The 115,343-nt window shown below is 70.9% G+C and carries 98 protein-coding genes and 1 pseudogene (1 of these 99 running past the window's edge); 75 read left to right on the plus strand and 24 right to left on the minus strand.

Translation table 11 applies throughout. The features are described from left to right. Positions 1–73: 73 nt before the first annotated feature. Complete coding sequence (gene poxB, locus DWB68_RS03315) at positions 74–1,609, minus strand: ubiquinone-dependent pyruvate dehydrogenase (protein ID WP_119423725.1); 1,536 nt, start codon at positions 1,607–1,609, stop codon at positions 74–76. Positions 1,610–2,182: 573 nt separating this feature from the next. Here poxB and nrdH point away from each other — a divergent pair. From nrdH to DWB68_RS03340, 5 genes are all read left to right on the plus strand, one after another. Further along, on the plus strand, positions 2,183–2,425 hold the full coding sequence (nrdH, locus tag DWB68_RS03320; RefSeq protein ID WP_119423726.1) for a glutaredoxin-like protein NrdH: 243 nt from the start codon (positions 2,183–2,185) through the stop codon (positions 2,423–2,425). Between the two features lie 42 nt (positions 2,426–2,467). Next, positions 2,468–2,941 carry a class Ib ribonucleoside-diphosphate reductase assembly flavoprotein NrdI gene (gene nrdI / locus DWB68_RS03325; RefSeq protein ID WP_119423727.1) on the plus strand — a complete coding sequence of 158 codons (474 nt, stop codon included), beginning with the start codon at positions 2,468–2,470 and terminating at the stop codon, positions 2,939–2,941. A gap of 17 nt (positions 2,942–2,958) precedes the next feature. Further along, positions 2,959–5,079, plus strand: coding sequence for a class 1b ribonucleoside-diphosphate reductase subunit alpha (gene nrdE / locus DWB68_RS03330; RefSeq protein ID WP_119423843.1), 2,121 nt, complete (start codon positions 2,959–2,961; stop codon positions 5,077–5,079). A gap of 156 nt (positions 5,080–5,235) precedes the next feature. Next, positions 5,236–6,210, plus strand: coding sequence for a class 1b ribonucleoside-diphosphate reductase subunit beta (gene nrdF, locus DWB68_RS03335; RefSeq protein WP_119423728.1), 975 nt, complete (start codon positions 5,236–5,238; stop codon positions 6,208–6,210). A 113-nt stretch (positions 6,211–6,323) separates the two neighbouring features. After that, complete coding sequence (locus DWB68_RS03340) at positions 6,324–6,644, plus strand: hypothetical protein (RefSeq protein ID WP_119423729.1); 321 nt, start codon at positions 6,324–6,326, stop codon at positions 6,642–6,644. A gap of 111 nt (positions 6,645–6,755) precedes the next feature. On the opposite strand, the gene DWB68_RS03345 is transcribed toward DWB68_RS03340, so the two are convergent. Beyond that, on the minus strand, positions 6,756–7,904 hold the full coding sequence (locus DWB68_RS03345) for an N-formylglutamate amidohydrolase (RefSeq protein WP_233548588.1): 1,149 nt from the start codon (positions 7,902–7,904) through the stop codon (positions 6,756–6,758). Then, positions 7,901–9,220, minus strand: a complete 1,320-nt coding sequence (locus DWB68_RS03350) for an anaerobic C4-dicarboxylate transporter family protein (protein WP_119423731.1) — start codon at positions 9,218–9,220, stop codon at positions 7,901–7,903. The genes DWB68_RS03345 and DWB68_RS03350 overlap by 4 nt, the downstream gene beginning before the upstream one ends. 156 nt (positions 9,221–9,376) lie before the next feature. Here DWB68_RS03350 and DWB68_RS03355 point away from each other — a divergent pair, with 156 nt between their 5' ends. Together DWB68_RS03355 and DWB68_RS03360 are read left to right on the plus strand one after the other, a co-directional pair. Continuing rightward, a complete protein-coding gene (locus tag DWB68_RS03355; protein ID WP_119423732.1) occupies positions 9,377–10,213 on the plus strand; it encodes a thioesterase family protein in 837 nt (278 codons plus the stop codon). A gap of 85 nt (positions 10,214–10,298) precedes the next feature. After that, entirely contained in the window at positions 10,299–12,725 is a 2,427-nt protein-coding gene (locus DWB68_RS03360; RefSeq protein ID WP_147391565.1) for a peptidoglycan recognition protein family protein, read from the plus strand. Positions 12,726–12,799: 74 nt separating this feature from the next. Here DWB68_RS03360 and DWB68_RS03365 read toward each other — a convergent pair whose 3' ends face one another. Then, the gene (locus DWB68_RS03365) at positions 12,800–13,420 is read right to left on the minus strand and encodes a uridine kinase (RefSeq protein ID WP_233548589.1); all 621 of its coding nucleotides are present in this window, start codon (positions 13,418–13,420) and stop codon (positions 12,800–12,802) included. Positions 13,421–13,484: 64 nt separating this feature from the next. Here DWB68_RS03365 and DWB68_RS03370 point away from each other — a divergent pair, with 64 nt between their 5' ends. Beyond that, positions 13,485–14,210, plus strand: a complete 726-nt coding sequence (locus DWB68_RS03370) for a lipoate--protein ligase family protein (RefSeq protein ID WP_119423734.1) — start codon at positions 13,485–13,487, stop codon at positions 14,208–14,210. 58 nt (positions 14,211–14,268) lie between these two features. On the opposite strand, the gene DWB68_RS03375 is transcribed toward DWB68_RS03370, so the two are convergent. Both DWB68_RS03375 and DWB68_RS03380 read right to left on the minus strand, forming a co-directional pair. Next, positions 14,269–14,895, minus strand: a complete 627-nt coding sequence (locus tag DWB68_RS03375; RefSeq protein ID WP_119423735.1) for an MBL fold metallo-hydrolase — start codon at positions 14,893–14,895, stop codon at positions 14,269–14,271. Continuing rightward, positions 14,892–15,983, minus strand: coding sequence for an S-(hydroxymethyl)mycothiol dehydrogenase (locus tag DWB68_RS03380; protein ID WP_119423736.1), 1,092 nt, complete (start codon positions 15,981–15,983; stop codon positions 14,892–14,894). Before DWB68_RS03380 ends, DWB68_RS03375 begins: the two co-directional genes overlap by 4 nt. A gap of 143 nt (positions 15,984–16,126) precedes the next feature. On the opposite strand from DWB68_RS03380, the gene DWB68_RS03385 reads away from it, so the two are divergent. The 3 genes from DWB68_RS03385 to DWB68_RS03395 are packed head-to-tail and all read left to right on the plus strand — an operon-like array spanning position 16,127 to position 18,582. After that, a complete protein-coding gene (locus tag DWB68_RS03385) occupies positions 16,127–16,918 on the plus strand; it encodes an SOS response-associated peptidase (protein ID WP_119423737.1) in 792 nt (263 codons plus the stop codon). Continuing rightward, positions 16,915–17,736: a metallophosphoesterase family protein gene (locus DWB68_RS03390; protein ID WP_158588193.1), complete on the plus strand. Its 822-nt coding sequence runs from the start codon at positions 16,915–16,917 to the stop codon at positions 17,734–17,736. Before DWB68_RS03385 ends, DWB68_RS03390 begins: the two co-directional genes overlap by 4 nt. A gap of 60 nt (positions 17,737–17,796) precedes the next feature. Further along, positions 17,797–18,582, plus strand: coding sequence for a hypothetical protein (locus DWB68_RS03395; protein ID WP_119423739.1), 786 nt, complete (start codon positions 17,797–17,799; stop codon positions 18,580–18,582). A gap of 85 nt (positions 18,583–18,667) precedes the next feature. Here DWB68_RS03395 and DWB68_RS03400 read toward each other — a convergent pair whose 3' ends face one another. From DWB68_RS03400 to DWB68_RS03420, 5 genes are read right to left on the minus strand one after another with little or no spacing between them, the layout of a single operon-like run. Next, positions 18,668–20,704, minus strand: a complete 2,037-nt coding sequence (locus DWB68_RS03400; RefSeq protein ID WP_119423740.1) for a S9 family peptidase — start codon at positions 20,702–20,704, stop codon at positions 18,668–18,670. A gap of 25 nt (positions 20,705–20,729) precedes the next feature. Beyond that, positions 20,730–21,173, minus strand: a complete 444-nt coding sequence (locus tag DWB68_RS03405; protein ID WP_119423741.1) for a VOC family protein — start codon at positions 21,171–21,173, stop codon at positions 20,730–20,732. A gap of 40 nt (positions 21,174–21,213) precedes the next feature. Continuing rightward, entirely contained in the window at positions 21,214–22,218 is a 1,005-nt protein-coding gene (gene zapE / locus DWB68_RS03410) for an AFG1/ZapE family ATPase (protein WP_158588194.1), read from the minus strand. 52 nt (positions 22,219–22,270) lie between these two features. Next, positions 22,271–23,233, minus strand: a complete 963-nt coding sequence (locus DWB68_RS03415; protein WP_119423743.1) for a GNAT family N-acetyltransferase — start codon at positions 23,231–23,233, stop codon at positions 22,271–22,273. Next, the gene (locus DWB68_RS03420; RefSeq protein WP_119423744.1) at positions 23,230–23,829 is read right to left on the minus strand and encodes a hypothetical protein; all 600 of its coding nucleotides are present in this window, start codon (positions 23,827–23,829) and stop codon (positions 23,230–23,232) included. The genes DWB68_RS03415 and DWB68_RS03420 overlap by 4 nt, the downstream gene beginning before the upstream one ends. Positions 23,830–24,077: 248 nt before the next feature. Between DWB68_RS03420 and DWB68_RS03425 the strand changes: the two genes are divergently transcribed. The 4 genes from DWB68_RS03425 to DWB68_RS03440 all read left to right on the plus strand — a co-directional run bounded on the left by DWB68_RS03425 (position 24,078) and on the right by DWB68_RS03440 (position 29,724). Further along, positions 24,078–24,410, plus strand: a complete 333-nt coding sequence (locus tag DWB68_RS03425) for a hypothetical protein (RefSeq protein ID WP_119423745.1) — start codon at positions 24,078–24,080, stop codon at positions 24,408–24,410. Continuing rightward, entirely contained in the window at positions 24,407–28,588 is a 4,182-nt protein-coding gene (locus tag DWB68_RS16555) for a DNA polymerase III subunit alpha (RefSeq protein ID WP_233548590.1), read from the plus strand. Before DWB68_RS03425 ends, DWB68_RS16555 begins: the two co-directional genes overlap by 4 nt. An 86-nt stretch (positions 28,589–28,674) precedes the next feature. Next, positions 28,675–29,241 (plus strand): hypothetical protein, encoded by a 567-nt coding sequence (locus DWB68_RS03435; RefSeq protein ID WP_119423746.1) that lies wholly within the window; start codon positions 28,675–28,677, stop codon positions 29,239–29,241. Between the two features lie 30 nt (positions 29,242–29,271). Beyond that, a complete protein-coding gene (locus DWB68_RS03440; protein ID WP_119423747.1) occupies positions 29,272–29,724 on the plus strand; it encodes an SRPBCC domain-containing protein in 453 nt (150 codons plus the stop codon). Positions 29,725–29,760: 36 nt separating this feature from the next. Here the strand turns inward: DWB68_RS03440 and DWB68_RS03445 are convergent, their stop codons facing one another. Both DWB68_RS03445 and DWB68_RS03450 read right to left on the minus strand, forming a co-directional pair. Next, positions 29,761–30,642, minus strand: a complete 882-nt coding sequence (locus DWB68_RS03445; RefSeq protein WP_119423748.1) for a PhzF family phenazine biosynthesis protein — start codon at positions 30,640–30,642, stop codon at positions 29,761–29,763. A gap of 1 nt (position 30,643) precedes the next feature. Then, on the minus strand, positions 30,644–32,527 hold the full coding sequence (locus tag DWB68_RS03450) for a heavy metal translocating P-type ATPase (RefSeq protein WP_119423749.1): 1,884 nt from the start codon (positions 32,525–32,527) through the stop codon (positions 30,644–30,646). A gap of 317 nt (positions 32,528–32,844) precedes the next feature. Here DWB68_RS03450 and thrS point away from each other — a divergent pair, with 317 nt between their 5' ends. The 5 genes from thrS (at position 32,845) to pdxT (ending at position 37,936) form a co-directional block, all read left to right on the plus strand. Continuing rightward, positions 32,845–34,866 carry a threonine--tRNA ligase gene (thrS, locus tag DWB68_RS03455; protein ID WP_119423750.1) on the plus strand — a complete coding sequence of 674 codons (2,022 nt, stop codon included), beginning with the start codon at positions 32,845–32,847 and terminating at the stop codon, positions 34,864–34,866. Beyond that, positions 34,859–35,458, plus strand: a complete 600-nt coding sequence (locus DWB68_RS03460; protein WP_119423751.1) for an HIT family protein — start codon at positions 34,859–34,861, stop codon at positions 35,456–35,458. The genes thrS and DWB68_RS03460 overlap by 8 nt, the downstream gene beginning before the upstream one ends. A gap of 3 nt (positions 35,459–35,461) precedes the next feature. After that, positions 35,462–36,097, plus strand: a complete 636-nt coding sequence (gene pgsA, locus DWB68_RS03465; RefSeq protein WP_119423752.1) for a phosphatidylinositol phosphate synthase — start codon at positions 35,462–35,464, stop codon at positions 36,095–36,097. A gap of 235 nt (positions 36,098–36,332) precedes the next feature. Then, on the plus strand, positions 36,333–37,247 hold the full coding sequence (gene pdxS, locus DWB68_RS03470) for a pyridoxal 5'-phosphate synthase lyase subunit PdxS (protein WP_119423753.1): 915 nt from the start codon (positions 36,333–36,335) through the stop codon (positions 37,245–37,247). After that, positions 37,241–37,936: a pyridoxal 5'-phosphate synthase glutaminase subunit PdxT gene (gene pdxT, locus DWB68_RS03475; protein ID WP_407645642.1), complete on the plus strand. Its 696-nt coding sequence runs from the start codon at positions 37,241–37,243 to the stop codon at positions 37,934–37,936. The genes pdxS and pdxT overlap by 7 nt, the downstream gene beginning before the upstream one ends. Positions 37,937–38,023: 87 nt before the next feature. Here the strand turns inward: pdxT and DWB68_RS03480 are convergent, their stop codons facing one another. After that, entirely contained in the window at positions 38,024–40,027 is a 2,004-nt protein-coding gene (locus DWB68_RS03480) for a M3 family metallopeptidase (RefSeq protein WP_119423754.1), read from the minus strand. 184 nt (positions 40,028–40,211) lie between these two features. Between DWB68_RS03480 and DWB68_RS03485 the strand changes: the two genes are divergently transcribed. From DWB68_RS03485 to DWB68_RS03520, 8 genes are all read left to right on the plus strand, one after another. Continuing rightward, on the plus strand, positions 40,212–40,973 hold the full coding sequence (locus DWB68_RS03485) for a YebC/PmpR family DNA-binding transcriptional regulator (protein WP_119423755.1): 762 nt from the start codon (positions 40,212–40,214) through the stop codon (positions 40,971–40,973). 3 nt (positions 40,974–40,976) lie between these two features. Beyond that, positions 40,977–41,606, plus strand: a complete 630-nt coding sequence (gene ruvC, locus DWB68_RS03490; protein ID WP_119423756.1) for a crossover junction endodeoxyribonuclease RuvC — start codon at positions 40,977–40,979, stop codon at positions 41,604–41,606. A gap of 149 nt (positions 41,607–41,755) precedes the next feature. Further along, positions 41,756–42,385 carry a Holliday junction branch migration protein RuvA gene (gene ruvA, locus DWB68_RS03495; RefSeq protein ID WP_119423757.1) on the plus strand — a complete coding sequence of 210 codons (630 nt, stop codon included), beginning with the start codon at positions 41,756–41,758 and terminating at the stop codon, positions 42,383–42,385. Beyond that, positions 42,385–43,422: a Holliday junction branch migration DNA helicase RuvB gene (ruvB, locus tag DWB68_RS03500; RefSeq protein WP_407645639.1), complete on the plus strand. Its 1,038-nt coding sequence runs from the start codon at positions 42,385–42,387 to the stop codon at positions 43,420–43,422. Before ruvA ends, ruvB begins: the two co-directional genes overlap by 1 nt. A gap of 127 nt (positions 43,423–43,549) precedes the next feature. Next, a complete protein-coding gene (gene yajC / locus DWB68_RS03505; RefSeq protein ID WP_119423759.1) occupies positions 43,550–43,978 on the plus strand; it encodes a preprotein translocase subunit YajC in 429 nt (142 codons plus the stop codon). 75 nt (positions 43,979–44,053) lie between these two features. Beyond that, the gene (gene secD / locus DWB68_RS03510) at positions 44,054–45,838 is read left to right on the plus strand and encodes a protein translocase subunit SecD (protein ID WP_119423760.1); all 1,785 of its coding nucleotides are present in this window, start codon (positions 44,054–44,056) and stop codon (positions 45,836–45,838) included. Next, a complete protein-coding gene (gene secF / locus DWB68_RS03515) occupies positions 45,831–46,826 on the plus strand; it encodes a protein translocase subunit SecF (RefSeq protein WP_119423761.1) in 996 nt (331 codons plus the stop codon). Before secD ends, secF begins: the two co-directional genes overlap by 8 nt. A 172-nt stretch (positions 46,827–46,998) precedes the next feature. Next, complete coding sequence (locus DWB68_RS03520) at positions 46,999–49,281, plus strand: RelA/SpoT family protein (RefSeq protein WP_119423762.1); 2,283 nt, start codon at positions 46,999–47,001, stop codon at positions 49,279–49,281. Here DWB68_RS03520 and DWB68_RS03525 read toward each other — a convergent pair. Together DWB68_RS03525 and DWB68_RS03530 are read right to left on the minus strand one after the other, a co-directional pair. Next, the gene (locus DWB68_RS03525) at positions 49,266–49,895 is read right to left on the minus strand and encodes a hypothetical protein (protein WP_119423763.1); all 630 of its coding nucleotides are present in this window, start codon (positions 49,893–49,895) and stop codon (positions 49,266–49,268) included. The two genes, DWB68_RS03520 and DWB68_RS03525, sit on opposite strands and share 16 nt — an antisense overlap. 91 nt (positions 49,896–49,986) lie before the next feature. After that, positions 49,987–51,648, minus strand: a complete 1,662-nt coding sequence (locus tag DWB68_RS03530) for a DUF349 domain-containing protein (protein ID WP_119423764.1) — start codon at positions 51,646–51,648, stop codon at positions 49,987–49,989. A gap of 157 nt (positions 51,649–51,805) precedes the next feature. On the opposite strand from DWB68_RS03530, the gene hisS reads away from it, so the two are divergent. Both hisS and aspS read left to right on the plus strand, forming a co-directional pair. After that, positions 51,806–53,167 (plus strand): histidine--tRNA ligase, encoded by a 1,362-nt coding sequence (gene hisS / locus DWB68_RS03535; RefSeq protein ID WP_119423765.1) that lies wholly within the window; start codon positions 51,806–51,808, stop codon positions 53,165–53,167. A 110-nt stretch (positions 53,168–53,277) separates the two neighbouring features. After that, positions 53,278–55,095, plus strand: coding sequence for an aspartate--tRNA ligase (aspS, locus tag DWB68_RS03540; RefSeq protein ID WP_119423766.1), 1,818 nt, complete (start codon positions 53,278–53,280; stop codon positions 55,093–55,095). 219 nt (positions 55,096–55,314) lie between these two features. Here aspS and dtd read toward each other — a convergent pair whose 3' ends face one another. Beyond that, the gene (dtd, locus tag DWB68_RS03545) at positions 55,315–55,755 is read right to left on the minus strand and encodes a D-aminoacyl-tRNA deacylase (protein WP_119423767.1); all 441 of its coding nucleotides are present in this window, start codon (positions 55,753–55,755) and stop codon (positions 55,315–55,317) included. A gap of 99 nt (positions 55,756–55,854) precedes the next feature. On the opposite strand from dtd, the gene DWB68_RS03550 reads away from it, so the two are divergent. The 14 genes from DWB68_RS03550 (at position 55,855) to nusB (ending at position 69,177) form a co-directional block, all read left to right on the plus strand. Continuing rightward, a complete protein-coding gene (locus tag DWB68_RS03550; protein WP_233548592.1) occupies positions 55,855–57,264 on the plus strand; it encodes a replication-associated recombination protein A in 1,410 nt (469 codons plus the stop codon). Between the two features lie 237 nt (positions 57,265–57,501). Continuing rightward, entirely contained in the window at positions 57,502–58,125 is a 624-nt protein-coding gene (gene rpsD, locus DWB68_RS03555) for a 30S ribosomal protein S4 (protein ID WP_119423768.1), read from the plus strand. 179 nt (positions 58,126–58,304) lie between these two features. Then, on the plus strand, positions 58,305–58,676 hold the full coding sequence (locus DWB68_RS03560) for a DUF948 domain-containing protein (protein WP_119423769.1): 372 nt from the start codon (positions 58,305–58,307) through the stop codon (positions 58,674–58,676). A 90-nt stretch (positions 58,677–58,766) separates the two neighbouring features. Next, the gene (locus DWB68_RS03565) at positions 58,767–59,018 is read left to right on the plus strand and encodes a hypothetical protein (RefSeq protein WP_119423770.1); all 252 of its coding nucleotides are present in this window, start codon (positions 58,767–58,769) and stop codon (positions 59,016–59,018) included. Between the two features lie 51 nt (positions 59,019–59,069). Continuing rightward, complete coding sequence (gene alaS / locus DWB68_RS03570; RefSeq protein WP_119423771.1) at positions 59,070–61,763, plus strand: alanine--tRNA ligase; 2,694 nt, start codon at positions 59,070–59,072, stop codon at positions 61,761–61,763. Beyond that, positions 61,756–62,286: a Holliday junction resolvase RuvX gene (gene ruvX / locus DWB68_RS03575; RefSeq protein WP_119423772.1), complete on the plus strand. Its 531-nt coding sequence runs from the start codon at positions 61,756–61,758 to the stop codon at positions 62,284–62,286. Before alaS ends, ruvX begins: the two co-directional genes overlap by 8 nt. Positions 62,287–62,340: 54 nt before the next feature. Then, positions 62,341–63,867 (plus strand): endolytic transglycosylase MltG, encoded by a 1,527-nt coding sequence (gene mltG, locus DWB68_RS03580; RefSeq protein ID WP_119423773.1) that lies wholly within the window; start codon positions 62,341–62,343, stop codon positions 63,865–63,867. Beyond that, the gene (locus DWB68_RS03585; RefSeq protein ID WP_233548593.1) at positions 63,864–64,736 is read left to right on the plus strand and encodes a shikimate dehydrogenase; all 873 of its coding nucleotides are present in this window, start codon (positions 63,864–63,866) and stop codon (positions 64,734–64,736) included. The genes mltG and DWB68_RS03585 overlap by 4 nt, the downstream gene beginning before the upstream one ends. Positions 64,737–64,757: 21 nt before the next feature. After that, positions 64,758–65,954 carry a chorismate synthase gene (gene aroC / locus DWB68_RS03590; RefSeq protein ID WP_119423774.1) on the plus strand — a complete coding sequence of 399 codons (1,197 nt, stop codon included), beginning with the start codon at positions 64,758–64,760 and terminating at the stop codon, positions 65,952–65,954. Between the two features lie 7 nt (positions 65,955–65,961). Then, positions 65,962–66,486: a shikimate kinase gene (locus tag DWB68_RS03595; protein ID WP_199700367.1), complete on the plus strand. Its 525-nt coding sequence runs from the start codon at positions 65,962–65,964 to the stop codon at positions 66,484–66,486. Continuing rightward, a complete protein-coding gene (gene aroB / locus DWB68_RS03600) occupies positions 66,483–67,568 on the plus strand; it encodes a 3-dehydroquinate synthase (RefSeq protein WP_119423776.1) in 1,086 nt (361 codons plus the stop codon). Before DWB68_RS03595 ends, aroB begins: the two co-directional genes overlap by 4 nt. Further along, entirely contained in the window at positions 67,565–68,056 is a 492-nt protein-coding gene (locus DWB68_RS03605) for a tetratricopeptide repeat protein (protein WP_119423777.1), read from the plus strand. The genes aroB and DWB68_RS03605 overlap by 4 nt, the downstream gene beginning before the upstream one ends. Positions 68,057–68,209: 153 nt before the next feature. Beyond that, a complete protein-coding gene (gene efp, locus DWB68_RS03610) occupies positions 68,210–68,773 on the plus strand; it encodes an elongation factor P (RefSeq protein WP_119423778.1) in 564 nt (187 codons plus the stop codon). Further along, on the plus strand, positions 68,770–69,177 hold the full coding sequence (gene nusB, locus DWB68_RS03615) for a transcription antitermination factor NusB (protein ID WP_119423779.1): 408 nt from the start codon (positions 68,770–68,772) through the stop codon (positions 69,175–69,177). Before efp ends, nusB begins: the two co-directional genes overlap by 4 nt. 136 nt (positions 69,178–69,313) lie before the next feature. Here nusB and DWB68_RS03620 read toward each other — a convergent pair whose 3' ends face one another. Next, positions 69,314–70,513, minus strand: coding sequence for a PrsW family intramembrane metalloprotease (locus tag DWB68_RS03620; protein WP_158588195.1), 1,200 nt, complete (start codon positions 70,511–70,513; stop codon positions 69,314–69,316). A gap of 151 nt (positions 70,514–70,664) precedes the next feature. Here DWB68_RS03620 and pyrR point away from each other — a divergent pair, with 151 nt between their 5' ends. The 12 genes from pyrR (at position 70,665) to DWB68_RS03680 (ending at position 85,019) form a co-directional block, all read left to right on the plus strand. Continuing rightward, the gene (gene pyrR / locus DWB68_RS03625; RefSeq protein ID WP_119423781.1) at positions 70,665–71,261 is read left to right on the plus strand and encodes a bifunctional pyr operon transcriptional regulator/uracil phosphoribosyltransferase PyrR; all 597 of its coding nucleotides are present in this window, start codon (positions 70,665–70,667) and stop codon (positions 71,259–71,261) included. After that, complete coding sequence (locus tag DWB68_RS03630; protein ID WP_119423782.1) at positions 71,258–72,223, plus strand: aspartate carbamoyltransferase catalytic subunit; 966 nt, start codon at positions 71,258–71,260, stop codon at positions 72,221–72,223. Before pyrR ends, DWB68_RS03630 begins: the two co-directional genes overlap by 4 nt. 1 nt (position 72,224) lies before the next feature. Further along, entirely contained in the window at positions 72,225–73,547 is a 1,323-nt protein-coding gene (locus tag DWB68_RS03635; RefSeq protein WP_119423783.1) for a dihydroorotase, read from the plus strand. After that, on the plus strand, positions 73,544–74,068 hold the full coding sequence (locus tag DWB68_RS03640; RefSeq protein WP_119423784.1) for a PH-like domain-containing protein: 525 nt from the start codon (positions 73,544–73,546) through the stop codon (positions 74,066–74,068). Before DWB68_RS03635 ends, DWB68_RS03640 begins: the two co-directional genes overlap by 4 nt. A 23-nt stretch (positions 74,069–74,091) precedes the next feature. Next, on the plus strand, positions 74,092–75,246 hold the full coding sequence (carA, locus tag DWB68_RS03645) for a glutamine-hydrolyzing carbamoyl-phosphate synthase small subunit (protein ID WP_119423849.1): 1,155 nt from the start codon (positions 74,092–74,094) through the stop codon (positions 75,244–75,246). Positions 75,247–75,250: 4 nt separating this feature from the next. After that, positions 75,251–78,550, plus strand: coding sequence for a carbamoyl-phosphate synthase large subunit (gene carB / locus DWB68_RS03650; RefSeq protein WP_119423785.1), 3,300 nt, complete (start codon positions 75,251–75,253; stop codon positions 78,548–78,550). Further along, positions 78,543–79,370 carry an orotidine-5'-phosphate decarboxylase gene (pyrF, locus tag DWB68_RS03655; protein WP_119423786.1) on the plus strand — a complete coding sequence of 276 codons (828 nt, stop codon included), beginning with the start codon at positions 78,543–78,545 and terminating at the stop codon, positions 79,368–79,370. The genes carB and pyrF overlap by 8 nt, the downstream gene beginning before the upstream one ends. A gap of 148 nt (positions 79,371–79,518) precedes the next feature. After that, positions 79,519–80,106, plus strand: coding sequence for a guanylate kinase (gene gmk, locus DWB68_RS03660; RefSeq protein ID WP_119423787.1), 588 nt, complete (start codon positions 79,519–79,521; stop codon positions 80,104–80,106). Positions 80,107–80,165: 59 nt separating this feature from the next. Further along, a complete protein-coding gene (gene rpoZ, locus DWB68_RS03665) occupies positions 80,166–80,459 on the plus strand; it encodes a DNA-directed RNA polymerase subunit omega (RefSeq protein WP_119423788.1) in 294 nt (97 codons plus the stop codon). Between the two features lie 28 nt (positions 80,460–80,487). Further along, entirely contained in the window at positions 80,488–81,729 is a 1,242-nt protein-coding gene (coaBC, locus tag DWB68_RS03670) for a bifunctional phosphopantothenoylcysteine decarboxylase/phosphopantothenate--cysteine ligase CoaBC (RefSeq protein WP_119423789.1), read from the plus strand. A 25-nt stretch (positions 81,730–81,754) separates the two neighbouring features. Next, positions 81,755–82,960, plus strand: coding sequence for a methionine adenosyltransferase (metK, locus tag DWB68_RS03675; protein ID WP_119423790.1), 1,206 nt, complete (start codon positions 81,755–81,757; stop codon positions 82,958–82,960). 10 nt (positions 82,961–82,970) lie between these two features. Then, positions 82,971–85,019 (plus strand): primosomal protein N' family DNA-binding protein, encoded by a 2,049-nt coding sequence (locus DWB68_RS03680; RefSeq protein WP_233548594.1) that lies wholly within the window; start codon positions 82,971–82,973, stop codon positions 85,017–85,019. Positions 85,020–85,042: 23 nt separating this feature from the next. On the opposite strand, the gene DWB68_RS03685 is transcribed toward DWB68_RS03680, so the two are convergent. Together DWB68_RS03685 and DWB68_RS03690 are read right to left on the minus strand one after the other, a co-directional pair. After that, positions 85,043–85,951 carry an alpha/beta fold hydrolase gene (locus tag DWB68_RS03685; RefSeq protein ID WP_119423791.1) on the minus strand — a complete coding sequence of 303 codons (909 nt, stop codon included), beginning with the start codon at positions 85,949–85,951 and terminating at the stop codon, positions 85,043–85,045. A gap of 9 nt (positions 85,952–85,960) precedes the next feature. Next, a complete protein-coding gene (locus DWB68_RS03690) occupies positions 85,961–86,959 on the minus strand; it encodes a sugar-binding transcriptional regulator (protein ID WP_119423792.1) in 999 nt (332 codons plus the stop codon). Between the two features lie 128 nt (positions 86,960–87,087). On the opposite strand from DWB68_RS03690, the gene DWB68_RS03695 reads away from it, so the two are divergent. The 8 genes from DWB68_RS03695 (at position 87,088) to holA (ending at position 99,730) form a co-directional block, all read left to right on the plus strand. Continuing rightward, on the plus strand, positions 87,088–88,839 hold the full coding sequence (locus DWB68_RS03695) for a glycerol-3-phosphate dehydrogenase/oxidase (protein ID WP_119423793.1): 1,752 nt from the start codon (positions 87,088–87,090) through the stop codon (positions 88,837–88,839). A gap of 91 nt (positions 88,840–88,930) precedes the next feature. Continuing rightward, positions 88,931–89,674, plus strand: a complete 744-nt coding sequence (locus DWB68_RS03700) for an MIP/aquaporin family protein (protein WP_119423794.1) — start codon at positions 88,931–88,933, stop codon at positions 89,672–89,674. A gap of 33 nt (positions 89,675–89,707) precedes the next feature. Next, the gene (gene glpK, locus DWB68_RS03705; protein WP_119423795.1) at positions 89,708–91,228 is read left to right on the plus strand and encodes a glycerol kinase GlpK; all 1,521 of its coding nucleotides are present in this window, start codon (positions 89,708–89,710) and stop codon (positions 91,226–91,228) included. 369 nt (positions 91,229–91,597) lie between these two features. Next, positions 91,598–94,174 (plus strand): leucine--tRNA ligase, encoded by a 2,577-nt coding sequence (gene leuS, locus DWB68_RS03710; RefSeq protein WP_119423796.1) that lies wholly within the window; start codon positions 91,598–91,600, stop codon positions 94,172–94,174. Positions 94,175–94,178: 4 nt separating this feature from the next. After that, on the plus strand, positions 94,179–95,132 hold the full coding sequence (locus DWB68_RS03715) for a DegV family protein (RefSeq protein WP_119423797.1): 954 nt from the start codon (positions 94,179–94,181) through the stop codon (positions 95,130–95,132). A 112-nt stretch (positions 95,133–95,244) separates the two neighbouring features. Beyond that, entirely contained in the window at positions 95,245–96,126 is an 882-nt protein-coding gene (locus tag DWB68_RS03720; RefSeq protein WP_119423798.1) for a helix-hairpin-helix domain-containing protein, read from the plus strand. After that, the gene (locus DWB68_RS03725; protein WP_147391566.1) at positions 96,119–98,677 is read left to right on the plus strand and encodes a ComEC/Rec2 family competence protein; all 2,559 of its coding nucleotides are present in this window, start codon (positions 96,119–96,121) and stop codon (positions 98,675–98,677) included. Before DWB68_RS03720 ends, DWB68_RS03725 begins: the two co-directional genes overlap by 8 nt. A gap of 39 nt (positions 98,678–98,716) precedes the next feature. After that, positions 98,717–99,730: a DNA polymerase III subunit delta gene (gene holA, locus DWB68_RS03730; RefSeq protein WP_119423800.1), complete on the plus strand. Its 1,014-nt coding sequence runs from the start codon at positions 98,717–98,719 to the stop codon at positions 99,728–99,730. Positions 99,731–100,008: 278 nt separating this feature from the next. Here holA and rpsT read toward each other — a convergent pair whose 3' ends face one another. Continuing rightward, complete coding sequence (rpsT, locus tag DWB68_RS03735) at positions 100,009–100,269, minus strand: 30S ribosomal protein S20 (RefSeq protein WP_119423801.1); 261 nt, start codon at positions 100,267–100,269, stop codon at positions 100,009–100,011. Between the two features lie 210 nt (positions 100,270–100,479). Beyond that, positions 100,480–101,118, minus strand: a complete 639-nt coding sequence (locus tag DWB68_RS03740) for a type II toxin-antitoxin system PemK/MazF family toxin (RefSeq protein WP_119423802.1) — start codon at positions 101,116–101,118, stop codon at positions 100,480–100,482. Positions 101,119–101,424: 306 nt separating this feature from the next. On the opposite strand from DWB68_RS03740, the gene lepA reads away from it, so the two are divergent. Then, positions 101,425–103,278, plus strand: coding sequence for a translation elongation factor 4 (gene lepA, locus DWB68_RS03745; RefSeq protein ID WP_119423803.1), 1,854 nt, complete (start codon positions 101,425–101,427; stop codon positions 103,276–103,278). 2 nt (positions 103,279–103,280) lie between these two features. Then, complete coding sequence (gene hemW / locus DWB68_RS03750; RefSeq protein ID WP_119423804.1) at positions 103,281–104,528, plus strand: radical SAM family heme chaperone HemW; 1,248 nt, start codon at positions 103,281–103,283, stop codon at positions 104,526–104,528. 222 nt (positions 104,529–104,750) lie between these two features. Here the strand turns inward: hemW and DWB68_RS03755 are convergent, their stop codons facing one another. Continuing rightward, on the minus strand, positions 104,751–105,194 hold the full coding sequence (locus tag DWB68_RS03755) for a DUF4870 domain-containing protein (protein ID WP_119423805.1): 444 nt from the start codon (positions 105,192–105,194) through the stop codon (positions 104,751–104,753). Between the two features lie 42 nt (positions 105,195–105,236). Beyond that, a complete protein-coding gene (locus DWB68_RS03760; protein WP_233548596.1) occupies positions 105,237–106,097 on the minus strand; it encodes a DUF3097 family protein in 861 nt (286 codons plus the stop codon). A gap of 197 nt (positions 106,098–106,294) precedes the next feature. Between DWB68_RS03760 and hrcA the strand changes: the two genes are divergently transcribed. The 9 genes and pseudogenes from hrcA to recO form a co-directional block, all read left to right on the plus strand. Then, positions 106,295–107,311 (plus strand): heat-inducible transcriptional repressor HrcA, encoded by a 1,017-nt coding sequence (hrcA, locus tag DWB68_RS03765; protein ID WP_119423851.1) that lies wholly within the window; start codon positions 106,295–106,297, stop codon positions 107,309–107,311. A gap of 77 nt (positions 107,312–107,388) precedes the next feature. Beyond that, positions 107,389–108,501, plus strand: a complete 1,113-nt coding sequence (gene dnaJ / locus DWB68_RS03770; protein WP_119423807.1) for a molecular chaperone DnaJ — start codon at positions 107,389–107,391, stop codon at positions 108,499–108,501. A 2-nt stretch (positions 108,502–108,503) separates the two neighbouring features. After that, a complete protein-coding gene (locus DWB68_RS03775) occupies positions 108,504–109,316 on the plus strand; it encodes a 16S rRNA (uracil(1498)-N(3))-methyltransferase (RefSeq protein WP_119423808.1) in 813 nt (270 codons plus the stop codon). Positions 109,317–109,362: 46 nt separating this feature from the next. Then, on the plus strand, positions 109,363–110,397 hold the full coding sequence (locus DWB68_RS03780; RefSeq protein ID WP_119423809.1) for a PhoH family protein: 1,035 nt from the start codon (positions 109,363–109,365) through the stop codon (positions 110,395–110,397). Next, positions 110,394–110,867 carry an rRNA maturation RNase YbeY gene (ybeY, locus tag DWB68_RS03785; RefSeq protein ID WP_119423810.1) on the plus strand — a complete coding sequence of 158 codons (474 nt, stop codon included), beginning with the start codon at positions 110,394–110,396 and terminating at the stop codon, positions 110,865–110,867. Before DWB68_RS03780 ends, ybeY begins: the two co-directional genes overlap by 4 nt. Next, complete coding sequence (locus tag DWB68_RS03790) at positions 110,868–112,157, plus strand: hemolysin family protein (protein ID WP_119423811.1); 1,290 nt, start codon at positions 110,868–110,870, stop codon at positions 112,155–112,157. Continuing rightward, complete coding sequence (gene era, locus DWB68_RS03795) at positions 112,154–113,119, plus strand: GTPase Era (RefSeq protein ID WP_119423812.1); 966 nt, start codon at positions 112,154–112,156, stop codon at positions 113,117–113,119. The genes DWB68_RS03790 and era overlap by 4 nt, the downstream gene beginning before the upstream one ends. A gap of 292 nt (positions 113,120–113,411) precedes the next feature. After that, positions 113,412–115,154, plus strand: coding sequence for a 2-isopropylmalate synthase (gene leuA / locus DWB68_RS03800; RefSeq protein WP_119423813.1), 1,743 nt, complete (start codon positions 113,412–113,414; stop codon positions 115,152–115,154). A 100-nt stretch (positions 115,155–115,254) separates the two neighbouring features. Further along, positions 115,255–115,343, plus strand: a pseudogene (gene recO / locus DWB68_RS03805) (DNA repair protein RecO); its annotated part runs 649 nt beyond the window's last position; the annotation flags it as partial.

A 115,343-nucleotide genomic window follows, 5' to 3' on the forward strand; every position in this document is an offset into this window, starting at 1 on the left:
GGGGCATGAAGACCTCCGTGGTGAGAGCTGGATCCTAGATAGCTCCACACCTCACCCGGAGGTCTTCCTCATGTCACGCCGCCCCGCCGAAGACGTACCTAACCTGCCGGGGCAATACAGCTAGGCCCGCGGCCCTGGCCACGGCGGCGAGGTCGGGGTTCTCCAGGCCAGTGCCGAAGGTGACGAAGCCGGCGGCCTTCATCTCCAGCTCCACGAAGTTCAGCGAGGAGTTGTTGAAGACCACGACCTTCACGGGCAGCTTGGACTGCACCAGGGTGAAGAGCTCGCCGAGCAACATCGTCAGGCCGCCGTCGCCGGAGAGCGTGACCACCTGGCGGCCCGGGTTCAGGCTCGCGGCGCCGATGGCGTGGGGGAGGGCGTTGGCCATGCTCCCGTGGATGAAGGAGCCGAGCAGGCTGCGCCTGCCGTTCATCGTGAGGTAGCGGGCCGCATAGACGACGGGCGAGCCGACGTCCGGGATGAACACCGCGTCCTCCGCGGCGTGAGCGTCGATCCGCGCCGCGACGTGCTGGGGGTGCAGCGGCTTGCCGTCCTTGGCCGGGCGGGCGAGCTCGTCGAGCTTGCGGCGGGTCTTGGCGTAGTGGCGGGTCGCGTCCTCGAGATGTCCCCGGTCTCGGCCCTCCCGCAGCAGGGGGAGCAGGGCGGAGGCGGTCTCCTTGACGTCGCCCACCACGCCGAGGTTGAGCTGGGCCCGCCGACCCAACTGTTCGCCGCGCAGGTCCACCTGGAGCACGCGCGCGTGCTCCGGGTAGAACTGGCGGTACGGGAAGTCGCTGCCGAGCACGAGCAGCGTCTGGGCGGCCTCCATGGCGCGGTAGCCCGAGGCGAAGCCCAAGAGGCCGGTCATGCCCACATCGAAGGGGTTCTCCCACTCGAGATGCTCCTTGCCGCGCAGCGCGTGGACGATGGGCGCGGCGAGCCGGTCGGCGAGGGCGATGACCTCGTCGTGGGCGCCGGCGGCCCCGGCCCCCGCGAGGATCGTGACGCGCCCGGCCGCGTTGAGCTCCCCGGCGAGCTCCCGCAGCTCGCTCTCGGAGGGGAGCACGCGCGGAGCGGGGGCGAAGGCCGCCGCGAGGGTGGAGGAGTCGGCGTCCTTGAGGGCAACGTCGCCAGGGATGACGAGCACCGCCACGCCGCGGCGGGCGATGGCGGCCTGCATGGCGGTGCGCAGCATGCGCGGCATCTGCGCCGGATCGCTCACGAGTTCCGCGTACACGGAGCATTCGCGGAAGAGTTCCTGCGGGTGCGTTTCCTGGAAGTAGCCGGAGCCGATCTCGTCCGAGGGGATCTGGGCGGCGATGGCCAAGACGGGCACCCGGGTCCTCGCCGCGTCGTAGAGTCCGTTGATGAGGTGCATATTGCCCGGCCCGCACGAGCCCGCACAGACGGCCAAGCGCCCGCTCAGCTCTGCCTCGGCCGCCGCGGCAAACGCGGCCGCCTCCTCGTGGCGCACGTGGCTCCAGGTGATGGAGTCGTTGGTGCGGATCGCGTCGGTGATCCCGTTGAGCGAATCCCCGGGGACGCCATAGATGCGCTGAACCCCCGAGGCCGCGAGCGAGTCGATGATCTGTTGTGCCACGTTTCCCATGGCAACCTCCCTGTCGTGGCGGCCGCTGGCGCGGCCTGGCGGCGGTGGGCCGCAGGCCCCCGGCCCAGCCTTCCCCGGCGGGGACGGATTGGCAAGGCCCGACGGCGTGGCGCGGCGCCTCGGGAGGCGGAGGCCGGGACAGGGGCCCGGTGCCTCAGGGGCACGAGGTGTCGGCCCCGTGGCCCATGCTGGGCGACACGCCCGACGCAGGGTGAGACACGCCGACGACGCTCCGATGGACACGCTGTGCACAACACCTCACTCGGGATCCGCACAGCCTGTGGATGACGGGTCGGCTTCCGCGGTTTCCTGCGGCTCTGGGGGTGGAGAAGGGTGTGGATTTCTGGTGGATGAACCACACGCGTGTAAGACATGATGTTGGGGTCAAGGAGGCAAGGTGGCACAAGATGTAGTGGTCGGAGGTAGACTAGAGGCAGTTGAGCGCAGCACGGACCCCGCGGGGATCGGCCTAGCAAAACCTCGCGGGGGACACAAGCGCGAGGACCTCAACAGCAGAACTTCACCAGCACTAGGAGCGGCCTTGTCAGAGCCGCTGATCGAAGGGATATCGACATGACCGTGACGGTGTACACCAAGCCGGCGTGCGTTCAGTGCAACGCCACCTACCGTGCCCTCGACAAGAAGGGCATCGAGTACAAGAAGGTGGACATCTCCCAGGATCCTGCGGCCCTGGAGCGCATCCGCGAGCTCGGCTTCATGCAGGCCCCGGTGGTCATCACCGAGTCCGATTCCTGGTCCGGCTTCCGCCCGGACAAGATCGAGGAGCTGGGCGCCCAAGCCGCTTCCGTGGCCTGAACCCATGAACATCACCCGCTCGGCGGGGGAAGGGAGGCGCTCGTGAGCGTCGACACTTCCTCCGCCGCGCTCGCCCCCGAGGGCGAACGGCTCGTGAGTCACGCACGCCTGGTCTACTTCTCCTCCGTTTCGGAGAACACCAAGCGCTTCATCGACAAGCTGGCCCAGCCGGCGCAGCGGATCCCGCTGCACCGTTCCGAACCCGAGCTTGTGTGCGCCAGTGACTATGTCCTGGTCGTGCCCACTTACGGTGGCGAGAAGGGTGAACACGCCATCCCGCCGCAGGTCCTGCGCTTCCTGAAGGCCCCGGAGAACCGGGAGCACCTCGTGGGCGTGATCGGGGCGGGCAACACCAACTTCGGCACCAACTACAACCTCGCGGCGCACAAGATCGCCAAGAAGCTCGGGGTTCCGGTGCTCTATCTGTTTGAACTCATGGGCACGCCCGAGGATGTGGCCCGTGTCAACCAAGGATTGGAAGAGTTTTGGACACTTCGCTCGCAGAGTCGGCCGTGAGCCGCGGCGGCAAGGAACTGCCCGAGGCCTACCAGGGTCTCGGCTACCACGAGCTCAACGCCATGCTCAATCTGTATGGCGCGGACGGCAAGATTCAGTTCGACGCCGACCGCTACGCGGCTCGCCAGTACTTCCTTGAGCACGTGAACAACAACACCGTGTTCTTCCACGACCTCGACGAGAAGCTCGAGTACCTCGTGGAGAAGAAGTACTACGAACCAGAGACGCTTGAGCAGTACCCGCGCGAGTTCGTGCGCGAGCTCTTCGACTTCGCCTACAAGAAGAAGTTCCGCTTCGAGACCTTCCTTGGCGCGTTCAAGTTCTACACCTCGTACACGCTCAAGACCTTCGACGGTAAGCGTTACCTGGAGCGCTTCGAGGACCGCGTCTGCATGGTGGCCCTCCACCTGGCCCGCGGTGACCAGAAGGTCGCCAAGCTGCTCGTGGACGAGATCATCTCCGGCCGCTTCCAGCCGGCCACGCCCACGTTCCTGAACGCCGGCAAGGCCCAGCGCGGCGAGCTCGTCTCCTGCTTCCTGCTGCGCGTCGAGGACAACATGGAGTCCATCGCCCGCGGCATCAACTCCGCGCTGCAGCTCTCCAAGCGCGGCGGCGGCGTGGCCCTCTCGCTGACCAACATCCGCGAGCACGGCGCCCCGATCAAGCACATCGAGAACCAGTCCTCCGGCGTCATCCCCGTGATGAAGCTCCTCGAGGATTCCTTCTCCTACGCGAACCAGCTCGGTGCCCGCCAGGGTGCCGGCGCCGTGTACCTGCACGCGCATCACCCGGACATCTACCGCTTCCTCGACACGAAGCGCGAGAACGCCGACGAGAAGATCCGCATCAAGACCCTCTCGCTTGGCGTCGTGATCCCGGACATCACGTTCCAGCTGGCCAAGAACAACGAGGACATGTACCTCTTCTCGCCGTACGACGTCGAGCGCGTCTACGGGCAGCCCTTCTCGGAGATCAACGTCACCGAGAAGTACTACGAGATGGTCGATGACAAGCGCATCAAGAAGACCAAGATCAACGCCCGCGAGTTCTTCCAGACCCTCGCCGAGATTCAGTTCGAGTCGGGCTACCCCTACATCGTGTTCGAGGACACGGTGAACCGGGCCAACCCGATCAAGGGCAAGATCACCATGTCTAATCTGTGCTCCGAGATCCTGCAGGTCTCCACGCCCTCGACCTTCAAGGACGATCTGTCCTACGAGTTCGTCGGCAAGGACATCTCCTGCAACCTCGGCTCCATGAACATCGCCAAGACGATGGATTCGCCGGACTTCGGCGTCTCCATCGAGGGCGCCATCCGCGCGCTCTCCGCCGTGGCGGATATGAGCTACATCGCCTCCGTGCCCTCCGTGGCCGAGGGCAACCTGAAGTCCCGCGCCATCGGCCTCGGCCAGATGAACCTCCACGGCTACCTGGCCCGCGAGCGCGTGCACTACGGCTCCGAAGAGGGCCTGGACTTCACGAACATCTACTTCTACACGGTGCTCTACCACGCGCTGCGCGTCTCGAACCAGATGGCCATCGAGACCTCCAGCCCGTTCGACGGCTTCGCCGACTCGAAGTACGCCTCCGGCGAGTTCTTCGACAAGTACACCGAGCAGGAGTGGGCCCCGAAGACGGAGAAGGTCCGCGAGCTCTTCGCCAACACCCACATCCCCACGCAGGATGACTGGCGCGCGCTGAAGGCCTCCGTCATGGAGCACGGTATCTACAACCAGAACCTGCAGGCCGTCCCGCCCACGGGTTCCATCTCCTACATCAACAACTCGACCTCCTCGATCCACCCCGTGGCCTCGAAGATCGAGATTCGCAAGGAAGGCAAGATCGGTCGCGTCTACTACCCGGCCCCTTACCTGACGAACGACAACCTGGAGTACTACCAGGACGCGTACGAGATCGGCTACGAGAAGATCATCGACACCTACGCCGCTGCCACGCAGCACGTGGACCAGGGCCTGTCCCTGACGCTCTTCTTCAAGGACACCGCCACCACGCGCGACATCAACAAGGCGCAGATCTACGCGTGGCGCAAGGGGATCAAGACGATCTACTACATCCGCCTGCGTCAGCTGGCGCTGGAGGGCACCGAGGTCGAGGGCTGCGTTTCCTGCATGCTGTGACCGCTTGAGCGGTGGTGGCCGCCGGCATCAACACCGGCGGCCACCACCGCATCCGCGGGCCCGCCCGCACCCAAGGCAACCACCCGACGTCGAGCATTGGCGTCACCCGCACCGCCGGCCCTCAAAGGGGCGGCGGGGGAGAGGAATCACGAGGACATGACTGACGGCGTGAAGCTGCTCGGCAAAGTCGAGGCCATCAACTGGAACCGCATCCAGGACGACAAGGACGTTGAGGTCTGGAATCGCCTGACCAACAACTTCTGGCTCCCGGAGAAGGTGCCGGTGTCCAACGACGTGCAGTCGTGGGGCACGCTCACCGAGGAGGAGAAGCTCCTCACCATGCGCGTGTTCACGGGCCTGACGCTCCTGGACACCATCCAGGGCACGGTCGGCGCCGTGGCGCTGATCCCCGACGCGATCACCCCGCACGAGGAGGCCGTGTACACCAACATCGCCTTCATGGAGTCGGTGCACGCCAAGAGCTACTCCTCGATCTTCTCGACGCTCGCGTCCACCAAGGAGATCGACGACGCCTTCCGCTGGTCCGTCGAAAACGAGTACCTGCAGAAGAAGGCTCAGATCGTCATGAGCTACTACCACGGCGACGATCCGCTCAAGAAAAAGGTCGCCTCCACGCTGCTGGAGTCGTTCCTGTTCTACTCGGGCTTCTACCTGCCCATGTACTGGTCCAGCCACGCCAAGCTGACCAACACCGCCGACATGATCCGCCTCATCATCCGCGACGAGGCAGTGCACGGCTACTACATCGGCTACAAGTACCAGCGCGGCCTCGAGACCGTGCCGGCGGACCGCCAGGCCGAGCTCAAGGACTACACCTACGACCTGCTCTACGAGCTCTACGAGAACGAGGTGCAGTACACGCACTCGCTCTACGACGGGGTGGGCCTGGCCGAGGATGTCAAGAAGTTCCTGCACTACAACGCCAACAAGGCGCTCATGAACCTCGGCTACGAGGCCATGTTCCCGTCCACCGTGACGAACGTGAACCCGGCGATCCTCTCGGCGCTCTCGCCGAACGCCGACGAGAACCACGACTTCTTCTCGGGCTCGGGCTCCTCCTACGTGATCGGCAAGGCCGTGAACACCGAGGACGAGGACTGGGACTTCTAGTCTCGATCCACCCCGGGAAGCCACCGACAGGGGTGCGGACCAGCAGTGCTGGTTCCGCGCCCCTGTTCCGTGTCGCATAGACTGCGCCAATAAGCATCTTTCAGGAGGTTCTCGTGAGCGCGCAGTCCCCAACCGCCATCCCCGCCACCGGCGCCAACAAGCGCGAGCCCGGCAACATGGTGATCTCCACGGGCATTCTCGTGATCATCGTCGGGCTCGTCATGGTGCTCGTCTCGCTGCTCGGGGGTGTGGTCGCCGACGCCAACTCGGCTCCCCTTGACGCCGAGAGCGGCGCGCTGGACCCCGCCGTGGTCATCGCCCGCACCTGGACCCTCATCGGCGCCGTCCTGACGCTCTTCGGCCTGCTCACCATGGCCGTGGGTTACCTGCGCCAGATCAATCACCGCCTCGGCCTGGGGCTCGAGCGCGGCTGATCAGGCCCGCCGCTCCCGCGGCGCGGGGCGCCCGAGGCACCCAGCACAACAGCACAGCACGACGGCGCGTGGTCACCACGCGCCGTCGTGCTGTGCTGTGTGCCCCGCCGCCTAACCGGCCAGGGTGGCGCGGTAGCCGTCCCAGGCCGCCTGACAGGAGCGCGCGATGGCGTCGACGCGGTCCTCGTCGGTGGAGGGCCACGTGGCGCCGGGGGAGTGCAGCGCCTCGACGGCAGCCTCGCCCATCAGGAACTCGCGCAGGAACTCCGCCTGCACCGCGTCGATGAGCGGCCCGGCCTCGCGCGTGCGGCGGCCGATGCCCACCGTGTCGCGCGCCTCGATGATCTCCTGGCTGCCGAGGTAGGGCTGGTTCAGACTGATGTCGTTCGGCGCGGCCCCGAAGCCGGCGCCGAACGCTTCCCTGAAGGCCCCCGCCAGGTTTCGCAGCCGCTCCGGCTGCATCGTCACGCCATCGAACGGCGCGGCGTCGGGGCGGGGATTGCCCTCGGCGTCGCCGCGATTCGACAGCGAGACGACGTTGGGCAGGCGGTCCTTCTCCGCCCGCTCCACGACCACTGCGCCGTCGGGCCGCGTGGTGGTGTTCATCGTGTCGTGGAAGGAGAGCGTGGTCAGCGGGGTGCGGGTGCCGAGGCCTTGATGGGTCTGGAACCAGCGGCGCAGCAGCGTGCGCCGCGTCTTCTCGTAGACGTCCACGCCGAGCGCGCCCGCCGCCTCGAAGTCGCCAAGCAGCGCCTCCCACTCCGCCTGCGTGGTGGGTTCCCTCAGCAAGGGGTAGAAGGAGAAGGTGACGGGGCGGATCGCGTCGACGCCGGAGAGGTCGACTCGCTGGAGCGGCCCGGCGGCCCGGACGCGCTCGAACGCCTCCCGGAGGGTGGCCTTCACGTCCTCGGGCTTGGCCCGGTTGGGATCGCGCACGAGCCGCGGGTGCGGGTTCTCGACGTAGATGACGCGGGGATCGATCTGCGCCCAGCGGCGCACGATCGGTGCCGTGGAGAGATCCGTGTAGTCGAATTGCAGGCGGCGCGTGTACTCGGGGACGAGGTGGCGGGCCACCTCCTCGGGCGCGGCGGAGCCGGAATGAGGGCAGCTCACGACGAGGTCGGCCTCGGCCAGAGCCTGCTCGAGGCTGCGGGACTCCGGGTTCGCGTAGAAGATCAGGTCCTCCGGCGCGAAGGCGGTGCCGGCAGGAATCAGGGCTGGCGAGGTCTCGCCCTCGGCCCAGGCGGTCAGCGGCATCATCCCAGCACCACCCCCAGCAGCGCGCCGGCAAGACAGGTGAAGAGCGCAAGCACCACCGCCGGGATGAAGAAGGAGTGGTCGATGAGCTTGGAGCCCAGCTTCGTGGAGCCCGTGTAGTCGAAGTTGGCGGCGGCGATCTGCGAGCCGTTCGTCGGGAGCACGTAGATACCGGCGAAGGCGCCGGACCACATGCCGGCGACGAGCCCGGGGGCGAGGCCGGCCGCGAGGCCGATCGGGACGATGGTCTGGGTCGCCGTGGACTGGCTCGTAGTCAGCACACACACGAGGAAGACGCCGAGGGCAAAGATCCACGGGGCGGCCTGCACCAGACCACCGACGGAGTTGGCGATGGCCTTGTCGTGCGCGCCGAGGAAGGTGCTCGTGAGCCAGGCGAGGCCGAAGAGGGCGATCGCCGAGGTCATGCCGGCCTTGAAGACCGAGCTGGCCGGGATCTCGGAGACCTTCGGCTTGGCCACGAGCACCACGAGGGCGCCGACGACCAGCATGATGATGGAGATGATCTGGGTCATGCCCATGGGGGCGCCGGCGGCATCCGCGGGGCGCAGGACCTTGAAGAGGCCGAACACCACGATGGCGACCACGCCGAGCAGGAAGATGATGGCGGCGTTGCGCCCGGCGGCCGTGGCCTGCGGGGTGTCGGAGGCCTCGGGGATGCCGCCTGCGGCGAGCTTGGCCTGGATCTCCGGATCGTCCTGCATGTTCTTGCCGAGTCGCGCCACCACGAAGGACGCCGCGACGATGCCGATGATGGCCGCGGGGATCGTGATCTTGAGGATGTCGACGAGGTCGAAGTTGTACGGCGGCTTCTCCGTGAGCACGAGCATCACGGCCATGGCGGCGGAGACGGGGGAGCAGGCCAGCGCCACGCCCGTGGAGACCACGGAGAGCGAGAGCGGGCGCGACGGGCGAATGCCGTTGCGGTAGGAGAGGTCAGTGATGACCGGCAGCAGCGGGTACAGGATGTTCGAGGTGCCGGCGCCGACCGAGAAGAGGAAGGCGACGAGGGGTGCCACGAGGGTGATCTGCTTGGGCCGTTTGGCGATGACCTTGGCGGCGACCGTCACCATCCAGTCGATGCCTCCTGCGGCCTGCATGGCCGAGGAGGTCACCACCACGGCCAGGACGATGAGTAGGGCATCGACGGGCGGTGAGCCGGCGGGTTCCCTGAAGCCAAAGACCAGAATGGCCACGCCCACGCCGCCCCAGAAGCCGAGGGAGACGCCGCTCGCCCGGGTTCCCATGGCGATGCAGGCGAGGACGACGATCAGTTCGAGGACAAAACGAGCGACCTCCATGCGTTCCTCCGTCTAGAAATATTCCTTTGGCGCCATCGTAGGCATGGCCGGATGCCGCAGGCCAAGGTTTGTGGGGTCCCGGTCCGCGGCTACGCGCGGGTAACGTGGATCACGCGATCGAGGGGTCGCGTCAGTTCCCTGCATGAGGAGTCACCCATGAGCTTTGCGCCGGACCGGCTGCCCGAGGACCTCGCCGAGGCCGAGGCCTACTACGTTCTCGACGCGAGGGACGGCGACACGGCGCGCTACCGCTCCACCGTGCACGCGCAGGGTGCCTGGAACCCCGGGGAGCAGCACATGGCCCCCGCCACGGGCGTCCTGGTCCACGAGCTCGAGCGCTTCAAGGCGCGCGAGGGGCTGCGGATCGTCAGGGTGTCCCTCGACATCCTGGGTCTCATCCCGGGCGGCGGCTTCACGGTCACCACCCGCATGGTGCGGCCCGGGCGCACGATCGAGCTCATCGAGGCGACCCTGGAGGCGCACGGGCGCACGTCCATCGTGGCCAGGGCCTGGCGCCTCGCCACGGGCGACACCTCCGCCGTGGCGCATGTGCAGGAGCCCTCGATCCCGGGGCCGAGAAAGTGCGTGGAGCGCGAGCTGTCGGCACGCTGGCCGGGTGGCTACATCGCCTCGCTGACCGGGCTCGGCGATCCGGCCAGCGGCGGCGGGCAGGGGACGGCCTGGCTCAGCAATGACCTCGAGATGGTGGACGGCGAGGAGACCACGCCGCTCGTGCGCCTGCTCGGCATGGTGGACACGGCCAACGGCGTGGCGCCGCGCCTGGATCCCCGCGCCTGGGCGTTCCCGAATGTTGATCTGCAGATCCACCTCTTCCGCGCACCGATTGGCCGCCGCCTGGGTCTCCGGGTGCTCCAGAGCGTGGGCGAGGACGGCGTGGGCCTGACGAGCTCGGTGCTGCACGACGAACAGGGACCCTTTGGGCGCGCCGAACAGATCCTCACCGTGCGGGAACAGGCCGCAACCTCCAGGTGAATCCGGCGTAGTGTGCTCCCGGCGCGGCCCGTGACTTGGTAGCGCGCGATGCGCACCCGGTCCCTGTCACGCCGGAGGTTTCTTGATGTCCCTGCCCTTCGCTGCCCCGGCCGTGCTCGTCGCCAGCATCGCCGCGCTGATCTTCGCTTCCACCGCGCCGCCGGCCGCGCCGGCCGGTGGCGCGGCCGCCGAATACGCCGTCGAGGCGCCGCTCGAGGTGACGCCTCAGGAAGCCGAGCTGACCGCCACCGGCGACCAGGCCGACGTCGTGCTCGAAACCCCCGAGGTCAAGGGCGAGTCCGTCCAGGCCCTGCCCGTCGAGGGTGTGTCGGAGGCCGCGCAGGAGTCCCCGGCGGCGCTCAAGGAGGCCGTTCCGGCGGAGGAGACCGAGCAGATCGCCCCGCAGGCCCAGCAGCAGCTCGGCGAGACCGAGGCGGATCGGCACCTGGCCCTGCTCACGCCCGTGCGCACTGCGCCCACCTTCACGGCCGTCGGCCTGACGTGGAAGGCGACAGCCGGGGTCAAGGTCACCGAGGCGTCCGTGCGCGTGCGCGAGAACGGCGAATGGACGCCCTGGACCGCCCTCGAGATCCCCGAGGTGGGGGAGGAGTCGGGGGCCACGGGCCGCGACGGCACGTCCCCGCTGTTGAGCAACGGCGCCGACGCCGTTCAGGCCCGCGTGCTGACGGCCAGCGGGTCGGCGCCGGATGATCTCAAGATCGATCTCGTGAACGGCGGAACGGCTCCGTCCCCGCGCGTCGAAGCGAGCGCAACCGCGCAGAGCCCCGCGTACCGTCCCGGTTCCGTGTCCGGCGACGTCCTGCGTCCCTCCGGCATCGTGAGCCGTGCCAAGTGGGGCGCGGACGAGAAGAAGGCGGACACGACGCCCTCGCGCTCCGTGAAGCTGCAGGCGATGTACATCCACCACACCGCGAGCTCGAACAGCTACACCCCGGCCCAGGCGGCCCAGGCGGTGCGCTCCTTCTTCCTCTTCCACACGCAGTCCCGCGGCCGGGACGACATCGGCTACCAGTTCCTCATCGACAAGTACGGGACCATCTACGAGGGACGCCGTGGCTCCCTCAACGACCTCGTGGTGGGCGCCCAGGCTGGTGGCTTCAACACCGGCAGCATCGGCGTCTCGATGATCGGCAACTACGACAGGGCGAAGCCCTCCGCCGCCATGCTCGAGTCGCTGCGCAAGGTGCTCGCCTGGAAGGGCTACGCCTACGGCATCGACGTGACGGGCAAGACCACCCTCACCGCCAAGGTGGAGGGCGCCTCGACGTCCTGCTACCAGGACGGCGCGCGGGTCACCGTGCCGACGCTCCTGGGCCATCGCACCACCAACTACACCGGCTGCCCCAGGCAGTACCTCTTCAACCAGCTCCCCGCCCTGCGCACGGACGTCAAGAAGCTGATCGACGCCGCCGTAGCGCAGCACGGCGCGGCCGGCTCACCCCTCAAGGCCCCCGTGCCCGCCGCGAAGTATGCGGGCAACCAGGGTCTCGTGCTCAGCGGCAAGGTCACCTTACGCTGGAAGAAGGTCCCCTACGCCGCCAAGTACCAGATCATGACGCGCGCCGTGGGACAGAAGGACGCCTTCTCCCGCAACGGGTTCTGGAGCGCGAGAAGCACCACCACGGCCCTGCGCAAGGCCATCACCCTCAAGCCCGGCGAGACCCGCGTGCTCGGGGTGCACGCCATCGACGCCCAGGGCCGGCCCGGCCCGGTCACGCGCCTGACGCAGCTGACCCGCCCGGTCTCGTGGTCGGCCGCCGACCTCAAGGTGAAGGACGCGGCGCTCGGTGCCAAGAGCTCCAGCGCGGCCAACGGCCGCGTGGTCACGGCCAAGAAGCAGGGAGCCACCGCCGCGGCGCGCTCCGTGGTCGGGGCCAACCGCGTGACGGGGCGCGTGCAGGCCACCAAGGGTGCCACCGTGCAACTGCGACAGGGCTCCACGCTGCTCAAGACCGCGAAGCTCTCGGCGAGCAAGAGCATCAAGACCATCAGCGTTTCGCTGCCCCGGCGCGGCAAGTCCGACGTGCAGCTCAAGGTGAGCAAGCTCGCCAAGAAGGCCACCGTGAACGACTACTCCATCGGCCTGAGCCGCTCGACGTTGGCCCCGGCGGCCACCCCCTACGTGGCCCCCGGAGCCGGTCAGGTGACCGGCCTGAGCAGCCCGGGCTCGTCGGCCTCCGCCACGGCGGGCTTCACGTGGAAGGGGCGCAGCGACGCTGCTTACTACCTCGTGCAGGTGCAGCGTGCCAAGGCCGGCGCGGCCCTGACGGGCGCCTATTCGGCCCCGGTCAGGGGCGGCGCGGCGTCCTTCTCCCTCGCGCTGGCCGAGGGGGAGAGCGCGCGGATCCGCGTGAGCGCCGTGAGCGTCTTCGGGCGGGCCGGCGTCTCCACCACCTCGTCGGTGGCTAAGCGCGCGACGCCGCCGGCACCGGTCACGCCCACCCCGGCGCCTTCCCCGGCGCCGAGCGTTCCGAGCACCCCCGCGAGCTAGCGCGGCGGCAACACAGCCGAAGCGGGGCCCGGCGCAGTGCTCCGGGCCCCGCTTCAGCATGCTTGGGCGTCTCCTCAGCGCGCGGGGAGCTCCCCGGCGAGGATCTTCTTGAGCTCGCGCTTGGGCACGGGCACGAAGCCGGCCTCGAGGTGCGCGCGGCGGAAGGCCGGATCGGCGCGGAACAGGGCCAAGCCGCGCTTGAGCAGGAACGGGATGGGCTTGCGGTGCTCGCGCACATCGCGCGCGAAGCGCAACAGCGAGGTGATCAGGCGCGGGGAGTCGACGTAGTAGGCCGTGACGGGCACGCCGGCCTCGCGCAGCGCGCCCAGGGCGGTGCGGGCGAAGACACCCTCGGCGACCACGCGTCCGCCGGGCTGCAGGCGCACACGGAGGCGGCCGAAGGAGGTGCTCTGCTCGATGGAGTACTTGGGCACCGAGGTCTCGCCCGTGCTCAGGAGCTGCTGGACGGCGGCGACGGCGGCCTCGCAGTTCCAGGTCCCCGGGTGGTCCCAGTCGATCTCGCCGTAGGCCGTGCGCGGCATGGGGTGCGTCTGATCCTCCGCGATGTTGCGGTAGAAGTTGTCCAGCTGCAGGGGCGGCGTGCCGTAGTGTTGGGCCAGATAGCTCTTGCCGGAGCCGGAGGCGCCTCCCAGGAGGATGAGGGGGACGGTGGGCGCTGCGGCTGGATCTGACACGCCCAGCATCATCCCACATTCACGGCGTCCACCCTGGCCGTTCTCCTGCCGTAGGCTCGCGAACGTGACCGATTCGACCCGCCTGAGCCTGCTGCGCGATCACGCCACGGGAGACGCCGCCGCCGACCTTGACCGTTCCCTCGGCCTCCTGCGCGAGGTCGCAGCGGGGCACCGCGGGCCGCTCCTGCGGGTCTACACGCCGGCTCCGACCCTCGCCTTCGGTCAGCGCGATGCACGGCTGCCGGGATTCGAGGCCGCGGCCGCCGCGGCGGCTGTGCTCGGCTTTGCCCCCGTGGTGCGTTCGGCGGGCGGGCGGGCCGCGGCCTACCACGAGGGCTGCCTCATCATCGATCAGATCCAGCCGGAGGCCGAGGCGATGAAGGGCCACCAGGCGCGCTTCGCCCGCTTCGGGGAGCTCTACGCCTCCGCGCTTGCCTCGCTCGGTGTGGACGCCGCGGTCGGGGAGATCCCGGGGGAGTACTGCCCCGGTGAGTTTTCGGTGCACGGCACCCGGCACGACGGCGCGGCGCGGGTCAAGCTCGTCGGCACGGCTCAGCGCGTGGTCGCCGGGGCCTGGTTGTTTAGCTCCGTGGTGGTGGTCTCGGGGGCGGTGCCGCTGCGCGAGGTGACGACGCGCGTCTACGAGGAGCTGGGGCTGGCGCTCGACCCCGCCACGGTGGGTGACGCCGCGGGGCTCGTGGCGCCGGGCGCGCCCGTCCCGACGCCGACCTCTGCGCTCGAGGCGATCCTCGCGACGTGGGCCGAGGCTGGCTACACCATCGGGGAGTGAGGGCGAACGAAGGAGGGGCGCGGCCCGTGGCCGCGCCCCTCCTTGCTCTTGCCCGGCGTCAGTGACCGCGGGCGATCCATTCGTCAAGGTGGGGAGCCTCGGCACCGATGCTCGTCTCGTCGCCGTGACCCGTCAGGACGCGGGTGTCGCGCGGCAGGAGGAACAGCTGCGTGGTGATGGAGTCGATGATCGTGTCGAAGTCCGAGTAGGAGCGCCCCGTCGCGCCCGGCCCGCCGTTGAACAGTGTGTCCCCGCTGAAGAGGACCCCCAGCTCCGGTGCGTAATAGCAGGTCGACCCCGGCGTGTGCCCAGGCGTCGCGAGGGCGCGCAGCTCGGTTCCGGCGACGGTGAAGACCTGTCCGGGTTCCACGGGACCGTCCGGCGCGTCGGCGTGAACCATGTCCCACAGCATGCGATCGGCAGCGGGGAGCAGCACGGGCGCGCCGAGCGCCCCCGCCGCCTCGCGCGCCGCGCGCACGTGGTCGTCGTGGCCGTGCGTCAGCAGGACGGCGTTCACCCGGCGCCCGGCCACCGCCTCGGTGACCCGCGCGACGTCGTGCGCTGGGTCGATGACGATCACCTCGTGATCGTCGCCGACGATCCAGACGTTGTTGTCCACCTCCCAGGTGCCGCCGTCCAGGCTGAAGGTGCCGCTCGTGACGACGTTTTCGATGAGCGCGGTCATTTGGCAACCTCCACGACGGAACGCAGCACGAGGCCCTTCGACATCTTCTCGAAGGCCTCGTTGATCTCGCCGAGGCCGATGCGCTCGGAGACGAAGGCGTCAAGGTCGAGGCGGCCCAGGCGGTACTGCTCCACGAGCATGGGGAAGTCGCGGCTGGGCAGGCAATCGCCGTACCAGGAGGACTTGAGGGAGCCGCCGCGGCCGAACACGTCATCCAGCGGGAGATCGAGGCGCATGCCGGGGGTCGGCACGCCCACGAGCACCACGCGGCCGGCCAGGTCGCGGGCGTAGAACGCCTGCTCGTAGGTCTCGGGGCGACCGATCGCCTCGATCACCACGTCGGCGCCGAAGCCGCCCGTCAGCGCGCGAATGGCCTCGACGGGATCCTGCTCGCGCGAGTTCACGCCGTGCGTGGCGCCGAGGCGCAGCGCCTGGTCGATCTTGGCCTGGTCGATGTCCACGGCGATGATCGTGGTGGCGCCGGCGAGGCGCGCGCCCTGGATCGCGGCGACGCCCACGCCGCCGCAACCGATGACGGCCACGGACTCGCCGCGCTGCACCTGGCCCGTGTTGATGGCGGCGCCCACACCGGCCATGACGCCGCAGCCGAGCAGGCCAACGGCCGCCGCGTCCACGTCGTCGCGCACGGGCGTGCACTGGCCGGCGGCGACGAGCGTCTTCTCCGCGAAGGAACCGATGCCGAGCGCGGGGGAGAGCTCCGTGCCGTCCGTCAGGGTCATCTTCTGCGTGGCGTTGTGGGTGTTGAAGCAGTACTGCGGCTGGCCCTTGAGGCACGCGCGGCATTCACCACACACGGCGCGCCAGTTGAGGATGACCCGCTCGCCGACCTTCACGTTCGTGACGCCCTCGCCGATCGCGGAGACCACGCCGGTGGACTCGTGGCCGAGCAGGTAGGGGAAGTCGTCACCCACGCCGCCGTGCACGTAGTGAAGATCCGTGTGGCAGACGCCGCAGGTCAGGACGTCCACGACGGCCTCGCCCGGGCCTGGGTCGGGGATCACGATGTCAACGATCTCCACTGGGGCGTTCTTGGCGCGCACCACGGCGCCCTTGACGGTCTGCGACATGACGTCTCCGTTCGTTCGAGTCCCGGCCGCCCAGGGGCAGGCACGGCCGTGTTCCGCTGTGACGGGCGCAACCCGTCACCCTCATCCGATCACGTTTGCGCTTTCGCGTCCCGATCGTCGGCACCGTGTGTCACGCTGTGAGCATGTGCGGACGTTATGTGATTGCCCGGGCGGCCGGGGACCTGGTTGACGAGCTGGATGCGTGGGAGCCGGAGGAAGAGATCCTCCTGCGGCCCAACTACAACGTGGCACCGACCACGGACGTGCCGATCGTGCTCGAGCGGCTCGTGGAGGCTGGGGCGCCGGGTGCCGTGCAGACGCCCGGCGGCCTCGTGCGCCGCGAGCTGCACGTGGCCCGCTGGGGCCTGTTGCCGATCTGGGCCAAGGACGCCTCCTTCTCCTCGCGCGCCTTCAATGCCCGCAGCGAGACCGTCCTGGAGAAGCCCTCCTTCCGCGGTGCCGTGAAGTCCAAGCGCTGCGTGGTGCCCGTGGACGGCTACTACGAGTGGCGCACCCCGGCCGGCGGCAAGGGCACCAAGACGCCCTTCTTCGTCCACCGCGAGGACGGCAAGCCCATCGTGTTTGCCGGGCTCTACGAGTGGTGGAAGGACCCCGCCGTCGCCGACGGCGAGGAGGGTCAGTGGGTGCTCTCCTGCACCATCTTGACCACTGAGTCTCCCTCGCCGGAGGACGACGGCGTGCAGGGCGCCTTGGGTGCCCTGCACGACCGCCTGCCCATCGCCTTGGCGGACGAGGACGCCATCTCGGCATGGCTGGATCCGAGCAACAAGGATGCAGCCTCCCTCGTGGAGGCCGTCCGGGCCCGGGCCGTCGAGGCCACTCAGGGCTGGGCTTTGCGCGAGGTCGGCTCCGCCGTGGGCAATGTGCGCAACAACGGCCCGGAGCTGATCGAGCCCGTCGGATCGCTGTTTTGAGCGCGGCGGACGGCGCCGAGGCACGGACGCTCGAGGAGCTGGCCGTCGCCCTGGAGGGCGTGGGCTTCGCCGGGGACTGGCATGCCAACACCCCCTGGGCCGTGCGCGCCGTGGAGTACGCGGCCGCGCAGGGCATCGCCACCCTGATCCACACGGGGGACTTCGCGTTCAGGTTTGAGCGGGAGTTCCTGGACGGGCTGCAGGAGGCGTGCGAGCGCTGGGGCGTGACGGTGCTGGCCGTGCGCGGCAACCACGACTCCACGGAGGAGATCGGGTACCTGCCCAAGAACGCCGAGGGCTTCCTCGAGGCCAGGCCCCGCGTGCTGATGATCCCCGACGGGCACCGCTGGGAGATCAACGGCGTGAGCCTGCTCGGCCTCGGCGGCGCCGGGTCCATTGATCGCATCCACCGCACCGCCGACGAAACCTGGTGGGCGGACGAGCGCCTCGACCCGAGGCTCGTGGACTCGCTCGAGGGCGCCGCGGACGTGGTGATCTCGCATGACTCCCCGTTTGGCGTGAAGCTGCCGGTGGATCCGCTCGTGGAGATCCACTTCCACCGGCTCGACGACTCGGTGGTGGACTACTGCCTGCGCAATCGGATGGTGCTGGCGCGCGGCGTGGAGCGGGTGCGCCCGAGCCTCCTGGTGCACGGGCACTTCCACCTGCTTGGAGCCTTCGAGCGCCCGCTGACGCCGGGTGAGGGCCCCGCCTCCACGCGCATCGTGTGCCTGGATCGCGACGACATGGGACTCGAAAGGAACGTCCTGACGGCGGCCGAGGTCGTGGGCCTGCCGCTCACCGTCACGGTGGGCTGACTGCCAGATCAATGCGAAACTCTCCCAAGCCAATGAGTTACTGAGTGGAAAGGGCAACGAGTGCCTGAGATCCGCGGGACGTTCATCTTCGACGCAGGATTGACCCCGGGCATGCGCGATGACGGGTCCCTCAGCCATTTAGTCTTCGACTCTTCGGGGAACTTGCGCGCGCATGCAAGTTTTGTTCCGGACGACGTCGAATCGGAAGACAGCTATTCCGATCCGTCGTGGTCGACGCCCCCCGAAGCGGAGGAGGTGAGGGAACTGCAAGAAGCTGATTTTCAAGCGGCAGCGGCCATGCTGTTGGTGGCCGCGGGGCTCGTGGTCGGCGCTGCTGTCGGCGTCCAACATCTCTGGAAACGTTGGCGCGTGCCCCTGGCCAAACGTGTTCGCAGCGTCTTTCGTCGTCGCTCGGCCCCAGACAGCAACAGTGCGCACGACGAAGTCGAGGTCTACGAATTGGCGCCGGTCATCACGGCTGCCGAGCTCGTCATCGCCCCTCAGCACCGTTCCATGAGCGAAGAGGAAGCCGCGCATCGCCTCGCCATGTTGATGGCTGCGGCGGCATTCGCGGCGCAGCAATATAGGGCTCTGGCCGATGCTGAGATTCAAAGCCAAGCTGTTCAGGAATTCTTGACGCTCTTGCCGCACTTGACGTCGCAGCAGGCCACAGACCGGCTCAATGTGGCTCTCGCGGCTGGAGACCATGTGCTGGACGCGCGTGCGAGGCTTGGGCTCGAACAATTGTTTCTCGGCGGGTACCAGGCGGATGGGTCATTCCGACCCGTAGAACGTGAGCGAGTCCGAGAGGTGCTCTCGAGTGAGCGCCCGGGCCAAGCAGGCTGAACCGCGGAATCCTCATGCCGCATCCAGGAGCGGGGCCCGTGGATGCGGCATGAGGAGCCTTCGATCTGGAGGCACCTAGTCTCAGCTAGCCCAGCGTGGTCGGCCGCTCCCAGTCCTCGCCGAGCGTGTGCTCGGCCAGGAACGCGATGAAGGTCTCGTACCAGAGCTCGGCGTTGCCGCGGCGGGCGATCCAGTGCCCCTCGTCCGGGAAGTAGAGGAAGCGGTGCCGGGTCTTGCCCTCGGCGTCCAGCGGCGTGGCCGAGCGCGTGAGCAGGTCGTACCAGAGGGTCTGACCCTGGCCGATCGGAACGCGGTAATCCTTGTCGCCGTGGATCACGAGCAGCGGCACCTCGATCGCCTCGGCGTAGTGATGCGGCGAGTACGTGGCGTATTGCTGCGCCATGGCCGGCGCCCACTCGGCGTTGTCGGTGGTGCGGCCCATGGACTCGGTGTCCCAGAGCGAGGCGTGCGTGACGATGCAGCGGAAGCGGTCTCCCGTGTGCCCGGCCACCCAGTTGGCCATGTAGCCGCCGTAGGAGCCTCCAGCGAAGGCCGTTCGCGTCTCGTCCACGTCGGCCCGCGCGATCGTCGCGTCGGTCAGCGCCATGATGTCGGTGAAGGGCACGCCGCCGAGCTGCTGCTGCCCGCGCGCGATCATCGCCGTCCCGTAGCCCGTGGAGATCGCCGGATCCGGCAGGAGCACGGCGAAGCCGGCGTCAACGAAGGGGTTCGGGTTCCAGCGGTAGGTCCACGCGTTCCAGGAGCCCCACGGGCCGCCGTGAGCGAAGACCACGAGCGGGTGCGGCCCCTCGCCGGCGGGCAGGCGCAGCCACGCGCGCAGCTCAGTGCCGTCCTCGGCCGTGGCAAACACCTCGGTCAGCGAGCCCGTCTGCGCCGTCTGCTGGGCGGGGGTGGGGAGCTCGGTGAGGTGCCCCGAGGCCGGATCCACGGCCACGGGGAAGGGCGCCACATCGATCGCGGAGGCCGTCGTGACGACGCGCGAGCCGGCCACCTGCGGGGAGCCAAACGCGAGCTTGTCCTCGGGGCCGCCGGCCAGCCGCCGCGGCGCGGGTTCCGCGATCCCGCCGATCCACAGCGAGCCTCGCCCGTGATCGTCGCTCGCGGCCACCACGGTGGCGTCGTCGAGCCACGCGGGATCCAGCCAGAAGTCGTGCTCGGGCCACAGGCGGGTGGTGGCGCCGCTCTTCAGGTCAAGGACGAGCGTCTCGGAGTCCAGATCGCTGCTGGGCGTCCAGTGGGCCTCGCGGCCGATGAGCGCGCGCGTGCCGTCGGGACTGATGGGCCCGCTCCAGTGCGAGTAGCTGACCTCGGCGTCCAGTAGCAGGCGAGGTTCGCCGCCGCCCACGAGGTCCACGAGCCAGAGCTGTGTGGCGCCGAGCTGGCCCGGGATCGACACGGAGACGCCCACCACCGCGCGCGTGCCGTCGGGTGAGGGCTCCCAGCCCTCCACGCGCCCCTCGGGCATCCGCGCCCACCGGAAGGAAAGCACCTGCGCCTCCGGCGCGTCGTCGTCCTCTCCGCCGGCGGCAGGCCCGGCCAGCGGCGCCAAGGAGCCGAGGTCCTCGGGGAGCTCGGCCACGGCCAGCACGGTGCGGCCGGGGCCCAGGTCGGCGTTCCAGTACCGCAGCGGGAAGCCCTCGTGCAGGACCGCGCTCGTCTTGGCGTCCTGGCGGGCCTTGGAAAGCTCGGCGTGGCTCTTCTCGTCCGTGGCCTGCGAGTGCGCGTCCAGCTCGGCGAGGAGCAAGCCGCCGCGCACCTCGATGCGCCCGAAGCCCCCGGGGCGGCTCGCGAGCTGCGCCGCCTCGCCGCGGGCCGGCAGGCCCCACAGCGTGGCGTCGTCGGCCTCGTTGCCGTCCTCGCCCACGCGCTTGGCGGTGAAGTAGGTGGAGCCGTCGTCGCTCAGCGCCGCCGACCCCACGGAGGCGTTGCCACGCGTGAGCCCGAGCGGCGCGCCGCCGTCCAGCTCCACGAGGCGGCTGCGGTAGCTCGTCCCCTTCGCGTCGGGTGAGGTGGCCTTGGCGACGATCCGGCCGCCGGGCGAGGTGAGGAGGGCGTCGAGGCGGGTGGCGTTGAGCAGCTCGGTCACTGTGGTGCGCGTCATAGAAGCATCCTGCCACCGAGGGGTGTCACACCGTCAGGGATCCGTCTTCGCCGATGGAGAACGCCGGATTGTGCACCACGTCGATGCGGTAGCCGTCGGGATCGGCGACGCAGCCGCTCGTCCCGCCCCAGGACCTCGTCTCCGGCGCGCTCACGAGCGTGGCGCCGGCGGCGAGCGCGCGGTCGACCAGCGGCACCACCTCGGCGGCGGTGGCGACGTTGTGGCCGAGCGAGACGGGCGGGGCGGAGTCGGGGGAGAAGCCCACGTTGCCGTATTCGCCCGGCATCGAAGCGATGTTCCACAGCGCCAGGAGCTGGCCCGGCGCCGCTTGAACGAAGGCGATCTCGCCTGGCACGTGGTAGACCAGCGGCAGGCCGAGGGCCTCCCGGTAGAAGGCCAGGGAGGCCTCGACGTCGCGCACCCCCAGGGTGAGGGCGGTGACGAAGTGGGATGCGGCTGGCTGGTTCATGCGCCCGAGCGTAGCCCTCGGGGCCAACGCCGCGCTGGGCTCAGCCCTCCTGCAGGAGCTGCAGGCGCGAGGTCAGGCGCTCCACGTCGCGCGGGCGGCGCATGGCCGTGGCGAAGGCGGCGCGCTCGGTCGCGGCCCAGACGATGAGCGGGCGGTCCGCGTCCACGAGCACGTCCAGCAGGTAGGCCAGGCGCTGGAACGGTTCGGGATCCATGAACTGCGGGTTGGGCACCCCGAGGAGCTCGAAGCGCTCGAAGTCGCTGGCCAGCGTCAGGTAGTCGCCCACCGACACGTTGCCGTAGCAGAGCTCGTCCCAGTGCACGCGCAGCGTGCCGTCGCCGGCGGCGAGCGCGCTCAAGGCGCGCGTGGGGCTCAACGGCACCTGCACGACGTCGTGCCCTTGGCTGGGTGCCTCGCCCACGTTCCAGCGGCCGGAGGCAAAGCCTCCCGTGTGCTCGCTCTGCACGCGGTAGTCGTGCTCGCCGCCCAGGTGCACCGTCTCCAGGTTCTCCTGGATGGCCTCGATGGCCGGGAGGACGGCGTCGTGGAAGGAGGGGTTGGGCAGGAGGCGCTCCGGCGGGTAGTTGGAGGTCATGAGCAGCGCCGTGTCGCCCTCCAGCAGGGTCACGAGGGTGCGGCGCAGCATGATCGCGTCGGCGATGTCGTGCACGTGGAATTCGTCGAGCAGCAGGAAGCGGGCGTCGCCGATGAGGGCTGCCACGGCCTCGGGGAGCGGGAGCTGCTCCACCGCCATGTGGTGCTGAAGTTCCTTGAGGAAGCCGTGCACGTGCAGGCGCTTGGTGGGCCCGGTGATCTGGGCCAGCACTCGGTCGGCGAGCCAGGACTTGCCGCGACCCACGGCGCCGTGGAGGTACACGCCGCGGGGGTGCTTGGCGGCGATCGCCTCGATGGCCGCCAGCTGCTCTGCATCCAGGGTGTGCCCGGCCTCGGCGGCTGCCTCGCGGAGCCCCTCCGCGTTCACGTCCTCCCAGGGGGAGGCGACGGCTGGGGAGTCTGGCTGGGTGGTGCTGGGGGACGAGCTCATGCTGTCCATTCTCGCGCACTCAGGCTCGGGTGCCTGACCGGAGCGGCCGCACTCACTGCCCGGTGCGGGGGTCGATGCAGAAGCCCGGGTAGTCGGCGAAGTCGCCGCGCCGGTCGGCCTCGTAACCCAGGCGCTCGTAGAACGCGACGGCGCCCGGGCTGCCCTGCCAATCGAGGATGAACTCTCCCCGGGTTTCGGCCCACGCCGCCACGGCGCACACGAGGCGTCGACCCACGCCGGCGCGACGGGCGGCGGGGGCGACGTAGAGATCGTGGAAGCGCCCGACGCTGAAGCCCTCCCGCAGGCCGGGGCCGTGGTCCTGGGCCAGGGCGTAGCCGACGGGGATGCCGTCGAGCTCCGCGATCAAGAGGAGGTGGTGCGCGCTCGTGTGGAGGGTGGTGAAGCGGCGGGCGAAGGCGTCATCGTCGATGCTGGCGGTGCCGCCTTGGTAGGCGAGGCTCAGGGACCGCACGGCGGTGAGGTCTCCGCGCGTGGCGCGACGCACCCGCGGGTTGGAGCCTTCCGCCGCGAGCCAGCCGCCCAGTAGTGCCACCGTGTCCGGCATGAAGCGCTCCGGGGTCTCCTCAAGGGCGCGCAGCAGTTCCTCGCGGGGCCACCAGGAACCGCCCTGGACCTCCTCGGCTTGGAGTGTCGGCTCGTCGTCGGTGAGCGCCCAGGCGAGGAAGCCGTGATAGCTCGTGTGGGCATCGGCGTACTCGCCCTCGCCGATGCGGTTGAGCGGATCGCTGAGGCCCAGCTCCTCGGCGAGTTCGCGCCCGGCGGCCTCCCAGGGATCCTCGCCGTCCTGGAGCACGCCTCCGGCGGCGAAGTCGAAGAGCCCGGAGTAGACGTCCTTGCTCTCGGTGCGCTGGTGCACAAAGACCCGCCCGGCGCGGTTGAAGACCACCACGGCGGTGGCCGCGTGGTGCAGGTTCTTGGCGCGCACCTCGGAGCGGGGAGCGCTGCCGATCTGCTTCCCCTCGGTGTCGTAGAGTGCCGCGATCTCCTCGCTCATCCCTGGTCCCCTGACAACGGCGGGTCGATCCGCTCGGAGGGCAGGCCGAGCGCCGTGGCGAGCCGGTGGGCCATGCCTTCCAGCGTGTCGCCGTCCTCGAGGCGCGGGGAGAAGGCCAGGGGGAGCCGCTCGTCGATCGCCACGATGAGATTGGGGTAGCGGTGGATCCCCTCGCTCACCTCGCCCGTGTGCAGCGAGGTGATGCGGGAGGCCTGAACGGTGAGCGTTGCCTTGTTCGCCCCGTGCCAGAGCGTGAGCTCCCGGGCGTTGGCGCTCACGGCGTTGATGTTGAGGGTTCCCTTGGCCTTGGTTCCCAGCTCTTTGGCCACCTGCTTGGTGAGGTTCGTGTTCACGGTCGTGGACCTCACTCCCGCCGCGAAGTCGCCAGGTCGGGTGGAGGTCAGCGCCTGTACCGCCCCCTTGCGGGAGGCGCTCTGCCACCACCACAGCGCGCCGACGATGACGAGGGCGATGCCCACGCCCCAGAAGACGGTGCTTCCCTTTCCCTTCTCGATGTCGCGGAAGAAGCGCAGGCCGGCCACGACCAGCAGCGCGACGAGGGCCACCCAGATCAGGGGAGAGCGGTTGAGTTTCATGGCGTCCTTCGCGGTTCGCCGCGTCCGGTGCGGCTGGCGGTGCTGGCGGGAGGGGGCTGGTGCCGAGTGTAGGTGAGCTCAAAGAATCCTTGGCGCGCCCGAAGCGTCAGGGGGTACCCTGAGGATAGAGCTGTTCGAACATCTGTTCGAATCTATCGGGGTCGGCCCCTCCTAGCTTCCCAGGGGTGTCCGGCCGCACTGTGGCCCGCGCCGGTGCTTCTCACGCCCGGCGCTTTTGGAGGATCCGGATGGGGTTGTTCACCCAATCGGTTGAGGTGACGCTGAGCGCGGCAGGGCAGCCGTTGCGCGTGACCTGGGGCGGGCACGCCTGGCGCGTGTGCGCCCGCCCCGTGCGCTGGTACCGGCGTACGGCGTGGTGGGAGGAGAGCGCCCGCGCCCAGCGCGGCCTCGGGGCCGGCCTCGTTGACGAGGAGATCTGGCGCCTGCAGCTGCGCCTCGGCGAGCGGGACGCCCCGCGGACCGTGCACGTGAGCCACCAGCCGCAGACGGGGCGCTGGCGCCTCATCAACCTGCCGGAGGCGACGGCGGGGGTGCCGCAGGGGGAACGGCGCAGCGCATGAGCTTCACGCACCTGCACGTCGCGAGCGCCTTCAGCGCCCACTACGGCGTGGACTGGCCGGACGCGCTCGCCGCGGAGGCCAAGGCGGAGGGGGCCTGGGCGCTGGCCGCCACCGACCGTGACGGCCTCTACGGGCTGGTCAAGCACGTGGGAGCCTGCCTCGGGGCCGGGCTCGCGCCCATCGCCGGGGTGGACCTCGCCCTCCTGCCCGAGCGCGGGCACCGGCGTGGGGCACCGCCGGCGCGGGAGGAGGCAAGCCGCGGGGCACGCACAGCCTCGGCCACCCACGCCCCGGGCGGACGGAGCAAGCCGAGCGGCCGCGTGGTGATCCTCGCGCGCGGCGCCGGCGCCCAATCCGGCCTCGGCACGCGCTTCCTCCCCGCCGGGCGGGCCGGGACGCCCCGGCCCGCGCCGGCGGGGGCCGGCTACGCCGCCCTCTGCTCCCTCGTGAGCCTCGCCCACGCCGGGGCCTCCCCGCATGACGGCGGGTTGGCACCCGTGCGCGACCTCTCGCCCGAGGCGAGGCACACGCGCCGTCCCCGGCCGGGCGCCGTCGGGCCCTCGCCCGATCCCCAGGTCAGCGTCGGCGTGACGCCGACCCAGCTGGCCTCGCTCGTGCGCGCCCCCGGCGGGGCGCCGGCCCTCACCGTGCTGCTCGGCCCCGACTCGGACGTGGGGCGCGCGGCGGCGGCCCGGGATTACCGCGGCGCCCGCGTGGCCCTGCGCGCGTGGAAGGAGGCCCTCGGCCCGGGGGCGCTCGCCGTGGAGGTCGTCAGCCACTACGCCGAGCCCGGCGCGCCCTACAGCATGGCCCACGCTGTGCGCATGCTGCGGATCGCCCGCGAGCTCGGCGTCCCCGCCGTTCTGAGCAACGCCGTGCGCTACCTGCACCCGGACGGCGCCGCCACGGCGGACGTCCTCGATGCCGTGCGGCTCCTGAGTCCCCTGAGCCTCGGCCTCACCCCGCCCCATCCCGGCGAGGCGCTGCAGGCCAACGGGCAGGGCTGGCTCAAGCCCGCCAGGGACATGCACGCGCTCGCCGCCGAGCTGGCCTACGAACTCGGGGCGGGGAACGAAGCGGCCATCGAGTTGCTGCGCGACACCGAGGACCTGGCCGCCGCGAGCGCCCTCGACCCGCTCGCCGACCTCGGCTGGGGCGTGCCCTCCGTCCCGGAGGCCTCCGTGCTCGGGCTGAGCGGCGACCCGCAGGAGATCCTGCGCGCCCGCTGCGAGGAGGGCCTCGAGCGCCACTTCGGTCCAGGCGCCCCCGGCTCGGCCTTCGGCAAGGCGGGCCGGCCCGGCGCGCGCGAACGCCTCGAGCACGAGCTCGGCATCATCGCCGACCTCGGCTTTGCGGGCTACTTCCTCACCGTCGCCACGGCCACCGACCTCATCCGCTCCCTCGGCGTGCGCAGCGCCGCCCGCGGCTCCGGCGCCTCCTCGCTCGTGGCGTACCTGACGGGGATCTCCCACGTGAACCCCCTGGCCCACGACCTCATCTTCGAGCGCTTCCTCTCCAGGGACCGCACCTCGCTGCCAGACATCGACGTGGACGTCGAATCCGCCAGGCGCCACGAGGTCTACCGTGAGCTCTTCCGCCGCTTCGGCTCCGAGCGCACCACGCTCATGAGCATGCAAAACGCCTACCGCGCGCGCGGCGCCGTCCGCGACGCGGGGATGGCGCTTGGACTGGAGGGGGAGGAGACCGACGCGATCGCCAAGAGCCTGTGGCGCTTCTCCGCCGGCAGTTTCCGCGAGGCCATCGACGCCATGCCCGAGCTGCGCCCCTTGGCCCAGCGCCTCGAGGCCGACCGCGCCAAGGGTGGGCACCAGGTGGACCTGCTCGTGGACCTCACCGAGCGGCTCGATCGCCTGCCCCGGCACATCTCCATGCACCCGTGCGGCGTGATCCTCTCCGACGCGCGCCTGCTCACCCGCACGCCAGTGCAGGCCTCCGGGCTCGGCCTGCCCATGAGCCAGTTCGACAAGCACGACATGGACCCCATGGGCCTGCTCAAGCTCGACGTGCTCGGGGTGAGGATGCAATCCACCATCGCCTACACGCTCGAGGAGATCGCCCGCATCCACGGCGACGGAGCGGCGGTGCACGCCGCCGGGCAGCACGAGCGCGTGAGCATGGGCGCCTGGTACGAGGGGCGCAAGGAATACAGCGGGGTGGTCCGCCGCGTTCCAGACGGCGCCGGGGCGCCGGACGGGTTGACCCTGCCAGGCGCCGCCCCAACGCCGTCGGGCACCTCCCTGCCGCCCTGGCTGGGACAGGACGGGGTCATCGACCTGTCCCTCGTCCCGCTGGATGACGAGGCGACCTACGAGATGATCCGCACCACCAACACGCTCGGCGTCTTTCAGATCGAGTCGCCGGGCCAGCGCGAACTCATCGGCAAGCTCGCGCCAACGGAGTTCAACGACCTCATCATCGACATCTCCCTCTTCCGGCCCGGCCCCATGCAATCAGACATGGTCAGGCCCTTCCTCGAGCAGCGCCACGGCTTCGCCGAGGAGGCTTACCCGCACCCGGACCTCGCGCCGATCCTTGCCGAGACGCACGGCGTGGTGGTCTTCCACGAGCAGGTGCTGCGCATGCTCGACGTCATGACCGGCTGCGGCCTGGCCCAGGCCGACGTGCTGCGCCGGCGCCTCGGCAACCCGGCCAAGGAGCCGGCGGTCGAGCGCTTCTTCCGCGCCGAGACGCTCAAGCGCGGGTATCCGCTGCCCATCATCGACCGCGTCTGGGCCACGCTCGCCGCCTTCGGGTCCTTCGGCTTCTGCAAGGCGCACGGCGCGGCCTTTGCCGTGCCCACCTACCACTCGGCCTGGCTCAAGACCCATCACCCCGAGGCCTTCCTCGCCGGGCTCTTCGAACACGACCCCGGCATGTACCCGCGCCGCCTGCTCATCGCCGAGGCAAGGCGCCTCGGCGTGCCCCTCCTTCCCCTCGACGTGAACCACTCGGGGAGGCGCTTCGCCGTGGAGGAGATCCCCGGCGCGCCAGGGGTGGAGGCCGTCCCCGGCGTCCGGGCCTCGGGCAAGCTCGGCGTGCGCCTGGCCCTGAGCCTCATCACCTCGCTCTCCGAGGCGGAGGCCGTGCGCCTCGAGGCCGGCGCGCCCTACGACTCCGTGGCGGACGTCCGCGACCGCGCCCGGCCCACGCGCACCAATCTGCGCCGCCTGGCCCAGCTCGGCGCGCTCGACCGCTTCCTCGTCAAGGGGGCCGGGGGCCGGGCCGATCTGGTGCACCACCTCGACGCCCAGCGCGAGGGTCTCATGAACGGCGTGGGCGCTCGCCGCGGGGCGGGCGCCTCCGGCTCCCGCAAGGCGGTGCGGCGGCAGGTGGACGGGCAGCTGGCGCTGCCGCTCGGCGTGGACCTGGAGACGAGCGCGCTCACGCCGCTCTTCCCCGAGCCAACGCCAACGCAGCGCATCCGCGAGGAGCTTGACCTCACGGCCGCCGACCTCTCCGGCCACCTCATGAGCGCGCACCACGCCTTCCTCGACAAGGTGGGCGCCACGCCCTCCGACCGGCTGCTGACCCTGCGCTCCGGTTCGCGCGTGCTCGTGGCCGGGGTGCGCGTCGCGACCCAGACGCCACCCATGCGCTCGGGCGAGCGCGTGGTGTTTCTGTCCCTCGACGATGGCCACGGCTGCGTCGACATCGCCTTCTTCACGCAGGCCCAGCACGCCACAGGCCCGCTGCTCTTCGCCTCGAACCTCATGCTCGTGGAGGGGGTTACGCGCCGCACCGGGCCGCGCGCGGTCTCGGTGCAGGCGCTGAAGGCCTGGGACCTGCAGGGCCCGAACGCCGCGCTGCCGGGCGCCGACTATCTCGAGCGCACCGAGGGGGAGTGGCGCGCCGCCCTGCGCCGCGACCCCGAGCTCACCGTGCCGGGCGAGGCGGGCGGCTGGTACCGAGGGATCGTGCGGGCCGGTGCCAACGGGGCCACGGCGGCCGAGCTCGCCCCGGCCGGGGCGCTGGCCCCCACCCGGGCGGGCTCCGGTGCGGCCGCGGGCCGCGGTGCCCGACGCCGCGTGGCAGGGGCCGTGGTGGGACGTCCCGTTCCGTGGCGGCCGGGTGATGGCTCGGACGCCACGGGTGGCGGGGGAGACGGCCTCGGCGCGCTGGGCGAGAGCCGGGTCAAGAAGGCGGGCGGCATGGGCTGAGGCAGGCGCACGCCTCGGGGCGCGGCCCGGCCTCGCTGCCGGCGCGGGCCTGGCGCCAGGCGGAGGGGGGTTCTACGCTCCAGAGCATGAATCGACGATCACTCGGCGGCCCGCACGCCCTGGCCCTCGCGTTGGCCCTTCCCCTGGCAACGGCGCTGGGCGGTTGCGTGCAGGCTTCGCCCGTCGCCGACGTGGCGGCGTCGAACCCCGCCGGCGACCCGCGGGCGCTGGAGCTCTGCAGGCAGGCGGGCCAGGCGATGCTTCCCTCCACGGAGGGGCTGAGCGTGGTGGCTGACGACGCGCTGCTGATCGAGGGCGACGCGACGAACGAGGGCCAGCTGCGCTGCACGTGGGCCTCCGCCGGAGAGCCGGTCCTCGGGCTCAGCGTGGTCGATCGCGAGGACACGCCGGTGCTGGACCTCGACAATCCCTTGTACCGCACGGATCCCCGGGTGCAAGGCGGCGCGGTGATCGTCGGGGCGGAGGGGGAGACCCTGGCCGAGGTCGGCGGGGTCAGCGCGCACTTTCCCGAGCGGACGCTGGGCCTCACCATCGCTGGCCAGGCCGGACAGCAGCTCCTGGGCGAGACCAGCGTGACGGACGCCGTCGGGCTCCTGGTCGACGTCTCAGGGGCCATCGCCGAGCTCAAGTAAGGGCAGCGCCGCCACCGGAAGGACGAGAGCATGCATCCCCTGCACGAGACCATCGTCATCACCGCCACGCTGCCGGCGCCCCCGGGAGCGGTGTGGGAGCAGCTGGCCGACCCGGAGCTCCGGCTCGCCTGGACGGTGCCGCCCGGACAGGAGCTCGTCTACGACGCCACCGACTTCAGTGAGGGCGGCCGCGACCACTACCGCTGCGGCCCGGCGGGCCGGCTCGGCCTGGACGGCGAGGTGCGCTACCTACGGCTCATCCCCGGCTCGCTCCTGGTGCACAGCGAGCTGCTCGGCACGCCGGAGGGCCCGCTCAGCGCCGCGCTGCTGAGCTGGGAGCTCGAGGACCACGGAGCCACCACGCGGCTGCGCCTGTGCGGTCAGGTGACGTCCTTTGCCGGGCTCGCCGTGATCGAGGGGCACCGCGAGGGCTTCGCCGCCTCGCTGCGCCAGCTCGAGGCGGTCCTGGCCTCCCGCGCCTGACCCGACGAGCCGCCGTCGGGCCGTGACCCTGGGGCGCTAGCCCCTGGATGCGGCGGGCGTGAAGCGCCGGGCGCCGCCGCTGACCCGGATGCCACCCTCGGCCGGGATGTCCACGAGCAATCGACTGGGGCGGCCCACGTGCGCCCCCTGCAGGATCTTGACCCTGCCGTCCGCCGGGGCCCTGCCGACGTGGCGCAGGTACGCGCCGGTGGAGGCGGCCGCCGAGCCCGTCGCCGGGTCCTCGGTGAGGCGACCCACCGGGAAGAGGTTGCGGGCCTCGTAGAGCGCCTCGCCGAGCGGCGAGAGGACGGTCACCGTGCCGGTCCAGCCGCGCTGCGTCATGAGCGGCGCCAGGGCGCGCGGGTCGAAGCGGAACTGGTGGAAGAGCTCGCGCTCGCGCAGCACCAGGACCGGGTGCCAGTTCCCGGCGAAGGATTCGAGCGCCGGGACACCGGGGGCCAGGTCGTCCTCGCGCAGCGCCAGGATCTCCAGCAGGCGCTCCAGCGCCAGCGGATCGAGCTCGCGCACCGCCGGCTCCACGGAGGTGAAGGAGACGACCGCCTCGGTGCCGGCGTCGCGGGAGGCGGAGATCGCCACCTCGCCAGCCGGCGTCTCGAAGAGCATCTCGGCGAAGCCGTGGGCGTCGAAGAGCTCCACGGCGGTGGCGACGGTCGCGTGCCCGCAGAAGGGGATCTCGGCCGCCGGGGTGAAATAGCGCATGCCCACGCGGGCAACCCCACCGGGTTCGGTGGGGTGCGTCAGGGAGACGACAAAGGCGCTCTCTGGGTAGCCGAGCTTGGAGGCCAGCGCCTGCATGTCCTCGGCGCCGAGGCGGGAGGCATCCGGCACCACCCCGGCCGGGTTTCCTCCCTGCGGGGCGTCGGCGAAGGCGGTGTAGTGCAGCGGCTCGGTACTCATATCAGGGGCCAACCGACTCGGACGGCGCCGCATTCCCGGGCGCATGGGCGGGAAGCGCGAGCACCGGCGGCCGCAGGGCCCGCAGGGCGTAGAGGATCGCCGCGAGATCGACGAGCTCCTGCGTGAGCGCCCCGGCCACGGCGGGGATCGCGCCGGTCGCTGCGACGAGCATGAGGCCAACGCTCAGCACGATGCCGATCCAGATGGACGTGAGCGCCACGCGCAGCGTGTGGCGGCCGATGCTCAACGCCTCGGCGAGCGGGCGCAGTGAGTCGCGCAGGATCACCGCATCGGCGGCGTCGCCGGCCGCGGTGGCACCGCGGGCGCCCATCGCCACGCCCACGTCCGCGGCCGCGAGCACGGGGGCGTCGTTGACGCCGTCGCCCACCATGACCACTGGGCGCGGGGAGAGTTCCGCGGCGAGCCGCACCTTGTCGGCCGGCAGCAGCTCGGCGTGCACCTCCGTGATCCCCACGCTCGCGGCGACCGGCGCGGCCGTGGCCTCGACGTCGCCCGTCAGGATCACCTGGCGCGCCACGCCGTTCTCGCGCAGCCACGCCGTGACCGCGGCCGCCTCCGGCCGCGGCGCGTCCTGCAGCACGAGCGTCCCGGCGAAGACGCCGTCCACCGCCACGTAGGCCGCGGCCTGCCCCGCCGAGAGCGGCGCGCGCTCGAGGCCCGGCGCCAGGGAGGCGACCCAGGCCGGCTTGCCCACCGCCACCTCGCGGCCCTCCACCCGGGCCAGGACGCCATTGGTCGCGACCTCGCTCGCCCCGTCCACGGCGGGAAGCTGCAGGCCGCGCGCCTCGGCGGCGGCGATGATGCCCGCGGCCAGGACGTGAGAGGAGGCCTGTTCGGCGGCAGCGGCGAGGCGCAGCACCTCGTCGGCCACCGCCCCGCCGGCCGGGCGCACCGCCACGAGCTCCGGGCGGCCCGCCGTCAGGGTCCCGGTCTTATCGAACGCGGCCGAACGCAGCCGACCCAGGCGTTCGAGCACGCCGCCGTCCTTGACCACCACGCCGGCCCGCGAGGCGCGGGAGAGACCGCCGAGAAAGGCGACGGGAGCCGCGATGAGCAGCGGGCACGGGGTCGCCAGCACGAGGACCTGCGCAAAGCGCAGTGGGTCCCCGGAGAGCGCCCAGGCACCGCCCGCCAGGAGCAGGGAGAAGGCGGTGAAGGGGAGGGCAAAGCGATCGGCGAGGCGCACGGTCGGCGCCTTGTTCTCCTGCGCACGGCGCACGAGCGCCACGATCTGCTGGAACTGGCTCTGATCCGCCGCGCGCAGGGCGATGAGCCGCACGACCGTGCTGCCGTTGACGGCGCCGGAGGCCACCTCGTCGCCGGCTCCCAGGCCCACGGGGAGAGACTCGCCCGTGAGGGAGGACAGATCGAACTCCGCCGCCTCCAGCAGGCGCCCGTCCACGGGCACCACCTCGCCGGGCCGCACGAGCACGGTGTCCCCGGCCAGCAGTTCGGCGGCGTCCACTTCGGCCTGCGTGCCATCGGCCGCCACGCGGACCGCGCGTTGGGGAGCATGATGCAACAGCGCGTCCAGATCAGCCTTGGCGCGGGACGCGGCGGCGTCCTCCAGCGCCTCGCCGCCGGAGAGCATGAGCATGACGATGAGCGCCGCCACGTACTCGCCCACCCACAGCGTGGCGAGCATCGCCACGACCGCCAGGATGTCCAGGCCCCAGTGCCCGCGCAGCATGTCCCTGACCATGCCCACGCACGTGTAGACCACGAAGGCGCCCACGTAGGCCGTCGCAATGATCCGGGCCGCCAGGGGCCAGCCGGCCGCGGCGCACACGAGGACCACCACCAGGACGGCGAGGGTTGCCGTGACCCACGGGTACGAGCGCAGGAAGCGCGCCACCGCCGTCATCCGGCCGCGCTGGGAAGGGGATGCAGGGGTGCGGTCGGGGGAGGCCGCCGCCGGGGGGAGAAGTGCCATGCATTCAAGCATGCCCTGCCCGGCCCGCGGCGGCGAGACCCCAGGGGTGGGCGGCGCGCCGGAGGCGAGCGCCCGACGTCGTGCCTCGCCTCGCGTGCACCGCCCGCCTTCGGCGAGCGGTGACCTGGGTCACCCTCGGGGCGGCATCCTCGGATGCCGCGGCGCGCTGGACTACGATTGACCCCGGCTGGCCGTGGTCACCGTATGCCACATGCCCTGAAGCCGTCATTCACGAAAGAGGACCTCCCGTGTCGCAGAACATCACGCTCACCATCGACGGCAACGAGCGGGAGGTGATTCAGGGGACCACCGGCGCCGAGCTCTTCTTCGAGGACCGCAGCATCGTGGTGATGCGCGTCGACGGTGCCCTGCAGGACCTCTCCCGCGAGCTCGTGGCCGGCACCACCGTGGAGGGCGTCACGATCGACTCGGAGGACGGCCTCAACGTCCTGCGCCACTCGACGGCCCACGTCATGGCCCAGGCGGTGCAGCAGCTGCGCCCCGACGCCAAGCTCGGCATCGGCCCGTACATCAAGGACGGCTTCTACTTCGACTTCGACGTCGAGGAACCCTTCACGCCGGAGGACCTCAAGACGCTCGAGAAGATGATGCTCAAGATCGTCAACCAGAACCAGAAGTTCGAGCGCCGCGTGGTCACGCCCGCCGAGGCCCGCGAGGTCATGGCGGACGAGCCCTACAAGCTCATCCTGCTCGACAAGGCGGACGCCGCCGACGAGTCAGGCGAGGGCGTCTCCGTCGAGGTCGGCGCCGGCGAGACGACGATCTACTCCAACGTCGACCGCAAGTCGGGCGACGTCGTGTGGTGCGATCTGTGCCGCGGCCCGCACCTGCAGAACACCAAGATCATCTCCAACGCCTTCGCGCTCACGCGCTCGGCGGCCGCCTACTGGCTCGGCAGCGAGAAGAACAAGCAGCTGCAGCGCATCTACGGCACGGCCTGGCCCACCAAGGAGGACCTCAAGGCCTACCAGGAGCGCCTGGCCGAGGCCGAGCGCCGCGATCACCGCCGCCTCGGCTCCGAGCTCGACCTCTTCTCCTTCCCCGACGAGCTGGGCTCCGGCCTGCCGGTGTTCCACCCCAAGGGCGGCATCATCAAGCGCGAGATGGAGGACTACGTCCGCGACCGCCACGTGGAGGAGGGCTTCCAGTACGTCGGCACGCCGCACATCTCCAAGGACGGCCTGTTCCACACCTCGGGCCACCTGCCGTACTACGCCGACACCATGTTCCCCGCCCTGCGCGTGGACGAGGAGTACGACGAGGACGGCAACGTCACCAAGCCGGGCCAGGACTACCGCCTCAAGGCGATGAACTGCCCCATGCACAACCTCATCTTCCGTGGCCGCGGCCGCTCCTACCGCGAGCTGCCCCTGCGCCTCTTCGAGTTCGGTCACGTGTACCGCTACGAGAAGTCCGGCGTGGTCCACGGCCTGACGCGCGTGCGCGGCTTTGCCCAGGACGACTCGCACTCCTATGTCACCAAGGAGCAGGCCCCCGCCGAGGTGGAGCACCTGCTGAACTTCATGCTCTCGCTGCTGCGCGACTTCGGCATGGACGACTTCTACCTCGAGCTCTCCACGCGCGACCCCGAGTCCGATAAGTTCATCGGCTCGGACGAGCAGTGGGAGGAGGCCACGGCCGTCCTCGAGCGCGTGGCCTCCGAGTCCGGCGTCGAGCTGGTCGCGGATCCGGGCGGAGCGGCGTTCTACGGCCCCAAGATCTCGGTCCAGGCCAAGGACGCGATCGGCCGCACGTGGCAGATGGGCACGGTCCAGTACGACTTCAACCAGCCCGCGCGCTTCGGCCTCGAGTACCAGGCCGCCGACGGCACCCGCCAGGAGCCGGTCATGATCCACGCCGCCAAGTTCGGCTCGATCGAGCGCTTCATGGGCGTGCTCGTGGAGCACTACGCCGGCGCCTTCCCGGCCTGGCTCGCCCCCGTGCAGGTGCGCGCCATCCCCGTGGCCGAGGCCTTCAACGACTACCTCGCCGAGGTGGTCGCCAAGCTCAAGGCCCAGGGCATCCGCGCGGAGCTGGAGGACTCGAGCGATCGCTTCCCCAAGAAGATCCGCAACGCCTCCAAGGAGAAGATCCCGTTCGTGCTCATCGCCGGCGGCGAGGACCAGGAGGCTGGCGCTGTCTCCTTCCGCTACCGCGACGGCGAGCAGGACAATCAGGTGCCCGTGGACGAGGCCGTGGCCCGCATCGTGGCGCACGTGAAGAACCGGGTGAACACCGACCATGCCTGAGCCCCAGCAGGCGGCCGGGCGCGTGCCCGGCGCCGATCCGGAGACGGACGCGGCGGCCACGGACGGCTTCGAGCTGCCCGCCGACCCGGACGCGCTCGGCCGCCTCTGGACGCCCTACCGCATGGCGTACATCAACGCCGGTCAGGACCAGGTCAAGGACGAGGCGAGCTGCCCGTTCTGCTCGGCCCCGACCCGCAGCGATGAGGACGCGCTCATCGTCTTCCGCGGCGCGACCTGCTTCGTGAACCTGAACCTGTACCCGTACAACCCGGGCCACATGATGGTGCTGCCGTACCGTCACGTGCCCGACTACACGGACATCACAGTGCAGGAGACCGCGGAGATGGGCGCGCTGGCCCAGAAGGCGATGCGCGTGTTGCGCCACGTGTCCAAGCCGGCCGGCTTCAACCTCGGGATGAACCAAGGTCAGGCAGGCGGGGCGGGCATCGCCGCGCACCTGCACCAGCACGTCATCCCGCGCTGGAACGGGGACGCCAACTTCTTCCCGATCATCGCCAAGACCAAGGCGATCCCGGTGGTGCTGGGCGAGACGCTCGAGCTCATGCAGCGCGGCTGGGCGGAGGTCGAGTAGCCCATGCTTGATCGCTACGCGCGCGGCCTCTTCACCGCGCTCTTCACGCCGCTCGCCCGCGCCCTGCGCCGGGCCGGCGTCACGCCGGACGTCGTCACGATCGTGGGCTCCTTCGGCGCGATCCTGTCGGCGCTCATCGCCTACCCGATGGGCCACCTCTTCTGGGGCACCGTCGCGGTGACGGTGTTCATCTTCTCCGACATGCTGGACGGCATCCTGTCCCGCCTGCCGGAGGAGGACGGCTCGGAACCGGTGCGCACCGAGGGCCAGAAGGCCTGGGGTTCGTTCCTCGACTCGACGCTGGACCGGGTGGTCGACTTCGTGCTCTTCGGGGCCGTGACCTTCTGGTTCCTGACCGGAGGCGGGCGCCCCGATCTGGGTGCACTGGCGCTGGCGAATCTCGCCCTGGGCGGCGTGGTCTCCTACGCCCGTGCCAAGGCCGAGTCGCTCGGCCTCGAGGCCAATGTCGGCCTGGCCGAGCGCAGCGAGCGCATCGTGCTCCTGCTCGTCTTCACGGGCTTCACCGGCCTGGGCCTGACCCCCTGGGTGCTCTACGGCGTCCTCTGGGTGCTCGCGATCGCGAGCGCCTTCACGGCGCTGCAGCGCGTGGCCCTGGTCCGCGCCCAGACGCGAGGCTGAGCCTTTCGACACCCAGGCCAAGCGCCCGACGTCGGGCCTTGCGTCGCTCTCGACGGCCCCCTCCCGCAACACGCGGGAGGGGGCCGTCGTGGCGTCTGGGGTTAGGTCGGGGGGCTGTGTCAAGTTTCGGGCCCCGGTGGGACGTCATATGTGAAGCGCACCCTTGGGTGCCCGCCCGGCGCCGTCCCTAACGTTGCTCGTGTTCAACCCCACCGAACCGCGAAGCAGGAGCATCATGGCCGAGCAGCCCACCACCCCCCAGCCCGAGCAGACCACGGGCGGCCCGCGCGTCAAGCGCGACATGGCCCGCATGCTCAAGGGCGGCGTCATCATGGACGTGGTGACCCCGGAGCAGGCCCGCATCGCCGAGGACGCCGGCGCCGTGGCCGTCATGGCGCTCGAGCGCGTTCCCGCCGACATCCGTGCCCAGGGCGGCGTCTCCCGCATGTCCGACCCGGACATGATTGACGGCATCATCGAGGCCGTGTCCATCCCGGTCATGGCCAAGGCCCGCATCGGCCACTTCATGGAGGCCCGCGTCCTCGAGTCCCTCGGGGTCGACTACATCGACGAGTCCGAGGTGCTTTCGCCGGCCGACTACGCCAACCACATCGACAAGCACGAGTTCACCGTGCCGTTCGTCTGCGGCGCCACCAACCTGGGCGAGGCCCTGCGCCGCATCACCGAGGGCGCCGGCATGATCCGCTCCAAGGGCGAGGCCGGCACGGGCGACGTCTCCAACGCCGTGACCCACATGCGCACCATCCGCGCCGAGATCGCGCGCCTGACCTCCCTGGCCCCCGACGAGCTCTACGTCGCCGCCAAGGAGCTGCAGGCCCCCTACGAGCTTGTCGCCGAGGTGGCCCGCACGGGCGAGCTGCCCGTGGTGCTCTTCACCGCCGGCGGCATCGCGACCCCGGCCGACGCGGCCATGATGATGCAGCTCGGCGCCCAGGGCGTGTTCGTTGGCTCCGGCATCTTCAAGTCCGGCAACCCGGCCCAGCGCGCGGCGGCCATCGTGAAGGCCACGACCTTCCACGACGATCCGTCCGTGGTCGCCGAGGTCTCCCGCGGCCTGGGCGAGGCCATGGTGGGGATCAACGTCACCGACATCCCGGTGCCGCACCGCCTCGCCGAGCGCGGCTGGTGAGCACCCTCTCCACGGAGGCGGCCCGTCTGCACGGGACGTTGGGTGCGCAGGCGCCCGGCGACGGCGTGCGGGTGGGCGTGCTCGCCCTCCAGGGCGATGTGCGCGAGCACGCCGAGGCCCTGCGCGCCGTGGGTGCCGTGCCGGTCCCGGTGCGCCGGGCGAGCGAGCTGGCCTCGGTCGACGGGCTCATCCTGCCCGGCGGCGAGTCCACGGCGATCGCGCACCTGCTGCGGGTCTTCGAGCTCATGGAGCCGCTGCGCGCGGCGATCGCCGACGGGCTCCCCGTCCTCGGGACGTGCGCCGGCATGATCCTCCTCTCCGACACGATCGCCGACCCGGCGGTGGTGCGCGGCCGCGAGCAGGAGAGCATCGGCGGGCTGGGCGTCACGGTGCGCCGCAACGCCTTCGGGCGCCAGGTTGACAGCTTCGAGCAGGACCTCGAACTGGCGGCCTGGGGCGCATCGCTGCCCGGCCCCTCGAGCGTCCGCGCGGTGTTCATCCGCGCGCCGCGCATCGAGGAGGTGGGCGAGGGCGTGAGCGTCCTGGCCACCGTGGACGGGCACCCCGTCGCCGTGGCGCAGGGGCATCTCGTCGCGACGTCGTTCCACCCGGAATCGGCGGGGGAGACGGCGCTGCACTCCTGGCTCGCCGCCGCGGCGGGAGAACGGGCGGCGGGCCGCGTGGCCTAAGGGCCCCAACCCCAGAAGCGGAGTGGGTTCGGTACGGTTTTTCGCGAGAAAACGTGCCGAACCCACTCCGATGTTGCTTGGGGCGGCTCAGCCCTGGATCAGGCCCCGACGGCGCAGCAGGAACGCCGGATCGGCGTCGCGCCCGCGGTAGGCGCGGAAGGACTCGAGCGTGTCGCGCGTGTTGCCGCGCGAGAGGAACTCCTCGCGGAAACGCTGGCCGGCCGCCCGTACGTCCGGCTGCTCCTCGAACCAGGCCACCGTGTCGGCGTCGAGCACCTCGGCCCAGAAGTACGAGTAGTACCCGGCCGAGTACCCGGACTCGAAGATGTGCTGGAAGTAGCCGCTGCGGTAGCGCGGCGCGATCGCCTCCGGGTCGAAGCCGTGGGCGCGCAGGGCCGCGTCCTCGAAGGCGAGCGGATCCTCGACCCGCTCGCCGGCCGGGAGCGTGTGCCACGCCAGGTCCAGCAGAGCGGCTCCCAGGTACTCCGTGGTGCTGAAGCCCTCGCCCCATTGCGCGGCGGCGATCAGCGCCTCGAGCGTCTCGGCGGGCAGCGCCGCGCCCGTGCTCCAGTGCTTGGCGTAGTGGGGGAGCACCTCCGGATGCTTGGCCCACATCTCGTTGACCTGGCTCGGGAACTCCACGATGTCCGTGGGGATGGCCGTGCCGGCCAGCGACGGGTAGGCCGCGGCGGAGAACAGCCCGTGCAGGGCGTGCCCAAACTCGTGGAAGAGCGTGTTGACCTCGTCCAGCGTGCACAGGGCCGGCTCGCCCGGGGGCGACTGCGGGATGTTGAGGTTGTTCATCACCACGGGGCGTTCGCCCAGGGCGCTCGCGCCGTCGCGCAGGGAGTTCATCCAGGCACCGCCGCGCTTGGTGGGGCGGGCGAAGAAGTCGCCGATGAACAGCCCGAGCCCGGTGCCGTCCTCATCGAAGACCTCCCACACGCGGGCGTCCGGATGGTGGACCGGCAGGTCGGGGCGGGGCGTGAAGCTCAGCCCGTAGACGAGGCGGGCGGCGCGAAAGACGCCCTCGTTGAGCACGCGGTCCAGCTCGAAGTAGTCCTTCAGGGCCCCGGCGTCCACGCCGAAGTCCCGGGCCGCGACGGCGTCGAGTCCAGCCGGGCGGTCCCACGCGTTGACCGGACTCCCCGTTACCTCGGCGATGCGCGCGTCCTCCGCCGCTGCGTTCGCGACGGCGGGGGCCACGGCCCTCGAGAGCAGCTCCTGGACCCGCTCGAGGCGCGTCTCCGAGCGGGTGGCGAGGGTCGCCGCCGCGTGGTGCGGGTAGCCAAGCAGCTCCGCGCGCTCGGCGCGCAGGGCCGAGATCTCCACGGCCAGTCCTAGGGTCCCGCCCGGCGAGGCGTCGCCGCGGGAGACGGAGGCAGTGTGCAGGCGCTCGCGGCTCGCGGTGCCGGTGAGCTCCGCCAGGGCCGGCTGCACGCTCGGGAGGATGAGCGTGAGCAGGTTCCCCTCCAGCCCGGCACGCTGCGCGGCGGCGGCCGAGGAAGCCAGGGCCGAGGCAGACAGCCCGGTCGCCTCTTCGGCGCTGAGCAGCACCGCGGCGTCGTTCATGTCCTCGCTCACGCGCTGGCCAAAGCGCGTGCTGAGCGCCGAGATGCGATCGTTGAGCTCGCTCAGGCGGGCGCGGCCCGCCTCGTCCAGCTCCGCGCCGGCCAGGCGGCGGCGGATGAGCGTCTGCTGAGCGAGCCGCGCCTCCTCGCCCTCCAGCGCGCTCACATCCACCTCCGCGAGGCGCCGCGTGAGCCCCGGGTGCAGCGTCAGGGCGTCCTCGTGGGCGCTCCCGAGCTCGGAGATCACGAGCTCCGCGTCCTTCATCTGAGCCGTGCCGTGGGAGGGAATGATGTTCCACGCCGCCCCCATGGCGCGGCGCAGGATCGGGGCGCTGCGCTCGAGCGCGCCGAAGGTGTTCTCGAAGCTCGCGGGGGCCGGGTCGGCCACGATCGCCTCCACGTTGGCCAGCTGCTCGGCGATGCCCTCGCGGACGCCGTCGATCAGGTCCTGCGCCGTGATGGTGGCCAGCGCCGGCAACTCGTAGGGGAGGGGGCTCGGATGGGTGAAGACGGGGCTCATGGGCACCAGCGTGCCACGCCAACCCGGGGCCGTGCGCGGGTCGACGCGCGCCCGGACGTTAGAATGGGCGTGATCCGTTGTGCACTCCGACAAAAGCGACCGCGCCCGAGAGGCGTCCGCGGCACTTGAGCAGGGCTTCGTGCGCAACGCGCAGAACTTGCCACCTTCAGACACAAGGAGCCACATGTCCGGGCACTCCAAATGGGCCACTACCAAGCACAAGAAGGCGGCGATCGACGCCAAGCGTGCCAAGGCCTTCGCGCAGTACATCAAGAAGATCGAGGTGGCCGCCCGCGCCGGCGGCGCCGACATCGCCGGTAACCCGGGGCTCGAGCTCGCCGTCTCCAAGGCCAAGAAGAACTCGGTTCCGGCCGCGAACATCGATCGCGCCATCAAGCGCGGCGCCGGCCTGACCGGCGAGGTCGTGGACTACACCGAGATCATCTACGAGGCGCGCGGCCCGCAGGGTTCCGCCCTCCTCGTGGAGTGCCTGACCGACAACAAGAACCGCGCCGCGTCCGAGACGCGCGTGGCCATCACCCGCAACGGCGGCACCATCGCCGATCCGGGCTCGGTCCAGTTCCTCTTCGCCCGCAAGGGTGTTGTGGTGCTGCCCAAGGGCGAGAACACCGAGGACTCGCTCCTCGAGGTCGTCCTTGAGGCCGGCGCCGACGCCGAGGAGGTCGTCGACAACGGCGAGACCTTCTCCATCATCTCCGAGCCCACCGACCTGCGTGCCGTGGCCGAGGCCCTGGATGCCGCCGGCATCGAGTACGAGAGCGACGAGGTCGAGTTCGTCCCGTCCATGAAGGTCGAGCTGGACGCCGAGGGCGCCCGCAAGTTCTTCAAGCTCGAGGAGGCCCTCGAGGAGCTGGACGACGTTCAGAACGTCTACTCCAACGTCGAGATCTCGGCCGAGGTCCTCGCCGAGCTCGAAGAGGACTGAGCGATGCCGCTGCGGGTGGTCGGGGTGGACCCCGGCCTCACCCGCTGCGGCCTCTCGGCGGTGGACGTCGAGCGCACGCGGTCGGCGTCCCTCGTTGACGTGACCGTGGTGGGCACGGCGTCCACTGTTGCGTTGGACCAGCGGGTCCTCGCCATTGCCGACGGCATCGAGGCCTGGCTCGATCGACACGCGCCGGATGCCGTCGCGATCGAGCGTGTGTTCACCTACACCAACGTCTCCAACGTCATGGGCACCGCCCAGGCCATGGGCGTGGTGCTCGCCGCGGCTGCCCGCCGCGGCATCCCCGTAGGTCTGCACACGCCCACGGAGGTCAAGGCCGCCGTCACGGGCTCCGGCCAGGCGGACAAGGCCACCGTCACCGCCATGGTGACCAAGATCCTCAGGCTGGCCGAGCCGCCGAAGCCGGCGGACGCGGCGGACGCCATCGCGATCGCCCTGGCCCACGCGTGGCGAGGGGCCGCGCCCGGCTCGCTCGCCGCGGCGTCGTCGGGCACCGCCGGCGGGCTCACCCCCGCCCAGCGGGCCTGGGCCCAGGCCCAGGCCAAGGCCTCCGGTGGCGGCCGCCGGGCCGAGGAGGCCCGGCTGCGGGCGCTCGCCAAGCGCGGCCGCTAGCGCCGCTGCGCCACGGCGCCCGACGACGCAGGGCGCGCCTGGGGAGCGTGCCGCCCCGTACCGGCTACGATCATCGAAGAGATTTTCGAATCCCGCCCGTGGGCGGGCACGCGAGCGGGCGCATCGGGCCCGCGAGAGGGAAGGGCAGCATGATCGCTCAATTGACCGGGACGGTCGCCTCCACCCAGCTCAATTCGCTCGTCCTCGATGTGGGCGGCGTGGGCTACCTCGTGCACTCGACCCCGCGCGCGCTGGCCGGGTGGCGAGAGGGTGAAGCCGCCACGGCCTACACGGCGCTCGTGGTCCGCGAGGACTCCATGACCCTCTTTGGCTTCGACACGCCGCGCGATCGCGAGACCTTCGAGATCCTCGTCTCGGTGCAGGGCATCGGCCCGCGGCTCGCCCTCGCGATCCTTGCGGTGCACGCGCCGGAGTCCATCGCCCTCGCCGCCGCGAACGAGGACACCAAGGCCTTCACGCAGGTGCCGGGGATCGGCCCCAAGGGTGCCCAGCGCATCGTGCTCGAACTCAAGGGCAAGCTGCATCCCACGGGGGAGCAGCCCGTCGCGGCGGCGCCCGCCGGGAGCGCCCAGGACGCGCGTTCGGCCCAGGTGCTCGAGGCGCTCGTGGGTCTCGGCTGGAGCGAGAAGGACGCCGGCAAGGCCATCGACGCCGCGCTGGCCGACGATCCCTTCCTTGAGCAGGCCACCGTGCCCGTGCTCCTGCGTGCGGTCCTCGCCGGCATCGGCCGCGCCTCCGGCCTGAAGGCCGGCCGCTGATGAGCGAGTCACTCACCTCCGCGGGGCAGGAGCCGGAGGAGCGCGCCCTCGAGGCTGCCATGCGCCCCAAGAACCTCGACGAGTTCGTGGGGCAGCCGCGCGTGCGCCAGCAGCTCTCGCTGGTCTTGGAGGCCTCCAAGCTGCGCGGGCGCGTGGCAGACCACGTGCTGCTTTCCGGTCCGCCAGGCCTCGGCAAGACGACGCTGGCCATGATCGTCGCGAGCGAGATGCAGGCCCCGCTGCGCATTTCCTCGGGCCCCGCCATCCAGAACGCCGGCGACCTCGCCGCCATCCTCTCCTCGCTCACCGAGGGGGAGGTGCTCTTCCTCGATGAGATCCACCGGCTCTCGCGCCCGGCCGAGGAAATGCTCTACCTCGCCATGGAGGACTTCCGCGTGGACATCGTGGTGGGCAAGGGCGCCGGGGCCACGGCCATCCCGCTCGAGCTGCCCCCCTTCACGCTCGTGGGAGCCACGACGCGCGCCGGCCTGCTGCCCGCGCCGCTGCGCGACCGCTTCGGCTTCACCGGGCACCTCGAGTTCTATTCGCAGGACGAGCTGGAGCTGGTCCTGCGCCGCTCCGCCGTCATGCTGGATCTGACCGTCACGCAGGCGGGCTTTGCGCAGATCGCCTCGCGCTCGCGCGGCACCCCGCGCATCGCCAACCGGCTCCTTCGGCGCGTGCGCGACTGGGCGCTCGTCCACGGTCAGCACACCATCGACGCCAAGGCGGCCGGGGCAGCGCTGGACATGTACGAGGTCGACGCGAAGGGCCTCGACCGCCTCGACCGCGCCGTGCTGACGGCCCTGTGCCAGAAGTTCGGCGGGGGACCCGTGGGACTGTCAACCCTCGCCATCGCCGTGGGCGAAGAGGCCGAGACGGTGGAGGAGGTGGCCGAGCCCTTCCTCGTGCGTGAGGGCCTGCTCGGACGCACCCCGCGCGGGCGTGTCGCCACCGCCGCCTCCTGGCGGCACCTCGGGCTCGCCGCCCCGGACGGCGCCCCGGGGGCATGGGGGGAGACCGAACCCCTCCTGTGAGGTTCGGGCTTTCGGGGTGTGTCGCCTGCGTCACGCCCCCTCGGCGGTATGCTGATGGCCATGTGTGCCCGCCCCGGTCGTGGTACACCCTGGCAGTACAGACTTCTTAACGGACGGATGACCCCTCGTGACGCTCTCCTACGTGCTTGCTGAAGACGCAGCGCAGCAGCAGACCTTTAACCCGATGATGCTGGTCCTGCTGGCTCTCTTCGCCGTCATGATCTTCATGATGTTCCGCAACCGCAAGAAGGCCACGGCCGCCGCGGAGGAGCGCAAGAACCAGCTGGTGCCCGGCGCCGAGATCATGACCACGGCGGGCATCTACGGCACGGTGCTTTCCGTCGACACGGAGAACAACCGCCTCGTGCTCGAGGTGGCCCCCGGCAACGCGATCACGTTCGACGGCCGCGCCGTGGCCCAGATCGTCTCTTCGCCGGCCGCCATCGTTGCCGATTCCCCGGCGGATGCCGCCGCCGCGTTGAGCTCGGAGGCCGATGAGGCCGACCGCCAGCGCGAGCAGGACGGCGAGAACGGCACCGACCGCAACCGCGACTGACCTTTTCTCACACCGCGTGGGCGCCCCTGATCGGGGCCGCCCACGCGGTGTTTGACCGAAAAACGAAGGACATCCATGGCATCCACTGCCCCTGTCCGCCACGCACGCAAGGCGTTGCTGTGGCTAGGCATCATCCACCTGGTGCTCTTTGCGGTGCTCACGACCGGCGTTGTGCTCAGCAACACCAAGGTCATCGGCGAGAACGCCGCCAGCTTCGAGCCCAAGCTCGCGCTTGATCTGCAGGGCGGCACCGAGATGATCTTGGCGCCCCAGCTCGAGGACCCGAACGCGACGATCGACGCCGATCAGCTGGCGCAGGCCGTGGCGATCATCCGCGAGCGCGTGAGTGGCTCCGGCGTGAACGAGGCCCAGGTCTCCACGCAGAACGGCCGCAACATCGTCGTGGCGATGCCGGGCGAGATCACCACTGAGCAGCGCGACCTGATCAAGTCCTCGGCCCAGATGGAGTTCCGCGCCGTGCTCATGGCGTCCTCGACCTTCACCGCCGTGCCGGAGGAGAGCCGCACCAAGGACGCTGATCTTCCCAAGCCGACCGCCAAGGGCGATCCCAACAACGGTTCGGACACCAACTGGATCACGGCCGAGTGGGTCAAGAAGTTCGAGGCCTGGGACTGCCTCACCGAGATGTCAAAGACGCCGCGCACACAATTTGCAGCGGACGGCCCGGCCATCGCGTGTGAGATCGACCCGGAAGCCGGCCAGGCCGTGAAATACCTGCTGGGTCCGGTCGAGGTGAAGGGTGCCGACATCTCGAGCGCCAGCTCGGGTCAGGTCACCAACTCTCAGGGTTACAACACGGGTGCCTGGGGCGTGAACCTCTCCTTCAACTCCGAGGGCACCGAGGACTTTAAGAAGGTCACGCAGCGCCTGACCGGGCTCGAGTCACCGCGCAATCAGTTCGCGATCGTGCTCGACGGTTCCGTGGTGTCGGCCCCGCGAGCGGACGTCGGAATCACCGACGGCAACTCGCAGATCACCGGCAACTTCACGCAGCAGAGCGCCGCGCAGCTGGCGCAGCAGCTCAAGTACGGTGCGCTGCCGATGTCCTTCACGATTCAGTCGGACCAGCAGATCTCGCCGACCCTCGGCACCGATCAGCTCAAGATGGGCCTCATCGCGGGCCTCATCGGCCTGATCCTCGTGGCCATCTACTCCTTCTTCCAGTACCGCCTGCTCGGCCTCGTCACCATCGCCTCGCTGCTCATCGCCGGCCTGCTGACGTACCTGGCGATCGCGCTGCTGGGCTGGAGCGCCGACTACCGTCTCTCGCTCGCCGGCGTGGCGGGCATCATCGTGGCCATCGGCCTGACGGCGGACTCGTTCATCGTGTACTTCGAACGCATCCGCGATGAGCTGCGCGACGGCCGCTCGCTCACCCTCGCGGTGGAGAACGGCTGGTCGCGCGCCAAGCGCACCATCATGGCCTCCAAGGCCGTGAACCTTCTGGCCGCCGTGGTGCTGTACTTCGTCTCCGTCGGCAACGTGAAGGGCTTCGCCTTCACGCTCGGCCTCACCGCCGTCGCCGACCTCGTGGTGGTCTTCCTGTTCACCCACCCCGTGCTGCAGATCCTGGCCAAGACGCGTTTCTTCGGCGAGGGCCACAAGCTCTCCGGCCTGGATCCCTCCCTGCTGGGTGCGCAGCCGCTGTACCGCGGCGCCGGCACGTTCCGCGAGCGCAAGGACCTCACCGAGGTCAAGGCCAAGGACCGGGGTGCAGCCAAGGAGGCGCAGCGCCGCATGACCATTGCCGAGCGCAAGCGGGCCGAGGAGCTCGAGCGCCGCAGTGGCGGCACCGCCACCGCCGTGAAGGACGAGATCGAGGAGGAGACCCGTGGCTAGTCTCGCAACGTGGGGCAATGAGCTCTACACGGGCAAGCGTTCCTACCAGTTCATCGGGCGCCGCAAGCTCTGGTTCGCGATCGCGGCCGTGCTGGTCATCGCCTCGATCCTGATCCCGGTCGCCAAGGGCGGCTTCAACCTCGGCATCGACTTCCGGGGCGGCAACGAGTTCCAGGTGCAAGGGGCTTCGACCACCGAGGTCCAGCCCGGCGTCGACGCCGCGGCCAAGGCCATCCCCGGCGTGACCCCGCACGTGACGCATCAGGCCGGCCAGACGATGCGTGTCCAGACAGAGACCCTCGAGCCCGAGCAGTCCGAGGCCCTGCGCAAGGCCCTGGCCGAGGCCTACTCGACCACGGAGGCCAAGGTCTCCGTCAGCTCGATCGGCCCCACCTGGGGTGCCGACGTTTCGCGCCAGGCCGGCATCGGTCTGATCGTGTTCATCGTCCTCGTGGCGCTGCTCATGGCCTTCTACTTCCGCACGTGGAAGATGTCGCTCGCGGCGATCGTGGGCCTGCTGGCCGTCGTCATCATCACCGCCGGCGTCTACGCCGCGACGGGCTTCGAGGTCACCCCCTCCGCCATCATCGGCTTCCTCACCATCCTGAGCTACTCGCTCTACGACACGGTCGTGGTCTTCGACAAGGTCAGGGAAAACACGCACGATCACACCCAGCAGGCAAACCTGACGTTTGGCGAGCAGGTGAACCGCGCGATCAACCAGACCCTGGTGCGCTCCATCAACACCTCGGTCGTGGCGATCCTGCCCGTGGGCGCGATCCTCTTCATCGGTTCCATGCTGCTCGGTGCCGGCACCCTGGAGGATCTCTCCCTGGCCCTGTTCGTCGGCATCATCGTCTCGGCGCTGTCCACGCTGTTCCTGCAGGCTCCGCTCTACGCGCAGCTGCGCATCAACGAGCCGGCCAACAAGAAGCACGACGCCGCCATCCTGGCAGCGCGCGAGGCCTCCGAAACGGTGGCCGCCTAAGCACCACGCGGGCGGGCGGCGCGCGAGGGGCCCGGCTCCAGAGCGTGTCGCCCGTCATGCGCACCAAAGCACGTGCGCGAGTGACCTAGGATAAAACGTCATCCGGCCCTCACGGGCCGGATGGCGTTTCTTGTTCCCCGCGCCAGACGCGGGAGATTCCTGAGAGGGGACGATCGTGGCAGATCAGCCGCCCACGTCCGGAGCCCGCCCGGGCCGCACGTTCTCGCGCCTCGTGCGCTTTGCCGGCCGCTCTTCGCAGTCCTCGGCCCCTCCCATCCTCGAACCGTTGCTGCGCACGGTGCGTGCAAACTCGCCGCGCGAGGACCTGGACCTCATCACCCGCGCCTACACGGTCGCCGAGCGCCTGCACGACGGCGTGAAGCGCAAGTCGGGCGATCCGTACATCACGCACCCCGTCGCCGTCGCCACCATCCTGGCCGAGATGGGCATGACGGGCTCCACGCTGGCCGCCGCGCTCCTGCACGACACCGTGGAGGACACGGACTACTCGGTCGAGGAGCTGACGCGGGACTTCGGCCCCGAGATCGCCATGCTCGTGGACGGCGTGACGAAGCTCGACAAGGTCAAGTACGGGCAGGCGGCGCAGGCCGAGACCGTGCGCAAGATGATCATCGCGATGGCGCAGGACATTCGCGTCCTCGTCATCAAGCTCGCTGACCGCACGCACAACGCCCGCACCTGGCGCTACGTGAACCCGGAGTCGGCCGCGAAGAAGGCCCGCGAGACCCTCGAGATCTACGCGCCCCTAGCGCACCGCCTCGGCATGAACACCGTCAAGTGGGAGCTCGAGGATCTCTCCTTCGCCGTGCTTCACCCCAAGGTGTACGAGGAGATCGTGCGCATGGTGGGACAGCGCACGCCAGAGCGCGAGCGCTACCTCGGCCAGGTCCGCGAGGCCATCGACGAGGACCTGCGCGGCGCCCGGGTGAAGGCCACCATCACTGGCCGCCCCAAGCACTACTACTCGATCTACCAAAAGATGGTGGTGCGCGGGAAGGAATTCGACGAGATCCACGACCTCATGGGCGTGCGCGTCCTCGTGGACTCCGTCAAGGATTGCTACGCCGTGCTCGGCGTCATCCACGCGCGCTGGAACCCCCTGCCCGGGCGGTTCAAGGACTACATCGCGATGCCCAAGTTCAACATGTACCAATCGCTGCACACCTCGGTGATCGGTCCGGGCGGGCGCCCCGTCGAGGTGCAGATCCGCACCCACGACATGCACAAGCGCGCAGAGTACGGCGTGGCCGCCCACTGGATGTACAAGGGTGCCGCGCGCGGCGAGGGCGGCGAAGAGGGCCAGGACATGAACTGGCTGCGTTCGCTCGTCGACTGGCAGAAGGAGACGCGCGATCCCGGGGAGTTCCTGGATTCGCTGCGCTACGAGATCGCCGCCGCAGAGGTCTTCGTCTTCACCCCCAAGGGCGAGGTCATGTCCCTTCCGGCCGGCTCCACGCCCGTTGACTTCGCCTACGCCGTGCACACCGAGGTGGGGCACCGCACCATCGGCGCGCGCGTCAACGGCAAGCTCGTGCCGCTGAACACCGAGTTGCGCAACGGCGACTGGGTGGAGATCTTCACGTCCAAGGCCGAGGGCGCCGGCCCCAGCCAGGACTGGCAGGGCTTCGTCAAGTCGCCGCGTGCACGCAACAAGATCCGCCAGTGGTTCACCAAGGAACGCCGCGAAGAGGCGATCGAGAAGGGCAAGGACCAGCTCACGCGCGCGTTGCGCAAGAACGGCCTGCCCCTGCAGAAGCTCATGACCCACGAGACGCTGACCGCCGTGGCGCAGGAGCTGCACCACGTCGACATCGCCGGGTTGTATGCGGCGGTCGGTGACGGCCACGTCTCGAGCCAGAACGTCCTGGAGCACCTCCAGGCGCTCGTGGGCGGGGCCGAGGTGGAGGACGAGGACGCCGAGGCGGCGATCCTCACCCAGCAGGGCGTCTCCAAGATCCCGCTGCACTCCGATTCCGGCGTGATCGTCCAGGGCACCTCGGACGTCATGGCGAAGCTGGCCCGCTGCTGCACGCCGGTCCCGCCCGACCCGATTTCGGGCTTCGTCACGCGCGGCTCCGGCGTGACGGTGCACCGCGCGGATTGCCCCAACATCACGAACCTGCAGGGCGAGGAGGCGGCTCGCGTCGTCGAGGTCTCCTGGGCCCCCACCGCGAAGAGCGTGTTCCTCGTGGAGATCCAGGTGGAGGCGCTCGATCGCACTTCGCTGCTCTCCGATGTCACTCGCGTGCTCTCGGAGAACCACGTGAACATCCTCTCGGCGTCGGTGAGCACCACCAAGGAACGTACCGCGCTCTCGCGCTTCTCCTTCGAGATGGGCGACCCGCGCTTCCTGGGCCACCTGCTCACGGCCGTGCGCAAGATCGACGGTGTGTACGACGTCTATCGCACGGTCGCCGGTCAGCGGAAGGCCTGAGCGCACCGCGTCCAGCCCTCCGCGATCCTGGAGCGCGCCGCCGGTCCGAAGCCCTCCAGGGCCTCGGGCGGCGGCGCGTCCCGCGTCCAGGCGCCCACTGCCTCCAACAGGCCGCGCACGGTGCTCGGGGAGGCCGCCCGTTCCGGTGACCGGACGGCCAGCAGCTCCACCGCCGCGCGCAGGGGTGAACTGATCCGCAGCCGGCCCACGCTGACGATGTGCCGCTCGGGCGGAAGGCCCTCGACGGCCCGCAGCGGGGGATCGCCGGCGCCCAGGCTGCGGTGGATGCGCCGCACCCGCACGATGCACTGCGCGGGCGGCGTGCCGCCCAGCCAGGCCCACGCCGCCGTCCCCTCGGCGACCACGGCGTCCGCGGGCGCCCGCTCGGCCAGGAGCGCACGGAGCAGGTCCGTCCTGGCCGTGAGGTCCGCCCGGGTGTCGCCGGGGCAGAGCCACTCGCCCCACAACGACCGGGCCGCGCCGCCCAGCACCAGGGCGGACGCCTCGCCCGCGCTCAGGCCCAGGTGCGCCGGCGTGCCGTGGCGCGGGGGATCGGAGAGCGCGGCCTCGGTGCGTCTGTCGTGCCGGGCGGCGGGGGAGTGGACTCGCTGCATCCGACCATCGTCCCCGCGCGCACGCACCAACGCCACGGGGCCCGGTCGTCCTGTGGACAACCGGGCCCCGTGGCGTGCGGGAGAGGCGAACTCAGCCGAGATCGCCGGCGGAGCGGCGCACCGTCTCCAGCCAGGCCTGGCGGGCCTCGAGGGCCTCCTTGGCCTTCGTGAGCGCGCGGGCGTCACCCTTGGCCTCGGCCTTGGCAACATCGGCCTCGAGCTCGGAGATCGCGTCCTCGAGCTGGCTCAGCATCGAGTTGGAGCGCGCCTTCGTCTCCGGGTTGCTGCGGCGCCACTGCTCGTCCTCGGCGGACTTCACTGCGTCCTCGACCTGGCGGAGGGCCGACTCGACGCGCTGCAGATCGCCGCGCGGCACCTTGCCGGCCTCCTCCCAGCGATCGCGGATGGAGTTGAGCTGCTTCTGCGCGGTCGCCAGATCCTTGACGGGCAGCAGGGCGCGGGCCTCCTCGAGGAGCGCCTCCTTGACCACCAGGTTGGCACCGAACTCGGCGTCGATCGCGTCGTTGTCGGCCTTGCGGGCGGCGAAGAACACGTCCTGCGCCGCGCGGAAGCGCTGCCACAGGGCGTCGTCGTCGCGGCGGGAGGCGCGCTTGGAGGCCTTCCACTCGTCCATGAGGCGGCGGTACTCGCGGGCCGTGTTGCCCCAGTCGGTGCTGTTCTGCAGCTCCTCGGCGCGGGCGATGAGCGCCTCCTTCTGGGACTTGGCCTCCGAGTTATCGCTGTCAAGCTTGGAGAAGAACGCGCGGCGATGGCGATCGAAGGTCGTGCGGGCGGCGCGGAAGCGCTTCCACAGGGCGTCCTCGGTGGAGCGGCCCACGCGGTGGCCCGTCTTCTGCTCGGCCTTCCACTCCTCGAACAGCTCCGCCATGCGGGTGCTGGAGATCTTCCACTGCACCTGTGCCGGCGGGCGGCCCGCGAGCTCCTCGGCCTCGGCCACGATGGCCTCGCGCTTGGCGAGGGCCTCGGCGCGCAGCTTGTCGGCGTTGCGGCGCTCGTCGGCGCGGAGGTTCTCCACGGCCACGCGCAGGTTCTCGGTGCGCGCCTCGAGGGCGGCGATGTCGCCCACGACCTTGCGCTCCTTGACCGCGGCGTCGATCGTGTCGAGCGTCTTGGGCATGTCGCCCGAGGGGGCCTTGGCCACCACGCGCTGCTCGAGCAGCATGATCTGCGCGACCAGGTCGTCGTACTTGCGCACGAAGTAGGCAAGCGCCTCGTCGGCGGTCTTGTCGGGGTACTGACCCACGGCCACCTCGGCGCCGTCGACCGTCACGAAGACGTGGCCGTCCTCGCTCACGCGACCAAACTTGCGGGCCTCCTCGAGGGAGGTGCTGGGAGCCTGGGGGGCGGCCGCCGCGGCCGGCTTGGGGGCCGCGGGCTTCAGCGCCGTCGGCTTGACGGCGGCGGGGGTGGCGGCCGGAGCCGCCTGGGCGGGGGCTTCGCCGGCCGGCGCCTCGGGCGCGACCTCAGGCTCGGCGGGGGCCTCCTCGGCAGGGGCCTCCTGGCCTTCGGCAGGGGCGACAACCTCGGCCTGCTCCTGCGCAACCGGCGCCGCCGGCTGCTCGGGGGCCACGGCCTCGTTCGTCGGCTCGGCCGCAGTCTGGGCCTGCTCCTGCTCGTTCTGCTCGGGGAGATGCTGCTCGCTCACCGGATTCTTCTCTTTCGTTGAAGACCGTCCGGCCGCGCCCGCAAGGCAGGCAGAGGTGGCCGGACACACACGTACGCGTGCCACCATACCGGCCCACACCCGTGGTTGCGCAGAATCGCCCCGCTTTGTTGACCTAGAATTGGTGGGTCGACGCCCCGCCCGCTCCCCGCGGGCGTGCGTGGCGTCCGCGCCCAGGCACGCTGCTTCAGCGTCCAGTCTTTCGATCCAGGAGCATCTCCCCACCATGGCACGCAAGCCCTCCCTCACCGGTTTCCCCGAATGGCTCCCCGCCGAGCGAGTGGTGGAACAGCATGTGTTGGACACCTTGCGCCGCATCTTTGAGCTCCACGGCTTCTCCAACATTGAGACGCGCGCCGTGGAGACGGTGGGTCAGCTCCTGCGCAAGGGCGAGATCGACAAGGAGGTCTACGGGGTCTCCCGCCTACAGGACGACGCCGCCGCCAAGGACGACGCCAACGCGCTGGCCCTGCACTTCGACCTCACGGTGCCCTTCGCCCGCTACGTCGTGGAGAACGCCGGCTACCTGCAGTTCCCCTTCCGTCGCTACCAAATGCAGAAGGTCTGGCGCGGTGAACGCCCGCAGGACGGCCGCTTCCGCGAGTTCACGCAGGCCGATGTCGACATCGTGGGCGACGGCACCCTGCCCTTCCGTTACGACGTCGAGCTGGCCCTCGTCATCGCCGAGGCCCTGAGCGCCCTCGAGCTCGGCGACTTCCGCCTGCGCGTGAACAACCGCAAGCTCTCCGAGGGCTTCTACCGCGGGCTCGGCATCGAGGACACCGCCTCGGTGCTGCGTGCCATCGACAAGCTGGAGAAGATCGGCGCCGCCAAGGTCTCCGAGGAGCTGCAGGCCGACGGCCTGAGCGAGGAGCAGGCGGCCAAGGCCCTGGCCCTGGCCAGCATCCGCGCCTCCGACGGTTCCTTCGTCGAGGCCGTCCGCGAGCTCGGCGTGGAGCACCCGCTGCTGGAGGAGGGCCTGGACGAGCTGCGCCAGGTCGTGGAGGCCGCGGCCGTGGCCGCTCCCGGTCGCGTCATCGCCGACCTCTCCATTGCCCGCGGCCTCGATTACTACACGGGCACGGTCTACGAGACGGTCCTCGTGGGCCACGAGAAGCTCGGCTCCATCTGCTCCGGCGGCCGGTATGAGTCCCTCGCCTCCAACGGCAAGAAGACCTTCCCCGGCGTCGGCCTGTCCATCGGCGTCTCCCGCCTCGTCTCCCGCCTGCTGGCCGAGGGCACCCTCGTGGCCTCCCGCGAGGTCCCCACGGCCGTGCTGGTCGCCCTGCCGAACGACGGCGAATGGCTGCGCGCCCAGGAGGTCGCCCGCCAGCTGCGCGGCCGCGGCATCTCCACCGAGGTCATGGCCACGGCCGAGAAGTTTGGCAAGCAGATCAAGCACGCCGATCGCCGCGGCATCCCCTTCGTCTGGTTCCTCGGCGAACACGGCGCGAGCGACACGGTGAAGGACATCCGCACGGGCGAGCAGCTCGAGGCAGCGGCCGAGACCTGGGTGCCGCCGCTCGAGGATCTTGTCCCCACGGTGACCCCCGCCGCCCAGGCCGGGGACGCCGCCGTCGGGCACTGAGCCCACCCCCAAAACCACCGCGCCCGCCGCCCCAGCGGCGGGCGCGTAGAATCGATCGGGAGTCCGCGGCCAGCATGGCCGCCCCCACACCTGTCTCGAAAGGACCTTTCGTGCTGCGCACACATGACGCGGGAACCCTCCGCGCCGAGCACATCGGGCAGACCGTCACCCTCGCCGGCTGGGTTGCCCGCCGCCGCGATCATGGCGGCGTCGCCTTCCTTGACCTGCGCGATCGCTCCGGCGTGTCGCAGGTCGTGGTGCACGATGAGGCGGTGTTCTCCCCGCTGCGCAACGAGTTCGTGGTGGCCGTGACCGGCACCGTCCAGGCCCGCCCCGAGGGCAACGAGAACCCGGAGCTGCCCTCCGGCGCCATCGAGGTGCACGCCACCAAGCTCGAGGTCCTGAACACCTCCGCGCCGCTGCCGTTCCAGGTGGACGAGCACGTCGAGGTCGGCGAGGAGGCTCGCCTCAAGTACCGCTACGTTGACCTGCGCCGCCCCAAGCCGGCCGCCAACCTGCGCCTGCGCTCCGAGGCGAACCGCATCGCCCGCGAGCTGCTGCACGAGCAGGGCTTCCTCGAGGTCGAGACGCCCACCCTGACCCGCTCCACGCCCGAGGGCGCCCGCGACTTCGTGGTCCCGGCCCGCCTTGCCCCGGGCAAGTGGTATGCGCTGCCGCAGTCCCCGCAGCTCTTCAAGCAGCTGCTGCAGGTCGGCGGCGTCGAGAAGTACTACCAGATCGCGCGTTGCTACCGCGACGAGGACTTCCGCGCCGATCGCCAGCCGGAGTTCACCCAGCTGGACATCGAGGCCTCCTTCGTCGACCAGGAGGACGTGATCAAGCTCGGCGAGGAGATCGTCAAGCGCATCTGGGCCCTCATCGGCGTGGAGATCTCCACCCCGATCCGCCGCATGACCTACGCCGAGGCCATGGTCAAGTACGGCTCCGACAAGCCGGATCTGCGCTTCGGCCTGGAGATCACCGAGCTCAAGGACTTCTTCAAGGACACCACCTTCCGCGTGTTCCAGTCGCCGTACGTCGGCGCCGTGGTCATGCCGGGTGGCGCCTCGCAGCCCCGCCGCCAGCTGGATGGCTGGCAGGAGTGGGCCAAGCAGCACGGCGGCAAGGGCCTGGCCTACGTCCTGGTCCAGGAGGACGGCGAGCTGACCGGCCCCGTGGCCAAGAACCTCACCGAGTGGGAGCGCGAGAACCTCGTCGCCACCGTCGGCGCGGCCCCGGGCGACTGCATCTTCTTCGGCGCGGGCGAGACCAAGCCGACCCGCGGCCTGCTGGGCGCGGCCCGCAACGAGATCGCCAAGCGCACCGGCCTGATCAAGGACGGCGACTGGGCCTTCGTGTGGATCGTGGACGCCCCCATGTTCGAGCCCGCGGCCGACGCCGTGGCCTCGGGCGATGTGGCAGTGGGCGGCGGCAAGTGGACCGCGGTGCACCACGCGTTCACCTCGCCCAAGCCCGAGTTCCAGGACACCTTCGACACCGATCCGGGTTCGGCCCTGGCCTACGCCTACGACATCGTGTGCAACGGCAACGAGATCGGCGGCGGTTCCATCCGTATCCACCGCGCCGACGTCCAGGAGCGCGTGTTCAAGGTCATGGGTGTCACCCAGGAGCAGGCCGACGAGCAGTTCGGCTTCCTGCTGGAGGGCTTCAAGTTCGGCGCCCCGCCGCATGGCGGCATCGCCTTCGGCTGGGACCGCGTGGTCTCGCTGCTGGCAGGCGAGGACTCCATCCGCGAGGTCATCGCCTTCCCGAAGACCGGCGCCGGCTACGATCCGCTGACCGCGGCCCCGGCCCCGATCACGGCGCAGCAGCGCAAGGAGGCGGGCGTGGACGCCAAGCCCGACGCCCCCAAGGAGCCCAAGGCTGCCGCGGCCGCCGAGGCCAAGGAGGAGCAGGCCAAGGCCTGATCTTTCCCGCTTAACGCACGACGGCGCCGTACCCCACCTCAGGTGGGGTACGGCGCCGTCGTGCTGTGTCCGGGGATGGCCCCGGGCCTCTGATCCCGCCCGTGGCCTCTTCCCCTGCCTCATCCCGCACTTTTCGTCGTATCCCGTGCGGAAGGTGCGGGATACGACGAAAAGTGCGGGAGGGGGGCGGTGCCTCCGGCGACGCCGGCGACGCAGGCGTCAGCCGGGGAGGTCGGCCGAGTCGATGAGCAGCGTGAAGGGGCCGTCGTTCACGAGACCCACGCGCATGTGGGCTCCGAAGACGCCGGTGCTGACCTCGAGCCCCAGGCCGCGCAGCACGCCGCCGACCTCCTCATAGAGCGGCTCGGAGACCGGTCCGGGCGCCGCCTGCGTCCACCCGGGCCGACGGCCCTTGCGCACGTCGCCGTAGAGCGTGAACTGGCTGATGAGCAGGATCGGGGCGCCCGTCTGCAGCGGCGACTGCTCGCCGGGGAGGATGCGCAGGTGCGCGATCTTCTCGGCGACCTTCACGGCCGTCGCCTCGTCGTCGCTGTGGGTCACGCCGAGGAGCACCACGAGCCCGTGACCGTCGAAGCCGCCCACCACCTCGCCGTCGACCTCGACGTGTGCCCCGTCGGCCACCTGCACCACACCGCGCATCGTTCCACCTTCCGCGCCGCGCGGACCCTCCGCACGGCAACGGGAACAACGCTAGCGTGTGGCCTCGAGGTGCCCGCACTGGGCGATAGCCTTGAGGGCGTGAATGACCTCTTCCATCAGGACGACGACGACGAGCCGGACTTCGCGCCGAGCTCGCTCTCGCGCGGGGCCTCCGGGGGCGCGCGCCCCCGCCCGCCGCTCGCGGTGCGCATGCGCCCGCGCAGCCTGGACGAGGTTGCCGGTCAGAAGCACCTGCTCAAGCCCGGCTCGCCGCTGCGCCAGCTGGCCGAGTCCGGCTCCGGCGGTCCGGCGGGGCTCAGCTCGGTCATCCTGTGGGGTCCTCCCGGCACCGGCAAGACCACCCTGGCGCACGTCATCGCGCGCGGGCCGCAGCGCCGCTTCGTGGAGCTCTCCGCCATCACCTCCGGCGTCAAGGACGTGCGCCGGGTCATGGATCAGGCCCTCGAGGACCGCGATCTGCGCGGCGTCACCACCGTGCTCTTCCTCGACGAGATCCATCGCTTCAATAGGGCCCAGCAGGACGCGCTCCTGCCCGGCGTGGAGAACGGCTGGGTCGTGCTCGTCGCAGCCACCACCGAGAACCCCAGCTTCTCCGTCGTGGCGCCCCTGCTCTCGCGCTCCCTCATGCTGACCCTGCGCTCCCTGACCGAGGAGGACCTGCGCGAGCTGCTCGAGCGGGCGATCGCCGACGAACGCGGGCTCGGCGCCAGCGTGGTGCCGGGGGAGGGCGTGCTCGATCACCTCATCCAGCTCTCCGGCGGCGACGCCCGCAAGGCCCTCACGGGACTCGAGGCGGCGGCAGCCGTGGCGCTGGATCGCCGCGCCGCGGGGGAGGAGGATCCCGCCACCATCGAGGCGGAGGACGCCGAACGCGCCATGGACGTGGCGGTGCGCCGCTACGACCGCCAGGGCGATAACCACTACGACACGGCCAGCGCCCTCATCAAGTCCATCCGCGGCTCGGACGTCGACGCGGCCCTGCACTACGCCGCCACCATGATGGAGGCGGGGGAGGATCCGCGCTTCCTCGCCAGGCGCCTGATCATCTCCGCCTCGGAGGACATCGGCATGGCCGATCCCACCGCGCTGCAGACGGCCGTCGCCGCGGCCCAGGCCGTGCAGCTCATCGGCATGCCGGAGGCCCGCATCATCCTGGGCCACGCCGTGGTGCACCTGGCCACCGCCCCCAAGTCCAACGCCGCCTACCTCGCGATCAACGAGGCCATCGCCGATGTGCGCGGGGGCAAGGGCAAGGGCATCCCGGCGCACCTGCGCGACGCCCACTACAAGGGGGCCGAGCGGCTGGGTCACGGCAAGGGCTACCAGTACTCCCACGATGCCCCGCACGGTGTGGCCACCCAGCAGTACCCGCCGGACGACCTCGTGGGCGTCGACTACTACCGCCCCACCGAGAACGGCGCCGAGCGCGGGCTGCGCCAGCGTCTCGAGACGCTGAGGGACATCATCAGGGGCCGACGCCGCCGCTAGGGCGGGAGCGAGGGCGCGCCTGGGGCGCGGGCCCGCGCCCGGCGTGACGCACGGCACCCCGGGTGCCGGGGCGTCGTCGTGCATCGAGGCGGCGTCCTCGCTGGTAAGGTAGATCCTTGGCTGGCAAGCCGCGCCCTCGGGTGCGCGCTGCAGAACGGTGGGAAGCGAGCTCCCCCCTCTCTCCACTTGCGGAGGCCAGACCGCCTGAGAGCTCGCGGAACAGAGAAGGACACTATCGTGGCCAGCAATCGCGCACGCAACACCGTGCGTCTGTCCCGTGCCCTTGGCATCGCCCTGACGCCGAAGGCTGAGAAGTACATGGAGCGCCGTCCGTACGGTCCCGGCCAGCACGGCCGTGCCCGCAAGAAGCAGGACAGCGACTACGCAGTGCGTCTGCGCGAGAAGCAGCGTCTTCGCGCCCAGTACGGCATCCGCGAGGCCCAGATGACGATCATCTTCGAAGAGGCTCGTCGCACCAAGGGTCTGACCGGTGAGAACCTGATCGAGCTGCTCGAGATGCGTCTTGACGCCCTCGTGCTGCGCGCCGGCTTCGCCCGCACCATCCAGCAGGCCCGCCAGCTGGTCGTGCACCGTCACATCCTCGTTGACGGCATCCGCGTTGACCGCCCGTCCTTCCGCGTGAAGGAGGGTCAGCTGATCCACGTGCACCAGCGTAGCGAGACCATGGTCCCGTTCCAGCTGGCCGCCGCCGGTGCTCACCAGCAGGTGCTGCCGGCCGTCCCGGGCTACCTGGACGTCAAGATCGAGGCCCTGCAGGCCAAGCTGGTCCGTCGCCCCAAGCGCTCCGAGGTCCCCGTGACCTGCGAAGAGAACCTGGTCGTCGAGTACTACGCCCGCTGATCCAGGCGCTCCCCGCGCCTCGCGCACGGGGAACAAGGACAAGCCCGTCACCGCATTTCTTTGCGGTGGCGGGCTTGTCCCGTCAGCGGGCCTCACCCTCCCGCGTTGACGGGGCGGTAAGGTGGACATGCGCTCCGGCATCGGCCGTGCGCTAGGTGACACATGAAGGAGCACAGCACATGAGTGGCGCCGACATCGCCGGCCTGATCGCCGCGGGAGTCTTCCTGATCCTCGTGGCCCTGCTTGCCGTGCCGATCATCAAGCTCGGTCGGGTCTTCGATGAGCTGCGCCGCGCCGTGCGCGAGGTCACCGACAACACCACGCCGATCCTCGGCGAGGTCTCCACGACGGTCGCCACGAGCCATCAGCAGCTCGAGCGCGTGGACGCCATCACCTCCAACGTGCAGGACGCCACGGCCAATATCACGGCCCTCTCGTCTCTCACGGCCGCGATCGTGGGCAAGCCGCTCATCAAGATCGCCTCCTTCAGCTCCGGCGTGCGCGCCGCCCTGTCCACGACCCGCCGCGGATCCGGACGCCGCGCCCGCTGATCCTCGGCTCCGCCCCCGCGCACTGCGGGCGAGCGGAGCGCTGATCGGTGCGCGAGCGCCCCTTCCAACCCACACGAAAGAAGCGAACACGTGAAGAAACTGTTCTGGGTTGCCCTCGGCGTGGGCATCGGCGTGTTGGCCGCCCGCCAGCTCTCCAAGGCCCGCACCAGCGGCGGGCCCCTGGCCCTCGCCGACGCTGGGCTCGACCGCGTGAGCGGTTGGGTCGAGACCGCCGGCGCCGCCTTCAAGGACGGCATGGCCACGCGCGAGGCCGAACTGCGCGCGGCCCTCGGCATCGACGAGGCGCCCCGCGGCCGTCACGCCGACGGCACCGTCCGCTAAAGACTTATCCCTTTCCCCACCGCTTCGCTCAAGCAGGAGACACACAGCAGCATGAAATCCCAGGACATCGCCCAGCGATGGATCAGCTTCTTTGAGGCCCGCGGCCACACGGCCGTGCCCAGCGCCTCCCTGGTCTCATCCGATCCCTCGCTGCTCTTCACCGTTGCGGGCATGGTTCCCTTCATCCCCTACCTGACCGCCGTGGAGCCCGCGCCATACCCGCGCGCCACGAGCGTGCAGAAGTGCATCCGCACCGCCGACATCGAGGAGGTCGGCCAGACCGCGCGTCACGGCACCTTCTTCCAGATGGCCGGCAACTTCTCCTTCGGCGACTACTTCAAGGAAGGCGCCATCACGTTCGCGTGGGAGCTGCTGACCACCCCGCAGGATCAGGGCGGCTTCGGCCTGGACCCCGAGCGCCTCTGGGTCACCGTCTACGAGGACGGCGACGAGAAGGACGAGGAGGCTCGCCGCATCTGGGAGGACAAGATCGGGGTCCCCACGGAGCGCGTGGTCGGCACGGGCAAGGCAGACAACTACTGGAACACCGGCCAGCCGGGCCCCGGCGGCCCCTGCTCGGAGATCTACTACGACCGCGGCGCCGCCTACGGCCTCGAGGGCGGCCCGGCCGTCGACGAGACGCGCTACATCGAGATCTGGAACCTCGTGTTCATGCAGTACCAGCTCTCCGCCGTGCGCTCCAAGACCGACTTCGACGTCGCCGGCGAGCTGCCCCAGCGCAACATCGACACCGGCCTGGGCCTCGAGCGCCTCGCCATGATCCTGCAGGGCGTGGAGAACATCTACGAGACGGACCAGGTCCGTCCCGTCCTTGACCGCGCCGCCGAGATGGCCGGCAAGGCCTACACCGGCACGGAGGATCCCGCGGATCCGCACCACGCCGACGATGTGCGCCTGCGCGTCGTGGGCGACCACATCCGCAGCTCGCTCATGCTGATCTCCGACGGGGTCACCCCGTCCAACGAGGGCCGCGGCTACGTGCTGCGCCGCCTCATCCGCCGCGCCGTGCGCGCCATGCGCCTCCTGGGCGTCGAGGAGCCAGTGCTCCCCGTGCTGCTGCCCGTCTCGCGCGACGCCATGAAGGGCGTCTATCCCGTCGTCGAGACCGACTTCGAGCGCATCGCCCGCGTGGCCTACGCCGAGGAGCGCTCCTTCCTGCGCACCATCGCCTCCGGCACCGCGCGCCTCGAGGAGGCCCTCGAGGGCGCCAAAGCCGCCGGCACACCGCTCTCCGGCGCCGACGCGTTCTCGCTGCACGACACCTACGGCTTCCCGATCGACCTCACGCTGGAGATCGCGGGCGAGGCCGGCCTGGCCGTGGACCGCGAGCAGTTCACCGCCCTCATGGAGGAGCAGCGCCAGCGCGCCAAGAAGGACGCGAAGGCCAAGAAGACCGGCCACGCCGATCTCACGGTCTACCGCGAGCTCCACGAGGCGGGGGACACCCACTTCACCGGTTACGACGAGCTCAGCACCGAGTCGGCCGTGCGCGGCCTCCTGGTGGGCGGCTCCCGCGTCCAGGTCGCCGAGCAGGGCCAGGAGATCGAGCTCGTCCTCGACGCCACGCCGTTCTACGCCGAAGCCGGCGGCCAGGCCGCCGACACCGGCCTGATCACGGGCGACGGCTTCGTCGTCGAGGTGACCGATGTGCAGGCGCCCATGCGCGGCCTCTCCGTCCACCGCGCCATCGTGCGCGAGGGCGAGCTGCCCGCCAACGCCACGGTGCTTGCAAGCGTCGACGCCGCCCGCCGTCACGCCGGCGAGGAGGCGCACACCGCGACCCACCTCGTCCACGCGGCGCTGCACCAGGTCCTCGGCCCCGAGGCCCTGCAGTCCGGCTCCTTCAACAAGGCCGGCTACCTGCGCTTCGACTTCACGTGGGCCGACGCCATGAGCGCCGCCGCTCGCTCCGAAGTCGAGGCCGTGGTCAACCACGCGATCAACCGCGACTTCGATGTGCTCACGCGCGTCATGAAGAAGGACGAGGCCAAGGCCCTCGGCGCCACGAGCCTCTTCGGCGAGAAGTACGGCGACACCGTGCGCGTCGTGGAGATCGACGGCGCGTGGTCGCGCGAGTTCTGCGGCGGCACCCACGTGGGCCGCACGGCCAACATCGGCTCGCTCACCCTGCTGGGCGAGGCCTCCGTCGGCTCCGGCAACCGCCGCGTCGAGGCGCTCGTTGGCCTCGAGGCCTTCCGCCACAACGCCGCCGAGCGCGCCCTCGTCAACGACCTGACCGAGATGTTCCGCGTGCCCTCGGGCGAGCTGCGCGAGCGCATCACCTCCACCGTCGCCAAGCTGCGCGCCGCCGAGAAGGAGGTGGAGCGCCTGCGCCACGAGAAGCTGCAGGCCGCCTCCGCCGCCCTCGTGGCCGCCGCGACCGACGTGGCGGGCGTGCGCCTCGTGACCCACGACGCTGGCGAGGTCGCCAGCGCCGACGATCTGCGCGCGCTGGCCCTGCCGGCCCGCGATCGCCTCGGCGCCGACGCCTCCACCGTGGCCGTGACGGGTGTGGTCTCGGGCAAGCCCGTGCTGCTCGTGGCGACCAACCAGGCCGCCCGCGACGCCGGTGTCAAGGCTGGTGCGCTCGTGCGTGCCGGCGCCAAGGTGCTCGGCGGTGGCGGCGGCGGCAAGGACGACGTCGCCCAGGGTGGCGGCCAGGACGCCGCGCAGATCCCGGCGGCCCTCGCCGAGGTCGCCCGACTCGTGGCGCAGCGTGGCTGAGACCGTTTCTGACGCTTCGCGGGGCGGGGACGGCGCGGACAACGCGCCGACCCTGCCCCGCGGTGTGCGCCTGGGCGTCGACGTGGGCAAGGCCCGCGTCGGCCTCGCTCAGGCCGACCCGGACGGCCTCTTGGCCACGCCGGTGCGCACCCTGCGTCGCGACCCGAAAAAGAACAGCGATCAGCGCCTGCTCGTGGAGCACGCCCTCTCGGTGGGGGCGGTGACCGTCTACGTGGGCCTGCCCCGCAATCTGAGCGGCGGGCACACCCCGTCCACGCAGGACGCCCTCGACTACTCCGGCGACCTCGCCGAGGCGCTCGCGGCCGCTGGCTCCGAGGCCCAGGTCCGCATGATCGACGAACGCCTCAGCACCGTATCGGCGCAGCGACAGCTGCACGAGAATGGGCTGAACGTGAAGAACTCGCGCTCCGTGATTGATCAGGCCGCCGCCGTGGCGATCCTGCAACAGGCGCTCGACATGCAGAAATCCCTCGGCCGTCCCGCCGGACAGCCGCTCGCCTGATCGTTGCCCCCCCGGCGCCCCGCAAGGGTCGCCTCGATCCGTGAAGGACATCGCTTGAGCACCACGGAACCCGGGGATCTCACCCCGCCGCAGAGCCCCGCGCCGCGCCGTCGACGCCGTCGCCACACCCCCGCGCGCCGCTTTTCGGGCGTGGGTCGGCACGGAGCCGGCGACACCGCCGCGGTCGAGGAGGCTCTAGCGCTGGCCGAGGAGGCGGTGCTTCCCACCCCGGTTCCCGTGGCAGCTCCCGTTGACGAGTTTGATACCCACGACGCCACCGAGCTGGTCTCGTGGCACGCGGTCGACGCGCCGGAAGGCGCCGAGACGGCCGGCGGCTGGGCCCCCGAGACCAGGCCGGCTTCCGAGGACGACGGCGCCTGGTTGGCCGCCGCCGAGGAGGAGGCCGGCGCCGCCGAGCATCACGGCGGCAGCTTCGAGGACGGGCTCTCCCGTTTCGGGGCGGTTCCCGCCGGTTACCTGCCGGCGGAGCACTTCTACCCGGACGAGGAGGTGGACTACAGCGACCGCAAGCGGCGCCGTCGCCGCCGCGGCATCACCCTCGCCGCGATCGTGCTCGTCTTCCTGCTCGCGGTGGGCGGCGGTGGCTATTGGCTGCTCAAGCAGCTGACCGCGCCGCCGGCCGATTACGCCGGCCCGGGCAGCGGCAATGTCTCCTTCACCGTCCAGAGCGGCTGGGGCGCCAAGCAGATCGGCAAGCATCTCGTGGATGCCGGGGTGGTCAAGAGCACCGGGGCGTTCGACGCCGCCGTCGCCGCCAACACGGCAGCAACCTTCCACCCGGGGGACTTCCAGCTCAAGCGCGAGATGACGGCAGCCGATGCCCTCGAGGCCCTCACCGGCAAGGCAGACGCCGTCACCTACTTCGCGCTCGATCCCAACGTCCGTCTCAACGCCGCGCTGACGGCGATCTCCGAGGGCACGGGGCTGAGCCTCGACGAGCTCAAGGCGGCCGCCGCCAAGCCGAGCGCCTTCGGGCTGCCCGAGAGCGCCACGAACCTGGAGGGCTGGCTGCATCCGGGGGAGTACCGCTTCCCGCGCGACGCCGATGCGCAGACGGTGCTCCAGGGACTCGTCGACGCCACGAAGGCCACCCTCGAGAAGCAGGGCATCACGGATCCGGCGCAGCAGCAGCGCACGCTCACGATCGCCTCGATCCTCATGGCAGAGGCCCTCAAGGGCGACTACGCCAAGGTGGCCGGCGTTATCGAGAACCGTCTGGCCGCGGACAACAAGGAGACGTACGGTCTGCTGCAGTCGGACGCGACCGTCATCTACGGGTTGGATCGCTACTCGCTGCTCGTGACCAAGGCGGAGCAGCAGGACAAGTCCAACCCCTTCAACACCTACGTCCACAAGGGACTGCCGCCCACCCCGATCGGTTCGCCGAACGACGCGGCCATCGAGGCCGCGGCGCATCCGCAGGCCTCCGATGACTACTACTGGGTCACGGTGAACCTGGACACGGGCGAGACGCTCTTCGCGAAGACCCACAACGAGCACCTCGCCAACGTGGACAAGTACCGCCAGTGGTGCCAGGCGAACGAGGGTCGTTGCAAGTGAGCCCAGCGCAGCTGCGCGCCGCCGTCGCCGGGCAGCCCATTTCGCACTCGCGCTCGCCCCTGTTGCACTCGACGGCGTACGCCCTCTTGGGCGCGCCGATCGATTACGGCCGGATCGAGGCCGGGGCGGAGGCCGCCCCGGCGCTTGCGGCGCGCCTGCGCAGCGAGGCCGGGTGGACGGGGCTTTCGGCCACGATGCCGCTCAAGCAGGCGCTCCTGGCCGAGATGGACGAGCTGAGCGAGACCGCCCGGCTGCTTGGAGCCACGAACACCGTGGTGGTCTCCCGCGACGCGGATGGCGTGCGACTGACCGGCCACAACACCGACGTCGAGGGCGTCGTCCTGGCGCTGCGAGCCGCCGGCGGGCTGCGCGCGGAGCAGCCGGCCCTCGTGCTGGGGGGAGGCGGCACTGCCGCTTCGGCGCTCGCTGCCCTCGCCCAGCTCGGCTTCAGGCACGTCACGGTTGCCGTGCGCACGCCGGAGCGCGCCGCCCCTCTGGTTGAGCTGGGCGCTGCGCTCGGCCTCTCCGTCGACGTGACCTCTCTCACATCCGTGACGCGGCTGTCTGCGCCGGGTGCCGTGGTTTCCGCGCTCCCGCCCGGCGCCGCCGACGCCTCCGCCGAGGCCGTCGCCTCGATCGCTGGAGCGGGTGTGCCCCTCCTGGACGTGGCCTACGATCCCTGGCCCAGCCCGCTGGCGGCGGCGTGGGGCCGCGCCGGTGGCACACCGGTGCACGGCCTGGCCATGCTCGTCTACCAAGCGATCGCTCAGATCGAGCTGTTCACGGGAGATCCACGCGCCCGACAGGCGAGCGTCGTCGCCGCGTTGTGTGACGCAGCGGACATCACCCCGGCGGGCGCCCCCCTGTAGCCCCGTGGCAGGATGGTGAACATGTTGCGTTGGCTCACCTCCGGCGAGTCCCACGGACCCGCTCTTGTCGGGATCCTTGAGGGTCTGCCCGCCGGTGTCCCCCTGACCACGGCCGCCGTCCAAGACGCGTTGGCCCGCCGTCGCCTGGGCTACGGCCGCGGCGCCCGCATGAAGTTTGAGCGTGACGAGGTCACGCTCACCGGCGGTGTGCGCCACGGCGCCACGTTGGGCGGCCCGGTGGCGATCGAGGTCGCCAACACCGAGTGGCCCAAGTGGAGCCAGGTCATGAGCGCCGATCCCGTGGATCCCGCCGCGCTCGAGGGCAAGGCCCGCAACGCCGCGCTCACGCGGCCGCGCCCGGGCCACGCGGACCTGGCCGGCATGCAGAAGTACGGCTTCGACGAGGCCCGCCCCGTCCTGGAGCGCGCCTCGGCCCGCGAGACGGCCGCCCGCGTCGCCCTCGGCGAGGTGGCCTCCTCCTTCCTGCGCGAGCTGGGCATCGGCCTCGTCTCCCACACCGTGGCCCTCGGCGAGGTGGCCGTTCCGGCCGGCTCGCCGCTGCCGGGCCCGGCCGACGTCGAGGCGCTCGACGCCGATCCGCTGCGCTGCTTCGACGCCGAGACTTCCGCGGCTATGGTCCGCGAGGTCGACGACGCCCACGACAACGGCCAGACCCTGGGCGGCGTCGTCGAGGTCATCGCGACGGGCCTGCCCGTCGGCCTCGGCTCCTACGTCCACTGGGACCGCCGCCTCGACGCGCGCCTCGCTGCCGCGCTCATGGGCATCCAGGCCATCAAGGGCGTCGAGGTCGGCGACGGCTTCGAGACCGCCCGCCGCCGCGGCGGCGTGGCCCACGACGAGATCCACGCTGACGAGCAGGGCCGCCTCGTGCGCGAGACCGCCCGCGCCGGCGGCATCGAGGGCGGCATGAGCATCGGCGGCTCCCTCCGCGTCCGCGCGGCCATGAAGCCCATCGCCACCGTGCCGCAGGCCCTCGCCACGGTGGACGTCGCGACCGGCGAGCCGGCCCGCGCGCACCACCAGCGCTCGGACGTCTGCGCCGTTCCCGCCGCTGGCGTCGTGGCCGAGGCCATGGTGGCGCTCGTGCTGGCCGACGCCGTGCTCGAGAAGTTCGGCGGCGACAACGTGGCCCAGGTGCGCGCCTCCATCGCTGCCTTCGAGGCCTCCATCCCGTCGCAGCTCACCCCCGGGCAGTGACCGGCGCGTGAAGAAGACCGTGGTCCTGGTCGGGCCCATGGGCAGCGGCAAGTCCAGCGTGGGGCGCGAGCTCTCGCGCGCGCTGAACCTGCCGTTCGTGGACCTCGACGAGGAGCTCGTGAGCAGGCACGGCCCGATCCCGGCGCTCTTTGCCGCGCGCGGTGAGGCCGCCTTCCGGGAGCTCGAGTCGGCGGCCTTGGCCGCCGTCTTGGCCGGGCCCGCCGTCGTGCTGGCCACCGGAGGGGGCGCCGTCCTGGCCGAGGCCAACCGCGCGGCCCTGGCCGAGCACACGGTCATCAGACTCACCATCTCCCCGGAGACGGCGGCCCGCCGCCTCGCCGGGGACGCCACCCGGCCCCTTCTGGCCGGGGACCATCCGGAGGAGGCCTGGGCCCGCATCGCGCGGGAACGGGCCCCCCACTACCAAGCGGTGGCCAGCCACACCGTGGCCGCCGACGCGGACGGACCGCAGACCGTGGCGCGCACCGTCCTCACCGCGATGCGCACCGAACCCGAGGAGCACTCATCATGAGCACCAGCGAAGTCCTGCACGTCAACACGCCCGAGGGCCCCGGCTACGACGTGCTCGTCGGCCGCGGCCTCCTCGGTCAGATGGGCACCCTGCTGGGCGAGCGCGTGCGCAAGGTCCTGGTGATCCACCCCCGCGCCCTGCGCAGCACGGGCGAGGCCGTCCGCGAGGCCCTCGTGGCCGACGGCTTCGAGGCCATGACGGCGGAGATCCCGGACGCCGAGGAGGGCAAGCGAGTCGAGGTCGCCGCCTTCTGCTGGCAGGTCATGGGCCAGTCCGACTTCACGCGTTCCGATGCCGTGGTGGGCGTGGGTGGCGGCGCCGTCACCGACCTCGCCGGCTTCGTCGCGGCGACCTGGCTGCGCGGCGTGCGCTGGCTCGCGATCCCCACGACCTTCCTCGGCATGGTGGACGCCTCCGTGGGCGGCAAGACCGGGATCAACACGGCCGAGGGCAAGAACCTCGTGGGCGCCTTCCACCCGCCGGCCGGTGTCATCGCCGATCTCGGTGCCCTCGAGACGCTGCCGCGGAACGAGCTCGTGGCCGGCATGGCCGAGGCCGTCAAGTGCGGCTTCATCGCCGACGAGCGCATCCTGGAGCTTTTCGAGGCCGACATCGAGGCCGCCACCGACATCAAGAGCGAGGCCTTCCTCGAGATCCTGCGCCGCACCATCGCCGTCAAGGCGGAGGTCGTGGGGGAGGACCTCAAGGAGACGGGCCGCCGCGAGTTCCTCAACTACGGCCACACCCTGGCCCACGCGATCGAGCACGCCGAGCGCTACCAGTGGCGCCACGGCGCCGCCGTGTCCGTCGGACTCGTCTTCGCCGCCGAGCTCGGCCGCCTCGTGGGCCGCACCGACGACCCCACGGCCGATCGCGTGCGCTCGGTGCTGGAGCTGCTCGGCCTGCCCGTGAGCTACCGCGCCGATCGCTGGAAGACCCTCCTGTCCACGATGCGCCGCGACAAGAAGTCCCGCGGCGATCACCTGCGCTTCATCGTGCTGGACGGCCAGGGCCGCCCCGGCGTGCTCGAGGCGCCGGAGGATCACCTGCTCTTCACCGCCTATCAGGAGGTCGCCGAATGATCGCCCAGAGCGCCCTCATGGACACCGGCATCCCCGGCGTCCGCTTTGTCCTCCCCGAGCTGCGCCCCATCGTGGTCGATGAGCCGCTCGCGGCGGCCACGCTCGAGGCACAGGACGCCGGCGACCGCGTCGTCGTCCTCATCGCCCAGGGCCGCTTCGCCGATGCCGCGGAGGTGGTCGCCGAGGCGCGCCTCATGGATCCGGCCAACGCCCGCCTGCGCCTCCTGGACACCGAGGTGACCCGGTGGAACGGCGACACCGAGCGAGCCATCAACCGCCTGCGCCGCCTGCTCGAGGAGTTCGCGGGCACCGACGCCGAGGCCGATGTGCTCCAGCAGCTCGGCGCCGACTTCTACACGAGCGGCGACGTCAAGGCCGCCGCCACGCGCTTCAAGGCCGCCTGGGAGGGGCGCCGCGCCGCGGGGCACGATGCCCGCCTGGTCGAGTGCTCGCGCCTCGCGTTCGAGCTGGCCTCCGCGGCCGTTTAGTGCCGCGCGGCCCGTCCGCCGCACCGCCTGGGCCCCCGCGACGGGGGAGGGGCCCGCTTACGGTAGAATCCCTTGTCGGAGAATCTCACCCAACACCTCGTCCTGTGCCCACGCGCGCCCAGGAGTCACGGGGAGCGCACGAAAGAGGAAGCAGTGGCGACCAGCAACGACATCAAGAACGGCACCGTGCTCAAGATCGATGGCCAGCTCTGGTCCATCATCGAGTTCCAGCACGTCAAGCCCGGCAAGGGCGGCGCGTTCGTGCGCACCAAGATGCGCAACGTCGTCTCCGGCAAGGTGGTCGACAAGACCTACAACGCCGGCGCCAAGATCGAGACGGCCACGGTTGACCGCCGCGACTACCAGTACCTGTACCTGGATGGTGGCGACTTCGTGTTCATGGATCTGGACGACTACGACCAGATCACCGTCGCCAAGGAGACCGTGGGCGACGCCGCGAACTTCATGCTGGAGAACCAGAACGTCGTCATCGCGATGCACGAGGGTGCCCCGCTGTACGTCGAGCTGCCGGCCTCCGTGGTCCTGGAGATCACCTACACCGAGCCGGGCCTGCAGGGCGACCGCTCCTCGGCCGGCACCAAGCCCGCCACGCTGGAGACCGGCTACGAGATCCAGGTCCCGCTCTTCGTTGAGCAGGGCACCAAGGTCAAGGTCGACACCCGCGATGGCAACTACCTGGGGCGTGTCTCCGAGTGAGCACCCGCAGTAAGGCCCGTCAGCGCGCCCTCGAGGTGCTCTTTGAGGCCGAGCAGCGCGGCGTCGACGCGGCGAGCGTGCTCAGCCGCCGCCTGGAGGGCGAAGACCGGGTCAACCCGTACACGCGCGAGCTGGTCGGCGGCGTCCTGAGCCATCAGGACCGCCTCGACGAGATCATCTCGACCTACGCCCAGGGCTGGAGCCTCGAGCGCATGCCGGGCGTTGACCGCGTGGCCCTTCGCCTCGGCCTCTGGGAACTGCTCTACAACGATGAGGTTCCCGACGCCGTGGCCGTCTCCGAGGCGGTGGCGCTCGTGAAGGCGCTCTCGACCGACGATTCTCCGGAGTTCGTCAACGGCCTCCTCGGTCGCCTCATGCGCCTCAAGCCCACGCTGCTGGACTAGGCGCCCGCAACGCCCGACGGCGGGGCTTCCCACCTTTCACGGTGGGAAGCCCCGCCGTTGTCGTTCCCTGAGCGCCGCCGCGCCAAGGCGCGCCGAGGCACCAGCGGCTGGGGCCGCCGTCGGGCCCTCCCGGTCCCTAGCCTTGGGTGGTGGTCCACCCACCGGGGCCGTGGCCCACGGCCGAGCGCAGCGCCTCGCGCGCCGTGAGGCTCGTGTGCAGCAGGGTCGCCTGATCCTGATCGAAGCTGGCCTGGCCCGGGTTCATGCGCTGGCGCTGGCGCACCACCGCGAGGGCATCGGCCGTGCGGACCACGTGCCGCCATTGCGCCTTGGCGCCGCGGCTGCCCGCCCAGCGGCTCGTCTCCCGGCGCGCGCGGGGGCTCGAGAGGGTCGCGACCTCCTGGGGGGTGTACCAGCCGGCCGCCTCGTAGTCCTTGAGGGCGCTGACCGTGAGCCTGCGCTCCCTGACCACGAGGAGGAGGGCCACGATGACCGCGCCGAGGAAGAGGGGCACCTGCGTGAAGAGGTAGCCGGCCTCGAAGCTCAGCGGCGTCACGCCGCTCGCGAGGGCGTTCCAGGCGTAGTGGCAGGCCATGGCGGGCACGAGGCCCACGAGCCAGGCGGCGAAGAGCCCTCCGAAGCCCTTGACCCGTTCGGTGGCCCAGCCCACGGCGGCACCCGTCATCGCCGTGAAGAGCACGTGCGCAAAGGGCGAGAGCACGCCGCGGCCAAACACGGTGGCGCCGAAGGCGTCCCCGCCCTGGGACAACGCCGCCGAGAAGTAGAGGATGTTCTCCGTGAAGGCGAAGCCGGCGCCGATCAGCCCGCCGTAGACCACCCCGTCCACGGCCCCGTGCAGGTGGCGGCGCGCGAGCACGGCGAGCAACAGGAGGCCGAGGCCCTTGGCGATCTCCTCCGTGACGGGCGCGATCGCGAGCTCACCCCACGCGGTCGTGGCGGCCCCCTCGAACAAGCCGCCCGCGAAGAGGGCGATGAGCACCGACGGCGCGGCGCCCCACAGCACGGCCACCGCCACGAGCCGCCACGGCTCGGGGTCCCAGCGGTCGATGTAGCGCAGCGCCAGGAAACACAGCGCGAGCGGCACGAGGGCCACGAGCCCCGTGACGATCGTTGTCTCCACGCCGAGCACCCCCAGGAGGAAGCGCCCCACCCACCAGGCGGCGAGCCCGAGGACGATCCAGGCGACGCGCGCCCACGCCCCTCCGCCGCGCCGGGGCGGTCCGAGGCGCACCTGCGCGACCGGCGCCGGAGCCTGCGGCGGCTGGCTGGGGGAGGAGGAAGGCGTGTACGGGAAGAGCCTGCGATTCTCGGCCATGCGCCCAAGCGTAGGCGGACAAGATGTGACGAGCGGCGCAGGCCCGTGAAGGCGGCGCGGCGCGGTCCGGTTCCCGCTCCCGTGGTAAATTAGCTGGCGAAGCAGACACCCTTTAAGTTCCGTCCAGAGAGGCGGGGAAGGAGGTCGGCCGATGAGCAACACCCCTGCAGACGCAGCGCAGCCTAGCGCCGCCCGCGAGGTTCTCACCGCAGCCGAAATCGATCGCGCGCTCACCCGCATTGCCCACGAAATCGTGGAGACCACCAAGGGCGGGCAGGATCTGGTTCTGCTTGGCATCCCCTCCCGCGGGGTGCACCTCGCCGCCCGCCTCGCTGAGAAGCTTGAGGCCATCACGGGCCGGCCCGCCGCAGAGATTCTCGGCTCCCTCGACGTCACGCTGTACCGCGACGATCTTCGCCACAGCGCTACACGCACCCCGGCCCCCACGCTCGTGCCCCCGGCCGGCGTCGACGCCATGACCGTGGTCCTCGTGGACGACGTCCTCTACTCCGGCCGCACCATCCGCGCCGCCCTCGACGCCCTCAACGACCTGGGACGCCCCGGGATCGTTCGCCTGGCCGTCCTCGTGGACCGCGGCCACCGCGAGCTGCCCATCCGCGCCGATCACGTCGGCAAGAACCTGCCGACGTCGAAGAACGAATCCGTGCGCGTGGAGCTCACCGAATCAGACGGCGCCGACCGCGTCCTCATCACCGACCGCGCCGAGACGAAGGGGAGCGCCCTGTGAGGCACCTGCTCGATACCGTTCACCTGAGCCGCGAGGACGCCATCCGCATCCTCGACGTCGCCGAGACCATGTCTGACGTCTCGGGCCGCGAGGTCAAGAAGCTCCCCGCCCTGCGCGGCCGCACCGTCGTCAACCTCTTCTTCGAGGATTCGACCCGCACCCGGATCTCCTTCGAGGCCGCCGCCAAGCGCCTCTCCGCCGACGTCATCAACTTCTCGGCCAAGGGCTCCTCCGTCTCCAAGGGTGAATCGCTCAAGGACACCGCCCAGACGCTGCAGGCGATCGGCGCCGACGCCGTCGTCATCCGCCACCCCGCCTCGGGTGCGGCCCAGCGGCTCGCCCGCACCGACTGGATCGATGCGGCCATCGTCAACGCCGGCGACGGCACGCACGCCCACCCCACGCAGGCGCTCCTCGACGCGCTCACGCTGCGCCGCGAGCTGGCCGCCCGCGCCGGCGTGGATCCCACGGGGCGCGGGCTCGACGGCGCGCGCGTCGTCATCGTCGGCGACGTCCTGCACTCGCGCGTGGCCCGCTCCGATGTGTGGCTCATGCACACGCTCGGCGCCCGGGTCACGCTCGTCGCCCCGCCGACCCTGCTGCCCGTCGGCGTCGAGACCTGGCCGTGCGACGTTGAGTACAACCTCGATGCGGCGCTGGCCACCGGCCCGGACGCGGTCATGATGCTGCGCGTGCAGGCCGAGCGCATGCACGGCGCCTTCTTCCCGTCCGTCGCCGAGTACTCGCGACGCTGGGGCCTGAACGAGCACCGCCTCGGCCTGCTCACCCCGGAGGCGATCATCATGCACCCGGGCCCCATGAACCGCGGCCTGGAGATCTCCGCCGCCGCCGCCGATTCCCCGCGCTCGCGCGTCCTGGCCCAGGTGGCCAACGGCGTGGCCGTGCGCATGGCCGTCCTCTACCTCGTGCTCTCCGGGGCACCCTCGACCGAAGGAGCCTGACGTGACCAGCTACCTCATCCGCAACGCCTCCCTGCTGGGCGGCGAGGCCACCGATCTGCTGCTGCGCGACGGGCTCATCGAGGCCGTTGCCGCCGGCGGCACGCTGTCCGCCGGGGACGCCGAGGTCATCGAGGCCGAGGGCCTCGTCGCCCTGCCCGGTCTCGTGGACCCGCACACCCACCTGCGCGAGCCCGGCCGCGAGGACGCCGAGACCGTCGAGACCGGCACGCGCGCCGCGGCCAAGGGCGGCTACACCGCCGTCGCCGCCATGGCGAACTCGCTGCCGGTTGCCGACACCGCCGGCGTCGTCGAGCAGGTCTGGGGCCTGGGGCGCGAGTCCGGCTGGGTGGACGTCCACCCCGTCGGCGCCGTGACCGTTGGCCTCGAGGGAAAGGCGCTGGCCGAGCTCGGCGCCATGGCCGAGTCCCGCGCCCAGGTGCGCATGTTCTCCGACGACGGCCACTGCGTCTCCGACCCCGTGCTCATGCGCCGCGCCCTCGAGTACGTCAAGGCGTACGACGGCGTGGTGGCCCAGCACGCGCAGGAGCCGCGCCTCACCGAGGGTGCCCAGATGAACGAGGGCATCGTCTCGGCCGAGCTGGGCCTGCCCGGCTGGCCGGCCGTGGCCGAAGAGGCGATCATCGCCCGCGATGTGCTCCTGACCGAGCACGTGGGCTCGCGCCTACACGTGTGCCACGTCTCCACCGCCGGCTCCGTCGAGATCCTGCGCTGGGCCAAGGCCCGCGGCGTCAACGTGACCGCCGAGGTCACCCCGCACCACCTGCTCCTGACCGACGAGCTCGTGCGCGAGTACGACCCGGTCTACAAGGTCAATCCGCCGCTGCGCACGGCCGCCGACGTCGAGGCCCTGCGCGCCGCCGTCGCCGACGGCACGATCGATTGCATCGGCACCGACCACGCACCGCACCCGACCGAGGCCAAGGAATGCGAGTGGGCCGCGGCGGCCATGGGCATGACCGGCCTCGAGACCGCGCTGCCCGTGGTCCAGCACGCCCTCGTGGACACGGGCCTGATCACGTGGGAGGACGTGGCGCGCATCATGTCTGCCACGCCCGCCACCATCGCCCGCATGGAGGGCCAGGGCCGCCCGCTCGCCGCGGGGGAGCCGGCCAACGTGACGCTCGTCGATCCGAGCGCCACAACCGTGGTCAACCCCGACACGCATGCCACGAAGGGGCGCAACTCCCCGTACCGTGGGATGAGCCTGCCCGGCGCCGTGAGCCATGTCTTCTTCCAGGGGAAGCAGACCGTGCGCGGAGGCGAGCTGGTGCACAGCAGTACCGCAGCGAAAGCAGAAGCATGAGTCCCGAGTACGTCCCCGCCGTCATCATCACCCTCGTGGTTGTGGTGGGGGTGATCGCGCTGATCCTGCTGGGCTGGCGCAACCGCCAGCGACGCCAAGCCTCGGTGCCGGCCCCGGCCTCCATCCCCGAGACCCTGAGCGAGCCGCGGGTGGAGGTCGAGGGAACCTACGTGGTGACCACCTCGGCCGGGGACCGGCTGGACCGCATCGCCGTGCATCAGCTGGGCCTGCGCGGCCCGGCCCTGCTCTCGGTCGGCAGCGACGGCGTGGCCGTGCTGCGCGAGGGCAACCCGAATTTCTTTGTGCCGAGCGAAGCCCTTGAGCTCGTCGACACCACCAGCAACATGGTCGGCAAGGCCGTCGAGAAGGACGGCATCGTCGTGTTGCGCCACACCCAGGACGGATTCGGCTTCGACACCGGCTTCCGTCCCCGCTATCACGAACAGAAGGCCGAGCTGCTCTCGGCCCTCCGTGCCCTCGTCCCCGCCGGGACTGACACCACCGGGAAGGATTCCAAGTGAGCACCACGAGCAACCCCGAGGCGATGCTCGTCCTCGAGGACGGCAAGGTCTTCAACGGCCGCCCGTACGGCGCCCAGGGCGCCACCTTCGGCGAGCTGGTCTTCACGACCGGCATGACCGGCTACCAGGAGACCCTCACCGATCCCTCCTTCGCCCGCCAGATCGTGGTGCAGACCGCCCCGCACATCGGCAACACGGGCGTGAACCACGAGGACGAGGAGTCCCGCCGGATTTGGGTCTCCGGCTACGTCGTCCGCGACGCCGCCCGCCGACCCTCGAACTGGCGCTCCGAGCGCACGCTGGACGAGAACCTCGTCGCCGACGGCATCGTGGGCATCAGCGAGGTCGACACCCGCGCCATCACGCGCCACGTCCGCGACAAGGGCGCCATGCGCGCCGGCATCTTCTCCGGCACCGAGGCCGCCCGCCCGGTCGCCGAGCTGGTCGAGGCCGTTCGCGCCCAGGAGCCCATGGCCGGCGCGCGCCTGGCCGAAGAGGTCTCCGCCACCGAGAGCTACTGGGTCGAGCCCGCCGACTTCGGCTGGGAGGGTGAGCCCCGCTTCACCGTCGCCGCCCTGGACCTCGGCATCAAGGGCATGACCCCGCAGCGCTTTGCCGAGCGCGGCGTGCGCGTGCGCGTCATGCCGGCCGACTCCACGCTCGAGCAGATCCTGGCCGTCAACCCCGATGGCGTCTTCCTCTCCAACGGCCCGGGCGATCCGTCCACGGCCGATGTGCAGGTGGAGCTGACCCGCGAGGTGCTCGACCGCAAGCTGCCGTTCTTCGGCATCTGCTTCGGCAACCAGATCCTGGGTCGCGCCCTGGGCTTCGGCACCTACAAGCTGCCCTTCGGCCACCGCGGCATCAACCAGCCCGTGCTCGATCGCACCACCGGCAAGGTGGAGATCACGGCCCAGAACCACGGCTTTGCCGTCGACGCCCCGCTTGACGGTCCCGTGACCGCGCCGCAGGAGCGCTTCGGCCGCGTCGAGGTCTCGCACGTGTGCCTCAACGACAACGTCGTGGAGGGCCTGCGCTGCCTCGACCTGCCCGCCTTCTCGGTGCAGTACCACCCCGAGGCCGCGGCCGGCCCGCACGATGCCGCATACCTCTTCGACCGTTTTGTCGACTCCATGGCGAACAACACCGCCGCCGCGCAGACCACCCAGGAAGGCTGAAGAAGTGCCGAAGCGTGAAGACCTGAAGTCCATCCTCGTCATCGGATCGGGCCCCATCGTCATCGGGCAGGCCGCGGAGTTTGACTACTCCGGCACCCAGGCGCTGCGCGTGCTCAAGGAGGAGGGCATGCGTGTCATCCTCGTGAACTCCAACCCCGCCACGATCATGACGGACCCGGAGCTCGCCGACGCCACGTACGTGGAGCCGATCACCCCCGAGGTGGTCGAGAAGATCATCGCCAAGGAGCGTCCCGACGCGATCCTGCCGACGCTGGGCGGCCAGACGGCCCTCAACACGGCAATCGCCCTGGACAAGTCCGGCGCGCTGGAGAAGTACAACGTCGAGCTCATCGGCGCCAACATCGAGGCCATCGAGCTCGGTGAGGACCGCGAGAAGTTCAAGGGCGTCGTCGAGCGCTCCGGCGCCGAGTCGGCCAAGTCGATCATCGTTCACACCATGGAGGAGGCCCTCGCCGCCGCCAAGGTCCTGAACTACCCCTGCGTCGTCCGCCCCTCCTTCACCATGGGTGGCCTGGGCTCCGGCATGGCCTACAACGAGGAAGACCTGCACCGCATCGCCGGCGCCGGCCTGCAGTACTCGCCGACCACCGAGGTGCTCCTGGAGGAGTCCATCCTCGGCTGGAAGGAGTACGAGCTCGAGATGATGCGCGACCGCAACGACAACGTCGTGGTCGTCTGCTCCATCGAGAACTTCGACCCGGTGGGCGTCCACACGGGCGACTCGGTCACCGTGGCCCCGGCCATGACCCTGACCGACCGCGAGTACCAGAAGCTGCGTGACATCGCGATCGCCGTCATCCGCAACGTGGGCGTCGACACCGGCGGCTGCAACATCCAGTTCGCCATCGAGCCCGACACGGGCCGCGTCGTCGTCATCGAGATGAACCCGCGCGTGTCCCGTTCCTCGGCGCTGGCCTCCAAGGCCACCGGCTTCCCGATCGCCAAGATCGCCACGAAGCTCTCGCTCGGCTACACGCTGGACGAGATCCCGAACGACATCACGCAGAAGACGCCGGCCTCCTTCGAGCCGACCCTCGACTACGTCGTCGTGAAGGTCCCGCGCTTCGCCTTCGAGAAGTTCCCGGCCGCCGACGCCACCCTCACCACCACCATGAAGTCGGTGGGCGAGGCCATGGCCATCGGCCGCAACTTCACCGAGGCCCTGCAGAAGGCCCTGCGCTCCCTCGAGCAGAAGGGCTCGGAGCTCTCCTTCGACGTCCCCGCCGCCGAGGAGATCGACGCCCTCGTCGAGTCCACCGTGCTCGGTTCCACCCAGCGCCTCGCCAACGCGCAGAAGGCCCTCCTGGGTGGTGCCAGCATCGAGCGCCTCTACGAGGCCTCCGGCATCGATCCCTGGTACCTGGATCAGCTGGCCCTCATCAACGAGGTCGCCGAGCGCATCCGCGCCGACAAGGACCTGCGCCCGGAGACGCTGCGCGACGCCAAGCGCCACGGCTTCTCCGACGCCCAGATCGCCAAGCTGACGCACCAGCGCGAGGACGTCGTCCGCGGCATCCGCCACTCGCTCGGGATCCGCCCGGTGTTCAAGACCGTCGACACCTGCGCCGCCGAGTTCGAGGCCTTCACGCCGTACCACTACTCCTCGTATGACCAGGAGACGGAGGTCGCGGCGCACGAGAAGCCCTCGATCATCATCCTGGGCTCCGGCCCGAACCGCATCGGCCAGGGCATCGAGTTCGATTACTCCTGCGTCCACGCCACCATGGCGCTGCGCGAGTCCGGCTACGAGACCGTCATGGTCAACTGCAACCCCGAGACCGTCTCCACCGACTACGACGTCTCCACGCGCCTGTACTTCGAGCCGCTCACGCTCGAGGACGTCCTCGAGGTGATTCACGCCGAGGAGATCTCCGGCGGCGTGCTCGGCGTGTACGTCCAGCTCGGCGGCCAGACCCCGCTCAAGCTCGCCCAGCAGCTCCAGGACGCCGGCGTGCCGATCCTCGGCACCTCCCCGGCCGCCATCGATCTGGCCGAGGACCGCGGCGAGTTCTCCCGCGTGCTGGATCGGGCCGGCCTGATCTCCCCGAAGAACGGCACCGCCGTCTCCTTCGAGGACGCCAAGAAGATCGCCGACGAGATCGGCTACCCCGTCCTCGTGCGTCCCTCGTACGTGCTCGGCGGCCGCGGCATGGAGATCGTCTACGACGAGGCCAACCTGGCCCGCTACGTCTCCACGGCCACGGAGATCACGGCCGAGCACCCCATGCTCGTGGATCGCTTCCTCGAGGACGCGGTGGAGATCGACGTCGATGCGCTCTTCGACGGCACCGATGTGTACGTCGGCGGCATCATGGAGCACATCGAGGAGGCCGGCATTCACTCCGGCGACTCCGCGTGCGTCCTGCCGCCCATCACGCTGGCCCGCGACACGCTCGAGCGCGTCGCCACGGCCACGCGTGCCATCGCCGAGGGCGTGGGCGTGCGCGGCCTGATCAACATCCAGTTCGCGCTGGCCTCCGACGTCCTGTACGTCATCGAGGCCAACCCGCGCGCCTCCCGCACGGTGCCGTTCGTTTCCAAGGCGACCGGCGTGCAGATGGCCAAGGCAGCTGCCCTCATCGGCGTCGGTGAGACCATCGCCTCGCTGCGCGGCACGGTGCTGCCGGCGCAGGGTGACGGCGCCAACCTGCCCAAGGGTGCCCCCGTGGCGGTCAAGGAAGCCGTGCTTCCCTTCGCCCGCTTCCGCACCCCGGCCGGCCGCGTCGTCGACTCCCTGCTCGGCCCCGAGATGCGCTCCACGGGCGAGGTCATGGGCATCGATCACCACTTCGACACGGCGTTTGCCAAGTCGCAGGCGGCGGCGAACAACCCGCTGCCGACCGAGGGCAAGATCTTCGTGTCCGTCGCGAACCGCGACAAGCGCAACATCATCCTGCCGGTGCGCGCGCTGAAGGATCTCGGCTTCGAGATCGTCTCCACGGGCGGCACCGCCGACGTCCTGCGCCGCAACGACATCGAGGCCACCGTGGTCCGCAAGGTCCACGAGGAGGGCACCGAGGGCGCCAACATCGTGGACATGGTCGAGGCGGGGGAGATCGCCATGATCATCAACACCCCCTCGGGCGGCGACGCCCGCCACGACGGTTACGAGCTGCGTGCCGCCGCGACGAGCGTCGGAACGCCGGTCATCACCACGGTGGCCGAGACGACCGCGGCGGTGCAGGCCATCACGGCCGTGCGCTCCTTCCCCTGGTCGGTGGCGAGCCTGCAGGAGCACGAGGCCACCCTGGCCGCGGCCCGCGCGGAGCAGTTCAGTGCCTGAGTCCTTTGGTTCCCGGCTGGCCGGGGCCATCGCGGCCCACGGCCGGCTGTGTGTCGGGATTGATCCCCACCCCGCCCTCGTGGCGGGGTGGGGTCTGCCCGACGACGCGGAGGGCCTCAGGCGCTTCTCGTCCGTCGCGCTGCAGGCGGCCGTCGGCAACGCGGCGGCGATCAAGCCGCAGGTGGCGCTCTACGAGCGCCACGGTTCCGCGGGCCTTGCGGCCCTCGAGGAGCTCCTGGCCGACGCCCGCGAGGCGGGGATCCTGACCCTCTCCGACGCCAAGCGCGGCGACATCGGTTCCACCATGGCCGGCTACGCCGAGGCATGGCTGGGGGAGGGCTCCCCGCTCTCCTCGGATGCCGTCACGGTGTCCCCGTACCTCGGCGTGGGGGCGCTGGCCCCCGCCCTGGAGTTGGCAGCGAAGAACGGGTGCGGCGTGTTCGTGCTCGGGATCACGTCCAACCCCGAGGGGCAGCGCGTGCAGCACGCGGGCGGCGCCGACTCGGCGGCCAAGCGCGTCGTCGAGGACGTCGCAGCGTGGAACCTTGAACACGGCTCCACGCCGCTCGGCAGCGTCGGCCTCGTGGTCGGTGCCACGGTGGGCGAGGACATCGCCGCGCTGGGGCTCGATCTGGCCGCCGGCGCGCCGCCGCTGCTCACCCCGGGCTACGGGGCGCAGGGCGCCACGAGCGCCGATCTGCGCCGCGACTTTGCCCCCGTCTGGGATCAGCTGCTGGTCCCGGCCTCGCGCTCGCTGCTTGAGGCGGGCCCGGAGGGCATGCGGGACGCTGTTCTGCGCGCGAGCGAGGACCTGGCTTAAGGGGCGCGGGGCGCGCGAGCCGCGCCCATGCCACCCCAGCACGAGGCGGGGCCGGTAGGATGGGTCAATCCCTTTCCTGCACCGGCCCCGCCTTGCGCGCGCCAGGGTGGGGGAGGAGCCGCACCCACCACCGCAGGAGCACCCGTCCATGAGCGAATCAGCACCCACCCGCCCCCGCATCACCGTGCTCGCAGGACCCACGGCCGTGGGCAAGGGCACGGTCTCCGCCTACATCCGGGAGCACTACCCCGAGGTGGAGCTCTCGGTCTCGGCGACGACGCGCGATCCCCGCCCGGGCGAGGTCGACGGCGTGCACTATCACTTCGTGGGCCCCGAGCGCTTTGCCCAGATGGTGTCCGCCGGCGACATGCTTGAATCCGCGGTGGTGCACGGACGCAACTCCTACGGCACGCCGCGCTCGACCGTGCTGAAGGCGGCGGATGAGGGCAAGTACGTGCTGCTGGAGATCGACCTGCAGGGTGCGCGCCAGGTGAAGGAGTCCATGCCGGACGCCCACTTCGTGTTCCTCGCCCCGCCGAGCTGGGACGAGCTGGTGCGCCGCCTCGTGGGCCGCGGCACCGAGTCGGCCGAGGAACAGCAGCGCCGCCTCGAAACCGCTAGGATTGAGTTGGCTGCGGAGTCGGAGTTTGACGTGACCATCGTCAACGACGACGTTCGCCGGGCGGCCGAGGCGCTTGTGCGCGAGATGGGCGTGCCCACCGCGCCGCGCGCCTGAGCGCCCCTTAACGCTTTTTGCTAGACCAAGACTCACGTTCACAAGACAAAGGATCGCCAGTGGCACAGAACCTTGAAGGCATCATCAACCCGCCGATCGACGAGCTGCTCACGCGCGCCGAGTCGAAGTACGCGCTGGTGATCGACGCCGCCAAGCGCGCTCGCCAGATCAACGCCTACTACGCCCAGCTGCACGAGGGCCTCTTCGAGTACGTCGGCCCGCTGGTCGACACCCGCATGAACGAGAAGCCGCTCTCCATCGCCATGCGCGAGTTCAACGACGGCCTGCTCGAGGTTACCCCCATCGTCGAGGCCCCGGCCGACAAGGAGCCCACCGAGGGCCTGGCCCTCTGAGCCGCCTTTTCCTTCTCTAGGAGCTGTGATGCCACCGGTTTCCGCGCGCGAGGGCGCCAACATTGTCCTCGGCGTGGCCGGTGGCATCGCTGCGTATAAGGCCACGGGAATCGTCCGGGCCTTGCGCGAGGCGGGGCATCGCGTCGACGTCGTCCCCACCACCAACTCGCTGCAGTTCGTGGGCGCGGCCACGTGGGAGGCGCTCTCGGGGCGCCCCGTGCACACGAGCGTGTTCGAGGCCGTGGACAGCGTGAATCACGTGCGGCTCGGCCAGGAGGCCGATCTCGTGATCGTGGCCCCGGCCACCGCTGACCTGCTCGCCCGGGCCGCGGCGGGGCGCGCTGACGATCTGCTCACGGCCACGCTCCTGGCCACCAAGGCTCCCGTGCTCATGGCCCCGGCCATGCACACCGAGATGTGGCAGCACGCGGCCACCGTGGCAAATGTCGCCACCCTGCGCTCGCGCGGCGTGCACGTGCTCGACCCCGCCGTCGGGCGCCTCACGGGCCCGGATTCCGGGCCGGGGCGCCTGCCGGAGGCCGCCGACATCGTGGCCGCTGCCCTGCCGCTGCTCGGCAGCGGGGCCCTGAGCGGCCGCCGCGTCGTCGTGACGGCCGGCGGCACGCGCGAGGCGCTGGATCCCGTGCGCTTCCTTGGCAATCGCTCCTCCGGCAAACAGGGCGTGGCCCTCGCGGCGGCCGCCCGCGACCTGGGCGCGAGCGTCCTCTTGATCGCCGCCCACCTCGAGGTCCCGGCGCCCTCGGGCGTCGAGCTCCTCAACGTGACGAGCGCGCGCGAGCTGCAGACCGCCGTCGAGCGCGAGGTGCCCGGCGCCGACGTGCTCATCATGGCCGCGGCCGTGGCCGACTTCCGCCCGGCCCAGTACGTTGCGTCCAAGATGAAGAAAACCGACGACGTCGAGGCGCCCGAGCTCACGCTCGTGCGCAACCCCGACATCCTGGCCGGCGCGGTCGCCGCGCGGGCCGCGGGGGAGGCCGCCGAACGCGGCGGCTGGCCCGATCTCATCGTCGGATTCGCCGCCGAAACCGGCGACGAGAGCCACAGCGTCCTCGACTACGCCCGCCAGAAGCTGGCCCGCAAGGGTTGCGATCTGCTCGTGGTCAACGAGGTGGGTGAGTCCAAGGGTTTCGCCGCCGACGTCAACGAGGTCAGCATCCTCTTCGCCTCGGGCGCCGAGCCCGTGCGCGCCGCCGGCAGCAAGGACGACGTCGCTCGGGCCGTGACGCAGGCCATCGCCGACGCGCTCTGACGCCCCGGCCCGGTAGAGTGTTCGGGTGACCCAGACCCCAACACCCCTGCGCCTCTTCTCCTCCGAGTCTGTGACCGAGGGACACCCCGACAAGATCTGTGACCAGATCTCGGATGCCATCCTCGACGCGCTCCTGGCCCAAGACCCCGACTCTCGCGTGGCCGTGGAGACCCTCACGACCACCGGTCTCGTGCAGGTGGCCGGCGAGGTCACGACCAACGGTTACGTCGAGATCCCGCAGCTGGTGCGCAACACCATCCTGGACCTGGGCTACGACTCCAGCGCCAACGGCTTCGACGGCGCGCGCTGCGGCGTGAACATCTCGATCGGCCAGCAGAGCCAGGAGATCGCGGACGGCGTCTTCAACTCGCTCGAGGTCCGCGAGGGCATCGCGGTGGACGACCGCGACCGTCAGGGCGCCGGCGACCAGGGCATCATGTTCGGCTACGCGAGCGACGAGAACGACGCGTTCATGCCGACCCCCATCCACCTGGCCCACCGCCTCTCGCACCAGCTCACCCGCGCGCGCCGCGACGGCGTGCTGACGGGGCTGCGCCCCGACGGCAAGACCCAGGTGACGATCGGCTACGACGGCGACACCCCGGTGTCCCTGGAGACCGTGGTGGTCTCGAGCCAGCACGCGATCGACTACGACATCTCGGACGTCCGCCGCGATCTGCTCGAGGCAGTGGTGCGCCCCGTGCTCTCCACCACGGAGCTGGACACCTCGAACACCCAGATCATCCTGAACCCCTCGGGCGAGTTCGTCATCGGCGGCCCCGTGGGAGACGCCGGCCTGACCGGTCGCAAGATCATCGTCGACACCTACGGCGGCTTCGCCCGCCACGGCGGCGGTGCCTTCTCCGGCAAGGACCCGAGCAAGGTGGACCGCTCGGCGGCCTACGCCATGCGCTGGGTTGCAAAGAACGTCGTCGCGGCCGGCCTGGCCAAGCGCGCCGAGGTGCAGGTCGCGTACGCGATCGGCAAGGCCCGCCCCGTTGGCCTGTACGTGGAGACCTTCGGCACCGAGACCGTGGATCCCGCGCGCATCGCCGTGGCCATCAACGAGATCTTCGACCTGCGCCCGCTCGGCATCATCGAGGACCTGGATCTGAAGCGCCCGATCTACCGCAAGACCGCGGCGCACGGCCACTTCGGCCGTAGCGATCCGGACTTCACCTGGGAGCGTCTGGACCGCGTGGACGCGCTGCGTTCCTGGTTCAACGCCTGAGTCGGTCCGTGTGAGCGGCGTCGGCTCCGGCGCTCAGGGGAGGCCGGGGGACCAGACCCCCGGCCTCTTCGACGTGCCCGAGCCGCCCGCCGCCCCGGCGCTCGGAGCGGTCAAGGCCGCCGCCGTGTTGCCCGTGGCCCGGGTGCTCCTGGAGACGCCGGTCCCGCACCTCGATCGTCCCTTCGACTACCTCGTCCCCGCGGAGCTCGACGACGCCGCGCGGCCGGGGGTGCGCGTGCGCGTTCCCTTCGGTGGGCGGCGCCTCAACGGCTACCTGCTCGAGCGTGTGGACGAGCCCGAGCCGGGCGTGCGGCCCGTGCCGCTCGCCGCCGTCGTCTCGCCCGAGGTGGTGCTCGACCCCGACGTCCTGGCGCTGGCCCGCGATGTCGCCGAGCGCTACGCGGGGACCGTGGCCGACGTCCTCCGAGCAGCCCTGCCCCCGCGCGTGGCCAAGGTGGAGAAGGAGGAGCGCGAGGCGCGGGAACCCTTCGCCCCTGGTCTGCCCGAGCCGGGCCCGTGGTTGCTCGAGGACGGCGGAGCCGCCTTCCTCGACGCTCTCGCGGCGGGGGAGTCCCCGCGCGTGGTCACCTCCTGCCCGCCCGACGGCGGCGCCGGCTGGGCCACGCGCCTCGCCCTCGCCGCCCAGGCCACCCTCGCCTCGGGGCGCGGAGCCCTCCTGCTCGTGCCGGACGCGCGCGACCTCGAGCGGCTCTGCGAGGTGCTCGACGAGCTCCTCGGCGCACACAACTACGCCCGGCTCAGCGCCGACGACGGTCCGACTCCGCGCTATCGGGCCTTCCTGCGGGCCGCACGCGGCGACGTTGCGCTCGTGGTCGGAACACGCAACGCCGCCTTCGCCCCCGTCAGGAACCTGGGCCTTGTGTCCATGTGGGACGACCACGATTCCTCCTATCTCGAACCCCGGGCGCCGTATCACCACGCCCGCGAGGTGCTCCTGTTGCGCGCGGCCCAGGCCGGGTGCGCCGCGCTCTTTGCCTCGGCGGCCCGCAGCGCCGAGGCGCAGCGCCTCGTCCTGACCGGGTGGGCGCGGGAGCTGAGCGTCCCCCGCTCCAGGCTGCGCGACGTCGCCCCGTGGGTGCGGGCCGCCGCCGACGACTTCGCTGCGCAGCGCGATCCGCTCCTGCACGCCGCCCGCGTGCCGCGCATCGCCTGGGAGGCGGCCAAGTGCGCGCTCGAGAGCGCTCCGGTCCTGGTGCAGGTGGCGCGGACTGGCTTCCTTCCAGCCCTGCGCTGCGAGCGCTGCCGCGAGGCAGCGCGCTGCCCCAAGTGCGGCGGTCCCCTGGCGCTCGCCCGCTCCGGTGGGGATCCGGTGTGCCGCTGGTGCGGCACCTATTGCCGCGACTTCACGTGCCCGCACTGCCACGGCAAGCGCCTGCGCGCCGGCACGGTGGGTGCCGACCGGACGGCCGAGGAGCTCGGGCGGGCCTTCCCCGGCGTGGCGATTATCCGGGCCACGGGCGCCGACGGCGTGCGCTCCGTGGGCCCGACCCCCGCGCTCGTGATCTCCACCCCCGGGGCGGAACCGGTGGCCGAGGGCGGCTACGGTGCAGTGTTGATCCTCGACGCCGACGCCCAGCTGGCCCCCGAGGGGCTGCGCGTGGGCGAGGACGCCCTCCACCGGTGGTTCGCCGCCGCCTCACTGGCCAAGGGCAGGGAGGCCGGAGGCGTCGTCGTGCTCACGGGACACGCCTCGCCGCAAGGCCAGGCCCTGGTGCGCTGGGACCCGGCCGGCGCGGCCCAGCGCGAGCTGGGCGAGCGCTCCCAGGCCGCCCTGCCGCCCGCCGTGCGCTCCGCCGTGCTCGTGGGACCCGCGGCCGCCGCCGATCGCTTTGCCTCCGACATCGCCGCGGCGGCGGAAGGACTGCGGCTCGTGGGCCCGACGCCGGGCGAGGAGCCGGAGGAGCACCGCTGGATCCTCTTCTTCGATCACGCGCACGGCCCGCGCGTCACGTCGCTGCTGCGCCGACGCAAGGCCCTGGGTTCGCTGCGCAAGGATCCAGTGGTGCACGTGCGCGTGGACGACCCGCGCGCGCTCTAGCCGAGGGAACGAGCCCTCGCGGCTCAGGCGAGGAAGCGCTCGATCGCGGCGGCGGCCGTGCCCGGCGTTTCGTAGTGGATGAGGTGGCCCACGCCCTGGATCATTTCCAGCTCGGCGTGCGGGAAGGTCCCGGCCAGGATCTCCTGCCCGCGGACCGAGCCCAGCGGATCGGCCGATCCGGCCACGAGCAGGGTGGGCGCCTCGATCGCGGCGGCCACCTCGAGGACCGTGTGCGCCACCGAGGCGCGGTAGGACTCCAGGAGCGTGGCGGGGGAGGAGAAGCCGGCGAAGTAGGCGCGGTGCTGCGCCTTGACGTAGGCCCGCGTCGCCGGATCGCTCGAGGTGACCATGGCCGCCGTCGTGGCGTCAACGATGAGGCGGGAGCGCAGGATCGCCTCGCCCAGGCGCCCGGGGAGGAACGCGCCGGCGGCGTAGTAGAACTCGGCCAGCTTGGTCGTGATGGCCGCCGAGCCCTCGAGCGCCAGCTCGCAGATGGGGTTGATCAACACCAGCCGGGAGAAGGCCCCCGGGTGCGCGGCGAGGTAGTGGGAGGTCACCACCGAGCCGTAGGAGTGTCCGAGCAGGACCGTGTCTGCTGGGAGCTCGAGGGCGGTCCGCAGGGCCTCGATGACCATCCCGTGGCCGGTCACGTCGTGGGCAGGCGCCCCCTCGCCCGCGAACGGTCCGGAGTCGCCGAAGCCAGGCAGATCGGGGATGACGAAGCGGTGGCGGGGCAGGGCGTTCACGATGCGGCGCAGGCCGTGGTGGTCGCCGCGGAAGCCGTGGATCGCCAGGATGGTTCCGGCCGGAGCGCCGATCGGCTCGTAGCTGCGCACGACGAGCGTGGAGCCACCCACCTCCAGCGCGAAGCGCAGCGACGGGCGATCGTCGATCAGCGGGGGATCGAGGGGGGCGGGGCTCTGCTGACTCACGAAGCCAGCCTACGGGGCGGCCGGGTCCGCACCCGCGCCGGCCAGGGCCCGCGCCGCCGTCTCGTCCACGACCACGTGCGTGAAGAGCTCGGCGCGCAGCGCGCCGAGGAGGCCTGGCACCTTGCCCCGCCCGTGCACCACGCCGAGGCGGTGGGGAACCGTGGCCAGGGTGTCGAAGGTGGGGCCGGTGGAGCGCGCGTTGAGGGCGATGCCGTCGTGGGTGCCATCCGCGCGGAAGAAGCGCGTCGCGATGTCGCCCACCACCCCCTCCTGCTCGATGAGGCGGTAGTCCTCCTCGTCGAGGAAGTCGCCGTCATAGAGGTGGCTCGTGACGGTTGCGTTCAGGGAGCCGATGCCGGCCACCATGAGGTGCATGCGGCGCTGCAGGTGGACGATGCGCGAGATGGAACGCTCCTTCCACAGCAGCTCGCGGGCGGCCGGGTCGTCGAAAAACGCTGGGACGGGGAAGGACTGCAGCGAGCCGTCGTAGGCGTCGGCGAAGCGGCGCAGGATGCTCGCGGCATAGTCCTCGCCCGTGGAGGTGGGCGAGCCGGCACCGTTGAGCTGGACGAAGGTCAGCCCGCTCGTGGGGTGGCGGCCGAGGCGCTGCGAGAGCGCCCGGACCGTCGTGCCCCAGGCCAGCCCCACCACGGAGTTGGGCTTGACGAGGTGCGCCACGACCGAGGCGGCGACGGAGGCCACGCGGTCGAGTTCCTGCTCGGGGGAGTCGCCCACGATGGTCGGGACCACGGTGAAGCGCACGCCGTGGCGCTCGGCCAGGAGCTGGGCCAGATCCCTGACGCCGTGCGTCGGATCGTGCAGCCGGATCTCCACGATGCCGCGCTCGCGGGCCTCGGACAGGGCGCGCGAGACGGTGGACCTGGACACGCCCCAATCGCGCGCCAGCGAGTCCATGGTGCGCTGCTCTTCGTAGTAGCCCTTGGCGATCGCCAGGAGCATCGCGGAGCGGCGCTGTTGCTCGTTTGTTCCGCCCGAGGTTCGGTTCATCTTGCCTCCTTGCACGTATGTGCGTTGGGCTTGATCGTACTTGCACGGGGGTCAAGGATCGGGAAGTGACGGCCGCAACACGGCCGCGCCGCGCGAGCGGCAACCGAGCAGTTCCACGGAGGATCACCATGTCAGGACAGGCGAACTCAGTTCCCGGCTCCCTCAACGCGCCCGCACCCCAGGGCGGCGCCGAACGATCCAGCGTGGCGGCCCTGCGTGAGCGCCCGCGCGCCCAGGTCCTCATCATCGGCGGCGGCGTCAACGGCGTCGGCACCTACCGCGACCTGGCCCTGCAGGGCATCGACGTCGCGGTCGTCGAGGCCGCCGACTACGCCAACGGCGCGTCCGGCGCCTCGAGCCACATGATTCACGGTGGCATCCGCTACCTCGAGAACGGCGAGTTCCGCCTGGTCCACGAGTCCGTCGTGGAACGCAACCGCCTCCTCAAGCTGGCGCCGCACTACGTGCGCCCCCTCCACACCTCGGTGCCCATGCGCAAGGTCTTCTCCGGCCTGCTCAACGCGCCCATGAAGTTCCTCTTCCACAAGCAGGGCAAGCCCGCCGAGCGCGGCGCCATTGTCATCAACCTCGGCCTGACGATGTACGACATCTTCTCCGGCGCCGGCCGTGTGGCGCCCAAGCACTCCTTCACGTGGGGCCGCAAGAAGGTCGCCCAGGAGATGCCGCAGCTGCGCCCCGACACCAAGTACCTGGGCACCTACTACGACGCCTCCGTGCATAACCCGGAGCGCCTCATCATGGACCTCGTGACCGAGGGTGACGCCACGGGCCACGGCCGCAGCGCCAACTACGTCCGCGCGGTGGGCCACTCCGCCGAGGGCGTCGTGCTGCGCGACGAGATCTCCGGCGAGGAGTTCTCCTTCGCCGCCGACGTGGTCATCAATGCCACGGGTAACTGGGTCGATCCGACCAACGAGGCACTCGGCAAGGCCACTCGCCTCATGGGCGGCACCAAGGGCAGCCACATCGTCCTTGATCACCCCGAGCTGCTCGAGGCCACCCGCGGCCGCGAGATCTTCTTCGAGCACGAGGATGGGCGCATCGTGCTCATCTACCCCATGCTCGGCCGCGTGCTCGTGGGCACCACCGACCTGGACTCCGAGCCCGGCGCCGAGCCGGTCGCGACGGACGAGGAGGTCGAGTACTTCTTCGACCTGATCCACCACGTCTTCCCGCAGATCAAGGTGACGACCGACGAGATCGTCTACACCTTCTGCGGCGTGCGCCCGCTCCCGCGCCACGACGGCTCCACGCCGGGCGCCGTGTCCCGCGATTACCACATCGATCGCGCCGTGAACCACGGCCGTCCCATGCTCTCCCTCGTGGGCGGCAAGTGGACCACCTTCCGCGCCCTCTCGGAGACGCTTGCCGACGAGGCGCTCAAGGAACTCGGTGCCACGCGCAAGCTCTCCACCGAGAATCTGCCGATCGGCGGTGGCAAGGACTACCCTGAGGGCGAGGCCGCGCAGCAGCGCTACCTCGAGTCGCTGACCGATACGGGGCTTGGCCTGGGCCACGCCACCGTGCTTCTGGAGCGCTACGGCACCCGCGCCGCCGACGTCGCGGCCTTCCTGGCCGCCGGCGAGGACGTGCCCCTGTCCACCACGGACGAACTCAGCACCCGCGAACTCGAGTGGTTCGCCACGCAGGAGCAGCTGGGCCACACCGTGGACGTCTTCATCCGCCGCACCAACCTGGCCTTCCGAGGCCTCGTGACGCGCGAGATGATCAACGAAGTTTCCCAGGTGCTCTCCAAGCACCTCGGGTGGGACGAGAGCCGCACCGCGGCCGAGTCCCAGTTCGCCCAGGATGTTCTGGTCGAACGTCATCGCATGGCCTCCCTGGGGGCCAAGCTGTAGTCGCACCTGCAGTACAGAGGCCCTCCCGGCCGGGAGGGCCTCTTCCCGCACCCGGCGGCACACCGTGCCGCCGACCTTGAAGGAGTCAATGATGTCTCTGGGAGCAGTCTTCCTCGCTGAGCTGGCCGGCACGGCCATGCTCGTCCTGCTGGGTTGTGGCGTCGTCGCGAACGTCGCCCTGACCAAGAACAAGGGCTTCAACGGTGGATTCCTGATGGTGAACTTCGGATGGGGCCTCGCGGTCTTCTCCGGCGTTTACGTCGCTTTCGCCTCCGGCGCTCACCTGAACCCCGCCGTCACCCTGGGCATTTGGGCCTCGGGCGCCAAGGAGTTCGTCCCGGGCGTGCCCGTGGACTTCGCCGCCATCCTCGTTTACATCGCCGCTCAGATGATCGGTGCCTTCATCGGCGCCGTCGCCTGCTGGCTCGCCTACAAGCAGCACTTCGACGCGGAGGAGGACCCGGCCAACAAGCTGGGCGTCTTCTCCACTGGTCCCGCCATCCGTAACAACGGCTGGAACGTCACCACCGAGATCATCGCCACCTTCGTGCTGGTCTTCGTCGTCTTGCTCTTCGGCAAGACCCCCTCCGGCCTCGGCCCGCTCGCCGTCGCCCTTCTCGTTGTCGGCATCGGCGCCTCCCTGGGTGGCCCCACCGGCTACGCCATCAACCCCGCCCGCGACCTCGGTCCCCGCATCGCTCACGCCGTGCTGCCCATCAAGGGCAAGGGTTCCTCGGACTGGGCCTACGCCTGGGTTCCGGTCCTCGGCCCGATCGTGGGCGGCATTCTCGCCGGCCTCGCGTTCATGGCCTACGCCCCGGCCTTCGCCGCCTGATATTCCAATCCAGCACAAGCTAGGGAGTAACGCATGAGCGAGAACAAGTACGTCATCGCCATCGACCAGGGCACCACCTCGTCCCGCGCGATCGTCTTCGATCACGACGGGCAGATCGTGTCGGTGGGTCAGCTCGAGCACGAGCAGATCTTCCCGCAGGCCGGTTGGGTTGAGCACAACCCCGCCGAGATCTGGAACAACACCCGCGAGGCGATCGGCCAGGCGCTGTCCAAGGCCAACATCACGCGTCACGACATCGTGTCGGTTGGCATCACCAACCAGCGCGAGACCGCCGTCGTATGGGACAAGAACACGGGCGAGGCCGTCTACAACGCCATCGTCTGGCAGGACACCCGCACGCAGAACATCGTCGACGAGCTGGCCAAGAACGGCGGCGTCGACCGCTTCAAGTCGATCGTCGGCCTGCCGCTGGCGACGTACTTCTCCGGCACCAAGATCAAGTGGATCCTCGACAACGTCGAGGGCGCCCGCGAGCGCGCCGAGGCCGGCGATCTGCTCTTCGGCACCACCGACTCCTGGGTCCTGTGGAACCTCACGGGCGGCGTCGATGGCGGCGTGCACGCCACCGACGTCACCAACGCGTCCCGCACGCTGCTCATGGACATCCGCACGCTGTCGTGGCGTGAGGACATCGCCGCAGAGTTCGGCGTGCCGCTGTCCATGCTCCCGGAGATCAAGCCCTCCTCGGGCGAGTTCGGCCGCGTGCACACCGACCAGCTGCTGCGCGAGGTGCCCGTTACCGGCATCCTGGGCGATCAGCAGTCGGCGACGTTCGGCCAGGCCGCGTTCGAGGCCGGCGAGGCCAAGAACACCTACGGCACGGGCTGCTTCCTCATCTTCAACACGGGTGAGGAGGTCGTTGAGTCCAAGAACGGCCTGCTGACCACGGTGGGGTACAAGCTCGGCGACGAGCCGACCCACTACGCGCTGGAGGGTTCCATCGCCGTGGCCGGCTCGCTGATTCAGTGGCTGCGCGACAACCTGAAGATGATCGACTCCGCCCCCGAGGTGGAGGAGCTCGCCGCGTCGGTCGAGGACAACGGCGGCGCGTACATCGTGCCGGCGTTCTCCGGCCTGTTTGCTCCGTACTGGCGTCCCGACGCCCGCGGCGCCATCGTGGGCCTGACCCGCTTCGTGAACCGCGGCCACATCGCCCGTGCCGCGCTCGAGTCCACCGCCTTCCAGACCGCCGACGTCATCGACGCCGTCAACAAGGATTCCGGTGTTCCGCTCACGGAGCTGCGCGTCGACGGCGGCATGACCGCCAACGAGGCGCTCATGCAGTTCCAGGCCGACATCCTCGGCGTGGACGTGGTTCGCCCGCAGGTCACCGAGACCACCGCGCTCGGTGCGGCCTACGCCTCCGGCCTGGCCGTGGGCTTCTGGTCCGGCCTGGGCGAGCTCAAGGCCAACTGGGCCGAGGACAAGCGCTGGAGCCCGTCGATCGACGGCGCCGAGCGCGAGCGCCTGCTGCGCCTGTGGCACAAGGCCGTCACCAAGTCGTACGACTGGGTCGACGAGGACGTGAAGTGATCGCTTGATCGCTTGAGGTCGAGACAGGGCCCCGCCCGACGCATCACGCGTCGGGCGGGGCCCTGCCCTTTGTCTCGCGGCCGGTGACGGCCGATGAAGGTCGCATACCCCCTCTCGTGCCCTCCCGCACTTTTCGTTCCATCCCGCACCTTCTGTACGGGATGGAATGAAAAGTGCGGGATTTGAGAGCACTGGGTAGGTGTGAGGGCAGGTGGTGGGGGCGCAGGTGGGGCGAAGCCCACCGGAAGGCACGACGGCGCGGCGGGGCACCTCAGGTGCCCCGCCGCGCCGTCGTGCACTGGGACACATCAGCGACCCGACCCGGGCGCGTGAACCGCGCCACGGCGGGCCTGACGTAGGATTGAAGCCATGTCCCGCGTCGGCTCCACGAGGAGCTCGGATGCGGGACGCGTAGTTGTATCTCATGAGAGAGGTTTCACGGTGTCCGAGGCGCAGAGCGCACCCACCCCTGAGGCGAACGAGGACGTCTACGACGTCAAGGCCATCGAGGCGCGCTGGGGTTCCTACTGGGAGGAAGCCGGCACCTTTGTGCCGCTCGACGACGGAAGCCGCGAGCGCCGCTACGTGCTTGATATGTTCCCGTACCCCTCGGGCGACCTTCACATGGGCCACGCCGAGGCGTTTGCCATGGGCGACGTCGTCTCGCGCCACTGGCGCCACTGCGGCTACGACGTGATGCACCCGATCGGCTGGGACTCCTTCGGCCTGCCCGCCGAGAACGCTGCCATCAAGAACAACCAGCACCCGGCCGAGTGGACGTACAAGAACATCGAGACGCAGGCGGGCAGCTTTAAGCGCTACGCCATCAGCGCCGATTGGAACCGTCGCCTGCACACCTCGGATCCCGAGTACTACCGCTGGACCCAGTGGCTCTTCCTGGAGCTGTTCAAGAACGGCCTGGCGTACCGCAAGGACTCGCCGGTCAACTGGTGCCCCAAGGACCAGACCGTGCTCGCCAACGAGCAGGTCGTCAACGGCAAGTGCGAGCGTTGCGGCACCGAGGTCACCAAGAAGTCCCTGAACCAGTGGTACTTCAAGATCACCGACTTCGCCGACCGCCTGCTGGATGAGATGGATCAACTGGAGGGCCACTGGCCCGACCGCGTCCTGTCCATGCAGCGCAACTGGATCGGTCGCAGCCACGGCGCCCACGTCCGCTTCGGCATTCAGGCCGCGGGCGAGCAGCCGGCGCACGACGTCACGGTCTTCACGACGCGCCCCGACACGCTCTTCGGCGCGACCTTCATGGTCGTGGCCGTGGACGCCCTGCTGGCCGCCGAGCTCGTCACCCCCGGGCAGCGCGAGGCCTTCGAGGCCTACCGCGAGTCGGTCAAGGTGCTCTCCGACATCGAGCGTCAGTCCTCCGAGCGCGAGAAGACCGGCGTCTTCCTGGGCCGCACGGCGATCAACCCGCTCTCGGGCGAGGAGATCCCGGTGTGGGCCTCCGATTACGTCCTGGCCGACTACGGCACGGGCGCCATCATGGCCGTGCCCGCGCACGATCAGCGCGACCTCGACTTCGCCCGCGCCATGGACCTGCCGGTCCGCGTGGTGCTGGAGACCGGCGAGGAGAACCCGGCCGAGTCCGGCGTCGCGACCGTCGGCGAGGGCAAGCTCGTCAACTCGGGCGAGCTGGACGGCCTGAACAAGGCCGAGGCGATCGCCCAGGCCATCGGCATCGTGGAGTCCAAGGGCCTCGGCGAGGCCACGACCACCTACCGCCTGCGCGACTGGCTGGTCTCCCGCCAGCGCTTCTGGGGCGCCCCGATCCCGGTGATCCACTGCGAGCACTGCGGCGAGGTCGCCGTGCCAGACGAGCAGCTGCCCGTGCGCCTGCCCGACAACTTGCGCGGCGAGGCGCTGTCCCCGAAGGGTCAGTCCCCCCTGGCCGCGGCCGAGGACTGGGTCAACGTGGCCTGCCCGAGCTGTGGCGGCGCCGCCAAGCGCGACACCGACACCATGGACACCTTCGTTGACTCGTCCTGGTACTACCTGCGCTTCGCCTCCCCGCAGTCCTCCACCGCGGCGTTCGACGCCGAGGCCGTCAAGAACTGGCTGCCCGTGGGCCAGTACGTGGGCGGCGTCGAGCACGCCATCCTGCACCTGCTCTACTCGCGCTTCATCACCAAGGTGCTCCAGCACCTGGGCCACCTGGACTTCCCGGAGCCGTTCTCGGCGCTGCTGAACCAGGGCCAGGTCTTGAACGGCGGCAAGGCGATGTCCAAGTCGCTCGGCAACGGCGTGAACCTGGGCGAGCAGCTCGACGAGTTTGGCGTGGACGCCATCCGCACCACCATGGTGTTCGCCTCCCCGCCGGAGGACGACGTCGACTGGGCGGACGTGGCCCCGCACGCCATGCAGAAGTTCCTGGCCCGCGCGTGGCGCCTCGCGAACGACGTCACCTCGGAGCCGGGCGTCGACCCGGCCACCGGTGCCAAGGCCGTGCGTTCGGCGACCCACAAGGCGCTGCACGACGCGCTGGAGCTGCTGGACGCCGGCAAGTTCAACGTCGTCATCGCCCGCACCATGGAGCTCGTCAACGCCGCCCGCAAGGCGATCGACGGCGAGATCGGCGGCGCCGATCCGGCCGTGCGCGAGGCCGTGGAGACGGTCACGCTGCTGCTGAGCCTCGTGGCCCCCTACACCGCCGAGGACATGTGGGCCCGCCTGGGCCACGAGCCCTCCGTAGCCAACGTGCCGTGGCCCGCCGTCGACGAGACCCTGCTGGTCGAGGACTCCGTCACCGCCGTGGTGCAGATCCGCGGCAAGATCCGCGCCAAGCTCGAGGTCCCCGCCGACATCTCCGAGGAGGAGCTGCGCGAGCTCGCCCTCGGCGACGAGGCGGTCAAGCGCTCGGTCGGCGACGCCGAGATCGTCAAGGTGATCGTCCGGGCGCCCAAGCTGGTGTCCCTGGTGGTCAAGTAGCGTCATGCGTGAGGGCGAAAGCGCCCCAGGCGGGGGCCTCTGGAACGAGCTGCGCACGCGGCTGTCCAGGGGCCCCCGCCTGCGTCTGCCCGGGCAGCGGCCAGAGCAGCGCGTGCACGTCATCACCGACACGGCCTCGGCCCTGCCGGAGGGGTACGCCTCGGAGCACGCCGGTGCCTTGTCGGTGGTGCCGATGCCCGTGACGGTGGACGCGCAGGTGTTTATCGAGGGCGTCGACGACGTCATGAGCGAGCTCTCCCTGGGGCTGGCCATGGGGTCGAAGATCACCACCTCGCGTCCGGCGCCCGGGCAATTGCTGCGGGCCGTGGAGCGGGCTGCGGAGGCCGGCGCCTCCTCGGTGCTCATCGTGTGCATCTCCTCGGCGCTGTCCGGGACGGTGGAGGCGGCCCGCTGGGCGGCCGAGCAGGCCGAGCTGCCGGTGCGGGTGCTCGACACCCGCTCGGTGGGGCTCGGCGAGGGCTTCGCGGTCATGGCCGCGGTCGAGGCGGCCGAGGCCGGGCTGGAGCTGGACGAGGTGCATCTCGCGGCGGCCTCCGCCTGCGACGCCTCGGTCTGGTTCGTGGTGCCCTCCCTTGAACAGCTGCGCCGCGGCGGGCGCATCGGCACCGTGGCCTCGGTGCTCGGCACGCTCCTGAACGTCAAGCCGATCCTCACCGTGAATCGTGACGGCGCGATCGTGGCGGCGGACAAGGCGCGCAGCCTGCAGCGCGCCCTGGCGCACGTCATCGAGCTCGGGATCGACGCGGCGGGGGAGGACCCCGCCACCGTGCTCGTGGGCCTGCACCACTTCGGTGCGGAGGAGGAAGCCGAGGCGGTGGCCGAGGCCTTGGCCCCGTACACCGAACGCCCGGTCATCGTCACGCCCGTGCCGGCGGTGCTCGCCGCGCACACCGGCGCCGGAGTGGTGGCGCTCATCGTGCGGCGTGAGCGAGCCTGAGGGCGCTTCCGATCGAAGGTGCGTCCCTCACAGCCCCGTGATGCCCGGCGTGGCGTCCACCTTGGGGCCGCCCGCCACCGCCCAGCGGGAGCCGTTCTCCTAGCCTCGATGGATGGGCAGGCACGGGTGGCGCGACGACGCAGCGCTCGACGCAGGGGAAGACCCCTCGGCGGCGGACGACGCCTTGGCTCCCTGGGACCGGCCCGGGTGGGGCGGTGACCAGCCCGGTGACCCCTCGCGGCGGGTCGGCCGGCTGCGGCGTTGGGGCCTGCGCGGTTGCCTGATCCTGGTCTTGGCCTCCGCCGCGGTGCTCGGTTTCCGCCTCGCCTCCGGGCAGGCCCAGGTCAGCTCGCTCGCCGTCCCGCCGGTGGCAGGCCCCGGGGCCGACGCCCGCGCGTCCGGGCCGGTGACTGCCTCGAGGAGCGGGCCCGACGGGGCGGCGATGTCGACGGCGGAGGCGTCCGGCGCTCCGCCGCGCGGCACCCCGGCCGCGGCCGAGAGCCCGGCCGCTGCCGGGCCGACCGTGCACGTCGTGGGCGCCGTGAAGCGACCCGGCCTGTATCGCCTCGCGGCCGGTGCCCGCGTCGATGACGCGGTGCGCGCGGCGGGTGGGGCCGAGGCCGGCGCCGCGCTGGCAGCCCTCAACCTGGCGGCGCCCCTCACCGATGGGACGCAGCTGCATGTCCCCGGGCGCGGGGAAGCGGCCGTGGGGCCCTACGCCGCGCAGGGGGCGGCGCCGCCGGGAGACGGCGCCGCCTCCGCCCCGGGTGCGGCCCGTGTCCCCGCCGCTCCTTCGTCTGCTCCAGTGCGGATCAACACCGCCAGCCAGGCCGAGCTCGAGGCCCTGCCGGGCGTGGGGCCCGCCCTGGCGCAACGCATCATCGCCTTCCGGGACAGCCACGGGCGCCTCCAGGGGGAACAGGATCTCGACGCGGTGCCCGGGATCGGCCCGGCCATGCTGGAGAAGCTGCGCGGGGTGGTGAGCTATGACTGACCCAGCCGGCGCGGGCCCGGCGCCCCAGCGGCCCCGGACGCCGCGCAACGCACCCGCCACCCGCTTCGTCGCGCCGCTGTGGCCGGCGGCCGCCGCGGCGTGGGCGGTGGCCGCGCTGTACGCGGGGCCGGGGATCCCACCCGGAGCCGCCGCCGCAGGAGGCGCGGGCCTGGCCTGCGGGGCCTTGGCCTGCTGGTACGGGGCACGCCGCCTGGGACGACTCGCCATGCCGGGCGGGAGGCCGCCCGGACGGCGGTGGATGCTCCTGCTCGCGCTGGCGCTCGCTTGTGCCGGGGCGGCCAGCGTGCTCGGCGGGGCAGCGGCGGACGGGGCGACGCGGGGCGCGGTCGTCCGCCAGTGGGGCGACGGCCGACTCATCCAGGCCAACGTGGAGCTGAGCGACGCGCCACACGAACTGCGCAACGGTTCCTTGCTCGTGGCGGCCACGTTGCTGGGCGTCCGGGAACAGCGCGGGGATCGATGGCTGCCCGCCGGGTCGCTCAGCGTGACGGTCATCGGGGCACCGGAGCGCTTCGGCTCGGCCAGCCTCGAGGCGGGGGCCCAGCTCGCCTGGTGGGTCTCCGCGTCGGCACCGCCCGAGCGCGCGCCGGCCGCCCTGACCCTCTCGCCGCGCTCCGCGCCGCTCGCGACGGTGGACGCTCCGGACGATCTCGCCTCCACGCTGCGTGGTGGTCTCGGTCGCTGGCTCGCCCCGCTGCGGGGAGGGCCGCTCCAGGAGGCCGCCGCGCTCGTGCCCGGCATGGTCGTGGGGGATCGCTCCGGCCAGAGCCCCGCGCTGGCCACGGCGATGCAGAGGGCAGGCCTCTCCCACCTCACGGCCGTCTCTGGCGCAAACGTCGCGCTCCTCCTGGGTGCGAGCGCGGCGTTCCTCCGCCTGGTGCGCGTCCCGCGCGTGCTCGTGGTGCCCGCGCTGCTGGCGGTCCTGAGTGGCTTTGTGCTCGTGGTCGGGCCCGACCCCAGCGTCCTGCGGGCCGCCGTGTCCGGGGCGCTGGGGGCGATCGCGGTGGTGGCGGGGAGGCCGCGGGCGGCGCTGGGGCTCACGCTGCTCGCTGTGGTGGTGCTGCTCAGCGTGGATCCGTGGCACGCGGGCCGGGTCGCCTTTCAGCTCTCGGTGGCCGCCACGCTGGGGATCGCCCTCCTGGCGCCGGCGCTCGCGGCGTGGATGCGCGAGCGGCTCCACCTTCCCCGCCTCCTCGCTGACGCTGTGTCGGTCTCGGCGGCCGCCACCGTGGCCTGCACTCCGCTGTTGGTGCTCCTGGCCCCGGAGCAATCGGCCCTCACGGTGCTCGTCAACGTGCTCGCGGCGCCCGCAGCAGCCGTGGTGGGGCTCCTTGGGCCGGCGTTGGCCCTCGCGGCCCCCCTGCTGCCGCCGGCAAGCTGGCCGCTCGGCCTCGTGTGCCTGCTGCCGGCGCAGTGGGTCGCGATGCTCGGTCAGTTGAGCGCCGACCACGGACCCTTCCTCGCGTGGCCGAGCGGCCCGGCCGGCCCCGCGCTCGCGGTGGTGGGGTGCTGGTGCCTGCCGGCCGCCGTGCGCCTACGCGCACGGCGCCGGGCGGACCGCGCCCGCCGAGCGCCGCCGCCGGGGCAAGCGCGCTCCGTTGCACGGGAACCGACGCAGGACCGGCAACGCAACGGCTCCGCGTGGTTGGAGCCCCCGCGGGCCCGCTACCGCCGCCTCGCCCGCCGGGCCAGGCTCCGCCGCTGGGGTGCCGTCGGCTGCCTTGCGCTGACGGCCGGCGGCCTGGGGGCCTGGTGGGGCGGTGCCGGGCACCCCGCTGGCATCGGCCGGGCCGGCGACGGCGAGCTCCTCTTCTGCGACGTGGGGCAGGGTGATGCGCTGGCGCTCATCGGGGACGGCGGCTCGGCGTTGCTCATCGACGTGGGGCCGCCGGAATCGGATGCCGTGGGTTGCCTGCGTTCGGCCGGCGTCACGCGGCTGTGCGGCGTGCTGCTCACGCATCTTCACGCGGATCACGCGGGCGCCCTGCCGAAGGTGCTCAAGGCCTGGCCTGGCACGCCGGTCCACTACTCCACGGCCGGCCGCGAGCCTCCGGTACCCGAGGCCCGGCGCGCCGCGAGCGGCGAGGCGATGGCGTGCGGGAGCTGGAGTGTCACCATCACCCTGGTCCCGCGAGGGGCCGAGGAGAACAACGCCTCGCTTGTCGTGAACGCCAACACCCACAAGGGAGGCGGCCTCGAGCTCCTGGATGCGGGGGATCTTGAGGACGACGGCGCGGCGCTGGCGGTCACGGTGGGCGCCGCCAGTGCGCGTACCGACGCCCCGCGCGTGCTCAAGGTCTCCCACCATGGGTCCCGCGACGCCGGGATGCGGCTCGTCGATGCCTTCGCGCCGCGGCTCGCCCTCATCGGCGTGGGGGAGGGCAACGACTACGGCCATCCATCGGCGCCCACGCTCGACGGTCTCGCTGCCCGCGGCGTCCCGGTGTTGCGCACCGACCTGCGCGGAACGCTCCTCGTGCGCCCCGGAGCGGCGGCGGGGGACGCCCCTCGCGTCAGCACCAGCAGATAGGATTCACAGTGAGCATCGCCCCCTCTCGAAAGGCCCCTTATGCCTCCCCGCACCCCCGCCCGATCGGCGGGGAAGAACGCGCGCGGACTGAGCTTCCGCGAGGCGGCCCCGCGCCCCCTCGTGCTGCTCATGGGCTCGGACGGCTACCAAGCCGCCCGCGCCTTCCAGAGCATTCGCGAGGCGGCCAGGGCGGCGGATCCCGAGACCGAGGTGACGCGCTTCGACGCGGCGCACTACGAGGGCGGCGAGCTGCTCCTGAGCGCTAGCCCCTCCCTGTTCGGCGGCGGCGCGCTGATCGAGTTCCACGGCCTCGAAGCCATGAACGAGGCGGCCCAGAGGGACCTGCTCGGCTACGTCGCGGCACCGGATCCCGAGGTCGTCCTGGTGGCCCATCACGGCGGTGGCAACCGCGGCAAGGGCCTCGTCGACGCCTTCAAGAAGGTCGGGCTCGTCATCGATTGCGCGCCGCTGAAGAAGGACGCCGAGAAGCTCGAGTTTGTGCAGGACGAGTTCAAGGCCGCGCGCCGCCGGATCGATACCGAGGCCGCCCGCGCCCTGGTCTCGGCCGTGGGCAGCGATCTTGCCGAGCTGGGCTCCGCCTGCCGCCAGCTCATCGAGGACACCGACGGCACGGTGGACGAGGCGGCGGTGAAGAGCTACTTCGGCGGACGTGTCGAGGCCACTGGCTTTGCCGTCGCCGATGCCGCCATGGCCGGCCGCGGCGCCGCGGCCGTCTCCCTCCTGCGCCACGCCATGGCCACGGGCGTGGATCCCGTGCCGATCGTGGCGGCCCTGGCCATGAAGGTGCGCCAGGCCGCCGCCGTGGCGGGCGCCCGCGAATCGGCCAATTCGCTGGCCTCGCGCCTCAAGATGGCGCCGTGGCAGGTCCAGCAGGCCCAGGAGGTGGCCAGGCGCTTCGCCCCTGCCGACCTCGCCGCCGCCGTGCGGCTCGTCGCCGAGACGGATGCCATGGTCAAGGGCGCCTCCCGCGACCCGCGCTACGCGGTCGAGCGCGCCGTGGTCTCGCTCTCGCGCTACGCCGCACGGCGCTAACCGCTCCCAGGTCCCCGCGTCACGCGCACGCGCCCCGGTCCACGCGTCACGCGTTCACGCGCCATCCGCCCGGGTCGAGCCCGGCGCAAGCCCGGCATCTGCGCTCCAGCCCGCCCAGCGGCGTGACTCCCGTGTGCCCGGGCGAGGAACCCGTGGATCCGGATGGCACGCCGTCGAGCATCGATGCTGGAAACAGCACAGGGCCCCGCTTCCGTTTCCGGAAGCGGGGCCCTGTGAAGCTTGGCGCCGAGGTCATCGACACCTCACAGCAACGATGCTCAGAGCGCGTTGACCTTCTTGGAGATGGCCGACTTGCGGTTGGCAGCGTTGTTGCGGTGGATGACACCCTTGCTGACGGCCTTGTCCAGCTTGCGGCTGGCGCTGGCGAGGGCCGGGGTAGCGGCCTCCTTGTCACCGGCGGCAACGGCGGCGTTGACCTTGTTGATGGCCGTGCGCAGCTCGGACTTCACAGCGTTGTTGCGCTGACGAGCCTTCTCGTTGGTGAGAATGCGCTTCTTCTGGGACTTAATGTTCGCCACGGTAGTCCTTCTTGACGAATGGATGGATGGTCTGAGGGTTCCGCGCTCAACACAACTGAGATGGCGTGGGGATGCCGCGTCCGTCGAGCACGAGTGCCCGCAGACCTGCGCGGACACACTAGGAAAGAGTGTATCAGGCCAAACGGTGCGGGCGGGGAGCCGCCGGGAGGCGTGGCGATGAGAGCTGCCTCACGCTGAGCCGCCGGCCGTTCAGCGCGAGCGGAGCGCGTGTGCCACGGCGTCGAAGCGCTCGCGGGAGAGCACCGCACCCTCGCGGCGCACCGAGGACTCGTCGAGCTGCAGCACGCGGTCGAGCTTGGCCTCGCTCGGGCGCCCCTGACGGTCCCACGAACCGGTGCCGACGTCGATGTAGTCGCGGTCGTGCTCGCGCGTGTGGTCCTTGGAGGTCAGCATGAGCGCGAGGAGCAGGCCGCCGTTGCGCCCCACGATCAGCACGGGGCGATCCTTGCCCTGCGAGTGGTCCTCCTCGTAGGGCACCCAGGCCCACACGACCTCGCCCGGATCGGGCTGGCCGTCGGGTTCGGGGGAGTAGACCGGATTGAGTCGGCCGCTGTAGTCGCCGGCATACGCTGCGCCGCGCTGGGCCGCCTCGGCCGCGCTCACGTCGCGCGAACCGCCCTGCGAGGGGCGCGGGGCGGAAGGCCGCTGGGAACCGGAGGAGCGCTGCGGCAGAGGGCCGCCGGGCTTCGGCGCCGCCTGACCCGAGCCGCGCGAGCCGGAGCCCTGGCGCGGCTGCTGGCCCCCACCGGACGTGCCCTTGAAGAGGGAGTCGATGAGCGGGGACAGGATCGACTTGGCCAGGTTGAGCCAGCGCTGGTTGTTTGCCATGCGCCGATCCTAACGGCGCGTGGCCGTCGCCCCGCGGCTCACGCCCTGGGAGCACGACGGCGCGTGGCGGCACGGCAGCGGGCGTCACCGCCGCGCTCCATCCGGCGCTGGCGGCCAGGCTCAGGGCGTGGCAGGGCGGCCCGGCGCGCCAAGTCGTGAGAGAATCCGAGGAAGGCATGCCCGCGCGCCCTCCCAGGCGCGCCCGCGTCGTCGGGCCCTCCCGTTGATGAGGGAATCCGGAACGGATTCCCAGGCAAGGCACGCCATCCGCTCCTGCCCCCGAGTTCGCAAGCGAGGCTGAACCCCGTGTCACCCCAGGCCCGCACCGCCCCGGTGCCCGCCGCCACCGATCCGGCCGTGATCCGCAACTTCTGCATCATCGCCCACATCGATCACGGCAAGTCCACCCTGGCCGACCGCATGCTGCAGTCCACAGGCGTGGTCCAGGCCCGCGATATGCGCGCCCAGTACCTGGACCGCATGGACATCGAGCGCGAGCGCGGCATCACGATCAAGTCTCAGGCCGTGCGCATGCCGTGGGAGGTCGACGGGGTCTCCTACGCCCTGAACATGATCGACACCCCGGGCCACGTCGACTTCACCTACGAGGTGTCCCGCTCCCTCGCCGCGTGCGAGGGCGCCATCCTGCTTGTCGACGCCGCCCAGGGCATCGAGGCGCAGACCTTGGCCAACCTCTACCTGGCCATGGAGAACGAGCTCACCATCATCCCGGTGCTCAACAAGATCGACCTCCCGGCGGCCCAGCCCGAGAAGTACGCGGCGGAGCTCGCGAATCTCATCGGCGTGGAGCCCGAGGACGTCCTCAAGGTCTCCGGCAAGACGGGTCAGGGCGTCGAGGAGCTGCTGGACGAGATCGTCAAGCAGCTGCCCGCGCCCCAGGGCGTGCGCGACGCCCCGGCCCGCGCCATGATCTTCGACTCGGTGTATGACACCTACCGCGGCGTGGTCACCTATGTGCGCGTCGTGGACGGCGAGCTCAAGCCGCGCGAGCGGATCCAGATGATGTCGACCCACGCGCAGCACGAGCTCCTGGAGATCGGCGTGTCGGCCCCCGAGCCGCAGCCGACCAAGGGCCTCTCCGTGGGCGAGGTGGGTTACCTCATCACGGGCGTGAAGGACGTGCGCCAGTCCCGCGTGGGCGACACCGTCACGGGCAACCTGAACCCGGCCCAGGAGTCGCTCGGCGGCTACGCGGACCCGCAGCCCATGGTGTTCGCCGGCCTCTACCCGATCGACGGTTCCGACTATCCGGTGCTGCGCGACGCCCTCGACAAGCTCAAGCTCAATGATGCGGCGCTGTCCTACGAGCCCGAGACCTCCGCGGCCCTCGGCTTCGGCTTCCGCGTGGGCTTCCTGGGTCTGCTCCACCTGGAGATCGTGCGCGAGCGCCTCGAGCGCGAGTTCAAGCTGGACCTCATCTCCACGGCCCCGAACGTCGAGTACGACGTGGTGACCGAGGACAAGTCGCACCTGCATGTGAAGAACCCGAGCGAGTTCCCCTCCGGCAAGATCCTCGAGGTGCACGAGCCCATGGTGGCCGCCACGATCATCGCCCCGGCGGAGTTCATCGGCGCCATCATGGAGCTGAACCAGCAGCGCCGCGGCATCATGGGCGGCATGGACTACCTCTCGGAGGAGCGCGTGGAGATGCGGTACCGCCTCCCGCTCGCCGAGATCGTCTACGACTACTTCGATCAGCTCAAGTCCAAGACGCGCGGCTACGCCTCGCTGAACTGGCAGGCCGACGGCGAGCAGGTCGCCGACCTGGTCAAGGTCGACATCCTCCTTCAGGGCGAGCAGGTCGACGCGTTCAGTGCGATCACGCACAAGGACAAGGCCTACGCCTACGGCACCATGATGGCCACCAAGCTGCGCGAGCTCATTCCCCGCCAGCAGTTTGAGGTGCCCATCCAGGCCGCCATCGGCTCGCGCATCATCGCCCGCGAGAACATCCGCGCCATCCGCAAGGACGTTCTGGCCAAGTGCTACGGCGGCGACATCTCCCGTAAGCGCAAGCTGCTGGAGAAGCAGAAGGAAGGCAAGAAGCGCATGAAGATGGTGGGCCGCGTGGAGGTCCCCCAGGAGGCGTTCATCGCCGCGCTGTCCTCGGATGAGTCCAAGGACTCCAAGAAGAAGTAGCCATGCCTTCTGTTCTGCCGGACGGCGATCCGGCGCCCCTGGACGGTTCCCTGCCGGCGGAGGCCATGGCCTCCGCCGCCGGGCGCGCCCTGGGCCTCTATGTTCACGTGCCCTTCTGCTCCATGCGTTGCGGCTACTGCGACTTCAACACGTACACGGCCTCCGAGCTGGGTCACGGCGCCTCGCGCGAGTCCTATCCCGACGCGATGAGCGCCGAGCTGGCGCTCGCTGCCCGCGTCATGGGGGAGGCGGGCCTTGACCCGCGCCCCCTCTCCACGGTGTTCTTCGGCGGCGGCACGCCCACGCTGCTCCCGGCCGAGGCGCTCGCCTCGACCCTGCGCACCGCGGTGGGTCACTTCGGGCTGGTGCCCGGCGCCGAGGTGACCACGGAGGCGAATCCGGATTCGGTCACCCCGGAGTCCCTCGCCACGCTGGCCGAGGCCGGGTTCACGCGCGTGAGCTTCGGCATGCAGTCCGCCGTGCCGCACGTCCTCAAGGTGCTGGACCGCACCCACACACCGGAGCGCGTGCCGCAGGCCGTGGCCTGGGCCCGCGAGGCCGGACTGAACGTGAGCCTCGACCTCATCTACGGCACGCCGGGGGAGTCGCTCGAGGATTGGCGGACCTCGCTCGAGGCCGTCATTGAGATGGAACCCGACCACGTCTCGGCCTACGCGCTCATTGTGGAGCAGGGCACCAAGCTGGCGGCGCAGATGCGTCGCGGCGAGGTGCCCCCGGTCGACGACGACGATCACGCCGACAAGTACGTCCTGACGGACAAGCTGCTCGGAGCGGCCGGCTACTCCTGGTACGAGGTCTCCAACTTCTCCCGCGGCACAGAGCACCGGGCGCACCACAACGTGGCCTATTGGCTCAACCAGGATTGGTGGGGCGTCGGCCCCGGCGCGCACTCCCACCTGGGCGACGTGCGCTGGTGGAACGTCAAGCACCCGGCCGCGTACCAGCAGCGCCTGGACGCCGGGCTCTCCCCGGCCCACGCTCGGGAGGTGCCCGACGCCGAGGCGCGCCACCTCGAGGACGTCATGCTGCGCGTGCGCCTGAGCGACGGGCTGCCGCTGTCGATCCTCGCCCCCGAGGAACGCGAACGCGTGGCTGGTCTCGTGGCCGACGGGCTGGTCGAGCCGCTTCCCGCACTCAAGGCGGGGGAGGACGGCGAACGCCGCCTCGTGCTGACGCTGCGCGGCCGCCTGCTCGCCGACGGCGTGGTCCGCACGCTGCTCGGCTTCTAGTCGCGGCCACACCGAACGCCGCAGAGAACGACGGCGCCGTTCCCGTCTGAAGGCGGGAACGGCGCCGTCGTGCTGTCAACACGTGGGTGCTGGAGACCGAACGTCTCCTCCCGCCTTTGTCGTTCAATCCCGCACGAAAGGGGAGGGACTCAACGAGAAAGGCGGGATGGGAGGGGTCGGGGTGACGGATGACCTGCGGTAACCCGGCGCCACCGCGCCGGATCAGAACAGGCGCAGGTTCAGGCGGTAGAGGTACGGGCGGCCCTTGTTGACCTGAATGCCGCCGACGATCCCCGAGATCGTCATGAAGATCCACACCCCCACGGCCAGGAGCAGGAAGACCCAGCCGACCACGGGGATGAAGCCGAGCGCGAAGAGCACGACCACGAGGACGGAGAGCGGAAGCGTGAAGTTAAACGCCTCCTTGGACTCCTGGGCCGTGAACGGGCCGCGGTCCTTGTACACCAGGTGGATGATGAGGCTCGGCACGAAGCCGGCCAGCGAGAAGAAGTGGGCGATCGTCGCCCAACGACGATCCTCCGCCGGCGTGAGGGGGAGGGCCTGCGGCGCGGAGCCGCTCAGCTCGGAATCGTGACGTGGCGGCACGGAGGGACCTGGCGTGGACTGCGGGGACACTGCGCGGCCTTCCTCTTCAGGGGTGGACATGAGGCTGGCCCAAGTTTACGGATCCGCGAGGCGCGGCGCGGGCTACGCCTCGCCCTGTGTGACAAAGTCGATGAGTTCTTCGACACGTCCGAGCAGGCTCGGTTCCAGATCCCCGTAGTGGCGCACGCCGGACAGGATGCGCTTCCAGCCGAGCCCCACGTCCTCCTTGGTGCTGTGGGGCCAGCCCAGCCGCGTGAGGATGCCGGTCTTCCAGTCCTCCCCGCGCGGCACGACGGGCCAGGCAGCGGCGCCGATGGCGGACGGCTTCACGGCCTGCCACACGTCGATGTACGGGTGGCCCAGGATCAACACGTTCCCGGCCGCGCCGGGAACGCGCATGGCCTCGCGGGCGATGCGTTCCTCCTTGCTGCCCGTCACGAGGTGGTCAACAAGGATGCCCAGGCGGCGCTGGGGGCCGGGCTGAAACTCCTTGATCGCCGAGGCAAGATCGTCGACGCCGTGCAGGGGTTCGACGGCGACGCCCTCGATGCGCAGATCGTGGCCCCAGACCTTCTCGACCAGCTCGGCGTCGTGGGCGCCCTCGACCCAGATGCGCGCCGCCCGGGCGGTGCGGGCCTTGGCTCCCTCCACGTACACGGAGCCGGAGGCGGAGCGGGTGGGGGCCTGCTTGGCCTTGCCCGGGGCGGGCGCCGCGGCCGGCTCCACGATTTCGACCGGGGCGCCGTCGATGAGGAAGCCGAAGCCGGCGGGGAAGGTGCGGGTCTTGCCGCGGCGGTCCTCCAGGACCAACACGCGCACGCCGCCCGAGCGCTCGGTCCGCACGACCTCGCCGACCCAGCCGGACTCCACGTCCTCGAGCAGCAGGCCGACCCTGGCCCCGACCTTGCGGGGGGCGGTGCGGGGCTGCGGGGTGATGGAGGTGGGTCCCCAGGCGTAATCCACGGTGTGCATACTCCTCGTGGCTCGTGCTGTGCGTGCCCCTCCAGGCTAGCGACGCGCGCCCAGGCCCGGCGCCGCGGCGCGCTGGTCGCGCGGACTGGTGTTCAGCGAAGCGCGAACTAGAATTGGCACTTGGGGGGCACGAGTGCCAGAGTAGATCGGTCGAGCGGAAGGAGGGCAGTCCCACAGTGAGCGATCAGTTGCGTTCCCAAGCGCGCCGCCTGCAGGTGTTGCGCGCGGTCGTGGAGGACTATGTCCACTCCCGCGAACCCGTCGGGTCCAAGGCTCTCGTGGAGCGCCACGGCCTCGGCGTCTCGGCCGCCACGATCCGCAACGACATGGCCGCCCTGGAGGACGAGGGACTCGTCACCGCCCCGCACACCTCGGCCGGGCGCGTCCCCACCGAAAAGGGCTACCGCTACTTCGTGGACCGGATCGAGGAGGTCAAGCCGCTCTCAGCGGCGGAACGCCGCGCCATCCGCTCGCTCCTCGAGGGCTCGGATGATCTCGACGAGGTGCTCTCGCGCACAGCGCGCGTGCTCTCGCATCTCACGCAGCAGGTGGCCGTGATCCAGGTCCCGCGCCTCGAAACCGCGCGCGTGCGCCACGTGGAGCTCGTTTCCCTCGGCCAGCGCCAGCTCATGCTCGTGCTGATCTCCAGCGCCGGGGCCGTGCGCCAGCGCGTGCTCGCCGTGGACGAGGAGCTCGTCGACGCCGAGGTCGCCGTCCTCAAGGAATCGGTGCTCGCCCTCGTCGGAGGCGAACCCGTCGCCGGCCTCGGCGTGTCGCTGGCGCTCCTGCCCGAGCGGGTGCCGCTGACGCTGCGGGCGCTGGCCGCCGCCGTCGCCGAGGGCCTCATCGACCTCGCCGAGGCCGAACGCCCCGATCGCATGCTCTGGGCCGGCACCGCCAACCTCGCGCGCGTCTCCGACGACTTTCGCGGCAACATCACGCCCGTGTTGGAGACCCTCGAGGAGCAGGTGGTCATGGTGCGGCTCCTCTCGGAGATGGAGCAGGACGCCCACGGCGTGGCCGTGAGCATCGGCAGCGAGAACCCCCACGCCACCCTCACGCAGGCCTCCGTGGTCGCCTCCGGCTACGGGCCGGGCAACCACGCGATGATCGGCGTGGTGGGCCCCACCCGCATGGACTACCCAGGCTCGATCGCCGCCGTGCGCGCGATCGCCCGTTATCTCAGCCGAATCCTCTCGGCCTAACCCTCGTGGCGCCGACCGCACAACCCCCGCGGTTCCGGCGAAAATACAGCATCTGAAAGGAAGCGGAGCGAAGCATCATGGCGACGCACTACGAAACCCTCGGCGTGTCCAAGGACGCCAGCGGCGAGGAAATCAAGAAGGCCTACCGCAAGCTGGCGCGCAAGCTGCACCCCGACGTGAACCCCGGCCCCGAGGCGGCCGCGGAATTCAAGGCCGTCACCCACGCCTACGAGGTGCTCTCCGACGCCGATAAGCGCGCCAACTACGACGCCACGGGCAACGAGAACGGCAATGGCGCCCAGGGCGGTTTTGGCGGCGGCTTTGGTGGCTTCGGCGACATCTTCGAGTCCTTCTTTGGCGGCGGCGGCCAGGCTGGTCCGCGTTCCCGCCGCGAGCCGGGGCGCGACGCCCTCGTGCGCGTGGAGATCAGCCTGGAGGACGCCGTCAAGGGCACCGTGTACCCGCTGCAGCTGCGCACCGCCGTGGTCTGCCCCGTGTGCGATGGCGAGTGCACCGAGCCTGGCACGCATCCCCAGACCTGCGAGATCTGCCACGGCGCCGGCCACGTCCAGCGCCCCGTGCGCTCCATCCTCGGCCAGATGATGACCGTCGCCGAGTGCCCCGCCTGCCAGGGCTACGGCACCACGCTTCCCAAGCCCTGCCCCGAGTGCGCGGGCGCCGGCCGCATCGCCTCGCAGCTGGAGAAGCAGCTGCGCATCCCCGCCGGCGTGGCCACCGGCACCCGCATCCACCTCGCCGGCCAGGGCGAGGCCGGCCCGGGCGGCGGCCCGCAGGGCGACCTCTACGTCGAGATCGACGTGGAACGCCACCCCGTCTTCGAGCGCGAGGGCAACGACCTGAAGGCCGTCCTGACGGTGCCGCTGACCGCGGCCGCCCTCGGCACGGACCTCACGCTTGAGACCTTTGACGGTGAGCAGATCGTCTCCATCCGCCCCGGCACGGAGAGCGGCGACACCGTCAAGCTCGACGATCTCGGCGTGCCGCGCCTGCGCGGCGGCGGGCGCGGCGATCTCGTGGTCGAGGTGCGCGTGGCCACGCCGCGCAACCTCGACGACGAGCAGCGCGAGCTCCTGCAGAAGCTCGCCGCGCTGCGCGGCGAGACCTTCACCGAGGGCAAGTTCGAGACGCGCGGCCTGATGTCGCGCCTGCGCGACAAGCTGCGGGGCTGAGCGTGTCCCGCCAGGCCTTCCTGGATCCCGCCGCGGCGGCGGGTGTCGCCGTGGGGGAGAGCTTCGAGCTCTCCGCCGCCGAGGCGCACCACGCCAAGGTCAAGCGCGTCCGTCAGGGCGAACAGATCGACGTGGTCGACGGCGCCGGCCGCCGCCTCGTGTGCGAGGTGCTCGAGGCCGAGGCGGGAGTGCTGCTGCGCGTCCTGGCCGAGGAACTCGACGACGCCGCGGCCCGGCCGCGCTTCGTGCTCGTGCAGGCGCTGTCCAAGCAGGATCGCGATCTCCAGGCGGTGGAGAGCTGCGTGGAGATCGGCATCGACGCCGTCATCCCGTGGCAGGCCGATCGCTCCATCGTGCGCTGGAAGGACGACCGCGCGGCCAAGGCCCACGCCAAGTGGGAGCACCAGGTGGCGGCCGCGGTGAAGCAGTCGCGCCGTTCCACCCTGCCCCCCGTCGAGGCGCTCGTGAGCTCCAAGTCGCTCGCCGCGCGGGCGGCTGAGGTGACCGCGGCGGGCGGGCTCATGCTCGTGTTGCACGAGGCGGCCACGGTGCCGCTGCTCGAGGCGCTCGGCACCCCGGGCGACCCCGAGCGCCCGGGCGCCGGAACCGAGGTGCTCTTTGTCGTGGGTCCCGAGGGCGGCATCTCGGACGCCGAGCTCGCGGCGCTGGAGGCCGCCGGGGCCCGGACGGTGGTGCTCGGAACACACGTCCTGCGGGCCTCGACGGCTGGCTCCGTGGCGCTCGTCCTGTTGCTGCAGGCCTACGGCGCCTTTGGCGCCCCGGCGACGGCCCCACGCCCGCCCGCCACCGACTAGACTTGGCCTTCAAGACATCGCCCACGAGGAGAGGCCCCAGGCGTTCATGACGGAGAGCTCGACGAGCCAACCGGACACCCTTGACATCGCGTTCCCCGACGCGGCGAGCATGATCGCCACGCTCGGCCCCCAGGACACGCTGCTGCGCATCCTGGCTGGCGTGTGGCGCAACGTCAGGCTTCAACCGCTGGGGGAGAGCCTGCGCCTCGTCGGCCCGGCGGCCGAGGTCGGCTCGGTCTCCCGGGTCATCGCCCAGGCCCGCGCCGCCGCCGCCTCCGGCTCGGCCATCACCTCCCAGGTGGTGGAGCGCCTCATCCGCGCCGAGAAGCAGCTCGCGGCCCCGGCGCCTGATCCGAGCCTCACGGTGGATGTCCTGCGCCATCGCGGCCGGCACATCCGCCCCAAGACGGTGAACCAGGCCGCGTACATCGACTCGATGGACACGCACACCATCACCTTCGGCGTGGGTCCGGCCGGCACGGGCAAGACGTACCTGGCCATGGCGCGCGCCGTCGCCGCCCTGCAGTCCAAGGAGATCTCGCGGATCATCCTGACCCGCCCCGCCGTCGAGGCGGGGGAGTCCCTCGGCTTCCTGCCTGGCACGCTCGCCGACAAGATCGACCCGTACCTGCGCCCGCTCTACGACGCGCTCCACGACATGGTCGAGGCCGAGACGATCCCGCGGCTCATCGCCGCGGGCACCATCGAGGTGGCGCCGCTCGCCTACATGCGCGGTCGCACGCTCAACGACGCCTTCGTCATCCTGGACGAGGCGCAGAACACCACGGCCGAGCAGATGAAGATGTTCCTCACCCGACTCGGCTTCGGTTCGCGCATGGTCGTCACGGGCGACGTCACGCAGGTGGACCTCCCCGGAGGCAAGGCCTCCGGACTCAAGGTGGTCACCGAGATCCTGGCCGGCATCGACGACATCGCGATCTGCCGGCTCGACGCCGGCGACGTGGTCCGCCATCGCCTCGTGGGCGACATCGTGGACGCCTACTCCCGTTGGGACGAGTCCCGTCCCCACCCCACCCAGCGCCGTCGCGGCGCACAGCAGCCGAAGGGAAACGCCAAGTGAGCGTCGAAGTGAGCAACGAGTCCGGCCTCGAGGCCGATCTGGAGGAGCTCACCGCGCTCGCGGGCCACCTCCTCGACTCCCTGCACGTGCATCCGGATGCGGAGCTCTCCATCGTCCTGATGGACGAGGAGGCCATGGAGGAGCTGCACCTGAAGTGGATGGACCTGCCGGGTCCCACCGATGTCATGTCCTTCCCGTTGGATGAGCTGCGCCCGGGCACTCCGAGCGCCCTGTCAGGTCCCGGCATGCTCGGCGACATCGTGCTTTGCCCCTCCGTCGCCGCCAAGCAGGCGGCGGCCGGCGGCCACAGCACGCAGGACGAGCTCGACCTGCTGACGACCCACGGCGTGCTGCACCTCCTCGGCTACGACCACGACGAGCCGGAGACGAAGGCGGAGATGTTCGGGCTGCAGCGCGAGCTGCTCGAGGCCTTCCTTGGCCGCCCCGCTCCCAAGGAGACGATCGCTTAAGTGACCGGATGGTTGCTCGTGGCCGTCGCGCTCGTCTTTGTCGCGACGGCCGCGATCCTCTCCGCCGTTGAGGCGGCCTATCTCGCCCTGTCCCAGGCGGAGGCGGAGCGCCTCACCGAGGACGGCGCCCGCCCGCGGCTCGCCGCCATCCTCAAGGATCCGGTGCGCCATACCCGCGCCGTGCGTTTCTGGAGGATCTGGTTCGAGGCGGCCGCCGGTGTTGCCACGGCGCTCGCCTTCGTCGGCTGGCTGCATTCGGTGTGGTGGGCCGGCCTGTGGGCCACGCTCACCATGGCCGCCCTCGGCTTCGTGGTCGTGGGGGCCTCCCCGCGCCGCATCGGTCGCGCCCACGCCGGCGCCGTGGCGGCGGCGACCGCCCCGCTCGTGCGCGCGGGCGCCGTCGTTCTCGGCCCGGTTCCCGGTTGGCTCGTCCGTCTCGTGACGCCGGCCTCGGCGAGCACCGAGGAGGCCACCTTTTTCACGGAGGAACACTTCCGCGACCTCGTGGACCGGGCCAACGAGGCGAACGTCCTGGAGGACGTGGAGGCCGACATCATTCATTCGGTCTTCGACCTGGGCGACACCCTCGTCCGGGCCGTCATGGTGCCGCGCACCGACATGATCACGGTGAGCGCCGACGTCTCGGTCAAGAAGGCCCTGCGCCTCTCGCTGCGCTCGGGGTGCTCCCGCCTGCCCGTCATCGGCGAGGACGCTGACGACATCCGTGGCGTCGTGTACCTCAAGGACCTCGTCCGCCTCGCGCTCGAGGAGAACCGCGCCGACGAGCCGGTCATCGTCGGCTCCCGCCCCGTGCGCTACGTCCCCGAATCCAAACTCGTGGCCGAGCTGCTGCAGGAGCTGCAACGCGAGGCGACCCACCTGGCCATCGTGGTCGACGAATACGGCGGAACGGCCGGCCTCGTTACCCTCGAGGACCTGCTCGAGGAGATCGTCGGCGAGATCGACGACGAGTACGACGCCGAGCGGGCCGAGGTCCAGCCCCTCGGCGAGAACGCCTTCCTGGTCCCCGCCGGCCTCGACATCGATGACCTGGGCGACCTCTTCGGCGAGGAGCTGCACGACGACGAGGTGGACACGGTGGGCGGCCTGCTCGCCAAGGCCATCTCACGCGTGCCCATCGTCGGCTCGCACGCCGTGGTCGGCGACCTCGAGCTGCGCGCAGAGTCCCTCTCCGGCCGCCGCAATCGCGTCGGCACCATCCGCGTCACCCGCCTCGCGCCCCGCGAGGATCAAGCCACCACCCCAGCAGAGCAGGAGCCGCGCTCATGAATCCACTCGAGAACGAGCCCCTCACCCCGGAGAACGCGCCGGCGGACTTCCGCGCCGGCTTCGCGTCCTTCGTGGGGCGCCCCAATGCGGGCAAGTCGACGCTGACGAACGCGCTCGTCGGCACCAAGATCGCCATCACCTCGTCCAAGCCGCAGACGACGCGTCACACCATTCGCGGCATCGTGCACCGCCCAGATCACCAGCTGGTCCTCGTGGACACGCCCGGCCTGCACCGCCCCCGCACGCTCCTGGGCCAGCGCCTCAACGATCTTGTCGAGGCCACGCTGTCCGAGGTCGACGTGGTGGGCTTCTGCACGCCCGCCGACGAGCCCATCGGCCCCGGCGACCGCTTCATCGTGCAGCAGCTGGCCCTCCTGGGCCGCACGCCGATCATTGCCCTCGTGACCAAGACCGACAAGGTCGGCAAGGAGAAGCTCGGCGAGCACTTGCTCTCCGTGGCCAAGCTGGGGGAGGAGCTGCTCGGCGAGGGCGGCTTCAAGGAGATCGTTCCGGTCTCTGCCGTGGCCGGGCACCAGGTGGAGTCGGTCGACGAGGTCCTGAGCCGCTACCTGCCGCTCTCCCCGCCGCTCTACCCGGCCGGCGAGCTCACCGACGAGCCCGAGACCGTCCTGGTCGCCGAGCTCATCCGCGAGGCCGCGCTGGAGGGCGTGCGCGACGAGCTGCCGCACTCGCTCGCCGTGGTCGTCGAGGAGATGAGCGCGCGCGAGGATCGTCCCGAGGACAATCCGCTCACCGACATCCACGCCTTCCTCTACGTGGAGCGCCCCAGCCAGAAGGCGATCGTCATCGGCAAGGGCGGCGCGCGCCTGCGCGACGTGGGGTCCCGCGCCCGCGCGTCCATCGAGAAGATCCTCGGGACCAAGGTCTACCTGGACCTGCGCGTCAAGGTCGCCAAGGAGTGGCAGCGCGATCCCAAGCAGCTGGGCCGCTTGGGCTTCTGATCGGGCACTCAAGGCAAGGAGGGGCACGACGGCGCGTGGGCGCCGTCGTGCCCCCTCCTCGCGTGAGGCGAGGACCGGGCCCGCCGCCCCGGACACGGCGACCGTCACATTGACGGGTGTCCGCGCCCGCGGTGGTAGCCTCACAGGCATGCTGCAGGGCCTCCTTCTTCTTGGTTGCCGCGGCGAGGTGCTAGCGACCTACTAGGGTCTTGGCCGACCCCTCGCCGCGGAGTTCATGCGTGCCGGCCGCCAAGCCACCCACACCTTGAATCTTCGAAGGACACCATTTCTCATGCAGAACCGTCAGCGTCCCTCCGGCATGCCGATCCACAAGTACCTGCCCTACCAGGAGCAGATCGAGGTCTCGCTGCCCGATCGCACGTGGCCGGACAAGGTCATCACGCAGGCCCCGCGCTGGTGCGCGGTTGACCTCCGCGACGGCAACCAGGCCCTCGTTGATCCCATGGACACCGACCGCAAGCTGAAGATGTTCCAGCTGCTCGTGAAGATGGGCTACAAGGAGATCGAGGTCGGCTTCCCGTCCGCCTCGCAGACCGACTTCGACTTCGTCCGCACTCTCGTCACGCAGAACCTCATCCCCGAGGACGTGACCATCCAGGTCCTGACGCAGTCGCGCGAGCACCTCATCGAGCGCACCTACGAGGCCCTCGAGGGCGTGCACCGCGCCATCGTCCACCTGTACAACTCCACCTCCGTGCTGCAGCGCCGCGTGGTCTTCCGCCAGGACGAGGACGGCATCGTCGACATCGCCCTGCACGGTGCCCGCCTGTGCAAGAAGTACGAGGAGCAGCTCACCGGCACTGAGATCTACTACGAGTACTCTCCGGAGTCCTACACGGGCACCGAGCTCGAGTTCGCGCGCCGCATCTGCGATGCCGTCGCCGAGGAGCTGGGCGCCACGCCCGAGCGCAAGGTCATCATCAACCTGCCCTCCACCGTGGAGATGGCCACGCCCAACGTGTACGCCGACTCCATCGAGTGGATGCACCGCAACCTGGTCAACCGCGACTCCATGATCATCTCGCTGCACCCGCACAACGACCGCGGCACGGGCGTGGCCGCCGCCGAGCTGGGCTACCTGGCCGGCGCCGATCGCATCGAGGGCTGCCTCTTCGGCAACGGTGAGCGCACGGGCAACGTCGACCTCGTCACGCTGGGCATGAACCTGTTCAGCCAGGGCATCGACCCGCAGATCGACTTCTCCGACATGGACCACATCCGCCGCACGGTGGAGTACTGCAACCAGATGCCCGTGCCCGAGCGCTCCCCGTGGGGCGGCGACCTCGTCTTCACCGCCTTCTCCGGCTCCCACCAGGACGCCATCAAGAAGGGCTTCGAGTCCATGGAGGCCGACGCCGCGGCGGCCGGCAAGACCGTGGGCGAGCTCGTCTGGGGCGTGCCGTACCTGCCGATCGACCCCGCCGACATCGGCCGCTCCTACGAGGCCGTCATTCGCGTCAACTCGCAGTCGGGCAAGGGCGGCGTCGCGTACCTGCTCAAGCACGATCACGGGCTGGACCTGCCGCGCCGCGCGCAGATCGAGTTCTCCGGCGTGATCCAGCGCCACACCGACAACGGCGGCGGCGAGGTCACCTCGGACGCCCTCTGGAGCATCTTCCAGGACGAGTACCTTCCCGTGGAGGCCTCCGGTGAGCGCTGGGGCCACTACCGCCTGGGCCGCGTGTCCACGACCTCGCAGGAGGACGGCGGGCTCGAGCTGGACGCGCAGCTCTTCATCGCCGGCCAGGAGCACCAGCGCAGCGCGGTCGGCAACGGCCCCATCGACGCGCTCGTGAACCTGCTGGGCAGCGAGGGCGTGGACGTGCGCGTGCTCGACTACACGGAGCACGCGCTCGAGGAGGGCGGCCAGGCCCGCGCCGCCGCCTTCGTCGAGGCGGCCGTGGGCGATCGCGTCCTGTGGGGCGCCGGCGTGAACACCAACACGACGCTCGCCTCGCTCAACGCCGTGGTCTCGGCCGTCAACCGCGCCATTCGCGACACCGCCAAGGCCTGAGTACCCTTCGGGTGGGCGCGCCGCACGCGGCGCGCCCACCCGTTCCCTTGTCCGACGCGCTTTCGAGGAGGCGAGGACCACGCCACGACGTTCAACCGGCTTCAGCGCGAAGTCCTATCGCACCGAGGCGATCGTTCTGCGGCACTACAAGCTCGGCGAGGCCGATCGCATCCTCGTGATGCTCAGCCC

This window comes from Galactobacter valiniphilus, from assembly GCF_003575975.1.
In the GTDB taxonomy this organism is placed as follows: domain Bacteria; phylum Actinomycetota; class Actinomycetes; order Actinomycetales; family Micrococcaceae; genus Galactobacter; species Galactobacter valiniphilus.

Excerpts from the sequence above, each read along its gene's own strand:
- poxB (WP_119423725.1), bottom strand. The coding sequence starts at position 1,609 with ATGGGAAACGTGGCACAACAGATCATCGACTCGCTCGCGGCCTCGGGG.
- nrdH (WP_119423726.1), top strand. The coding sequence starts at position 2,183 with ATGACCGTGACGGTGTACACCAAGCCGGCGTGCGTTCAGTGCAACGCC.
- nrdF (WP_119423728.1), top strand. The coding sequence starts at position 5,236 with ATGACTGACGGCGTGAAGCTGCTCGGCAAAGTCGAGGCCATCAACTGG.
- DWB68_RS03345 (WP_233548588.1), bottom strand. The coding sequence starts at position 7,904 with ATGATGCCGCTGACCGCCTGGGCCGAGGGCGAGACCTCGCCAGCCCTG.
- DWB68_RS03350 (WP_119423731.1), bottom strand. The coding sequence starts at position 9,220 with ATGGAGGTCGCTCGTTTTGTCCTCGAACTGATCGTCGTCCTCGCCTGC.
- DWB68_RS03355 (WP_119423732.1), top strand. The coding sequence starts at position 9,377 with ATGAGCTTTGCGCCGGACCGGCTGCCCGAGGACCTCGCCGAGGCCGAG.
- DWB68_RS03360 (WP_147391565.1), top strand. The coding sequence starts at position 10,299 with ATGTCCCTGCCCTTCGCTGCCCCGGCCGTGCTCGTCGCCAGCATCGCC.
- DWB68_RS03375 (WP_119423735.1), bottom strand. The coding sequence starts at position 14,895 with ATGACCGCGCTCATCGAAAACGTCGTCACGAGCGGCACCTTCAGCCTG.
- DWB68_RS03380 (WP_119423736.1), bottom strand. The coding sequence starts at position 15,983 with ATGTCGCAGACCGTCAAGGGCGCCGTGGTGCGCGCCAAGAACGCCCCA.
- DWB68_RS03385 (WP_119423737.1), top strand. The coding sequence starts at position 16,127 with ATGTGCGGACGTTATGTGATTGCCCGGGCGGCCGGGGACCTGGTTGAC.
- DWB68_RS03400 (WP_119423740.1), bottom strand. The coding sequence starts at position 20,704 with ATGACGCGCACCACAGTGACCGAGCTGCTCAACGCCACCCGCCTCGAC.
- DWB68_RS03405 (WP_119423741.1), bottom strand. The coding sequence starts at position 21,173 with ATGAACCAGCCAGCCGCATCCCACTTCGTCACCGCCCTCACCCTGGGG.
- zapE (WP_158588194.1), bottom strand. The coding sequence starts at position 22,218 with ATGAGCTCGTCCCCCAGCACCACCCAGCCAGACTCCCCAGCCGTCGCC.
- DWB68_RS03415 (WP_119423743.1), bottom strand. The coding sequence starts at position 23,233 with ATGAGCGAGGAGATCGCGGCACTCTACGACACCGAGGGGAAGCAGATC.
- DWB68_RS03420 (WP_119423744.1), bottom strand. The coding sequence starts at position 23,829 with ATGAAACTCAACCGCTCTCCCCTGATCTGGGTGGCCCTCGTCGCGCTG.
- DWB68_RS03425 (WP_119423745.1), top strand. The coding sequence starts at position 24,078 with ATGGGGTTGTTCACCCAATCGGTTGAGGTGACGCTGAGCGCGGCAGGG.
- DWB68_RS16555 (WP_233548590.1), top strand. The coding sequence starts at position 24,407 with ATGAGCTTCACGCACCTGCACGTCGCGAGCGCCTTCAGCGCCCACTAC.
- DWB68_RS03435 (WP_119423746.1), top strand. The coding sequence starts at position 28,675 with ATGAATCGACGATCACTCGGCGGCCCGCACGCCCTGGCCCTCGCGTTG.
- DWB68_RS03440 (WP_119423747.1), top strand. The coding sequence starts at position 29,272 with ATGCATCCCCTGCACGAGACCATCGTCATCACCGCCACGCTGCCGGCG.
- DWB68_RS03445 (WP_119423748.1), bottom strand. The coding sequence starts at position 30,642 with ATGAGTACCGAGCCGCTGCACTACACCGCCTTCGCCGACGCCCCGCAG.
- DWB68_RS03450 (WP_119423749.1), bottom strand. The coding sequence starts at position 32,527 with ATGACGGCGGTGGCGCGCTTCCTGCGCTCGTACCCGTGGGTCACGGCA.
- DWB68_RS03460 (WP_119423751.1), top strand. The coding sequence starts at position 34,859 with ATGCCTGAGCCCCAGCAGGCGGCCGGGCGCGTGCCCGGCGCCGATCCG.
- pgsA (WP_119423752.1), top strand. The coding sequence starts at position 35,462 with ATGCTTGATCGCTACGCGCGCGGCCTCTTCACCGCGCTCTTCACGCCG.
- pdxS (WP_119423753.1), top strand. The coding sequence starts at position 36,333 with ATGGCCGAGCAGCCCACCACCCCCCAGCCCGAGCAGACCACGGGCGGC.
- DWB68_RS03480 (WP_119423754.1), bottom strand. The coding sequence starts at position 40,027 with ATGAGCCCCGTCTTCACCCATCCGAGCCCCCTCCCCTACGAGTTGCCG.
- DWB68_RS03485 (WP_119423755.1), top strand. The coding sequence starts at position 40,212 with ATGTCCGGGCACTCCAAATGGGCCACTACCAAGCACAAGAAGGCGGCG.
- ruvC (WP_119423756.1), top strand. The coding sequence starts at position 40,977 with ATGCCGCTGCGGGTGGTCGGGGTGGACCCCGGCCTCACCCGCTGCGGC.
- ruvA (WP_119423757.1), top strand. The coding sequence starts at position 41,756 with ATGATCGCTCAATTGACCGGGACGGTCGCCTCCACCCAGCTCAATTCG.
- ruvB (WP_407645639.1), top strand. The coding sequence starts at position 42,385 with ATGAGCGAGTCACTCACCTCCGCGGGGCAGGAGCCGGAGGAGCGCGCC.
- secD (WP_119423760.1), top strand. The coding sequence starts at position 44,054 with ATGGCATCCACTGCCCCTGTCCGCCACGCACGCAAGGCGTTGCTGTGG.
- DWB68_RS03525 (WP_119423763.1), bottom strand. The coding sequence starts at position 49,895 with ATGCAGCGAGTCCACTCCCCCGCCGCCCGGCACGACAGACGCACCGAG.
- DWB68_RS03530 (WP_119423764.1), bottom strand. The coding sequence starts at position 51,648 with ATGGTGGCACGCGTACGTGTGTGTCCGGCCACCTCTGCCTGCCTTGCG.
- hisS (WP_119423765.1), top strand. The coding sequence starts at position 51,806 with ATGGCACGCAAGCCCTCCCTCACCGGTTTCCCCGAATGGCTCCCCGCC.
- dtd (WP_119423767.1), bottom strand. The coding sequence starts at position 55,755 with ATGCGCGGTGTGGTGCAGGTGGCCGACGGGGCACACGTCGAGGTCGAC.
- DWB68_RS03560 (WP_119423769.1), top strand. The coding sequence starts at position 58,305 with ATGAGTGGCGCCGACATCGCCGGCCTGATCGCCGCGGGAGTCTTCCTG.
- alaS (WP_119423771.1), top strand. The coding sequence starts at position 59,070 with ATGAAATCCCAGGACATCGCCCAGCGATGGATCAGCTTCTTTGAGGCC.
- aroC (WP_119423774.1), top strand. The coding sequence starts at position 64,758 with ATGTTGCGTTGGCTCACCTCCGGCGAGTCCCACGGACCCGCTCTTGTC.
- aroB (WP_119423776.1), top strand. The coding sequence starts at position 66,483 with ATGAGCACCAGCGAAGTCCTGCACGTCAACACGCCCGAGGGCCCCGGC.
- DWB68_RS03605 (WP_119423777.1), top strand. The coding sequence starts at position 67,565 with ATGATCGCCCAGAGCGCCCTCATGGACACCGGCATCCCCGGCGTCCGC.
- DWB68_RS03620 (WP_158588195.1), bottom strand. The coding sequence starts at position 70,513 with ATGGCCGAGAATCGCAGGCTCTTCCCGTACACGCCTTCCTCCTCCCCC.
- pyrR (WP_119423781.1), top strand. The coding sequence starts at position 70,665 with ATGAGCAACACCCCTGCAGACGCAGCGCAGCCTAGCGCCGCCCGCGAG.
- DWB68_RS03640 (WP_119423784.1), top strand. The coding sequence starts at position 73,544 with ATGAGTCCCGAGTACGTCCCCGCCGTCATCATCACCCTCGTGGTTGTG.
- carA (WP_119423849.1), top strand. The coding sequence starts at position 74,092 with ATGCTCGTCCTCGAGGACGGCAAGGTCTTCAACGGCCGCCCGTACGGC.
- gmk (WP_119423787.1), top strand. The coding sequence starts at position 79,519 with ATGAGCGAATCAGCACCCACCCGCCCCCGCATCACCGTGCTCGCAGGA.
- coaBC (WP_119423789.1), top strand. The coding sequence starts at position 80,488 with ATGCCACCGGTTTCCGCGCGCGAGGGCGCCAACATTGTCCTCGGCGTG.
- DWB68_RS03690 (WP_119423792.1), bottom strand. The coding sequence starts at position 86,959 with ATGAACCGAACCTCGGGCGGAACAAACGAGCAACAGCGCCGCTCCGCG.
- DWB68_RS03695 (WP_119423793.1), top strand. The coding sequence starts at position 87,088 with ATGTCAGGACAGGCGAACTCAGTTCCCGGCTCCCTCAACGCGCCCGCA.
- DWB68_RS03700 (WP_119423794.1), top strand. The coding sequence starts at position 88,931 with ATGTCTCTGGGAGCAGTCTTCCTCGCTGAGCTGGCCGGCACGGCCATG.
- glpK (WP_119423795.1), top strand. The coding sequence starts at position 89,708 with ATGAGCGAGAACAAGTACGTCATCGCCATCGACCAGGGCACCACCTCG.
- leuS (WP_119423796.1), top strand. The coding sequence starts at position 91,598 with ATGTCCCGCGTCGGCTCCACGAGGAGCTCGGATGCGGGACGCGTAGTT.
- DWB68_RS03715 (WP_119423797.1), top strand. The coding sequence starts at position 94,179 with ATGCGTGAGGGCGAAAGCGCCCCAGGCGGGGGCCTCTGGAACGAGCTG.
- DWB68_RS03720 (WP_119423798.1), top strand. The coding sequence starts at position 95,245 with ATGGGCAGGCACGGGTGGCGCGACGACGCAGCGCTCGACGCAGGGGAA.
- DWB68_RS03725 (WP_147391566.1), top strand. The coding sequence starts at position 96,119 with ATGACTGACCCAGCCGGCGCGGGCCCGGCGCCCCAGCGGCCCCGGACG.
- holA (WP_119423800.1), top strand. The coding sequence starts at position 98,717 with ATGCCTCCCCGCACCCCCGCCCGATCGGCGGGGAAGAACGCGCGCGGA.
- DWB68_RS03740 (WP_119423802.1), bottom strand. The coding sequence starts at position 101,118 with ATGGCAAACAACCAGCGCTGGCTCAACCTGGCCAAGTCGATCCTGTCC.
- hemW (WP_119423804.1), top strand. The coding sequence starts at position 103,281 with ATGCCTTCTGTTCTGCCGGACGGCGATCCGGCGCCCCTGGACGGTTCC.
- DWB68_RS03755 (WP_119423805.1), bottom strand. The coding sequence starts at position 105,194 with ATGTCCACCCCTGAAGAGGAAGGCCGCGCAGTGTCCCCGCAGTCCACG.
- dnaJ (WP_119423807.1), top strand. The coding sequence starts at position 107,389 with ATGGCGACGCACTACGAAACCCTCGGCGTGTCCAAGGACGCCAGCGGC.
- DWB68_RS03780 (WP_119423809.1), top strand. The coding sequence starts at position 109,363 with ATGACGGAGAGCTCGACGAGCCAACCGGACACCCTTGACATCGCGTTC.
- era (WP_119423812.1), top strand. The coding sequence starts at position 112,154 with ATGAATCCACTCGAGAACGAGCCCCTCACCCCGGAGAACGCGCCGGCG.
- leuA (WP_119423813.1), top strand. The coding sequence starts at position 113,412 with ATGCAGAACCGTCAGCGTCCCTCCGGCATGCCGATCCACAAGTACCTG.